This window comes from Micromonospora lupini str. Lupac 08 (assembly GCF_000297395.2).
Lineage (GTDB): Bacteria > Actinomycetota > Actinomycetes > Mycobacteriales > Micromonosporaceae > Micromonospora > Micromonospora lupini.
Map to the genome: position 1 here is coordinate 1,086,276 of NZ_HF570108.1, position 115,343 is coordinate 1,201,618.

Below are 115,343 nucleotides of genomic sequence, written 5' to 3' on the forward strand. Positions count from 1 at the left end.
CGGCCGCGGCCCCGGCGCCCGCCGTCGCGGCGGCCCCGGCCGGGTCGACGTCGCCGGACGCCACGCCCACCACCACAGTCACCGAGCGCGGGGCCGACACCGGCACCGAGGCCGAGGCCGAGGCGGCATCCGCGCCGCAGCGTGCCTGACCCCACGAGGAGAGACAGCTCAGATGCGTACCACCCGATTCTTCGCGCTGGCCGCTGCCGGCGTGCTGGCGACGGCCGGCGTCACCGCGTGCTCGGACTCCAAGAAGGATGAGGCGGGCGCGGCCGGCGGCCCGATCGTGGTCAAGGCCACCGACACCGCCTGCGACGTCGGCACGACCGACCTCGGCGCCGGAACCGCCACCTTCAAGATCACCAACTCGGGTGCGAAGGTCACCGAGTTCTACGTGTACGCCTCCGGCGACCGGGTGATGGGCGAGGTGGAGAACATCGCCCCCGGGCTGAGCCGTGAGCTGCACGTGGAGCTGCCGGCGGGCACGTACGAGACGGCCTGCAAGCCGGGGATGAGCGGCAAGGGCATCCGGGGCGCGCTCAAGGTCAGCGGGTCGGCGCAGCCGCTGACGGCCGACGCCGCCCTGGCCGGAGCCACCGACAACTACCAGCGCTACGTCAAGAGCCAGACCGGCGCGCTGCTGGAGAAGACCGAGGAGTTCGTCGCCGCCGTGAAGGCCGGCGACGTGGCGAAGGCCAAGACGCTCTACCCGGTCGCGCGCACCTACTGGGAGCGGATCGAGCCGGTGGCCGAGATCTTCGGCGACCTCGACCCCAAGATCGACGGCCGCGAGGAGGTCATCGAGGAGGGGATGGAGTTCACCGGCTTCCACCGGATCGAGAAGGACCTCTGGCAGTCCGGCGACATCAGCAAGGACGGCCCGATCGCGGACCGGCTGCTTGTCGACGTCAAGGAGATCGTGGCGAAGGCCAACGCCGAGAAGCTCTCTCCGCTCCAGCTCGCCAACGGCGCGAAGGAGCTGCTCGACGAGGTCGCCAGCGGCAAGATCACCGGCGAGGAGGACCGCTACTCGCACACCGACCTGTGGGACTTCGCCGCCAACCTGGAAGGTTCCAAGGCGGCGCTGTCCGCCCTCCGGCCCGCGCTTGAGCAGCGCTCGCCGGAGCTGGTCAAGCAGCTCGACACCGAGTTCGCGAACGTCGAGTCGCAGCTCGGCAAGCACCGCGACGGCGACGGGTGGAAGCTGCACACCACGTTGAGCAAGGCCGAGCTCAAGGAGCTCTCCGACGGCATCAACGCCCTCGCCGAGCCGATCAGCAAGGTCGCCGCAGTCGTCGCCAAGTGACCGGGACCCAGAGGGAGTCGAGTCGATGAGCGCAAGCAGGTTGACGCGCCGGCGGGCCATCACGCTCGCCGGCGCGGGGGTGGCCGGAGTCGCCGGCGTGGCCGCGGGCGCGGGCGCGCTGGTCGGCGATTCCCGTGGCCCGGCGGCTGCCAGTGACCATCCGGCGGGCGCGGTGCCGTTCTTCGGTGAGCACCAGGCCGGCATCGTCACCCCGGCGCAGGACCGGCTGCACTTCGTCGCCTTCGACGTGATCACCAAGGACCGGGCCCGACTGGTCGAGATGCTCGAGGAGTGGTCGGCCGCCGCCGCCCGCATGACGGCCGGCCGCGACGCCGGGGTGCTCGGCGCGGTCGGTGGTATGCCGGAGGCCCCGCCGGACGACACCGGTGAGGCGCTCGGCCTCCCACCCTCGCAGCTCACCCTGACCGTCGGCTTCGGCCCGACGCTGTTCCGCGACGCCGACGGACGCGACCGGTTCGGCATCGCCGACCGCCGCCCGGCCGCCCTGGCCGAGCTGCCCAAGTTTCCCGGTGACGCGTTGCAGGCCCCGATCTCCGGTGGTGACCTGTGCGTGCAGGCGTGCGCCAACGACCCGCAGGTGGCGGTGCACGCGATCCGTAACCTGGCGCGGATCGGCATGGGGGTGGTCAGCGTCCGCTGGTCGCAGCTCGGCTTCGGCCGTACGTCGTCGACGTCCCGGGACCAGGCGACCGCCCGCAACCTGTTCGGCTTCAAGGACGGCACGGCCAACCTCAAGGCTGAGGAGACGGACCTGCTCCGCGACCAGTTGTGGGTGCAGCCGGGCGACGGGCCGGACTGGATGACCGGCGGGTCGTACCTGGTCACCCGCAAGATCCGGATGCTCGTCGAGACCTGGGACCGGACCTCGCTCGCCGAGCAGGAGGAGATCGTCGGCCGGACCAAGGGCAGCGGCGCCCCGCTCGGCCGCAGCAAGGAGTTCGACGAGCCGGACTTCGCGGCACGCGGTGACGACGGCAAGCCGCTGATCCCCGAGCACGCCCACGTCGCACTGGCCCACCCGAGCAGGAACAACGGCGCGCACCTGCTGCGGCGGGGCTACAACTTCGTCGACGGCTCGGACGGTCTCGGTCGGCTCGACGCCGGCCTCTTCTTCATCGCCTACCAGCGGGATCCACGCCGGCAGTTCGTGCCGATCCAGACCCAGTTGGCCCGCCACGACGTGATGAACGAATATCTGCGGCACGTCTCCAGCGGCCTGTTCGCCTGCCCGCCCGGCGTACGCGACGGTGGGGACCACTGGGGCCGCGGGCTCTTCGGCTGACCGCCCGCCGGACCGCGGCGGGCGGCCCGTCGCCCCGGGTTCGTGGCCGCGGGCCGTCGTCCGGATCGCGACAGCGGGGCCGGTCGGGGCTGCGGTGGCGCCGGACGGCGCCGAGGGGGGATCATGGTGACAGCCGACCGATCCCTGTGCCGGCCCCCGCACCCTGTGGCGCCGCCGCCGTGGGTCGCGGTGACTGGTTTTGCCGGCGGCGCTATCCGTGCCGGGTGACGCCGGTCCCACCGAACTGAACGGGGATGCAATATTAATCCCATGAGAGCCCGGGTACTGGTGGTCGACGACGACCCCGCACTCGCCGAGATGCTCGGCATCGTGCTGCGTAGTGAGGGTTTCCTGCCCTCGTTCGTGGCCGATGGCGAGCGGGCGTTGGCCGCTTTTCGTGACAGTCGACCGGACATCGTCCTGCTCGACCTCATGTTGCCCGGAATGAGTGGTATCGACGTGGCACGGTCGATCCGTGCCGAGTCCGGCGTGCCGATCGTCATGCTGACCGCCAAGAGCGACACCGTGGACGTCGTCCTCGGCCTGGAGTCCGGCGCCGACGACTACGTGGTCAAGCCGTTCAAGCCCAAGGAGCTGGTGGCCCGGATGCGGGCCCGGTTGCGCCGTGGCGAGGACGTGGCGCCGGAGATGCTGACCATCGGCCCGCCCGGCAACCAGATCACCATCGACGTGCCGGCCCACACCGTGAGCCGCAACGACGAGGAGGTGAAGCTGACGCCGTTGGAGTTCGACCTGCTGGTCGCGCTCGCCCGCAAGCCGCGCCAGGTCTTCACCCGCGAGGTGCTGCTGGAGCAGGTCTGGGGTTACCGGCACGCGGCCGACACCCGCCTGGTCAACGTGCACGTGCAGCGGCTGCGCGCCAAGATCGAGCCGGATCCGGAGCGGCCGGAAATCATCCTCACCGTGCGGGGCGTGGGCTACAAGGCGGGCACCGGATAGCCTGGTCACACTGTGTCGACCTCGCCGCCCCCGCACCCCCGGACCACCGCAGCCCGCCGGCTCAACGCCGGTCGGGACCTGTGGCGTGCGTTGAGTGGCCGGGCGGCGCGGCTGGTGGCCCGGGCACACCAGACCTGGCGCCGCTCGCTCCAGGTCCGGGTGGTGACCATCACGCTCGTCGCCTCCAGCCTGCTGGTGGGCGGTTTCGCGTACCTGATCGCTGACAAGATCACGACGATCCTGCTCGACAACGCCCGCACCGACGTCCAGTTGCGGGTCAAGGGCGGCGCCGGCTACGCGGCAAAGCAGGTCTCCCTCTACGGCCAGCCACAGGAGGCGCAGCTCCAGGAGACCATCGAGGGCACGGTCAACTACCTGGCCGGCGGCGACCCCCAGCAGACAAGTGGCGTGGTGGTGGCGATCACCGCCGACGACTACCCGACCATGATCCAGACCCGCACCGCACCGGCGGCCAACGTCCAGCCCCTGATCAGCAAGGAGCTGCGGGCCGCGGTCGCCAGCGGCAAGGTGGCCAGCCAGATCCAGACCGGTCGGCTCACCGGCGAGCCGACGAAGTACCTGGTCTACGGCTCGCCGGTGCCGACCCGCTTCGGGCAGATCGAGCTCTACTACCTGGTGCCGCTGACCCGGCAGGACGCCACCGCCGCGGACGCCCGTGCCACAGTCGTCGCCACCGGCATCGCGCTGGTGGTCCTGCTGGGTCTGCTCGCCGCCCTGGTCACCCGGCTGGTGGTCAACCCGGTCCGGGTCGCCGCGCGCACCGCCCAGCGGCTCTCCGCAGGCCTTCTCGACCAGCGGATGGTGGTCAACGGTGAGGACGACCTCGCCCTGTTGGCCGCCTCGTTCAACCAGATGGCGACAAACCTGCAACGGCAGATCCTGCGCCTGGAGGAGATGTCCCGGTTGCAGCGCCGGTTCACCTCGGACGTGTCGCACGAGCTGCGGACCCCGTTGACCACGGTCCGGATGGCCGCCGACCTGATCTTCGCCGAGCGCGACGAGTTCGACCCGGCGGTGGCCCGCAGCGCCGAGCTGCTCCAGGCCGAGCTGGACCGTTTCGAGGAGCTGCTCACCGACCTGTTGGAGATCAGCCGGTTCGACGCGGGCTTCGCGATGCTGGACGCCGAGCCGACCGACCTGGTGCCGGTGGTGCACCGGGTCGTCGACCGGTTGGCCGGCCTCGCCGAGCGGGTGGGCGTCCCTATCGAACTGGACCTGCCGAGCACGCCGGTGATCGCCGAGGTCGACCCCCGCCGCGTCGAGCGGGTGCTGCGCAACCTGGTCGGCAACGCGGTCGAGCACGGCGAGGCCCGACCGGTGCTGATCACCCTCGGCATCGACGACACCGCCGTTGCGATCACCGTCCGGGACCACGGGGTGGGGCTGAAGGTGGGTGAGGAGAAGTTGGTGTTCAACCGGTTCTGGCGGGCGGACCCGTCCCGGGCCCGGCAGACCGGCGGCACCGGGCTCGGTCTGTCGATCAGCCTGGAGGACGCCCGCCTGCACGGTGGCTGGCTGGAAGCCTGGGGAGCGCCCGGCCAGGGCGCCCAGTTCCGGCTCACGCTGCCGGCCCGCGCCGGTGACCGGCTCACCACGTCGCCCCTGCGGCTGGTGCCCGCCGACGCGGCGCTGCCGTTCGGCGGCCCCCGCGACGGCGGCCCGTTGGCCATCGGGCCGGGCACCGGCGGAGCGCTGGCGATCGGCCCCGCGGCGGCCGGGGACGGCGAGCGGGCGGAGGTGCGCTCGTGAGGGCTCGACCACTGCTGTGCGCCGTCGGCACGGCACTGCTCCTCAGCGCCGGCTGCGGCATCCCGGCGTCGTCCGACGTGCGGGTGGACGGCAAGGCCGGCACGGCGACCGAGGCCGGGTCGGACAACGGCCGCCGCAGCGAACCACCCTCGCGAACGGCCAGCGGCAGCGACAACGAAGCGTTCGTGCGTAACTTCCTGTCCGCCGCCGCCGGTGAGCCGGACCGGGCGTACGAGCGGGTGAAGGCGTTCATCGCCCCGGAGCACAAGCCCCGCCTGCAGGACAAGAAGGGCAGCGAGGTCGCGCTGACAGTGGTCCGGCTGCGGGAGACGGTCTTCACCTTCAACAGCGACTCGACCACCACCGTCAAGATCTCGGTGCAGCAGATCGGTGTGCTGCGGACGAACGGCACGCTGGCGCCGCCGGTGGCGACCGAGACGGAGTACGAGTTCCGGCTGCGCAGCGCCTCGCTCGGCGGCACCACAAACGACGAGCGCGCCGGTCAGTACGTCCTCGACCCGCCGAACGTGCTGCTGCTCAGTGACGTCGCCCTCCAGCAGTACTACCAGGACGAGTCGATCTACTTCTGGAGCTCCGACCGCACCCGGCTGGTGCCCGACCAGCGGTATCTGCCGTTCGCCGTGCCGGACGAGCGTCGGGTCAACGAGGTCGTGCGCTGGCTGGTCGGTGGCCCGTCGGACTGGCTGCGGCCGGGCGTCGTCGGCCTGCCCGACGGCACCGAGCTGATCAACAACGCCACCGGCGCGAACAACCGGTGGGAGGTCAACCTGGACATGTCCGGCGACGACCAGAACCGGGTCGACCAGGTGATCACGCAGCTCGCCTGGTCGTTGGGCGACCTGCCGGGCGAGCTGGAGTTGAAGATCCGCAACAACTCGCAGCCCGTGCAGGATCTCAACGAGCGCCGGCTGGCCCAGCCGCTCTACCCGGTCCGGGAGAGCCCGCAGCGGTTCGGCGTTTACGAGGGCGCGATCCGTCCGCTCGACTTCGTCGGCGAGCCCAGCGGCGTGGTGCCCCTGACGGCCGAGGTCAACCGCAACATCGTGTCCGCCGGCTTCGCGCGGGGCACCAAGCGGGTTCTCGCCGCGATGGTGGTCACCAGCGGCAGGGACCGGCAACGACTCGCGGTGGGCGCGGGCGCGGACACGGTGGCGGTGCTCCACCGCAGCGGCACGGAGTACGCCTCGATCAGCCGCCCGGTGTGGCTGCGTACCGTCGACTCGCGCCCGGCGCAGGGGCTGGTGGTGGCGGACGGCCGTCTCTACCGCTTCGACGAGGCCGCCGGGATGTCGGAGGTGCCGCTGAACCTGCCCTCGCCGCAGGTCACCGCGGTCGCCGCCGCGCTGGATGGTCAGCGGGTCGCGTTGATCGCCGGTGGGCGGCTCTACGTCGCGGCGATCAACCTGGACGGCGCCGGGAGCGGCATGTCCGTCGGCCCGCCCCGGGCCCTGGTCACCTCGTTGACCGGTCTGACCGCGGTGGACTGGATCGGCGAGGATCGGCTGGTGGTGGCCGGGTCGGCAGGCCAGCCGGCGATCTACGAGATCAGCGTGGACGGCGCTCTGGAGACCCCGCTGCGCACCGACGTGGGCGCCAAGGTCAACCACCTGACGGCGTACCCCACCAACCGCAGCGTGCGCGTGCCCACCGGGTCGTACATGTACGAGGCGAACAAGGTGGCGTACCGCAGCAGCCCGTCCGAACGGATCGAGCTGGAAAGTGTGCGCGACGTCCCCGCGCCGCCGGCCGGGGTCCGGCCGAGCAACCCGTCGGCCCCGTTCTTCCTCTACTGACGCCGTGCGCGGGCTCTGGGCGGACCTCGCCGACCTGGTCCTCCCCGCGGACTGCGCCGGCTGCCGGGAGCGTCACGCCGTCCTGCGGCACGGGTTCTGCCCCACCTGCGTGACGGCGCTGGGCGTGCTGCGTCCCCGGACGGTCCGTCCCACTCCCGCCCCGCCGGGGCTCCCGCCCTGCGTCGCCCTCGGCCCGTACGCCGGTCCGCTGCGCGAGGCCCTGCTGGCGTACAAGGAGCACGGCCGGCACGGTCTGGCCCGTCCGCTGGGCGCGCTGCTGGCCGAGGTGGTCGTGGCGGCGGTCGGCGAGGTGCGGCCGCTGGAGTTGGTGCCCGTGCCCGACACCGCTGCGGCGGCCCGAGCCCGCTACGGCGACCACCTGGACCGGTTGGCCCGGCACTGCGCGGCCCGGCTGCGCCGGGGCGGCTGGCCGGCGCGGGTGCGCCGCCCGCTGCGCGCGTTGCCCCGACCGGACTCGGTGACGCTTGACAGCGCGGGCCGCGCCGCGGCGGCCGAGGCGGCGTTCCGACTCCGGTCGGGCGCGTCGGAGGGGCGTCGCCGAACGGGCGCCGCACCAGTCGTGGTGCTGCTCGACGACATCGTCACCACAGGCGTAACCCTGGCTGCGGCAACCCGGGTGCTGACCGCGAGCGGGCGACCACCCGGTGTCGCCGCGGTGCTCGCCGCGACCGAGAAAAGACACCAGTTGTAACCGACCGTGTTTCCGTTTCACCCGTTGGTGTATGAGGTGCGAAAAATCCTGGGCGGTCTTGGCAACATGGGGTGACTGCCGGGCGAACAGGAGTTAGCGTTTCGCTGTCAGGGGTAGGAGGTCGTTCCATCCCGCCCCCGGCGGTGAGAGGAGGCGTAGCCGTACTGACCGGTCGACGCCAGCGGGTCTCCCCACGGCGCGCGACCGGGAAAACCGGATCGAAGACGTCCGAAAAAAGGAGGTCACGTGGACATCGTGGTCAAGGGCCGCAACGTCGAAGTGCCGGACCATTACCGGGTACACGTAGCCGAGAAACTCGCAAAGGTCGAACGCTACGACCACAAGATTATCCGCATCGATGTCGAGCTGTTTCACGAGCGCAATCCGCGCCAGGCCGACCACTGCCAGCGGGTGGAGATCACCTGCGTTTCCCGAGGTCCCGTGATTCGGGCCGAGGCCTGCACGAACGATTTCTACAGCGCGCTCGACGCCGCCATCGCGAAGCTCGACACCCGGCTGCGCCGCGCGGCGGACCGCCGCCGCGTACACCGTGGTCGGCACGCGCCGATCTCCGTCGCCGCCGCCACCGCCGACCTGCCGGTCACGGACCTGGTGGCCGCCCCGCTGTCCGCGCCGAGCGCCGGCGCACGCGCCGGCACCGCCGTCGCGGAGCGGGTCGAGGAGGAGCACGACCAGCCGTGGCACATCGCCCGGGAGAAGGTCCACCCCGCGGAGCCCATGACGATCGACGACGCCCTGTTCCAGATGGAGCTGGTCGGCCACGACTTCTACCTGTTCCAGGACAAGGAGACCGGCCGCCCGAGCGTCGTCTACCGACGCCACGCCTACGACTACGGCATCATCTCCCTCGACACGTGAGGTGTCCCTGACCGCGTCTGGCACGGGGTTGCGGCGGGCGACCGCCGCAACCCCGTGCGTCGTCAGCGCCGCTCGGCCGGCAGCAGGGCGAACGTGAGGTCGTCGAGCCGAGCGCCCGCCAGGCCGGGCAGGCGACCGCGTTGCAGGGCCTCACGCCGGAAGCCGACCCGCTCCAGCACGCGGTGCGAGGCGGTGTTCTCCGGCACGGTGCCGGCGGTCAGTCGGGCGAAACCGGCCGGACCGAACGCCCAGTCGGCGAGCAGCCGCACCGCGCGGGTGGCGTACCCGCGCCCACGCCAGTCGGGCAGCAGCGCGTAGCCGATCGAGCCCTCCCCGCTGCTCACCTCCGTGTACGACAGACCGCAGCTGCCCGCCGGCTCGCCGGTGGCCACGTCGACGATCAGCAGCCGGGCGATGTCGCCGGTCAGCCACGCGCTCTCCGCCAGCCGGCAGCGCCGCTCGATCGACTCCCGCGTCGGTGGCACCGGCGGGGCCTGGTTGGCGACCACCTCCGGCCGGCTGTGCAGCCCGTACATCAACTCCGCGTCGTCCGGCGCGAGGCGACGCAGCGCCACCACCTGATCGGTGAGCACCCCGTCGGGCAGGTCGGGCAGCAGCCGGGGCGTCGGGCCGGGCGGATCGTCGGCGAGGCGTACCCAGGTCAGCAGATCGTGCCGGCCGCCGTCCCGGCGCTGCCCGGCCGACCGACGCAGGCCCTCGTGCCGGAAGCCGGCGGCCAGCGCGACCCGCTGACTGGCCGTGTTCTCCAGCTCGGTGAGCAGCTCCAGCCGGAGCGTCCCGGTGTCGAAGGCGTGCTCGCTCAACGCGCGGGTCGCGGCCGCGGCCACCCCGCGTCCCCGCGCCGCCGGCCGCAGCCAGTAGCCGATCTCCGCCTGACTCCGGCCGGGCACCGGGTTGCCCAATCCGGCTCCGCCGAGCAGTCGGTCGGTGGCCGGGTCCGCGATGGCGTACGCGGCGCCGCCGCCGGCCCAGACCGCCGGTGCGCCGGCCTCGACCCACCAGTGGGCGTCGACCTCGGTGTACGGGGCCGGCATGCTGGACACGAACCGCTGGCTGAGCGGGTCCGCGCAGCCCTCGACCAGGTCCGCGATGTCGCCCGCCGCGAACGGCCGCAGCCGCACCCCGTGCGCCTCGACGACCTGCTGCGGCTTCATGCCAGATCCCCGGCGAGCAGCGCGCCCACCCACGCGTCGACCCGCTCACCCCGGTGCTGCACCCCGCCCCGGGCGGTCCCCTCGAACGTGAAGCCCGCCTTCTCGGCGGCCCGCCGGGAGGCGGTGTTGCCCACGTTCGCCTTCCACTCGATCCGGGCCAGGCCCAGCGTGGTGAAACCCCAGGCGGCCAACGCGATCAGGGCGGCCGGCATGTACCCCCGGCCGCGCGCCGCCGGCGCGGTCATGAAGCCCACGTCCGCGAGCAGCGGGTCGGCGGGGGAGAGCCGCAGGTCCAGAGAGGCGGCGTACCTGTCGTCCGGGTCGGCGACCACGAAGCAGGCGGCGTCCCCCCGGGCCCAGGCGTCCTGGCCGAAGGCCCGGTACCCCTGCGCGTCGGAGCGGTCGTACGGATCCGGGATGGTGGTCCACCGGATCGATTCCGGGTCCCGGCAGGTCTGCACCACCGCGTCCAGGTCCCGCTCCTCCATCGGTCGCAGTCGCAGCTCACCGGCCGCCGAGGTGGCGAACAGGGTCGGCTGGGGGCGGCCGAAGACGGCGGCCCGACGGGCGGCGAGGGTGCCGGGGCCGGCCGGCCCGGTCGAGCCGGGTTCGGGCACCTCGCCGGGCAGCAGCGAGCCGATCCAGGTGTCCGCGCCGTTGTGCGGCTCCGTCTCGGCCGACCGGACCCGGCCGTCGATCCGGAACCCGGCCCGGAGCGCGACCAGCCGGGAGGCGTGATTGCCCACCTCGGCCTGCCAGATCAGCCGGCGCAGCCCCAGCTTCTCGAAGGACCAGCGGGCGACCGCCCGGGTGGCCCGGACGGTCACGCCCCGCCCCCGCGCCCACGGGGCCGTCCAGTAGCCGATCTCCCCGGTGCCGGACCGCTCGATGGAGATCAGCCCGCACGAGCCGAGCAGGTCGCCGGTGGCCGCGTCGCAGACCGCGAACGGGGCCCCGGTGCCGTCCGCCCAGGCCCGCGCGCTCAGCTCGGTGACAAAACTCTTGGCGTGTTCGCGAAGGTATGGGCGCGGTACGGTGGTCCAACGCTGAATGTCCCGATCCTGGCAGGCACGGTGTACGCCGTCGGCGTCGGCCTCCCGCCAGGGTCGCAGCAGCACGCCGTCCTCGACGATCTCCACAGGCTCCACCCGTGCATCGTGCCGGAACGTTCGCCGAAGGCGTAACCGGATAACGTCCCGGGCGCATGCCGTGCGCGAGTTATGTCGGGTTCGGCGGGACGGACCGCCGCCACCAGTGACCATCGCGCCGATGTTGCGCCTACGATGGTTCGAGACTGTCTAGGGGAGCGTTGATCCGTGTCGATTCTGGAAAAGGTCCTTAATGCGGGCGAGGGCCGCATGGTGCGCCGGCTCAAGGCCATCGCCGCCGCCGTCAGCTCGATCGAGGACGACTACGTCAACCTCACCGACGAGGAGCTGCGCGGCATGACCGAGCAGTTCCGGGAGCGGCTCGCCGACGGCGAGACCCTCGACGACCTGCTGCCGGAGGCGTTCGCGGTGGCCCGCGAGGCGGCCGCCCGGGTGCTCGGCCAGCGGCCGTACGACGTCCAGGTAATGGGCGGCGCCGCGCTGCACTTCGGCAACATCGCCGAGATGAAGACCGGTGAGGGCAAGACGCTGACCTCGGTCATGGCCGTCTACCTCAACGCGCTCTCCGGCGACGGCGTGCACGTGGTCACCGTCAACGACTACCTCGCCCAGCGCGACGCGGCCTGGATGGGTCGCGTGCACGAGTTCCTCGGGCTGACCGTCGGCGTGGTGCTGCCCAACCGGCCGGCCACCGAGCACAAGGCCGCCTACGAGTGCGACATCACGTACGGCACCAACAACGAGTTCGGCTTCGACTACCTGCGCGACAACATGGCGTGGTCGAAGGACGAGCTGGTGCAGCGCGGGCACAACTTCGCGGTGGTCGACGAGGTCGACTCCATCCTGATCGACGAGGCACGCACCCCGCTGATCATCTCCGGCCCGGCCGAGCACTCGGCCCGCTGGTACGGCGAGTTCGCCGGCGTCGTGGCCCGGCTCCAGCCCGGCACGGACGGCGAGGGCGACTACGAGGTCGACCACTCCAAGCGCACCATCGCGGTGACCGAGCGCGGCGTCGCCAAGGTCGAGGACCGGCTCGGCATCGACAACCTGTACGAGTCGGTGAACACCCCGCTGGTCGGCTACCTCAACAACGCCATCAAGGCCAAGGAGCTCTACAAGCGCGACAAGGACTACATCGTCAGTGACGGTGAGGTCCTGATCGTCGACGAGTTCACCGGTCGCATCCTGCACGGCCGTCGCTACAACGAGGGCATGCACCAGGCGATCGAGGCCAAGGAGGGGGTGGAGATCAAGCAGGAGAACCAGACCCTGGCCACCATCACCCTCCAGAACTACTTCCGCCTCTACAACAAGCTGTCCGGGATGACCGGTACGGCGCAGACCGAGGCGAGCGAGTTCAACAAGGTCTACAAGGTCGGCGTCGTGAGCATCCCGACGCACCGTCCGATGGTCCGCGAGGACCGGCCGGACGTCATCTACAAGACCGAGAAGGCCAAGTTCAACGCCGTCATCGAGGACATCGCCGAGCGGCACCAGATGGGCCAGCCGGTGCTGGTCGGCACCGTCTCGGTGGAAAACTCGGAGATCCTCTCCCAGCTGCTGCGCCGCCGGGGCATCCCGCACAACGTGCTGAACGCCAAGTTCCACGCCCGGGAGGCCGAGATCGTCGCCCAGGCCGGGCGTAAGGGCGCGGTCACCGTGGCCACCAACATGGCCGGCCGCGGCACCGACATCCTGCTCGGCGGCAACCCCGAGTTCCTCGCGGCCAACGAGTTGCGCCAGCGCGGTCTCGACCCGCTGGAGAACGAGGAGGAGTACGCCAAGGCGATGGAGGAGGTCCTGCCCACCTGGAAGCAGGCCTGCGACGCCGAGGCGGACGAGGTCTCCACCGCCGGTGGCCTGTACGTGCTGGGCACCGAGCGGCACGAGTCCCGGCGGATCGACAACCAGCTGCGCGGTCGCGCCGGCCGGCAGGGCGACCCGGGCGAGTCCCGCTTCTACCTGTCCCTCCAGGACGAGCTGATGCGGCGCTTCCGGGCCGGCGCGGTCGAGGCGGTGATGGAGCGCTTCAACATCCCGGAGGACGTGCCCATCGAGTCGAAGATGGTCACCCGCCAGATCAAGAGCGCCCAGGCCCAGATCGAGGGCCAGAACGCCGAGATCCGCAAGAACGTTCTGAAGTACGACGAGGTGCTCAACAAGCAGCGCCAGGTCGTCTACGCCGAGCGGCTGCGGGTGCTCAACGGTGAGGACCTGTCCGACCAGGTTCGCAACATGATCGACGACACCGTCGAGGCGTACGTGCGGGGTGCCACCTCCGACGGCTACGGCGAGGACTGGGACCTGGAGCAGCTCTGGTCCAGCCTCAAGCAGCTCTACCCGGTCGGCGTGACGATCGAGGAGTTGGAGGAGGAGGCCGGCGGTTCCCGGGCCGGCATGGACGCGGACTTCCTGGTCGCCCGCCTCAAGGAGGACGCCAACGCCGCGTACGACAAGCGCGAGGAGCAGCTCGGCGAGGAGGGCGTACGCCAGCTCGAGCGGATGGTGCTGCTCCAGGTCATCGACCGCAAGTGGCGCGAGCACCTCTACGAGATGGACTACCTCCAGGAGGGCATCAACCTCCGGGCGTACGCCCAGCGCGACCCGGTGGTGGAGTACCAGCGCGAGGGCTTCGACATGTTCGCCACGATGATGGAAGGCATCAAGGAGGAGACCGTCGGTTTCCTCTACAACGTGGACGTCCAGGTCACCGAGCCGGAGCCGGCCGCCGACTCGGAAGAGGTCACGCTTCTCGACAAGCCGGTGGAGATCCGCGCCAAGGGTCTCAACCGCTCGCCGCAGCGGCAGGGCCTGCAGTATTCGGCGCCGACCATCGACGGTGAGGCCAGCCCCGGCGCCGTCAGCATCGAACAGGAGCAGCAGCAGGCTCCGGCGCTCGGTGTGGGCCGGCCGCCCCAGGGCACGCCGGCGGCACCCGGGCAGAGCGCGCCGTCTTCCCCGCAGCGGCCGGCCTCCGGGCTGCGTGGTCCGACGCTTCCGACCGCCGGGTCCCGACGTCCGGTCCCCAACCAGGCCGACGCCGGCCCGTCCCGCAACGCGCCGTGCCCGTGTGGCTCGGGCCGCAAGTACAAGCGCTGCCACGGCGCCCCCAACGGCGGCAACTGACCGATCGCACGTCCCGATGGGCCCTGGCCGACGAGGCCGGGGCCCATCGGCGTCCGGCGAAGATCATCTCGATTTCCTGGAAGGCGGGGTGTTGGCGCCGGTTTGATACCGCGCCTTCCTGCAAGTCGAGTCGATCAACGTCGAGCAAGCTCCGAGAGAGCGATTCGGCGAGCGCCCCGTGGATCGCGAGCGTCCGACGGAACGCGAGCGCGTGTCCGGCCTGGAGCGTCGCCGCGTGGGCATGCGTCAGCCGCATGGCCGTGCCCGGCGACCGATGATGGCGGCGCGGGCAGGCCTGCGGCGGGTGGTCAGAGGACGTGCAGGGCCGTGCACAGCCAGCGGCCTCGTCGGTGTTCCAGGCGCAGCGCCATGGCCCAGCTCCGGCCACCGACGCCGCTGACCACGGCGGCCGCTTCCACCGCGGCTTCCCGAGGCTCGCACACCCGCAGCCGGAGCAGCCGCAGAGCCGGCCGTGCTGCTCGACGGCGAGCCGGCCCGGCCCGTCCGGTCGCCCGGGCGAGTTCGGTGAGCAGCTCGACGGCCCGGCCCGGGTCGAGCAGTGGGCGCACCTGGGCGGGCGAGCGGTAGCCGTTGACCACCTCCAGACAGGTGCCGACGAAGCGGTGCGCGGCCCGGGTCGCCTCGGGGGCGGTAGCCGGTGGCAGCGGCGCACCCGGGTGGCTGGCGGGCCGCGAGGGCGTCCGGCGTGGGGCCGTGCGGCGCTCCGCCGGCCGGACCGGATCCGGTCGTGTCGAGGCGAACAGGTCGAGGGCGAGCTGGCCGTGGGTCGGCCCCGGCCAGTACGTCTCGTCCGGGTACGGCGGATCGATGGGCGGGACGGGGCGCAGCCGCACAGGTGGCCGGAAGGGACCGGGTCGCCGCTCGCTCATCGTTGCTCCCTTTGATCTTGCGTTTGCCTTCGTTTGCCTCCGACTGGTTCGATTTTGCGCGAAAGAACGGCCTCGGTCAATTCCTTCGGTGACGAGCGAACCACTCTCCGGCATGATCCACTCCGGTTCGCCGACATCGCGGTATCCAGGTGGGCCGGACCGCCCCACTTCGGCGATCCGGAGTGGATCACGCACTGCGCCCGTTGGGCCGGGCCGGGCCTACTCCGGGTCGCGGTCGACGAGGGGGTTGTCACGTACCCAGTCGGAGGTCTCGGCGTACTTCTGCGCGATGTACTCCTCCAGGCGGGCGCGCTCGACCCGCCACTGACCGCGCCCGCCGATCTTGATCGCCGGCAGTTCCCCGCTGCGGACCATGTGGTAGACCTGCGAGTCCGACACGTTCAGCTCGGTGGCCACGTCGGAGAGCAGCAGGAACCTCGGCTCCACAGAAAACTCCAGGGGTTGACGTCGTTTGCCTCAGTTTGCCATCGACAGGGCCTACCGCCCAGCATCCACCTGGCTCGACGGCGGGCCAATCGGTGGCCGGACACACCGGCGGGAAACTTCCACCGGCCGGAGGCGGGGTGTATGACGGTCACGGCGTGCGGCATGATCTGCGCCCGTGCCGGCTGCCGCCGGCACAGGACCGAGCGGGGAGACGACCGGTGACCGACGAGCTTGTCCGGGTGTACGTGCCGGCGACCGTACCCATGCTGGCCCGCCTGCGCGAGCAGGGGCTGACCGCCGACCGGGCGCACGCGGTGACGCCCGCGCTGCGCGAGTGGTACGCCGAGGGCGACGAGGAGGAGTTGGAGTACGTCGCGTTCACCCGGGCCGCCCAGGACGCGCTGCACCTGCTCAGGGCCGACCCGGCCGCCCCCCGTCGCCGCGTGGTCGTCTCGGTCGACCTGCCGCCCGCCGCACTGGGCCGTGGCGACGGTGAGCTGGGTTCCAGCACTGTGACGTTGGCCGACACCGTGCCGGTGGGCGCCGTCGCGGCGATCCACGTGGACGGCGCGGACGCCGTCGAGGAGGTCGCCGCCGCGGCCGACGTGGTGGCCGAGGCCGCCGCCGGCGACCCGGACGCGCAGTTCACCGTCGACGGCGCCGAGGATCACGAGCTGGAGTGGTACGACGTGACGGAGCTGGACCTGCTGCTGCGCGCCACCGACTGAGCCGCTGCCGGCCCGCAGGCCGGCACCGGTCAGGCGAGGCGGTAGCGGTCAGCGAGCCGGTAGCGGTTGGGCAGCCGTTGGTGGTCACGCAGGCCGGTGGCGGCCCGCAGGCCGGCACCGGTCAGGCGAGCCGGTAGCGGTCAGCGAGCCGGGTCGGCCCGAGCCGGGTCGACGTCGACGGCGTCGCCAGTGGTCGCCTCCACCTCGTCCTCGCCGGTCCAGGCCCCGGTTCCGTCCTCGGCTGCCGCCGGTGCGGTGCCGGAGTCGTCGGCCACGGCGGGGTCGTCGTCGGTGTGCGCCGGGCCGAGCGTGCGGCCGAACGCGATCAGCGCGGTAAGCGCCCCCACGAAGAGCATCCAGATGCCGTTGTCCACCCGCGAGGTGCCCAGCGAGGTCTGCGCCACGGCGTCCGCCTCGCTGAGCGCACTGGCCAGGTCCAGCAGGGACCGGCCGCCGATCCGGATGATCACCTCGGCGAGCAGCAGGAGAAGGCCCGGCCCGGCGCCGGCGAGCAGGTAGGCGGGCCAGCGCAGCGCGGGCGTCCGGGGATCGCGCCGCAGCGTTCGCCGACGCGCCCAGGTGAGGTAGCCGAAGGCGAGCAGCCCGGCCAGCAGCCCGCCGATGAGCGACTCGGTGCGCGACACCCACTTGGCCGCGTCGACGAGCGACTGCTGGCTGTCGCCCGCGCCGAAGAGGTCGAACAGCGGGTCCCGGGCGCGGCTGAACGCCACCACGAAGACCAGCGCGCCAAGCGCGGCGGTCACCACCGCGCCGACCGCCGGGGCCGTTCGCGCGCCGGCGATCGCCCCGCCGATGATCGCGGCGGCCGCCGTGGTCCCGGCGATCACGTTCGTGGTGGAGGTGTCGAAGTAGGTGAGGTTGATCGCCAGCGCGGCGGCCAGCCCGACCACCATTCCCGCGCCGATCGCGCCGACGAACCGCAGGGTCGCCCCGTCGCCGTACCGCCGGGTCAGCAGGTTGCCGCCGGCCAGGGCGGTGGCGGCCCCGGCCACCAGCGCGGCCGAGATCACACCGGGCAGGGCGAACGCGGAGAGGCTGATAGCGGTGATGCCTGCCGCCGCCGAGGTGATGGCCTCCCGGGTCGACCAGAGCATGGCGGCCAGCCAGCCGAGCGCCAGCAGCGCGAGCACTGCCGCGCCGGGCGCGGGCGCCGGCCGGCCGCTGGGGGTGGCCGCGTCGACCGCCGGCTGGTCCGACTCCGCGGCTGGGACGCGGCCGGGCTGCTTGGTCATCGTCTCCCCTTCGAGGCGCCAGGTCACCGACCATTCAGGGTACGCGGACCACCGCCACCCCCACCGAACGAGCCACACCTCATGAGTCGGGAGGGGCTACCAGCCGATCAGCAGTAACCCGCCGTACCCCGGCGAAGCGCAACGGACCCGCGGACCGTGACCGACGTCGGGGCTGGGGCGACCGTCCCCGGCGGAGGGATCAAGCCTGACCGCCCGGAGCCGGGGACGGTCGCCCCAGCCCCACCACCGCGAGCACGTCCCGGAGCCGGGGACGGTCGCCCCAGCCCCACCACCGCGAGCACGTCCCGGAGCCGGGGACGGTCGCCCCAGCCCCACCACCGCGAGCACGTCCCGGAGCCGGGGACGGTCGCCCCAGCCCACCACGACGCGCTGGTAAGGAGAGGAAGGGCAACCGGTCCTGAGCACCGGAGGTGGCGGAGGCGAGCCCAGCACCCCCGCGTGAAAGAATCGTGGGAGGTCCCGCCGCTGCTCGGCCCTCCCGCGCGGCGTCCGGTGTCCGGCCGTCCGGTCGGTGCCCGCGGGTCCGGTTTCGCCACTGCTGTCGAGATCGCCAGGAGCCTTGATGGATGCCGTGTTCTCCGTACCCGAGCCGCGCAACGAGCCGGTTCGCAACTACGAGCCGGGCAGCGGAGACCGGGAGCGGCTCCAGCGGCGGCTGACCGAGCTGGCCGCCGAGCGCATCGACCTGCCGATGACCATCGGCGGCGAGCAGCGGATGGCGGCCGGCGATCCGATCAAGGTGGTGCAGCCGCACAAGCACGCCCACGTGCTTGGCGTGACCGCGCACGCCACCCACGACGACGCCCGCGCCGCGATCAAGGCGGCCAAGGACGCCGCTCCGATGTGGCGGGCGCTGCCGTTCGAGGAGCGCGCCGCGATCTTCCTGCGCGCCGCCGAACTGCTCGCCGGCCCCTGGCGGGACACCCTCAACGCCGCCACGATGCTCGGCCAGTCGAAGACCGCGATCCAGGCGGAGATCGACGCGGCCTGCGAGTTCATCGACTTCCTCCGGTTCAACGTGCACTTCGCCCGGCGTCTGCTGGAGGAGCAGCCGGCGTCCTCCCCGGGCGTCTGGAACCGCTTCGACCACCGCCCGCTGGAGGGCTTCGTCTACGCGGTCACCCCGTTCAACTTCACTGCCATCGCCGGCAACCTGCCGTCGGCGCCGGCCCTGCTGGGCAACACGGTGATCTGGAAGCCGGGCCCGACCCAGCAGTTCGCCGCGCACTTCACCATGCGGCTGTTCGAGGCCGCGGGCCTGCCGCCCGGCGTGATCAACATGGTCACCGGTCGGGGCGAGGAGGTCTCCGACGTGGTGCTCGCCGACCCGGACCTGGCCGGCATCCACTTCACCGGCTCGACGAAGGTCTTTCAGCAGTTGTGGCGGACCGTCGGCGACAACATCGCCCGCTACCGGGGCTACCCGCGTCTGGTCGGCGAGACCGGCGGCAAGGACTTCGTGGTCGCGCACACGAGCGCCGACGTGGACGCCCTGCACACCGCGTTGATCCGGGGCGCGTACGAGTACCAGGGCCAGAAGTGCTCGGCGGCCTCCCGGGCGTACGTGCCGCGCTCGCTCTGGGAGGGTGGCCTGCGGGACCGCCTGGCCGCCACCGCCGACTCGCTCACCTACGGCGACGTTGCCGACTTCGGCAACTTCGGCGGCGCGGTGATCGACGACAAGGCGTTCGCCCGGCACACCGCGGCGCTGGAGTTGATCGCCGGTGACGACAGCTGCCGGGTCCTGGCCGGCGGCACGGCCGACGACTCGGTCGGATACTTCGTCCGACCGACGCTCTTCGAGTGCGGCGACGCCGCCCACGAGACCTTCACCACCGAGTACTTCGGGCCGATCCTGGGCGTGCACGTGTTCGACGACGCGCGCTTCGACGAGGTGGTCGCGCAGGCCGAGTCGATCGCCCCGTACGCGCTGACGGGGTCGGTGTTCGCCACCGACCGTCGGGTGATCGACGCGGTCGGCGAGCGCATGCGGTACGCGGCCGGCAACTTCTACATCAACGACAAGCCGACCGGCGCGGTGGTCGGGCAGCAGCCGTTCGGCGGTGCCCGGGCGAGCGGCACCAACGACAAGGCGGGCTCCTGGCTCAACCTGGTCCGCTGGGTGTCGCCGCGGACGATCAAGGAGACCTTCGTGCCGCCGACCGACCACACGTACCCCCACATGGGCTGACCTGCGGCGACCCGCCGGCGGCGTGCGTAGCGCCGCCGGCGGTCGGCCGAGGACCCTGATCCATCGATAGTCCTCAACGGACAGTCTGCCGCCGACAGTGCACATAGGAAGTCCTGTCGGGTGGCAAACTGCCAAATCCTGGACGCCGGCAGCGCAAAGTGGCAGCGTAACGGGCATGGCGGAATCCGGAGTCAACCCTACGGCGGCGGCCCTTCTCGGGCTCCTCCACGAGGGCCCGATGACAGGCGGTCAGTTGATGGCCGCCGCTGAGCGCCGTCTGGCGCCGTACTGGTCGATGACCCGCAGTCAGGTCTACCGTGAGTTGCCGGTGCTGGCCGAGCGGGGTTACGTGCGGCTCGGCAAGCCGGGCCCCCGCATGAGCCAGCCGTACGCGCTCACGGCGAGCGGGAAACGGACATTTTCCCGCTGGCTGGCGGAGAACCCGGGGCGGGACACCATCCGCAACCCGATAGCGCTGCGGATGGCCTTCGGCAACCTGCACTCGTCCAGCCAGCTCAAGAGCCTGTACGCCTCGGCCAACGAATACCACACCGAGGCCCTCGCTCAGGTACGCGAACAGGTCAAGAACGCCAAACGGGACGGCGAGACGTACGACGCCAGCGCGCTGGAGTTCGCCGTCGCCTACCACCGGGCGGCCCTGTCGTGGCTGAAGTCCGCCCCCGTCGGGTGATCTCCGGCGGGTTCGCCGACACGGAACGAGCTGTGCTGCTCCCGGCACAGTACGCTTGTCTGTCGTGACCGCTGCCGATTACGCCGAACAGCTCAAGGAACTCGACGCGACCCTGCGCAACATCGAGGCCGTCCTCAATCTGGACCGGCTGCACGAGGACAAGGCCCGCCTGGAGCAGGAGGCGTCCGCCCCCGACCTGTGGGACGACCAGGCCAAGGCGCAGCAGGTGACCTCGCAGCTGTCGTACGTCAACGGCGAGATCAGCAAGCTGGGCAGTCTGCGCTCCCAGCTCGACGACGCGCGGGTGCTGCTGGAGTTGGCCGAGGCCGAGGCCGACCCGGGCGTGCTGACCGAGGTCGAGGCCGAGATCACCAGCCTGACCAAGTCCATCCAGGAGATGGAGGTCCGCACCCTGCTCTCCGGCGAGTACGACTCCCGGGAGGCGCTTGTCGCCATCCGGGCCGGCGCCGGTGGCGTGGACGCGGCGGACTTCGCCGAGATGCTGCTGCGGATGTACCTGCGCTGGGCCGAGCGGCACGGCTACCCGACCGAGGTCTACGAGACCTCGTACGCCGAGGAGGCGGGCCTGAAGTCGGCCACCTTCGCGGTGAAGGTGCCCTACGCGTACGGCACCCTCAGTGTCGAGTCGGGCACCCACCGGCTGGTCCGGATCAGCCCGTTCGACAACCAGGGCCGCCGGCAGACCAGCTTCGCGGGCGTGGAGGTGCTGCCGGTGACCGAGCAGACCGACCACATCGACATCCCGGAGAACGAGGTACGCGTCGACGTGTACCGCTCCTCCGGGCCGGGTGGGCAGAGCGTCAACACCACCGACTCCGCGGTCCGGCTGACCCACATCCCGACCGGCATCGTGGTGACCTGCCAGAACGAGAAGTCCCAACTGCAGAACAAGGCCTCCGCGCTGCGGGTGCTCCAGGCCCGGCTGCTGGAGCGCAAGCGCCAGGAGGAGGAAGAGAAGATGGCCGGCCTCAAGAGCGGCGGCACCAGCTCGTGGGGCGACCAGATGCGCTCCTACGTCCTGCACCCGTATCAGATGGTGAAGGATCTCCGAACCGAGCAGGAGACCGGCAATCCGAGCGGGGTCTTCGACGGCGAGTTGGACGATTTCATCGAGGCCGGCATCCGTTGGCGCAAGCAGCGTCAGCTCGCCAACGACGGTGCGTGACGGCTCGCGGGCGGAGCGCGTCGTCGATCTCCAGGTGAGGGCCTGATTCGACGACGCGCGCCGCTTCTGCGGGGCGTGGGGCTTGGCTCAGTTGTTACACCGCGTAGACTCACCACCCGTGATTCAGCTTGAGCAAGTGACGAAGACGTACCCGAAGGCGTCCCGGCCTTCGCTCGACAACGTGTCCGTCTCGATCGAGAAGGGCGAGTTCGTCTTCTTCATCGGTCCATCCGGCTCCGGCAAGTCCACAATCATCAAGATGCTGCTGCACGAGGTCACCCCCAACAAGGGGCGGGTCATCGTCAACAGCAAGGACGTCACGTCGATGCGCTCCTGGAAGCGACCCCACTTCCGGCGTTCGATCGGCTGCGTCTTCCAGGACTTCCGGCTGCTGCCGAACCGCACCGCGTACGAGAACGTGGCGTTCGCCCTCGAGGTGATCGGCAAGACCAAGGCGGTTGCCCGCCGGGTCGTGCCGGAGGTGCTGGAGCTGGTCGGGCTCGGTGGCAAGGAGCACCGCTACCCGCACGAGCTGTCCGGTGGTGAGCAGCAGCGGGTCGCCGTCGCCCGGGCGTTCGTGAACCGTCCGCTGATCCTGCTGGCGGACGAGCCCACCGGAAACCTGGACCCGGACACCTCGATCGAGATCATGCGCCTGCTGGACCGGATCAACCGCACCGGCACGACCGTCGTGATGGTCACCCACGACTCCAACATCGTGAACCAGATGCGCCGCCGCGTCATCGAGATCGAGAGCGGTCGCATCGTGCGTGACCAGGCCCGCGGCGTCTACGGGTGAGCCGGCGCTCCACCCCTGCGCAGCCTGACGACGAACACTTCATGCCGGAGACCCGGAGGAAATCCCGATGCGCGTGAAATACGTCCTGTCCGAGGTACTGGTCGGACTGTGGCGCAACGTGACCATGACCATCGCGATGATCATCACGATGGCGGTCTCGCTGACCATGCTCGGCGCCAGCGGTCTCATGTACCGCCAGGTTGACGACATGAAGGACCTCTACTACAAGAACATCGAGGTCTCGATCTTCCTGAGCCAGGAGGTGAGCGAGCAGCAGCGCACCGACCTGGACGCCCAGCTGAAGAGCAACCCCCTGGTCAAGGAAGTCATCTACGTCAACAAGGACGAGGCGTACAAGAAGTTCCAGGAGATGTACCAGGACGCGCCGGACCTGGTCAACGCCGTCAAGCCGGACCAGCTGCCCGAGTCGTTCCGGCTCAAGCTGAACAACCCGGAGCAGTACAAGGACATCTACGACCAGTACAAGGACAAAGAGGGTGTCGACGAGATCGTCGACCAGAGCCGTCTGCTGGACAAGATCTTCGACGTCCTCACCGCGATCCAGAACATCGCCCTGGCCGCCGCGATCGTGATGGCCATCGCCGCACTGCTCCTGGTGGCCAACACCATCCAGGTCGCCGCGTACAGCAAGCGGCGTGAGGTGGCGGTCATGAAGCTGGTCGGCGCGTCCAACTGGTTCATCCAGGCGCCGTTCGTGCTGGAGGCCGTGGTGGCCGGCCTGATCGGTTCACTGCTCGGCCTGGTGGCCCTGGTCGCGGCGAAGTATCTGCTCTTCGACGGGTCGCTCAAGGCGTTGCAGGGTCTGCTGTCGCCGATCAGCTGGGGTGACATCCTGTTCATCTTCCCGCTGATGGCCGGCGTCGGTGGCCTGGTCAGCGCCGGCACCGCCTGGATCACCCTGCGCTTCTACCTGCGGGTCTAGGCAGCGTACGGGTCGTCCCGTCGACACTTCGGGACCCTCCCGCGGCCGGAAATAAACGGCGCGGGAGGGTCCTTGTCGTTCGGGTAGCATGATCGGTTGTCCGGCCGGGGTGAGCCCGGCGACGGACGTTCTGGGAGAGGGGGTGGCGCCGATGCCACGGGAGAAGGGGCGCAAGGTGGTCGCCTCCAACAAGAAGGCCCGCCACGACTACGCGATCCTCGACACGTACGAGGCGGGCATGGCGCTGACCGGCACCGAGGTCAAGTCGCTGCGGGCCGGGCGGGCGTCGCTTGTCGACGCGTTCGCCCAGGAGCGCGACAACGAGTTGTTCCTGCACTCCATGCACATCCCGGAGTACACGCAGGGCACCTGGACCAACCACGAGCCCCGGCGTACGCGCAAGCTGCTGCTCAACCGCGGCGAGTTGGACAAGCTTCTCGGCAAGACCCGCGAGGGCGGTCTGACCATCGTCCCGTTGCAGGTCTATTTCTCCGACGGCTGGGCCAAGGTCGAGATCGCCCTGGCCAAGGGCAAGAAGTCGTACGACAAGCGCCAGGATCTCGCCAAGCGCGACGCGGACCGGGAGATCGCCCGGGTGTCCGGTCGACGCGGCAAGGGAATGGACGACTAAGTAATCCCTTTTGTCCGGGTCGGCGCGTCGCCCCGGGGCTCGGGATGAAAGCCGTTGCGGCAGGCGTTAGTCTTGTCAGTGCCACCACATCGGTGGCCTGTCGAGGGGGTGACTGGTTTCGACTTCGTACGCAGCGACAGGGGAAGCGAGCCGAGGAAGCCGACGTCGTCTCGAGAATCGGTCGTCGGAAACTTATAAGCGCCAAGAACAATCGCGCTGACTTCGCTCTCGCCGCCTGAGGCGAGTAGCTAAGTCTGTCGGCCTGGGAACGCCTTCGTCCCAGTAGCCGGCATCAGCTAGAAGGCTGGCCAATCGGACCCGGTCGCGGGGTCCGTGCGGCGAGATCAATCAGCGACTGGGCCCGTCACACCAACTTGCTCGCGTGAGCGGTGGGGCCGAGTAGAGGCACAGCGAGCTGCGCTCGGAGAAGCCCTGACAAACCGGCGAAGGACCCGGGTTCGATTCCCGGCACCTCCACCACCTCGAAGCGATGCGCCCCGGCCGACGGCCGGGGCGCATCGTCGTATCCGACGGGCGACCGGGAGAAGCCGAGGCGGTTGATCCACCCCACATCGCCGACCTGGTGGTGTCCGGACGTTCGGGCACGCCCACATCGGCGACCTGGGGTGGATCAGCGGGAGTCAGGACCGCCACCGACGCCCGGGGGTTGCGAGCGCCTCGCCGACGCCTACGCTGCCGCTGTGACGAACCAGCAGCTGCGCCTGTCGGTCGGCGCGTCGGCCGGCCAGCGCACGGTCGCGGTGGTGACGGGGGTCCTCGTCGCCGCGGTCGGTGCGGCGTTCGTGCTGCTGCCCCTGCTCGCCGGCGGGCTGGTGCGCCGCCTCACCGGCCCGGGAGACGGTTTCGCCTCCTACGAGGAGGCCCGCGACCTGCCGCCGGGAATGCTGCCGCCCGCGCTGCGGGACTCCGGAGGGGGCTCGGAAGGGCCCGGACCGTTCCTCGGGCTGTGCGGGCTGCCGTTCGTCCTGCTCGGCGTCTACCTCGTGCTGCGGGTGCTCCGTACGGCCGCGTGGCTGGACGGCAGCCGGGTGCGGGTGCGGGGCGCCATCCGCAGTCGTACCGTCGATCTCGCCATCGCATCGATCGACTCCCGGTCCCACGGGGAGATGGCTGTCGACCCGTCGGCTCGTGCGGGTCGGTCGCCGGCCGTCGTCGTCAGCGATCGGGCCAGCGGGCAGCGGGTCACCATCCCGCTGCGGGGGATGGGTCTGCCCGTCCTGCCGCCGTCCGAGCTGCGCGCGCTCGCCGACGCGTTCGCGGCGGGTCGACCCGGTGCGGAGCCCAGTGCCGAGGCTCGCGCCCTCGCCGCCGATCTGCGGCGCCTGGCGGACGCCTGAGCGACCCGCCGACGGCGGTACCAGCCGGGGCCGGTGAGGCCGGAGTAACTGCTGTTACCACTGGGACTGATGAGCAGGAAACGCCTCTGGACAGGGGGAACGGGCGGGCTCACCATCACGGTATGGGATAGCGGTCCGCGCGGGAGGTGCCATGGTCACCGGTGGAGTCCAGCAGCCGTCAGTCGCCGCCCGTCCGCCCGCCGCCCGCACGTATCCGGCCGGGCTCCCCGGTGAGCCGAGGCCCGCCGGACTCGCCGGTGACCTGCACGCCCTGGCCCGTGCCGTCGCGGTCGCGACGACCGAGCCGCGCTGGCGCGAGATCGTGCTGCTGCGCCTGCGTCCGGTCGGGCAGGGCTTCGCCGAGCACGTCCGGGACACCGAGGGGCCGGCCGGTCTCTATCGGGAGCTGCTCACCCACTCGCCCCGCCTCGACCACGGGATCCGGCTGCTGACCCGGGAACACGCCGCGATCGTCGCCGCGATCCTGGCCGTGCAGCGGGTCGCCGAGCGGTCCGAGGCCAGCCCCGACGAGCTACGCCGCAGGGCGGGGCACCTGCTGCGGGCGCTGGCCCGGCATCGGCGGCGTGGCGCCAACCTGCTCTGGCAGGCGTACCAGACGGATCTGGGCGGCGAGACCTGAGCCGAGACGGGAACCCGTCCGTCGGCGGCCTCGTCGAACCTGACATGCGTCGAGGAGTTCTGTTGCTCGTACTGCCGCTGCTGTCCATGGTGGGCTGCGCCGCGACCGGCGCGGAGCCCGCCGCCCCGCCCACCACGACGGCGCATCGCGAGTTCGACGAGCGGGCCGCCGCGGTCGCCGCGGCGTGGCGGCCCGGTCCCGGCTGGCGTGACGGGTACGTCCCGTTGCAGGGGCCGACGGTGCTCACCGGCGACCCGCACTTCACGCCGGACACCGAGACGGCCTTCCGGTCCGGCTGGTACCGCGCCCAGGTCGCCATCCCGCCCACCCGCGTCGGCGGCGAGATCCGGTTCCCGGACGGCCGGTTGACCCTGCCACTGGTCAGCGCGGCCGAGGCGTACCGACAGCTCGACCGGGGTGACCCGCTGCCCTGCCCGGGGCGGCCGAAGCGGCCCGGGCGGCCGACTCCCGGCGGTCCCACGGTCGAGCCCGGGCCGGACGGCTGGGCCACCAGCACGACGGAGGCGGCCTGCCTCCCGCTCACCGTCACCGGGGTGACCCTCGGCGCCGTGCCGGTCCGTACGAGTCGAGGTGAGGCGCAGGTCCCGGCCTGGCTGTTCACGGTGGAGGAGCTGGCCACCCCGGTGGCCCAGCTCGCCGTCGCGCCGACGGCCGTCACGCCGGTCCCCTCGGCACCCACGCCGACCCAGCCACTGCCGGAGGGGCTGGTGGCCGCCCAGGACATCGTGGCGGTGGACGGCGCACGGCTGACCCTCCGGCTCGGCGTCGGCGCGTGTGACACCGGCATCACCCCGGTGGTGTCGGAACGGCCGGACGTGGTCGTGGTCGGCGGCGCGGTCAGCCGGTCCCCGGGCGTCTGTCCCGCCCTGCTCAAGCTGGAGCCGGTCACCGTCACCCTGGGCGCCCCGTTGGGGGCGCGGCCGGTGCTGGACGTCTTCACCGGCGCCCCGCTGACGATCGCCGCGCGCTGACCCGACCAGGCCCGCGAGGTCAGAGGATCGTGGGCACGTCGGTGCTGATCGGCACCGGCAGCACGGTGGGCCCCTCGGTGCGCAGGCCGGTGGCGAGGGCGGCGCCGAGCTGCTCGGGGGTCTGCACCACCTCGGTGGCGCAGCCGTAGCCGGCCGCGATCGCCGTGATGTCCAGCCCCGGCAGATCCAGCCCCGGTACCCCGGGAGTGTCCTTCAGCTCGGCGAACGCCTTGAGGATCGCGTACTGCTGGTTGACCGGGACGACTACCACCACGGGCAGCGCCAGGCGCGCGGCCGTCCACAGCGCCTGCACGGAGTAGTGGAACGAGCCGTCGCCGATCACCGCCACCACCGGCCGGCCGCGTCCGGTGTCCCGCTCGGCCAGCGCCACCCCGACCGCGGCCGGCAGGCCGTAGCCGAGGCCGCCGCTGGCCATCGTGAAGTACGACGCCGGCCGGTTGATGCGCAGGTGGCGGCGCAGTGCGGACAGGTTGGACGGTGACTCCTGGACCAGTACGCCGTCGGCCGGCCAGTGCGCGGCCAGGGCGGCGAACATCGCGTCGGCGCTCAACGGCACGGTGACCTCCGGCGGCGCCGGAACGGCCCGGGGCGTCGGCGGCTGTCGGTCGGCGGCCGGAACCAGGTCGAGCAGCGCGGCGAGCGTCAGCCCGGGGTCGCCGAGCAGGCTGTCCCCGACCGGGGCTCGGGCGGCCTCGTCCGGGTCGTCCGTGACGTGCAGCAGGCGGGCGCCCTCGGGCAGGTGGTCGCCCGGCACGTGCGGGTAGTAGCGGAACACCGGGGCGCCGACGACCAGGACGGTGTCGTGCCCCCGCAGTGCTTCGGCGAGCGGCCCGATGGCGAACGGCAGGACCCCGCGGAACTGCGGGTGGTCCTCCGGGAACACGGCCCGTTCCGGCGCCGGGGCCGACCAGACCGGTGCGCCCAGCCGCTCGGCAAGCGCGACGGCCGCCGGCCAACTGCCCGAGCGGTCCACGCCGGGCCCGAACACCAGCACCGGATTGCGGCTGTCGGCCAGCACCCGGGCGAACATCTCCAACCGCTGCGGATCCGGCCCGAAGCGGGTCGCCACCGTGCGCGGCGCGGGCGGCGCCTCGGCGGGCTGGGCCCAGTCGTCCATCGGCAGGGAGAGGAAGACCGGCCCGACGGGCGGCTGCACGGCTGTCGCGTACGCCCGCAGCAGCGCCGCCGGGATGTCCTGCGCGCGGACCGGCTCGTAGCTCCACTTGACGTACGGCTCGGGCAGCTCGACCGCCCGACGGCTGGTCAGCCGGGGCTCCAACAGCAGCATCTCCCGGGTCTGCTGGCCTGCGGTGACGATCAGCGGGGTCTTGTTGTGCCAGGCGGTGACCAGGTTGCCCATGCCGTTGCCCATGCCGGGGGCGGTGTGCAGGTTGACGTGCGCGGGCCTGCCGGCCGCCTGGGCGTAGCCGTCGGCCATCGCCACCGCCGTGGCCTCGTGCAGGGCGTGGACGTAGTGGAAGTCGGTGGGGAAGTCCCGCAGGAACGGCTCCTCGGTGGAACCGGGGTTGCCGAAGACGGTGGTCATGCCGAGGGTGCGGAGCACGTCGTACGTCGCGTCCCGGACCGTTGCCATCGCCACCTGCCTCCGTGCCGCGCGCAGGGGCGACCGCGGCCGCCCTCCCGATCAGCCGAATCTATCGGGATGTGACAGACCTTTCGGGCGTTTCCCGGCCGTCGGGGCTCCGGCCTGCCCGGTGGGTCGCGCGTGGCCCAGGTCAGGGCAGCGCGAAGGGCAGCGTGATTCCGTCCAACGCCCGGCCGCACGCGCAGTCCTGCTCGGCGGGCAGCGCGGCCACCGCGTCCAGCAGCACGTCCCGCAGGCGCTCGGTGTTGGCCGCGAAGACCCGGAACACCTCGTCCTGGGTCACCGACTCGCCGGCCTGCACCCCGGCGTCCAGGTCCGTGATCAATGCGATCGACGAGTAGCAGAGCGCCATCTCCCGGGCGAGCACCGCCTCCGGGTGGCCGGTCATGTTCACGACAGTTCCGCCGATCGACGCGAACCAGCGGGACTCCGCCCGGGTGGAGAACCGCGGGCCCTCGACCACCACGACAGTCCCGCCGTCCACGGCCGTGACGTCCCGGGAGGCCGCCGCGGCGAGCAGGGCCCGCCGGCCCTGCGGGCAGTACGGGTCGGCGAACGGCACGTGCACCGCACCCTCGTCGTAGTAGGTCTGCGCCCGTCCACTGGTGCGGTCGATGAGCTGATCCGGCACCACGAACGTGCCCGGCCCCAGCTCCGGGCGCAGCCCACCGACCGCACACGGCGCCAGCACCTGGCGTACGCCGAGGGACCGCAGTGCCCACATGTTGGCCCGGTACGGGATCCGGTGCGGCGGGTACCGGTGGTCGGAACCGTGCCGGGGCAGGAACGCCACCCGCCGCCCGGCCACCTCCGCGATGGTCACCGCGTCCGAGGGCGGACCGTAAGGGGTGCCCAGCTCATGAGGGGTGCCGTCGAGGAGGGCGTACAGGCCCGACCCGCCGATCACCGCGAGGTCCGCAGTCGGTGCCATGGAGCCCTCCGTCGCAACTGTCCGATCACCCGCCGGTCAGACCTTAGCCAGCGCCGTGGACGCAGGCTATGGTGCCAGGCATGGCGTTGACAGCGCGGCTGATCCCGATGCACCGTGCGGATCCGGCGAATGACGGATCCCCGGCGCGGGCTCACGATTGACGGGTAGGTGGGATGCAGGGAGAGGGCCAGGCGATCGGCGGACGAGCGATGGAGTCGATGACCGGGCGGCTGCTGGTCGCGACTCCGGCGCTCAAGGACCCGAACTTCGACCGTACGGTGGTGCTGCTGGTCGCCCACGAGCCGGGTGGCGCACTCGGCGTGGTCCTGAACCGGGCGACCGAGGTGCCGGTCGCCGAGGTGCTGGGTGACTGGAGCGACCTGGCCCGCCACCCGGCGGTGCTCTTCGAGGGCGGCCCGGTGCAGCCCGACTCGGCGATCTGCCTGGCGCGGATGCGGCAACCGATGCGCCGGTTCAAGGGCTTCCACCAGGTCTCCGGCGCGGTCGGCACGATCGACCTCTCCGTCGACCCGGAGAAGCTGCGGGAGAGCGTCGGCGGGATCCGGGTCTTCGCCGGCTACTCCGGCTGGGGCAGCGGCCAGTTGGAGCAGGAGATCGCCGACGGGTCCTGGTTCCTGCTGGACGCACTGCCCGGCGACGCCTTCGTCGACCGCCCGGACGACCTGTGGCCGATGGTGCTGCGCCGGCAGGGCGGCATGATGGCCGCCGTCGCCCACTTCCCGCCGGACGTGGCCCTCAACTGACCCGGCTGGGCGGGGACCCCCGCGAGATGACCATGCCGGCCGGTCTGTGTATAGTTTCCCAGTGCCCGGGCGACCGGGACGACAGCAAGGGGCCGTGGCGCAGCTGGTAGCGCACCACACTGGCAGTGTGGGGGTCAGGGGTTCGAGTCCCCTCGGCTCCACCTTGCGACGAACGCCCTGGCCGGGATCATCCGGCCAGGGCGTTCGCCTTTTCGTCGCGTCTACTGGCCGAAGCGCACCCGGATGTCGGACGGGTAGGAGGTCTTCTGCCAGATCACCGAGAAGTGGCCCGTCGGGCTGGACGCGGGCTGCGCGTAGCGCCCGTCCGGGGAGAGGATCTCGGCCGTACCGAACGCGCCGTCCGACCCGATCGTCCTGGCCTGTACCCGGGTGGTCGAGAAGTCCGGGCTGGGATTGTTCCACGTGACCAGGCCATCCCCGTCGTCGTCCAGGGTGACCTTCGGCCAGTCGCCGACACCGAGCCTGGTGACCGTGCCGAGGGCACCGGCGCTGGAGAGCGTACGACCGAACACCTGGGTGCCCTCCGGGGTCCAACGGCCCCAGGTCAGCACCGCGTCGCCGTCGAGGTCACCGGCGAGTTCGTCGAACAGGGTCAGCTCGTGGGCGGCCGGCGACACGGCGATGACGCTGCCCAGCGTGTCGGTGTGGCTGTACTGCCGCACCCGCAGGCGAGACGGCGTCCCCGCCTTCGACCACCGGTAGCTGATCACCGCGTCCCCGTCCCGGTCGAGGGCGACCGACGCGCCGCCGTACCTGACGTCGGTGGCGGCCCCGGCGATGGTGCGCGGAGCGGAGAGCTGGCCCTGGCGGACCCGCCGAGCGACGACCCGCTGGTAGTCCTCCGACCAGACGACGAGGGCGGTTCCGTCGCGGTCGATCGCAAGGACGGGATCCTCGCCCACGCCGAGGGTCAGCTCCGGGCCGAGCGAGCTGTCCGCGCCGAAGTAGCGGGCCTTGGTGGTGAACCCGCCGTCGCGGATCTCCGTCCAGATGACCAGGGCCTGACCCGTGGGGTCCACCGCAACGGCCGGACTGATCGCGGTCCAGGTGGCAATCGTCTGGAGCGGGCCCGGTTCGCCAGTGGCGGACATCCGGCGGCCCACCACGAGGCCGTCCTGCTTCCAGACGACGGCGGAGTCGCCGTCGTCGTCGGAGGCGACCTTGGGCCAGGACGCCGAGTCGCCGAGCGGCGAGAGGGTCTGGATCGGGCCCCACACGCCGTCGGCGGAGACGGTCTGCGCCTTGACCTGGTCGTAGCAGCTGCTCGCGCTGCTGTCGCAGCCCGCCCAGGCGAGCAGCGAGTCACCGTCCCTGTCGACCGCCACGAAGGGCTGGTCCTGCCCGCTCCAGCCGGCCTCGGACACCACCTGCTCCGGCGTCCACGTGGCGGCCCGGGCGGGCGTCGGAACGGTGGCCAGCACCGCCAACGCGCCGACCGCACCGGCCACGAGCCTCCGCGTACGCCGTCCCGCCGTAGACCTGTCTTCTCCGCGCACCGTCGCCCCCCTCGATCGATGAACATGCTCAGTCCAGGGCATGATGCCATCGAGCAAGCCGTACCGCTCGCCGGTCAGACCGAGGCGCTGGGCCGGCGCGGCCCATCGCGACCACCGGGCTCCGTCGACGGGCTCGCGCCGAGATTCGGCAGTTTTTCCACCGGCGCGGTAAATGAATCAGGGCCCTGATGCGTGTGCCAGGTGTGGAGCAAGAGCGGAAGGAATTCGCGGACTTCTATCAGCGCTGCCGGGACAACTGCCTGCGTGCCGTACTGGCCGCGACGGGTGATCGTGCGCTGGCGGAGGACCTGGTCGCTGAGGCGTTCGCGCGGGCCTGGGCGTCCTGGCGGAAGGTGAGCCGGCATCCGGCACCGGCGGCGTGGGTGGTGCGCACCGCCCTCAACGTCCGGGTGTCCTGGTGGCGGCGGCGCCGGCGCGAGATCGCCCTCGACGGACACGACCTGCCTCGGCTCGACGACGACGTTCGCGATGTCGACCAGGCGATGCTCGCCGCCATTCGCCGGCTGCCGAAACGGCAACGTGAGGTGATCGTGCTGCGGGTCTGGCTCGACCTGGACACCAACACCGTCGCCGATGAACTGGGCATCTCACCGCGGACCGTAGCCGTCCATCTGTCTCGTGCCACAGCGGCCCTGCGGGCGCAATTCGTGCCCGTCACCAGTTAGGAATCGAAATGGATGAGGATGAGGTGTTGAACGCGATGAGAAGGACCCTTTCCGACGTGCGGATGGACCGGCCGGTCGAGGCGATCGAGGAGCGCGGCCGCGCGCGCCGGCGTCACCGCGGCGTGCTCGGTGTGGTCGCCGGTGGCGGACTCGCCGCCGTGGCCGCCCTCGCCCTGGCTCTGCCCATCGGCGCCGGCCCCTCCGGCTCGACCCCGACCGGCGGCGCGGCGGCGCCCGCCGCGGAACAGGCGGCACCCGCCATGGAACCCGCGGCGTTCTCGGTGGCCAAGCTGGCCGACGGGTCGGTGCAGCTACGCCTGAAGTCCAAGCAGGTGATCAACCCCGAGGCACTGGAGAAGGCGCTTGCCGACGCGGGCGTTCCGACAGTCGTCAAGGCCGGTGTCCTGTGCACGCCGGAGGGCAAGGAGCTGCCCCAGATCAAGGACGTCCTGACGTTCGACCCGATCGACGGGGCCAACGAGGACGGCGTGTACGGCGATTCGGAGTGGGTGATCGCGCCGGCGAAGATGCCGAAGGGCAGCATTCTGCACTTCAGCGTCTTCCCGGTGCACAAGGGCCAGGGCTACGCGAAGGTGGCCTGGGCCCTGGTGCCGAAGGGCGCCCCGATGAACTGCCGGTCCGTCGTGAGCTGACCCGGGGAGCCGGTCCGTTACGCGCGAGAACGCCCCGACCGGAAACCTCCCGGTCGGGGCGTTCTCGACTGTATGTCCGGTGCGGGCCGGAATCAGCCCTGGCGGCTCTTCCACTGCGGGTTCGCGCGGTTCACCACGACCACCCGGCCGCGACGACGGACCACCACCGAACCCGGCTTCTGCTTCAGCGCACGCAACGAGCTACGTACCTTCATGTCTGCCTCCTCGGCCTGGGGGTCTGGCCTGAAATCCGTACCGCCTATCGAAACGCCGAGGCCCCCCGGGCGATTCCCGGGTCCCGGCGGTCGAACCTTTGGCGCCCCGCGTCCGTACCACTGCGCGGGAGGTCAAGCCATGAGCGTGCGTCGAGTGCTCGCCGCCGTGCTGGTCGCCGTGGCGGCCGCACCGCTGGGCGCGGTGCCCGCCTGGGCGCACGGCGCCCCCACCGACCCGATCAGCCGGGCGGCGGCCTGCGGGCCCGAGGGCCGGCACGCGGCCGGTGCGGCCTGCCGGGCGGCGGTGGCGGCGGGCGCGGCGGTCCGGGAATGGGACAACGTACGCGTCGCGGCCATCAACGGTCGGGACCGGGAACGCATCCCGGACGGCGAGTTGTGCAGCGGTGGGCTGTCCGCGTACCGGGGGCTCGACCTGCCCCGCACCGACTGGCCGAGCACCGAGTTGACCCCGGGCGCGACGTTCACCTTCCGCTACCGGACGACAATCGAGCACCGGGGCACCTTCCGGCTCTACGTCACCAGGCCCGACTACGACCCCCGAAAGAAGCTGACCTGGGCTGATCTGGAGTCGCGTCCGTTTCTGACCCGGACCGACCCGCCGGTGCGCGGTGGGGCGTACCAGTTGGCGGGGCGGCTGCCGGCGGACCGCAGACGGCACCTGATCTACACGATCTGGCAGAACTCGAACACCCCGGACACCTACTACTCCTGCTCGGATGTGGTGTTCCGGAAGGCGCGAGACGGCGCGACGAAGAGCGCCACGAAGGCAGCGCCGGCTGCTCCGCGTACCGCCGCGGGCAAGCCCGCCGCCACCGAGCCGGCGGCGGTGAAGGCGGCGGCCGACCCGGGCGTGCCGGTGGCGTCGGTGACCGACCTCGGCGCGCGGTGGCCGGTGCTGGCCGGAGCCGCGGTCGTGCTTGTCCTGGCGCTTGTCGGCGTGGGCCGGCGACGACGTGGCGCGGCAGCGCCGGTGGGACGGCAGTGCGAGGTCCGCAACCACCGGGCCGGGCGGCGCCGGATCTGGTGACCCGGGCGCCGCGCGACCCGGCGGCGCTCAGCCCAGCAGCCGGTCGATCTCGGCCAGTTCCTCGGCGGTGAAGTCGAGGTTGCCCACGGCGGCGATGTTGGTCTCCAACTGCTCGACGCTGCTCGCCCCGATGATGAGGCTTGTCATCCGCGGGTCGCGCAGCGCCCAGGCCAGCGCGAGCTGGGCCAGGGACTGGCCGCGCCGCTCGGCGACCGCGCCGAGCCCTCGGATGGTGGCCATCTTCTCGTCGCTGAGGTCGCTCTCGTTGAGGAAGACGCTCGTGCGCACCCGCGAGTCGGCCGGGATGCCGCCCAGGTAGCGGTCGGTCAGCAGACCCTGGGCCAGCGGGCTGTACGCGATGCAGCCGGCCCCGACCTGCTCCAACGTGTCGAGCAGGCCGTCGGACTCGGTCCAGCGGTTGAGCATCGAGTACGACGGCTGGTTGATCAGCAGTGGCGTGCCCAGCTCGCGCAGGATCGCGGCGGCCCGCGTGGTCTGCTCCGAGTTGTAGTTCGAGATGCCCACGTAGAGCGCCTTGCCGGAGCGGACGATCGCGTCCAGCGCCCCCATCGTCTCCTCGAGCGGAGTGTCCGGGTCGAAGCGGTGCGAGTAGAAGATGTCGACGTAGTCCAGGCCCATCCGGCCCAGCGACTGGTCCAGCGACGAGATCAGGTTCTTGCGCGAGCCCCACTCGCCGTACGGGCCGGGCCACATCAGGTAGCCGGCCTTGCTGGAGATGACCAGCTCGTCCCGGTACGGCTTGAGGTCCGTGGCGAGCAGCCGGCCGAAGTTCTCCTCCGCCGCGCCCGGCGGGGGGCCGTAGTTGTTCGCCAGGTCGAAGTGGGTGACGCCCAGGTCGAAGGCGCGCCGGACGATGTCGCGCTGCCTGTCGAACGGGCGGTCCGGGCCGAAGTTGTGCCAGAGCCCGAGGGAGACGACGGGCAGTCGCAGGCCACTGCGTCCGCTGCGCCGGTAGGTCATGGTGTCGTAGCGGTCATCCGGGGCGAGGTAAGTCACGATCATGAGCCTAGCCGCGGCCCGTGGTGCACGGGATCGGGCGTGGAAACCAGGACAACGGGGTAGTTTCGAGGCCATGCGGTTCATCGCCCTCGACACCCCCAAACCGCTCTCCAAGATCGGCCTCGGCACCTGGCAGTTCGGCTCCCGCGAGTGGGGCTACGGCCCCGACTTCGACGAGCGGGCCGCGCAGATCGTCCGGCGGGCCGTCGAGCTGGGCGTGACGGTCTTCGACACCGCGGAGATCTACGGGTTCGGGCGCAGCGAGCGGATCCTCGGCGCGGCGCTCGGCGACGATCGGCCCAAGGTCGTGGTCGCCAGCAAGATCTTCCCCGTGCTGCCGGTGGCGGCGGTGGTGCAGCAGCGGGCGGTCGCGTCGGCGGCCCGCCTCGGCGTCACGAGCATCGACCTCTACCAGGTGCACCAGCCCAACCCGCTCGTCGCCGACCACACCACGATGCGCGGCATGCGGGCCCTGCAGGACGTCGGGCTGGTCGGCGAGGTCGGCGTGAGCAACTACGGGCTGCGTCGCTGGCAGGTCGCCGAGGCCGCCCTCGGCCGGCGGGTCCTCAGCAACCAGGTCCGCTACAGCATGCTTGACCGCGCGCCCGAGCAGGACCTGCTGCCGTACGCGCGGCAGAACGGCCGGGTCGTCATCGCGTACAGCCCGTTGGCGCAGGGCTTCCTGTCCGGCCGGTACGACGCGGGAAACCCGCCGACCGGCGCGGTCCGGCGCGCCAACCCGTACTTCCTGCCGGAGAACCTGGAACGGGGCACCGTCCTCATCGACACGCTGCGCGAGGTCGCCGAGGCGCACGACGCCACCCCGAGCCAGATCGCGCTGGCGTACCTGCTGCACCACCCCAACGTGCTTGCCATTCCCGGCGCGTCAAGCGTGGAGCAGATGGAACGCAACGCCGCGGCGGCCGAGATCGACCTCGCCGACGACGAGTACGCGGCGCTGGCCGAGGCGGCCAAGCGGTTCCGCCCGGTCACCGGGCTCGCCGCGCTGCCCCGGATGCTGCGCGCCCGGATCGCCGGCCCGACGGAGAAATGAGCACAGTGGACGACATCACCGCACTGATCCTGGACGACCACGCCGCCTTCCGGCGCGGCTTCGCCCGCCTCGACGACGCCCGCGACGAGCAGGAGCTGCTGGCCATCTGGGAGGCGCTCGCCCTGCACCTGGACATCCACGCCGAGGCGGAGGAGGCGATCCTCTACCCGCACCTGGTCAAGCACGGTGACGACGGCGAGGACGAGACCGCCGACGCGATCGGCGACCACAACAAGATCCGGGACGCCATCGCCGAGTCCAAGCTGCACCCGGTCGGCTCGAAGCCCTGGTGGGAGGCTGTCGGCACGGCCCGTAAGGAGAACAGCGAGCACCTGGCCGAGGAGGAGGACGAGGCGCTGCCCGACTTCCGCCGGCACGCCAGCTTCGACCTGCGCGCCGAGCTGGGCCAGCGCTGGCTGACCTTCTACGGCGAGCACAAGAACGGCCGCGACCTGCCGTTCCGCGACAAGGATCCGCAGGGGTACGTCGCCGACCACCGCTGAGATCTCCCCGGTGCGGGGGAGTCGCACCGCCGGGTGACGGCAGCAGAATGTCCGCATGACCCTGCGCGCGGCACTGGCTCCGCTGGTCGCCGGAAGCACCTGGCGACGCGGCGTGTTCCTGCTGCTCGGCGGCGTGCTGGCGCTGCCGTACGGGGTCCTCGCGGTGACGTTCGCGCAGATGCTCACCGACTCGGAGATCCCCCGCCCACTGGTGTACGCCCTCCTGGTGGTCGCGGCGCTGATCGCCGTGGTGCCGCTGCTGCTGGACGGCAGTCGGGCCCTGGAGATCGCCGCCGTCCGGGCGCTGCTCGGCGTCGACCTGCCCGACCCCGCGCCGGGGCACCGTGGTGACCGGGAGAGCCGCCTGCGCAGCGCGCTCTGGATCGCCACGCACCTCATCATCGGCGCTCTGGTGATGGCCGCGCTGTTCAGCGCCCTGCCGATGGCGCTGGCGTTCATCGCCCAGCAGTTCGGTGTGGGCAACGAGCTGACCAGCGGGGAGCAGTTCGGGCCGCTGGACGGGCGGGACAGCGGCTGGCTGACGCTGACCGGGGTAGCCCTGCTGGTCGGCCTCGGCTACGCCGTCGCCGGCCTCGGCGCGCTCGCCGTCTCGATGGCGCCGGTGCTGCTCGGCCCCGCGCAGGCCGAGCGGATCGCCGCGCTGGAGGCGCGGGCCACCCGACTGGCCGAACGCAACCGACTGGCCCGGGAGCTGCACGACTCGGTAGGTCACGCGCTGACCGTGGCCACCCTCCAGGCCGGCGCCGCCCGCGAGGTGCTCGACACCGATCCGGAGTTCGTCCGGCGGGCGCTGGGCGCCATCGAGGAGGCCGGACGGACCGCGATGGACGAGCTGGACCACGTGCTCGGGCTGCTTCGCGAGACCGGCGGCGACAGGCCCTCGGCGGCGCCGCAACGTACCCTCGCCGACCTGGACCGGCTGGTGGCCGACACCCGCGCAGCCGGGTTGACGGTGCACGCGCAGCGCGTCGGCGACCCGACGCGACTGCCCGCGATCGTCTCCCGGGAGGGCTACCGGATCGTCCAGGAGGGACTGACCAACGCCGCCCGCTACGGCCACGGCCCGGTGACACTGCGCCTGGACCTGCGGCCGGACGCGCTGGAGCTGGAGCTGGTCAACACGATGAGCCGCCCCGACCGGGCCGACACGGGGCGGTCCGGTCGGGGCCTGGACGGCATGCGGGAACGGGTACTGTTGCTCGGCGGTCGACTCACCGTGGGGCCGGACGGCGACCGTTGGCTGATCCGCGCCCGCCTGCCCTACGAGGACGCGCGATGACCACCGGTGTGCTGATCGTCGACGACGACGAGTTGATCCGGGTCGGGCTGCGGGCCATCATCGACGCCCAACCCGACCTGCGGGTGCTCGCCGAGGCAGCCGACGGCGCCGAGGTGCCGCCCCTGGTCGCCCGGCACCGCCCGGACGTGGTGCTGATGGACGTGCGGATGCCCGGCATCGACGGCATCCAGGCCACCCGGCACCTGCTTGCCACCTCCGCCGACCCGCCCCGGGTGCTGGTGGTCACCACGTTCGCCAACGACGAGTACGTCTACGAGGCGCTGCGCGCAGGCGCCTCCGGCTTCCTGCTCAAACGGGCCCGGCCGGCGGAGGTGGTCGAGGCGGTCCGGGTCGTCGCGGCGGGCGAGTCGCTGCTCTTCCCGGCCGCGATCCGCCAGCTCGTCGGGGCGTACGGGCCGACGGGTGGCGACCGGCTGCGTGCCGCCCGGCTCACCGAGCGGGAGGCCGAGGTGCTGCGCCTGATGACCACCGGCCGGTCCAACCCGGAGATCGCCGCGCACCTGGTGGTCGGTGTGGAGACGGTCAAGACGCACGTCGGCAACGTGCTGGCCAAGCTGGGCGTCCGCGACCGTACGCAGGCGGTCATCGCCGCGTACGAGTCCGGCTTCGTCACTCCGTCGAGCTGATCCGTCCCCCACCCGGGGGAGCGGGTTCACCGCCGGCCGGGAGGGATCCGACCGGCCGTCGGTCGAGGCTGAGAGCATGACGACGATCACTTCCTCCCCACCCCGCTCCGACTCCCGCTGGCCCGACCGCCTCGCCCCGCTGGCCGCCGGTTGGCTCGGCCTGTGGGGCGTCCTCGCCCTGGTGGGCACGCTCACCGGCACCGGCTACCCGTTCGGCGCGAACGACACCCACGGCGGCGAGGTCAACCTGCTGCGCCTGGTGCCGGTGGACCTGGCCACCCCACTCTTCGCCGGCGTACTGCTCACCGCCGCCGTGGCCGCGCTCGCCATGAGCCGCCCGGCGGTCCGCCCACCCGGTCCGCTGCGGGCGCTGCTCGCCGGCTACGGCTGGGCGGTGGCGTTCGGACTCGCCGTGGTCGTCCCGGACGCCCGGGTGCTCGTCGTCCTCGGCTACCTGCCGATCCTGATCGTCGGAGCGCCGTTCGGCTGGCCGCCGATCGACTACTCCGAGGTCTTGAACTGGGCGCTGTTCGGCCGGTTCGCCGCGCTGGCCGGCGGGCTGCTGCTGGCCGGGGCGGTGCTCGTCTGGCAGCGCCGCACCGCAGGGGCCTGCGTGGGTTGCGGCCGCGGCGACACCGACCGGGGTTGGACCACCCCGGCCGCCGCCGCGCGCTGGGGTCGCTGGGCCGCCGGCATCGCCGCGGTCATTCCCCTGGCGTACGCGTCGACCCGGTTCGCCTGGGCGGCCGGCATCCCGCTCGGCATCTCCCGTGAGTTCCTCACCGAGATGCAGGACACCGGGCTGGTCTGGGCCGGTTTCGGGCTGGGCGCGTTCGCCACCGTCGGCGCGATCCTCACCCTCGGCCTGGTGCAGCGTTGGGGCGAGCGGTTCCCCCGCTGGATGGTCGGCCTCGCCGGTCGCCGGGTGCCGGTGCGGCTGGCCGTGGTGCCGGCCGCCCTGGTCGCCATCGCGGTGACCGCGGCGTCGTTGGGACTGCTCAGCAACCCGAAGTTCTGGGAGCTCACCGGCGGGATCAGCCTCACCGGGGCCCCGATGCTGCTCTGGCCGGTGTGGGGCGTGGCGCTCGGCGCCGCGACGTACGCGTATCACCTGCGCCGCCGGGGAGCCTGCCGGCGCTGCGGCCGGGGCTGAGGGTGGCAGTGGGGGTGCCCCCCGATGACCGGGGCACCCCGGCGAAGGTGAGCTAGCGTGGGTCGGGTGACTGCGCCTAACCCGGTAATCCCGGTTCCACCGGCCGACCTGCCCGGCACGCTCGGCGCGCTGCGGGCGGCCGGTCACCAGTACCGCACCGTCAAGCAGGAACTCCGTGACAACCTCCTCGCCCGGATGCGCTCCGGCGAGACCCGTTTCCCCGGCATCGTCGGCTACGACGACAGCGTGCTGCCCGAGGTCGAGCGGGCGCTGCTCGCCGGGCACGACATGGTGCTGCTCGGCGAGCGCGGCCAGGGCAAGACCCGACTGATCCGCGCGCTGGGTGGGCTGCTCGACGAGTGGACGCCAGTCATCGCCGGTTCGGTGCTCAACGAGCACCCGATGCATCCGCTCACCCCCGCCTCGGTCGCCCAGGTCGCCGAGGCCGGCGACGAGCTGCCGATCGGCTGGCTGCACCGCTCGATGCGCTACGGCGAGAAGCTCGCCACCCCCGACACCAGCGTCGGCGACCTGATCGGTGACGTCGACCCGATCCGGATCGCCCAGGGCCGCACCCTCGGTGACCCGGAGACCATCCACTTCGGGTTGGTGCCGCGCACCAACCGGGGCATCTTCGCCGTCAACGAGCTGCCCGACCTGGCCGAGCGGATCCAGGTGGCCCTGCTCAACGTGCTGGAGGAGCGGGACATCCAGGTCCGTGGCTACCAGCTACGGCTGCCGCTGGACCTGCTGCTGGTGGCCAGCGCCAACCCGGAGGACTACACCAACCGGGGCCGGATCATCACCCCGCTCAAGGACCGGTTCGGTGCGGAGATCCGTACCCACTACCCGGTCGACCTGGAGTTGGAGCTGGCGCTGATCCGGCAGGAGGCCGACCTGGTCGCCGCCGTGCCGGAGCACGTGCTGGAGGTGCTTGCCCGGTTCGCCCGCGCGGTGCGGGAGTCCCCGTCGGTGGACCCACGCTCCGGAGTCTCCGCCCGGTTCGCGATCGCCGCCGCCGAGACCGTCGCCGGCGCCGCGCTGCGCCGCGCCGGGCTGCTCGCCGCCTCCGCCAGCCCGGACGGTCGGCCCGAGGCCGCGGTGGCCCGGGTCGGCGACGCGGTGTCGGTGACCAGCACCCTGCGCGGCAAGGTCGAGTTCGAGAGCGGCGAGGAGGGGCGGGAGATCGAGGTTCTCGCCCACCTGCTGCGGACGGCCACCGCCGAGACGTTCCGCGCCCACCTGGCCGGGCTGGACCTCTCCGGGTTCACCGCCCTGGTGGAGGACGGGACGGCGATCGAGACCGGCGAGCTGGTCGGTTCCGCCGAGCTGCTGCGTCAGGTGGGCACGGTGCCCGGCCTGGCCAAGGTGCTGGATCGGCTCGGTCTGGGCGACGCGCCCACACCGGAGGAGGCCGCGGCCGCCGTCGAGTTCGTGCTCGAAGGGCTGCACCTGACCCGCCGGCTCGGCAAGGACGTGACCGACACCGGTCGCACCGTCTACGGCGGCCGGGGCTGACCGTGGCCGGCAACCGGTTCCGGTACGGGCAGTGGAACGGCGGGCCCGACCCGCTCGCACCCCCGTACGATGTACGCGAGGCGGTGGACGCCGTCGGCGCCGAGGTGCTGGCCGGCGGCAGCCTGCGGGAGGCGCTGCGTGACCTGCTGCGCCGTGGTCCGCAGGGGCGCGGCGGTCTGGACGACCTGGCCGCCCGGGCGCGACGGCTGCGTCGGGAGGCGCTGCGCCGTGGTGACCTGGACGGCGCGGTGACCCGGGCCCAGGCGCTGCTCGACCAGGCCCTCGCCGCCGAGCGCGACGAGCTGCGGGGCCGCGACGACGACGGCGCGCGGTTCGCCGAGGCGGTGCTCGACAATCTGCCCCGTTCCACCGCGCGGGCGGTCGAGGAGTTGTCCGGCTACCAGTGGGCAAGCGACGACGCCCGCCGCTCGTACCAGCAGATCCTCGACCAGCTCCGCGACGACGTGCTCGGTCAGCGCTTCGCCGGGCTGCGTGACGCGGTGCGCGCGTCCGCCGACCCGGCGGCGCAGCAACGGCTCGCCGAGATGATGCGCGACCTGAACGACCTGCTGGCCCGGCACGGCCGCGCCGAGGACACCACCGACGCGTTCGCCGAGTTCATGCGCCGGCACGGGGACTTCTTCCCGGAGCGGCCGGAGACGGTCGACGAGCTGATCGACGTGCTGGCCCGCCGCTCGGCGGCCGGTGAGCGGTTGATGAACTCGCTCTCCGAGCGGCAGCGCGCCGAGTTGGCCGGCCTGATGCAGCAGTCTCTCGGCGACCGTCTCGCCGGGGAGCTCTCGGCGCTCGACGCGAACCTGCGGGCCCTGCGACCGGATCTGCGGTGGGGGCGCGGCGAGCGGGTCCGCGGCGACCAGCCGCTGGACTACGCCGACGCGGCCGGCGCGCTGGGTGAGATCGGCGAGCTGGACGACCTGCTGGACCAGCTCGACCAGGAACACCCCGGGGCCACGCTTGACGACGTGGACGTCGACGCGGTGGCCCGGACGCTGGGCCGGGACGCGGCCGACGACGTCCGCCGGCTGCGCGAGCTGGAACGGGAGCTGCGCCGCCAGGGCTGGGTGAGCCGGGACGCGGACGGCCTCACACTGAGCCCGAAGGCGCTGCGCCGACTCGGCGGGACCGCGTTGCGGCGGGTCTTCGCCGACCTGACCGCCGGGCCGCGCGGCCAGCACGACCTGCGCTCGGCGGGCGCCGCCGGCGAGGTCAGCGGCGCCTCCCGCCCCTGGGAGTACGGCGACGAGCAGCCGTTGGACGTGGTCCGCACGCTGACCCAGGCGGTCCGTCGGGCCGGTCCGACAGTTCCACTGCAACTCTCCGTGGACGACTTCGAGGTGGTGGAGACCGAGAAGCGGGCCTCCGCGGCGGTGGTGCTCTGCGTCGACCTGTCGTACTCGATGATCTCGCAGGGTCGTTGGGGGCCGATGAAGCAGACGGCGCTGGCGTTGGCGCACCTGATGGAGACCCGTTTCCCGCAGGACGCGTTGCAGATCGTGGGCTTCGGTCGGGAGGCGATGACCCTCACCCAGCAGGAGCTGGCGGCTGTGGAGCCGGACATGGAGCAGGGCACGAACCTGCAGCACGCGCTGCGGCTGGCCGCTCGGCACCTGCGCCGGCATCCGGACGCCGAGCCGGTGGTCCTGGTGGTCACCGACGGGGAGCCGACCGCCCACCTGGACCCGGACGACGGCGAGGCGCTGTTCCACTGGCCGCCGCTGCCGGAGACGATCGAGGCGACCGTCCGCGAGGTGGACAAGCTCAGCCGCTACGGCGCGACGCTGAACCTGTTCATGCTCGGCGACGACCCGGGCCTGCGCCGCTTCGTCGACGCGGTGGCCCGCCGCAGCCGGGGCCGCATGTTCACTCCGGACACCGACGACCTGGGCGAGTACGTGGTAAGCGACTACCTTCGCTCCCGCCAATCCCGCCGCTAACGCCCGCTGCGGCGGGTTGACTGGGGGCATGGAGAGCGGGGGATTGCGGCGGGCCTACGACGGCCTGTTCGCGGAGGTCGACGCCGGCGGGTTCGGTACGGCTCCGGAGGGCCAGCTCAGTGCCGAGCAGATCGTCGCGCATCTGGTCGCCAACGACGAGCTGATGATCCAGGCCACCGAGGCGTTGCTGGCCGGGTCGCCGTTCGCCTACTACGAGTTGGAAGAGGACATCCACCGTCCGCAGCTCGACGCGCTCGCCGCCGAGCAGGGTGGCCTGCGCGGCCTGACCGCGATGCTGCACGACACCAGCGACCGGCTGTGCGGGCTGGTCGACCAGCTCGGCCTGGCCGCGGAGACCCCGGTCGAGACGCACCTGCGCGAGGGCTTCGACCTCATCGTCGACGAGTCGCTGCCCTGGTCCCGCACCCTGGACCTGCACACCCGGGTGCACCTGCCGAAGCACCAGGCCCAACTGCACATGCTCCGCACCTGAGCCGCGCGGTCCGCTGAGCTGCGCCGTCCGGCGGGCGGGCGCGACCGCGGATGGTGGGTCAGCTCTCGACCAGCTCGGGGCGGGGGTGGAAGGTGCGGCGGTAGGTGGACGGAGCCACACCGATGCGTTGGTGCAGTTGCTGGCGCAGGGCGGCCGTCGTGCCGAAACCGCAGCGGTGGGCGACCTGGTCGACGGTGAGGTCGGTCGTCTCCAGCAGCAGTCGCGCGTGGTCGGTGCGCTGCTGCAGCAGCCACTGGGCCGGGCTCAGGCCGGTCTCCGAGCGGAAGCGTCGGGTGAAGGTGCGCACGCTCATCCGGGCCTGTTCGGCGAGGTCGCGCAGGGCGATCGGCTCGTGCAGCCGCTGCCGCGCCCACTCCCGGGCGCCCGCCGTGCTGGTGTCGGTCGCCTTCGGCACCGGCTGCTCGATGTACTGCGCCTGACCGCCGTCGCGCCACGGCGGCATCACGCAGCGGCGCGCCGCCCGGTTGGCGACCTCGCTGCCGTGGTCGAGGCGGATGACGTGCAGGCAGAGGTCGATGCCGGCGGCCACTCCGGCCGAGGTGAACACCCGGTCGTCGACGACGAAGAGCACGCCCGGGTCGAGGTCCACCCGGTCGTACAGGCGACGGAACTGCTCAGTGAACGCCCAGTGGGTGGTCGCTCGACGCCCGTCGAGCAGGCCGGCGGCGGCCAGCACGAAGGCGCCGGTGCAGATCGACATGATCCGGGCGCCCCGCTCGTACGCCGCACGCAGCGCCTCGGCCGCCTCCGGCTCGATGGTGCCCGAGGTCAACGCGCCCCCGGCGTGGATGCCGGGGACGATCACCGTGTCGGCGGTGTCGAGCAACTCCAGACCATGGTCGGGGAGCACCTGGAAACCGGCCGTGCTGCGGACCGGCCGACCGCCCGGGGTGCACACCTGTACGTCGTAGAAGCGGGTGTCGTCGGTGCCCCGGGCGGTGCTGAAGACCTGGGACGGGGTGCCCAGATCGAGGCCGACGACCTGGTCGAGGGCGAGGACGGCGATCCGGTGCGGGCCAGTGCTCATGGCCCGATTATTGCGCATGATGGCTTTCCGGCCACTCGTCGCCGTCGAGGACGCCGCCCAGACTTGTCGACGTGACCACGAACCGTCGCCTGCATCCCGCCTGGCTCGTCGCCGCCGTCGCCTTCGTGGCGCTTGTCGGCGCGGCCGGCTTCCGCGCCACCCCGTCGGTGCTGCTGCACCCGTTGCACGCGGAGTTCGGCTGGCCGCTCGCCACCATCTCCGCTGCCGTCTCGGTAAACCTGCTCCTCTACGGGCTCACCGCGCCGTTCGCCGCCGCGCTGATGGACCGCTTCGGCATCCGCCGGGTGGTGTCGGTGGCGCTGCTGCTGGTCGCCGCGGGCAGCGGCCTGACGGTCTTCATGACCGCGAGCTGGCAGTTGCTGCTGTGCTGGGGCGTCCTCGTCGGCCTGGGCACCGGCTCGATGGCGCTGGCGTTCGTGGCGACGGTCACCGGGCGCTGGTTCGTCCGTCGGCGGGGCCTCGTCACCGGGGTGCTGACCGCGGGCGGGGCGGCCGGCCAGCTGATCTTCCTGCCACTGATCGCCGTGCTGGTGCGCGACCACGGGTGGCGCACGGCGGCGCTCGTCGTGGCCGGAGCCGCCCTGGCGGTCGTACCCCTTGTGGTGTGGCTGCTGCGCGAACACCCGGCGGATCTCGACCTGCCCGCCTACGGCGCGACAGAGGTCGTCGCGGCGCCGCCGCCGACCGGCGGCGCGGCGACCCGGGCGCTGGGCGCGCTTGCCGCCGCGGCCCGGACCCGGCCGTTCTGGCTGCTGGCCGCCGGGTTCGCGATCTGCGGCGCCACCACCAACGGCCTCGTCGGTACGCACTTCGTGCCGGCCGCGCACGACCACGGCATGGCCGAGACCACGGCGGCCGGACTGCTCGCCCTGGTGGGCCTCTTCGACATCGTCGGCACAATCGCCTCCGGCTGGCTCACCGACCGGGTGGACAGCCGGTTGCTGCTCGGCGCCTACTACGCCCTGCGCGGGCTGTCGCTGCTGGTGCTGCCGAGCCTGTTCGCGGGCTCGGCCGAGCCGAGCATGCTGGTGTTCATCGTCTTCTACGGCCTGGACTGGGTGGCCACCGTGCCGCCGACGGTGGCGCTGTGCCGGGAGTACTTCGGCGGCGCCGGGGCTGTCGTGTTCGGCTGGGTGTTCGCCGCCCACCAGTTCGGGGCGGCGCTCGCGGCGACGGGCGCGGGACTGGTCCGCGACCGGCTCGGCGACTACGCGGTCGCCTGGTACGTGGCCGGCGCGTTGTCGATCGGCGCGGCCGGGCTGTCGTTGCTGCTGCGCCGACGGCCGGGCCGGCCGGTGCCGGAGGCCGTCCTGGTCGCCGCGACCGCGCCCCGGGCGTGGAGCTTCCGGGGCTGAGGCGGCCGGCCGGTCAGCCCAGCGTCCACTGCTGGGCGGACCGGCCGTCGCAGGGCCGCTGGCGGATCTCGTCCCCGGCCTCGGCGCCGTCGTCGTCGGCCTGCGCGCACTTGCCGCTGTGCACCGCCACGACAAGCACCGGGCCGGCGCCGGTCGGAGTCAGCCGCCACTGCTGGTTGGCCCCACCGTGACAGGGGAACTGCAGCAACGCCGCCCCGTCGTCACCGCTGCCGCCCTCGACGTCGAGGCACTGCCCGTGGGCGGCGTTGGTCAACGTCACCGCGTCCGCGCCGGTCGGGTTGACGACCCACTGCTGCTCCGGGCCGCCGGTGCAGGCGGCCAACTCGGCCTGCGCCTTCTCGCCGTCACCGCCGAGCCCGAGGCAGAGCCCCGCGGGCGACCGCAGCACGCGGGGCCCGGCGGCCGGGACGGCCGGGGTGGCCGACGGGGTCGGCGACGGCTCGACCGAGGGGGTCGGGCTCGGCTCGGCCGGCGGGGTGGTCGGCTCGGCGGCGCTGGACGGCGCGGCGACAGTCGCGGGCACCACCGGCTCGTCGTCACCGTCGAGGAGGCCGGTGGCGAAGACCACCCCGAGGAGTACGCCCACCAGCCCGACCGCCAACGCCAACCGCAGCAGCGGGTCGGCCAGCGGCCCCGAACGGGCTCTCCGCCGACCGCCGTAGACGGTGCCGGCGGGGTCGGGGCGTTCCTCGGGCGGGGACATACGGGCCATCCTCACCCACCACTGCGGGCGGGGGCCAGCCGGTGGTGGCCGCCGGTCCGGTGGGATCAGCGGGTGGGCTGCGGGTCGGTGACGTCGGCCACAGTCGCGCCGAGGGCGGTGATCGCGGCGTCGGCGTCGAGCGCGACGGCGAGACCGCGCTCACCCGCGCCGAGGGTGATCTCCCGGCCGCGCAGTCGCTCGTCGGCGATCACCGGCCAGGCGGTGCTCGCGCCGAACGGGGTGATCGTGCCGCGCTCGTACCCGGTGGCGGCCAGGGCGCCCGCCGCGTCCGGCATGGAGATGCGCTGCACACCGAGCAGGGCGCGCAGCTTGGGCCAGGAGACGACCCGGTCGCCGGGGGTGAGCACGAAGAGGTGATCGTCGGCACTCCGGCGGACGACTATCGTCTTGACCACGTCCGGGACGGCCACGCCACGGGCTGCGGCGGCCTCCGCGAGGCTGGCTACCGCACCGTGGCTGACCAGCCGATACGGCAGTCCGGCGGCGTCCAGGGCGGTGATCGCGGGCGATGGCATGCCCGCCACGCTAACCGTCGGACCTGGCGCCGGACGGGAAACGGCAGGCGTTGACATCCCACCGTTCCCGGGGTCCGGGCGTAAGGTGATCACATGCGCGCTGAGCGTGTGGATCACCCCATTGACCATGATGAAGCGGTGGACACGTTGCGGCGGTCGTACGCCGCGGTGCCCACGGGCGAGCCTGTCCGGCTGGCCAAACGCACCTCCAACCTGTTCCGCCCCCGGTCCGCTCCCCGGACCCCGGGCCTCGACGTGAGTGGCCTCAACCGGGTTCTCGCGGTGGACGCGAACGCGCGCACCGCAGACGTGCAGGGCATGTGCACGTACGAGGACCTGGTCGACGCGACGCTGCCGCACGGGCTGATGCCCCTGGTGGTGCCGCAGCTGCGCACCATCACCCTGGGCGGGGCGGTGACCGGCCTGGGGATCGAGTCGACCTCGTTCCGCAACGGCCTGCCCCACGAGTCGGTACGCGAGATGGACATCCTCACCGGCTCCGGCGAGATCGTCACCGCCCGGCCCGAGGGTGAGCACGCCGACCTGTTCACCGCGTTCCCCAACTCGCTGGGCAGCCTCGGGTACGCCACCCGGCTGCGCATCGAGCTGCAACCGATCGGCCGGTACGTGGCGTTGCGCAACATCCGGTTCACCCAACTGGAGGCGCTCACCGACGCGATCGCCGAGGTGACCGCCACCCGGTCCTGGGCCGGTGAGCAGGTCGACGTGATGGACGGCGTGATGTTCAGCCCCGGTGAGGCGTACCTGATCCTGGGCACGTTCACCGACGCGGCCGACCCGCCCAGCGACTACACCGGCCAGGAGATCTACTACCGATCGCTGCGTCGGCGCACCCGCGACGTGCTGACCGCGTACGACTATCTGTGGCGCTGGGACACCGACTGGTTCTGGTGTTCGTCGGCGTTCGGCGCGCAGCACCCGGTCGTGCGCAGGCTCTGGCCGGCGCGTTACCGGCGCAGCGACGTCTACCACCGACTGGTCCGCCTGGAGCACCGACACCAGGTGGCGGCCCGGATCGACCGGCTGCGCGGCCAGCCGGCCCGCGAGCGGGTCGTGCAGGACGTGGAGATCCCGCTGGACCGCACGGCCGACTTCCTGCGCTGGTTCGCGGGCAGCGTGGGGATGACCCCGGTGTGGCTCTGCCCGTTGCGGTTGCGCGAGCCGGAGGGTCCCGGTTCGGCGCGGTCGTGGCCGCTGTATCCGCTCCACGCGGGGCAGGACTACGTCAACATTGGTTTCTGGGGGAGCGTGCCGATCGCGCCCGGCGCCGCCGACGGCGACGTCAACCGCACGATCGAACGCAGGGTGTCGGAGTCGGGCGGGCACAAGTCGCTCTACTCGGACGCGTACTACGACCGGGACGCCTTCGATCGCCTCTACGGCGGCGAGACCTGGCGCGCGGTGAAGGACCGCTACGACCCGGACCACCGGCTGACGGGACTGTACGAAAAGGCGGTAGCACGAGCATGAGCCTTACCGATCGAGACCAGGGGGCGGCGAGCGTCCCCGCCACCCCGCCGGCGGGGGGCCGGCCCACCGGTCCGACCGTGGCGGACGTCGTCCGCGCGGTCACCGCCGCGCCGCTGCCGGTGCGGATCATCGGGTACGACGGCAGCGCCGTCGGCCCGGCCGACGCCGGCATCACCCTGTCGATCCGTTCCGAGCGGGGACTGTCGTACCTGCTCACCGCCCCCGGTGACCTGGGCATGGCCCGGGCGTACGTCAGCGGTGACCTGGCGTTGCAGGGGGTGCACCCGGGTGACCCGTACGAGGCGCTGCGGGTGCTCAAGGACGAGTTGCGGCTGCGCCCACCGTCGGTGACCGACGGGCTGGCGCTGGTGCGCGGGCTGGGCTGGGAGCGCCTGATGCCGCCCCCGGCCCCTCCGCAGGAGGCCCAGCCGCGCTGGAAGCGGGTGATGAACGGGCTGCGGCACTCGCGGGTGCGCGACAGCACGGCGATCTCGCACCACTACGACGTCTCGAACGCCTTCTACGAGAAGGTGCTCGGCCCGTCGATGACGTACACCTGCGCGGTCTACCGGTCCCCGGACGACACGCTGGAGCAGGCGCAGGCGTCGAAGTACGACCTGGTCGCCAGCAAGTTGGCGCTGAAGAAGGGGATGCGGCTGCTCGACGTGGGCTGCGGCTGGGGTGGCATGGTCCGCCACGCGGCCCGCGAGTACGGCGTCAAGGCGCTCGGGGTGACCCTGTCGAAGGCGCAGGCGCAGTGGGCGCAGGCGGCCATCGAGCGGGAGGGGCTGACCGAGCTGGCCGAGGTGCGGCACCTGGACTACCGGGACGCGCCGGCGGAGCAGTTCGACGCCATCTCCTCGATCGGGCTGACCGAGCACATCGGGGTGCGCAACTACCCGGCCTACTTCGGGGCTCTGCGGTCCCGGCTGCGCACGGGTGGACGGCTGCTCAACCACACCATCACGCGCGCGGACAATCGGGCGCCGCACCGCTCGGGCGCGTTCATCGACAGGTACGTCTTCCCGGACGGCGAGCTGGCCGGCCCGGGTCGGCTGATCAGCGAGGTGCACGACGCCGGGCTGGAGGTGCACCACGAGGAGAACCTGCGCCAGCACTACGCGCTGACGCTTGCCGCGTGGTGCCGCAACCTGGTGGAGCACTGGGACTTCTGCGTCTCGGAGGTCGGCGCGGGCACGGCCCGGGTGTGGGGGCTCTACATGGCCGGGTCGCGGATGGCGTTCGAGCGCAACGGCATCCAGCTGCACCAGGTGTTGGCCACCCACAACGGCCCGGACGGCGTGAACGGGTACCCGCTGCGACCCGACTGGTTGCCCTGACCATCTGCTGAGTGTCGCCTGAAGCCGCGTCGAGAAAGTCGGCGCGGCTTCTCGCGAAGCGATTGACAAACAAGTTTTGTACGTACAAACTGATTTTGCCATGAGAGACGTCCTGTACCTGGAGCAGATCGAGCAGGCCGAAGTCCTGCTCAAGCCGCAGCGTGTCGAGGTGCTGCGGCAACTCGCCGAACCGCGCACCTGCACCGAGGTCGCGGCCCGACTCGACCAGACGCCGCAGCGCGTCTACTACCACGTCAAGCAGCTCGTCGCGGCCGGCCTCGTCGAGCTGGTCAACGAGCGCAAGGTCCGCGGCATCACCGAAGGCATCTACCAGGCCGCCGCCCGGTCCTACTGGCTGTCACCCCGCCTGGTCGGCCGGATCGGGCTGCGCCGGGCCCGCGACGAGCTGAGCCTGGGCTACCTGCTCGACCTGATGGAAGAGGTCCAGGCCGACGTCGCGGCCCTGGACCGGGCCGCCCCCGAGCTGCCCTCGATCGGGGTCTCCGGCGAGATCCGGGTGCCCGCCGAGCAGCGCCCGCAGTTCCTGCACGACCTGCAAACCGCACTTCAGGACCTGTTCGCCCGTTACGGCGGCAGTGAAGGAGACGCCTTCAAGCTCGCCGTCGCCTGCTATCCGAAAGGGAACGACAAATGAGTGACCCGTTGAAGGTCCAGGCCCGCCTCTCCGCGCCCGTCGGGCGCGTCCGCGAGGCACTTACCGACCCGGCCGAGCTGCGGCTCTGGCTGGCCGAGCACGCCGAGGTCGAGCTGCCCCAGCGGTACGAGTTCTGGGGTCGCTACACGCCCGAGGGTGACGCCCCGCACCAGCGCCTGCTGCACGCCGACGACGACACGGTGCGCTTCGGCTGGCTGCTCGACGGGGTGGAGACCACCACCGAGCTCCAGTTGACCGCGGAGAGCGCCGACAGCACCGTGCTCACGCTGACGCAGAGCCACTTCGACTTCAACGAGGCGATGACCGGCTCCAGCATCCGTGGCGTGCTGCAGACGTACTGGGCGCTGTCCATCGCCAACCTGGCCGCCCACCTGGAGGGTCGGCCGCTGCTGCCCCGCACCGACTTCACCTCCGCCGACCTGCGCGGCGAGCTGGTCATCGCCGCCCCCATGGACAAGGTGTGGGAGTCGCTTGCCGACTCCGAGCAGGCCAGCGCCTGGTTCGGCTACCCCATCGGGATCGAGCCGTGGGTCGGCGGCCGGTACGCGATGGGCGGCTTCGAGCACGGCTACGCGGCCAAGATCGTCGACCTGGAGCCGGGCCGGAGGATGTCCGTGGACTGGGGCCCGACCGGCGTCACGAACTGGGAGCTGGCCGAGTCCGAGGGCCGGACCACGCTGACCTTCGTGCAGAGCGGTTTCGACGAGACCAACCCTCCGTACGCGGCCTGGAGCGGGTCGGTGTCCGGCCTGGCCGAGCTGCGCCGCTTCCACGAGGTGCCGGACTGGCAGCCGATCTGGATCGCGACCGAGGTGCCCGGTCTGGAGCCCGAGCCCGCCGCGAACTGACGCGGTGACGGACTGAGACGCCCGGCAGCAGCTCCACCTTGGACGGTTCGGCCTTCGGGTCGACGGTCCACGGTGGAGTCGCTTCCGTGCCCGGCAAGCCGTTGGAAAGGCGTGTGGAATGGACAGCCCCGACTGGAAGGGCGTCACCAACCAGATCCTGTACGGATTGATGTTCACCCCTCAGTTGGACGACTCCAGCGCCAGTCAGATGGCCACAGCGATGGCGGAGCGGCGGTATTTCGGCGACGGTCCTGCCGTGTACGCCGACGCGATCGCCCGGGCGCAGCGATACGCCGGTCCGCTGACTGACGAGATCGAGACGCCGCACAGCGAGCAGGACTTCCGCGATTTCCTGCGCCGGCTCGCTGGTGAGCTGGACGAGCGGCGGCCCTGGCAGGGGTTGGCGACCTGAGGTGCCGGGCTGGCAGCCGATCTGGATCTCGACCGAGGTGCCCGGTCTGGAGCCCGCGCCCTGGGAAGCAGCAAGCTGACGGTTTCGTCATGATCGTGCTCGGCGTTCTGGCGTGATCGTGCTCGATCACGGATGTAGTGGCCTCGTTCGCGCGGCGAGGCCACTACATCCTGGATCGAGCACGATCTTGGCGGGGAAGCTCAGGGCTCAGGCGATGGCCGCGATCTCTCCATCATCGAAATAGATCGCCTGGTGCAGCCGGCCGCCGAGGGCGGCGGCGTACCGGGCCACCACATCCTGGCCGGAGATCTGGCCCTGCTCGATCTGGGACACCCGGCCTTTGGTTACGCCCATCCGCTCGGCGATCTGTTGCTGAGTGAAACCGCGGGCGCGTCTGACCTCCGCGAGACGGTGCCCGACGACCTGCGCGAGCAGCTCCTCCTTGCCCGCCTCGACGGCAGCCTCGCCGCCGGCGCGCTGCACGTACTCCGCCCGGACATCCGACCACCGCACATGACCACTCACCGCCGTCCCCCTTCCTGCTGCGCACGTTCCTTCAAGTAAATCTCGTAGCGCTGTTCAGCCAGCGGGATCGCCTGTCGATACCAACTCGTCCACTGACCTGCTTTGTCGCCAGCCACGAGCAGAATGCTCGCGCGCCAAGGGTCGAAGACGAAGAGGATGCGGACCGTGCCCGGCCGCAATTCCTTCAGGTTGGCTAGCGACGAACCGGTGATGGTGTCGACGAGCGGCCGTCCCAGTCCCGGCCCGACTTCGGCGAGCGCATCGATCGCCTGCACGACTCGTGCGAACGTCGCTTGGTCGAGGCCGTCGATCCAGTCGCGAACCTCGTCGACGACGAAGACGTCCCAATCCTCCTGGTGCACCGGTCGAGTATAGCAAATGCTATACCAGCGGCAGAGTGTTCGGACGGGGTTTCACCGATCCGCTGGCTGGATCCGGTGACTTCTCGGGGTCGAGTGGGTACTGGCGGGCGATGTTCTTCATCTTCGGTCTGCGTACCAAGGTCGACCGCTCCGGCGTCGTGCAGCAGGTGTGCCGCCACTGCGGCAACCACGCCGCGCAGGTCATCACCCGCCGGTCGACCAAGTTCACGCTGTTCTTCATACCGCTCATCCCGATCCGCACCCGGTACGCACAACAGTGCACGTTCTGCGGGGCGCAGTACGAGATCGCCAAGTCCGACGCCCAGCGCCTCCCGGTCGGCTGAGCCGCAGATGGCCCGCTTCCTGTGCTGGCTGATCGGCCGCCAACTCCCGCCCGCCGGCCCCGCGGTGCACACCGTCCGTCGCCCGCCCTGCACGCCCGGCCGGCGGAAACGCCGACGCGCGCGTCGGCCGATGGCCGGCACCACCCTGCCCCGCTCACCCTGGAACCGGTCCGCCGGCCGCTGACACGGGCGTCGCACCCCCGTCGCTCGTGCCGGTGGCTGTCGGCACACCGGTCAGGCGTCGGCCATCGGTGCGGGGGCGGACAACTGCGGCACCGGATCGGCTGTCTGGATCGTGGCGACGAGCTGTGTCAGCTGCGGGTAGCGGCCGCCCGCCGCCCTGATGTGCGTGTCCGCATCGGCGTGGTTGCCGAGGTGACACTCGGCGATGGCCCGCAGGAGAAACGCGACGCTGCACAGGTCCGGCGGGTCGACGCCGGCCCGAACGTCGAGAAGGAGGGACCGCGCCTGCTCCGGTCGCTGGTTGAGCAGGTACGCCAGGCTCATCGCGACACGGGCGGGCAATCTGTGTGGCTGGACCTGAGAGCCGAGCCGCGCCAGTTCCCAGATCTCCACCACCTCCCGGTGTTCGACAGGCGATCTGGTCACCACCGCTGCGTACAGGTACCACATCCCGAACTGCACGCTGAGCGCCTGCCCGATTGCGGCGGCCGTCAGGGGATCGGTGCTGTCCGCCCGAGCCAGCGCCGCGAGCCGCTCGGCCTCGGCGACGAAGTCCGTCACCGAGCGGGCGTGTCCGGTGCTCCAGCGTCGGTGGAGGGCCGCGAGCGCGAGCCGTGGGTCGTCTGCGTCGCGAACCGGATCTCCGAGGCGACCCCCGTCCGCTTCCCCACGGCTGATCGCCCGCAGCGTCCGGTATATCTCCTCCTGGTAGTGGGCCGCGCGCAGCGCCGCGCTGGTGGCGGTCGGCGTCATTAGCCAGGAGAGCAGGTTGCGGCCGTCGCTGTGGACAGCGGGAACGAGGTTGACCACCCCGAGAAGCGCCGCGAGAAGCGCTGCGCCGAACAGCGCGACGTCTGTCACCGTGATGCTCGTCAACGCCGTCGCGGCACCGAGCATCGTCGCGGTGCAGAGGTTGACCACCGGGCCACTGAGGTAGAACAGCACCATCCGCAGCGGTAACGCGGTCGCCGACGGCGCGGGCCGGATCGACACGTGGTTGCGCCAGCCGGTGAACGGCGCGATACGGACCGCGACGACCTCCAGGCGCAGCAGCTTCGCCGCGACGAGGTGCCCGCACTCGTGCAGGACGAGGTGCACCCAGAACGACAGGCAGGTGATGCCAACGGCGACGACGGCGCCCGCCGGGGACTCGGTGACGAGCAGTGCGAACAGCGCCGCTTCCACCACCAGGAGGATGGACGCGGCCGCCAGCCGCCGGCGGGGAGATGTCACCGCCCAGATGGTACGGCCGAAGAGGTGGCGGCGCGGGTACGTCCGTTCGCCGAGCCCTCGCACGGAGGCGGTTCGTTGCGGGAAGACCGTCCTGTGTGGCCGTACCGGCTCGACTCGCGCGGCCGTCCGGACCCTGGCGGGCGCCCGGGGCGCTGGCTAGGCTTTCGGGGTTTGCCGTGGACAGGTCCGCCGAGGGTGCACGTACGACGAAGAGCCGGAGCGACCGTGTCGCGACAGGACGTGAAGGGTGCGGGGGCGCCCAGCCCCGCCGAGCCGACCGGCGGGCCGCCGACGCCCGTCGAACCAGCCCCCCTGACGCCGGACCCTGGGATGCCGGCCGCCGAGCAGCCAGAGGGCGGGCCAGCAAGCGTCGGCCGGCCAGACGGCGAGAAGGCGGACCGCGTGCTGCCCCGCGGCGTCGCGCCGGCCCGGCTGAGCCGGGTCGGGCTGTTCGTCGTCGGCGCGGTCCTGGTCGTGGAGGCGTTCTGGCTGTTCGCCGCGCTGCCCGGTGCCGCGCTGGTCAGTGACGTGGGCGCGCTGCTGGTGGCCGGCTGGGCGACAGTGGCCTGCGCCGGCGTGGCCCGCCGACATCCGGCCCCGCTGCGCCGGTTCTGGAAGCTGCTCGCCGTGACCATGGCGCTCGCCGCGCTGGGTCGGGCGATCTGGACGGCGCAGCGGCTGGTCGGCGGCGGCCTGCCGCACACCCCGCTGGTCGGCGTGGTCTTCACCGCCGGCATCCTCACCGGCACCGCCGCGCTGCTCAGCTCGCCGTCCGGGCCACGGTCCGGGGTGGGGCGCGCACGGACGCTGCTCGACGGCGTGATCGTCGGGCTGGCCCTGGTGCCGATCGGGTGGGTGCTGGTGTTCCGTGGGGTCACCGCCGCCGAGCTGGCCGACCCGGCGCGCACGCTGGGGCTGCTCTATCCGATGTTCGACCTGATGCAGCTCACCATCCTGGTGGCGGTTGCCGGGCCGGCGCGACCACTGTGGCGGCCGATGAGCATGCTCGCGGTGAGCCTCACCATCCGGGTGGCCGCCGACGTCGTCTACGTCTCGCTTGTCGCCCGTGCCGACTACGCCGCCGGTCACCCCATCGACCTGTGCTGGCCGCTGAGCTACCTGCTGATCGGCCTGGCCTCCGGGAACCCGCCGCCGCCGGACTGCGACGGCACCGACGAGACCGCGGAGTCGCCGCTGCCGCCGTGGTGGCGGGTGGCGCTGCCGTACCTGCCGGTCGGCGGGGCGATCATCGCGGTGCTGCTGGCCCGCCGGCCCACCGGCCAGACCCCGCCGCTGGTCTTCGTGACCATGATGGCGTTGCTCGCTGCCCTCGCCGTGCGTCAGGGGCTGGCCGCCAACGAGAACCTGCACCTGGTGGCGCGACTGCGCCGGCTCGCGTACGGCGACCAGCTCACCGGTCTGCCGAATCGGCTGCTGTTCAACCGACTGCTGCGCCTGGCTCTGCGCGACGGTCGTCCGGTGGCCGTCCTGCTGCTCGACCTCGACGGGTTCAAGCAGGTGAACGACCGGTTCGGGCACGCCACCGGCGACACCCTGCTGACCGGGTTGGCGGCCCGGATGCGGACGGCGGTGGCCGGCGACGGCACCATCGCCCGGCTCGGCGGGGACGAGTTCGCGGTGCTCGTCGAGCGGGACGGGCCGGTGTCCCCGGAACGGCTGGCCGAACGGCTGCTGGACGCCCTGCGGCCCTCCGACGGCGAGGAGGACGTGGGCGTGCACCCGTCGGCGAGCATCGGTATCGCCGAGTACGGGCCGCAGCACGCCTCGCACACCGACCTCCTGCGCGACGCGGACATCGCCATGTACGCGGCGAAGGCGGCCGGCAAGTCCGCGTACCGGACGTGCACCCCGGGGCTGCGCGAGTCGGCCGTGTCCCGGGCGGAGCTGATCGCCGACCTGCGCCGGGCCGTCGACGAGGAGGAGCTGCACCTGGAGTTCCAGCCCATCGTCGACCTGGCCAGCGGTGCGGTCCGCAGCGCCGAGGCGCTGGTGCGCTGGCGGCACCCGCGGCTCGGGACGCTGCCGCCGGCGAAGTTCCTGCCGCTGGCCGAGGAGACCGGGTTGATCATCCCGATCGACCGCTGGGTGATCCACGAGGCGTGCCGGGCGGCGGCGACCTGGCGGTCGCGCGCGCCGGAGGCGACGGTCGCGGTGAACATCGCCGCGGCGCACCTGCGCCGGCCCGACCTGATCGCCACGGTCACGGCGGCCACCGCCAGCGCCGGGCTGGCGCCGCGGGCGTTGACGTTGGAGCTGACCGAGTCGGCGTTGATCGAGGGGACCGACGCGGTGCTGGAACGCCTGCACCAGCTTCGGGAGCTGGGCATCCAGATCGCCATCGACGACTTCGGCACGGGCTACTCGTCGTTGAGCTACCTGCACCGCATCCCGGCCACCGAGTTGAAGATCGACCGGTCGTTCGTGGCGCGCCTGGGCACGGACGACCGGGCGTACGCGACGGTGGAGATGGTCACCCGGCTGGCCGGCGCGTTCGACCTGGCGGTGATCGCCGAGGGCGTGGAGACCGAACGCCAGCACGAGGCGGTCACCGCGATCGGCTGCCCACGCGGCCAGGGCTATCTGTACGGGCGTCCGGACAGCCCCGCCACGGTGGGTCAGAATCGGGCTTGACCCTGACGTAACGGCAGGCGGGAGCCTGGTTCCCGGAAGGGAGGGGAACCATGGCGTACACGGTGGGTCAGGTGGCGAAGCTGGCTGGCGTGACGATCCGGACGTTGCACCACTACGACGAGATCGGTCTGCTCTCGCCGAGCGGACGGACCCCGGCCGGTTACCGCCGCTACGACGACGCGGACCTGCAACGGCTGCAGCTCGTCCTGTACTACCGGGAGCTGGGTTTCCCGCTTGAGGAGATCGCCGCCATCATCGACGACCCGGCGGCCGACCCGGCGGCGCACCTGCGCCGCCAGCACGAACTGCTGACGGGACGGCTCAAGCGGTTGCAGGAGATGGTCGCGGCGATCGAGTTCGCGATGGAGGCGAGCAAGTTGAACATCCAACTCACCCCGGAAGAGCGGTTCGAGGTCTTCGGTGACTTCAAGCCGGAGCAGTACGAGGCCGAGGCGGAGCAGCGCTGGGGCGACACCGACGCGTACCGGGAGTCGAACCGGCGGGCGTCCCGCTACACCAAGGACGACTGGCTGCGGATCAAGGCGGAGAACGAGGACTGGGGCCGGCGGATCGTCGCGTCAATGGCCTCGGGCGCACCGGCGGACAGCCCGGAGGCGATGGAGCTGGCCGAGGAGCACCGGCAGCTCATCAGCCGCTGGTTCTACGAGTGCTCGTACGAGGTGCAGACCGGGTTGGCCGACATGTACATGGCTGACGAGCGGTTCACCGCGTACTACGAGAACATCGCACCCGGCCTGGCCGCGTACCTGAACGAGGCGATCCACGCCAACGCGATCAGCCGCGCGTGACCCGGTGCGGTCCGGCTAGTCTGGCCGGACCGCACCGCTCAGGGGGAGATGACCGTGCAGAAGCCCAAGCTGGTCGCCGCCGGCGCTGTCCTCGTCGTGGCGGTCGCGGCCGGCGTGTGGGCCCTGGTAGCCGCCGGTGACGAGCCGGACGCGGACCGCCCGGCGGCCGCCACGTCGACAGCCCCCACCGGCGCCGCGCCGACCGATCCGGCCGCCATGCTTGTCGCCGCCGCCGCGAAGGTCGACGAGCAGCCGTACCGGCTGACAGTGGGCAGCGGCGGGACCGCCGAGGGGGACACCACGGTCCTGGTGTGGGACCCGAAGGCGCGGCGCGGCACGGAGACCACCTCGCTCAAGGTCCCCAACGGCGAGGTGAAGATCGAGCGGCTGACCACCGGTCCGGACGTCTACGTGCGGGTCAGCGCCCCGGACCGCCGGATCCCGGTCTGGGACGGCAAGACCTGGTGGCACGTCGGCGCGCCGGGCAGCCCCGTCAACAACAAGGGCCTGGACAACACCCGGCTGGCCAGCACGCTTACCGCGCCGGCCGCCGTGCGCCAGACCGGCGCCCGGGAGTACGCGGGCACGCTTGACCTGCGCGACAGCGCCAAGGTGCTGGGCGGCGGGATCGGTGGGGTGCTCGGCGACCGGGCCGCGACGGTGCCGTTCACCGCCAGCGTGGACGAGCAGGGTCGACTGGTCCGGTACCGGATCGAGCTGGCCACCGAGCAGGCGAAGACCGCCCAGCTCGACCTCACGTACTCGGATTTCGGGCTGTCGGTGGCGGCCGACCCGCCGGCGGCCGACCTGGTCGGGGAGGACCCGCCGGCGAACATCCCCGGCGCCTGACGCCGGTTCACTCCTCGACCGCACCGCCGGTCGGGGTGACCAGGAAGTCGTAGACGGTCCGGGCCATCCGGCGCACGGTCTCGTCGCCGGTCGCCATCGGTCCGGCGGTGAGGAACGCGACGGCGGTCTCGGTGCCGGGGATCAGGTAGTAGCCGACGTCGTGGGAGGCGTCCGGCAGGTCGCCGGTCTTGTGGGCCACCGGAACGCCGGGTGGCAGCGCCGCCGGGATCTTGGTGTTCAGGGTCTGCTCCCGCATGAAGCCGATCATCAGGTCGCGGGAGTCCGGGGTGAGGATCTCGCCGTCCCAGACCGTGCCGAGCAGCGACACCACGTCGTCCGGGCTGGTGTAGTTCTCCTCGCCGCGCTGCGCCGCCGCGCTGTCGAGCATCCGACGGGCCAGGATGGTGGACCGCTGGTTCATCGAGTCGATGAGCGCGTTGACCGGAGCGAACCCGCCCAGGTAGGTGATCAGCACGTTGGCCGCGACGTTGTCGCTGTATTTGATCAGGTACCGGGCGAGTCGGTACAGCGTGACCACCTGCGGGAACGTCTCGAACTGGAGTTGACCCGTGCCGCCGACCACGTCGGCCGGAGTGACGAGCACACCGTCGTCGAGCGAGACCTGTCCACAGTCGACCCGCCGGAGCAACTCCACCAGGATCCACAGTTTGATGACGCTGGCGGCCTTGGGGCGCAGGGCGCCGTTGACCGAGATCTGCTGGTCGCCGTACCGGCCGGACAGGTCGCGGACGGTGGCCCCCGACGGGTTGACTGTGGCGTCGGCGACCACCCGGGCGAGCTGCCCGCTGAGCGGGAACAGCCGGGCGCCCTCGACCGGATCGGTGGGCGGCTGCGGGCTGGTGACCACCACGCCGGTAAGCGTCGTCGGCGGGCGGTGCCGCTGGATCACCTCCAGCGTGCCCTCGCTGCGCCCGACCAGCGGCACCCGATAGCGGTAGGCGGTCCCGCCGACGACGACCGCCCCACTGGCCACCCCGGCGGCGACCCGCATGCCCGGATCGGCTACCCGGCCGGTGTCGCCGTCGCAGGCCCGGTACCGCACGGTGTGCCCGAGCGAGTCCACCGCGAACACTCCGCCGGGAAACGACAGCCAGGACACCTCGCTTGTCGGCGCCCGCTCCGGCGCGGGCTCCACGCCCGGCTCGTCGCTGCGCCCATCCCCGTCCACCGGCCCGTCGTCGGCCGGCCCGTCGTTACCTGCCGGCCCGTCGTCGGCTGGCCCGTCGTCGGCCGGCTCGGCTCCGTACCCCGGCGTGGTCTGGTGGTCCGGTCCGGCTGCCGGGCCGGGGCCGTCGGCGGTGGCCGGCCCCGTCGTGGCGACGACGACAAGCGCGACCGCCGCCGCCAGCCACCTGAGGGGTACGTGGGGGCGCGGCGCGAAAAGGGAAGATGAGCACTTCTTGTCGCTTTTTCTCACGTTCGCACGATAAGAAGCGGGGGAGGTGGATGGGGCTGGCGGGACCGGCGTCACCCGTCCGGGACCCGATGTCCCCGCGATCGGCATACCTCACAGGTATAAATATGACCCTGTGGTATCTCGCGCATCAGCGATACCCCGCCCCGGGGGAGGCACTCATGTTGATCATTGCCGGCAGTCTGCGCGTCGAGCCGGGTGCCCGAGACGACTACCTCTCCGGCTGCCGCGAGACCATCGAACAGGCCCGCGCCGCGGCCGGCTGTCTCGACTTCCTGCTCGCGGCGGACCCGCTCGACCCGGACCGCATCCACATCTTCGAACGGTGGGAGTCCCCGGAGCAGTTGGCGGCGTTCCGCGGGGCCGGGCCGAGCGACGCCCAGACGGCGGCCATCCTCGACGCCGACGTGCACCGCTATCTGATCTCCAGCGTCGAGGCGGCCTGACCCGGCCCGCTACACCACCAGGTCGAGCAGGAGCACGCCGGCGAAGCCGATCACGGAGATGAGCGTCTCCATCACCGACCAGCTCTTGATGGTCTGTCCGACCGTCAGGCCGAAGTACTCCTTGACCAGCCAGAACCCGGCGTCGTTGACGTGCGAGAAGAACAGCGACCCGCAGCCGATGGCAAGCGCCAGCAGGGCCACCCCCGGCCGGTCCAGGGTCGCGGCGAGCGGTGCCACGATGCCCGCCGCCGTGATGGTGGCGACCGTCGCCGAGCCGGTGGCCACCCGGATGCCGACCGCGACCAGCCAGCCCAGCAGCAGCGGGGAGAGGTTCGCGTCCTTCGCGGCGTCGGCGACCAGGTTGCCGACCCCGGCGTCCACAAGCACCTGCTTGAACCCGCCGCCGGCCGCCACGATCAGCAGGATGCCGGCGATCGGGGGCAGCGAACCGCCGAGCACCGAGGAGACCTGGGACCGGCTGAATCCGGCCTGGTAGCCGAGGGTGAACATCGCCAGGATCACCCCGGCGAGCAGCGCCACGATGGGCGTGCCGACGATGTCCAGCGTCTTGCGGCCCGCCGTGCCCTCGTCCAGCGCCAGCTCGCCGATCGCGCGCAGCAGCATCAGCACCACCGGCAGCAGCACGGTGATCACCGCGGGCCAGAACGCCGGGGTACGCCGGGAGGTCTCCGTGCCGCTGTCGTCCACCGGCTCGCCCGGTCGACCGCCGCCCGGGTTGACCAGGTCGTCGTCGGCGAGCAGGTCACCGTCCACATCGCGGCGGTCGGTAGTCCCGGCCGAGCCCGCCGCTTGGGCGCTGCCTGCCGGTGCGGTGCTGCCCGCCGGTGCGGTGCTGCCCGCCGGTGCGGTGCTGCCCGCCGGGGCGGTGCTGCCTGCCGGTGCGGTGGGCTGGCGGCGGGTGGGCAGCAGCGCGGCCGGTGCGGTCGCCGGGACGTACCGGGCGATGAAATTGCCGAAGACCGGCCCCGAGATGATCACCGTGGGGATCGCCACCAACAGGCCCAGTCCGAGCGTCAGGCCCAGATCGGCGTTGAGTGACGAGATCGCCACCAGCGGCCCCGGGTGGGGTGGCACGAGGCCGTGCAGCACCGACAGGCCGGCCAGCGCGGGGATGCCGATCTTCATCAGCGGTACGTCGGTGCGCATCGAGACGAGCAGCACGATCGGCACCAGCAGCACCACGCCGACCTCGAAGAAGAGCGGCAGGCCGATCAGCCCCGCCACCCCGGCCATCGCCCAGGGCAGCGCTCTGCCGGACACCCGGCCGACGACCCGGGTGACGATGCCGTCCGCGCCACCGGACTCGGCGAGCAGGCCGCCGATCATGGCCCCCAGCGCGATCAGCAGCCCGACGCCGCCGACAGTGGTGCCGACGCCACCGGTGAACGAAGTGATCATCTTGTCGGGCGCGACGCTTGCGACCACGCCGAGCACCGCCGCGCCGAGGATCAGCGACAGGAACGGGTGCACCTTGGCCCAGGCGATCAGCAGCACCACGGCGACGATGCCGAGCAGCGCGGCGACGACGAGTTGACCGTCGCCAGCGGTGGTGACCGGCTCGGCCGGCGCCGCGAGCGATGCCGGCGCGGCGAACGAAGCCGGCGCGGCGAACGAAGCCGGCGCGGTGAGCCAGGCCGGCGCCGCGAGCGAGGCCGGCGTGGCGAGGGAGGTCAGCGGGTCGGCGAGGGCGAGGGGTGGGAGCACGGCGATCACGACCTTCGGGACGGGGGTCGGCCCTGGGCGGGGCCGGCCGAAGGGCCTACATCGGTGGTCCTGCGGGGGTGGTCGGCTCGGCCGGTAGGCCGGGCGCCAGCCGACGCATCGAGGTGAAGGTGGGCACCAGCGCGTCGTACAGCTCGGCGAAGAGGGGCAGCAGTGACGCGTACGTGGCGGCGGCGGCCGGGTCGGGGCGGATGACCTCCTCGATGCGGACCAGGTCGGCGGCCACGTCGATGCTGGGGATCAGGCCCAGCGCCTGCATCCCGAGCAGTGCGGCGCCGAAGCTCGACCCTTCGCGGCCGGCCGGGAAGCTCACCGGCATGCCGAGCACGTCGGCGAGCATCTGTCGCCACAGGCCGCTGCGGGCGAAACCGCCACCGGCGCGGATCTCGCGGACCTCGTTGCCGGCGGCGCGCACCGAGGTGAGCACCAGCGCGAGCTGTTGGCACACCCCCTCCATCGCGGCCCGGACGAGGTGTTCGCGGCGGTGCCCGTGGGTCAGCCCGACGTACGCGCCGCGGGGCAGGGCGCTCCAGTGTGGAGCGCGTTCGCTGTGCAGGTACGGCAGCATGATGAGCCCGCCCGAGCCGACCGGCGCGCGGGCGGCGAGGGCGACCAGCTCCTCCTCGGGGTGCTCGCCCAACTCCGGCGCGAGCGCCGCACCCGCCCACTTGAGGACGATGCCGCCGTTGTTGATCGCGCCGCCGACCGCCCAGCGGTCCTCGGTCAGCGCGTAGCAGAACACCCCGCCCAGCGGGTCGACGCCGGGGCGTTCGACCATGACCCGCATGGCGCCGCTGGTGCCGATCGAGCAGGCCACCATGCCGGGGTGTACCGCGCCCAGGCCCAGGTTGGCAAGCGGCCCGTCACCGGCGCCGACCACCACGGGGGTGCGCTGCGGCAGGCCGAGGGCGGTGGCGGCCTGCGGGGTGAGGCCGGGCAGGACGGCAGTCGTGGCGACCAGGTGGGGCAACTGCTCCTCGGTGATGCCGGCGATGGTCAGCGCCTCGGTGTCCCACCGGAGGGTGTGGATGTCAAGCAGGCCGGTGGCCGAGGCGATCGAGTGGTCGGTGACCAGCGCCTCGCAGAGTCGCAGCAGCACCCATTCCTTGATGCCGACCCAGTGCGCGACGCGCTCGAAGAGCTTCGGCTCCTGCTCGGCGAACCAGAGCAGCTTGGGCAGCGGCGACATCGGGTGCATGGGCGTCCCGGTGCGCCGGTGCAGGGCCAGCCCGGACGGCACCGCCCGCAGCCGCTCGGCCTGGCGGGTGGCCCGGGAGTCGGCCCAGGTCACCGAGGGCGTGAGCGGGTCGCCGGCCGCGTCGAGGCCGATGAGGCTGTGCATGGCGGAGCAGAAGGCCAGGCCGGACACCGGAACGGTCAGGTCGGTCACCACGGCCCGGATCGACTCGACGACGGCGGCGAGGATCAGCTCCGGGTCCTGCTCGGCGTACCCGGGAAGCGGGTCGTCGAGGGGGTAGCCGGCGGAGTGGCTGGCGAGCAGCCGCCCGTCGGTGTCGTACGCCATGGCCTTGGTGCTTGTGGTGCCGATGTCGACCCCGACGACCACACCGGGCAGGGTGTCTGGCGGCATGACCCTCACCCCCTCCGTACGGGCGGTGCGGCGGCGTCGCCACCCGGCTGCGGCTGACGTTACCGAGACAGCGACCGCCCCGCACGACACGACGGAAGGTGAATCGACGCAGCAGTATCGACCTATCGTCCCGGTTGCTCCGCCGTTCGGGTAGTTCGCCCGTCCTGGCGTGTCCCGGCCTGCCGTCACGGCTGTTAATCCGAGTGCACCCCGGATTGGTGGCCTGCGCGGCGAAGGAGTCGGCGTGGCAAGGACTGAATCGACGGGTTCCACATGGCGATACCGCTGGGCGCAGCGGCAGAACGTGCGGCGGGTCAGCACGTACCGCGGCGCCGAGACGGCCTGGCGGCGACGCGACGACGAGTTACGGCGGCTGCGCGCCCTGGCCGCCGACTTTGAGGGTTCCGCGGCGGCCGGCGCGGGCCTCCCACTCGAGCTGGTCGACGACGAGGTCGTGCTGTGGGCCCTGCCCGCCGCGCAACTGGTCGAGGTGCGACACACGACGGTGCTGCCCGCGCCGGACCTGACGGTCGCCGCGTCGGCCGCGCCGCTGCGCCCACGCCGGCCCGACGGCGTACGCGTCACCGACGCCGGCATGGCCGTCATCACCAGCCGTCGCCTGGTCCTGCTCGGCGGACGCGGCCGGCGCGACTGGGCGTACGGCCGGATGACCGGCCTGGCCCACGACCCGGCGGCGCCGGTGACCCTGATCCAGGTGCTGGACCGGCGGCGTGCCTCCGGGTTGTTGCTGCCCACCGACGCGGCGGCGGACTTCCGGTTCAAGCTGACGCTTGCCTTCGCCGACGCGATCGAGCAGCGCGCCGCGGTGCTCGCCCAGCTCGACGAGCTGATCGCGGAGCACGACCAGCTCAAGCCGTTCCGGCCGGCGGTGGCCACGCCGGCGCAGGCCCGGCTGTCCTCGTTCGTTCCCGGTGGTCGCCGGACCATAGCGGTGGCGGCGGGCATCGCCCTGCTGGTGCCGGCGGCGCTGTTCGACTCGAACCCGTCGGATCCGACCGGCGGCGCGGAGGTCGCGGCGGCGGCCACGCCGGGGTCGCCGCCCGGTGCGCCTCCCGCGCTGCTGCGCCCGGCGGTCCCGGCGCCCGCGCGCACCACCGCGCCGAAGCGGACGTCCGCGCCGCGCCCGTCGTCCACCGCGACCACCGGGCCGCGCTGCGGCGCGCCGGAAAATCCCCTGGGGTACGACTTCTGCGGCGGAACCCGGATCCGCAAGCCGGCGGCCGAGGTCTGCGACTGGTTCGACTGCGTGCCGCAGTTCTGGGCGGGCCGGGGCTATCTGGTGCAGTGCCGGGACGGCTCGGTCAGCCTGACCGGTGGCCGGGCGGGTGCGTGCGCCGACCATCGGGGCGTCCGGCGGACCATCTCTCAGTAACCTGGTTTGGGAGTTATTGTCCGCTTCGGTCGGCGAGAATGATCGGGTGGAGATCCGGTCCGACGATGGTGCCCGGGTGCGGATCCGCCCGGTCGGTTACCAGCCCGGCATCGACCCGCCCGACGATCCCGAGCGGGCCGCGCCGGGCTGGCAGGACTGGCTGTTCATCGAGGTGGACGCCCGCACCGCCGACGGCCAGACCTGGTCGCACCACTATCCGAGCCTGCTGGTCGAGGAGGCCCGCGCGCTGGGCAGTTGGCTGCACGGCCAGGCGACGGCGGCCAGCGGGCCGACCCCGCCGCCGGCGATGGTCCGCTTCACCGAACCCAACCTGGTCCTGCGCACCCGGGCGATCCGCCGTCGCCGGCTGGAGCTGACAGTCGAGTTCTCCGCCGAGTCGCTGCCCCCGTGGATGCGCCGACCGGCGACCGCCGTCTACCCGCTGATTCTCACCGTCTCCGCGGACGCCCTCGCCGCAGCCGCCGACCAGTGGGCCGGGCACTGCGAGGCGTACCCGCCGCGTACCCGGTCGCGCTTCCCGGCCGACGGTCCACTGCGGCGCCACAGGCGCGCCGGGTGACACCGCCGCGCCACCGCCGGGCGGGCTGCCGCCCGGTGGTGCGGTGTTCCTTGTCCCCACCGGGCGGGCCTGCTGTGATGGGCGGTCATGGGGAACGAGCAGGTGCACCGCACCGTCGAGGCGGTGTGGCGGATCGAGGCCGGGCGGGTGATCGCGGCCCTGGCCGGCGTGGTTCGTGACGTGGGCTGGGCCGAGGAGTTGGCCCAGGACGCGTTGGTCGCCGCACTGGAACAGTGGCCGCGCGACGGGGTACCGGCCAACCCGGGCGCCTGGCTCACCACCGTCGGCAAGCGACGGGCGATCGACGCGCTGCGCCGCCGGACCCTGCTGGAACGACGGGTCGCCGACCTCGGGCGAGATCTCGGCGACGAGCAGTTCCTCCCCGACTTCGACGCCGCCTTCGAGGAGCGGATCGACGACGACCTCCTGCGGCTGGTGTTCACCGCCTGCCATCCGGTGTTGTCGCCGCAGGCGCGGGCGGCACTGACCCTGCGGATGCTCGGCGGGCTGAAGACCGACGAGATCGCCCGCGCGTTCCTGGTGCCGGAGACCACTGTCGCGCAGCGGATCACCCGAGCCAAGAAGACCCTCGCCGATGCGGGGGTGCCGTTCGAGGTGCCGAGCGTCGAGGAGCGCGGCGAACGGCTCGCGTCCGTGCTGGAGGTGATCTACCTGATCTTCAACGAGGGTTACTCGGCGACCGCCGGCGACGACTGGATGCGCCCGGCCCTCTGCGCGGAGGCGCTGCGCCTGGCCCGCGTCCTCCAGGGGCTGATGCCCGCGGAACCGGAGGTGCACGGGCTCGCCGCGCTGCTGGAGATCCAGGCGTCCCGCACCGCGGCGAGGATCGACCCCGAGGGAGAGCCGATCCTGCTCCTGGAGCAGGACCGCGGACGGTGGGACCAACTGTTGATCCGCCGAGGTCTGGCCGCCCTCGACCAGGCCCGAGCGGCCGACATCCCCGCCGGTCCGTACACGCTCCAGGCGGAGATCGCCGCCTGCCACGCGCGGGCGCGTACACCGCAGGAGACGGACTGGGCGCGGATCGCAGCCGGGTACGCGGAGCTGGCCCGGGTCGTACCGTCGCCGGTCGTGGAGCTGAACCGGGCCGTCGCGGTGTCCTTCGCCGACGGCCCCGCCGCCGGCCTGGACCTGGCGCGGGCGCTTGCCGACGAACCGGCGCTGGCCGGCTACCACCTGCTGTCCAGTGTGCTCGGGGACCTGCTGGCGAAGCTGGGCCGCTACGACGAGGCGCGCGTCGAGTTCGACCGGGCGGCCCACCTCACCGGCAACGAACGTGAGCGGGCGCTGCTGTTCGCCCGTGCCGCCGACTGTGCCCGCGGCGTCGCGCCGACCCGCTGAGAAATTCTTCGACAGTCATGTCGTATCCCGTGCCCGCCGCTCGACGCGTCTGTGAAAGCCGGCTCGCGCCGGCGCGCGGGACCGGCGACCGGCCGGGCAGAGACGAGGAGAAGGACATGACGACGACGGCGAACGAGACGAGCGCACGGTCCGCGGTGGCCGGCGCCGACCCCCGGCGTACGACGACCAGGGCGCTGCTGGCCGGGGGAGTCCTGGCCGGGCCGCTGTTCGGGGTGGTGGCGGCCGCCCAGGTGCTCACCCGCGACGGGTTCGACCTGAGCCGGCAGCCGCTCAGCCTGCTCGCTCTCGGCGACCTGGGCTGGATCCAGACCGCCAACTTCCTGCTGACCGGGCTGCTCGCCCTGGCCGGCGCGGTCGGGCTGCGCCGGGCGCTGAGCGGCGAGCCGGGCGGGACGTGGGGGCCCGCGCTGATCGCCGTGCACGGCCTCGGCCTGATCATCGCCGGGGTGCTGGTCTCCGACCCGAGCATGGGCTGGCCGGCCGGCGCACCCGAGGGCACGCCCGACACGGTGAGCTGGCACGCCATCGGCCACGGCGTCGGCGCGGGGCTGGCCTTCGGCTCACTGCCCATCGCCTGCCTCGTCTTCGCCCGCACGTGGTGGCGGGACGGGCAACGCCTGTGGGCGGCACTCTCGCTCGGCTGCGCGCTGGCCGTCGTCGTCGTCCTGGCCTGGCCCGACCAGGACACCCTCAGCGTGCGGATGGCGCTCGCCTGCATCCCCACCTTCGGCTGGCTCACCGCGCTCTGCGCTCGACTGATCACCCGCTGACCGACACTCATCGATCTGGAGAGGACCGAACCATGCGCTACATGATGATGCACAAGCTCGACGAGAACCTGCCCGGAGCGTTCAACCCGAGTCCGGAGTTCATGGCCCGGATGGAAGGTTTCATGAAGGAGGTCGCGCAGGCCGGGATCCTGGTCGCCGCCGAAGGGCTCTGCCCGACCGTCACGGACGCCACCCGGATCACCGTGAGCGGCGGCAAGACCACGGTCACCGACGGGCCGTTCACCGAGACCAAGGAACTGATCGCCGGGTTCGCGCTCGTGGACGTGCGCTCCCACGAGGAGGCAGTGGAGTGGGGGCGACGGTTCGTGGACGTCTTCGCCGAGACGATCGGTGAGGTGGAGGTGGACATCCGCCGGGTCTACGAGGCCCCCGAGCCCGGTCACTCGGTCTGACCCCCGCCGCGCCGCCGTCCGGGTCGCCCCGGGCGGCGGCGCGAACCGGGGTGGGCCGTCCTGACGTTCACGCCCCACCCGGCGATGGGTAGGGTGATCGTCGTCAGCCACGAGAGGAGGTGAGCCCGGTGACCACTCGTCGTCATTCCTGGGCGCTCCTCTCCGCCGTCCCCCACAGCTGACCATCCGCGTCGGGGAGCGCCCTCCTTATCGGAGGACCCATGTCTGTCTCCCCGTTCCGCATCGACGTACCCGATGCGGTCCTCGACGATCTGCGGGCCCGGCTGGCCCGTACCCGCTTCACCCACCGCAGCGGCGACCGACCGTGGCAGGGCGGCACCGATCCCGACTACCTGCGGGACCTGGTGTCGTACTGGCACGACGGGTTCGACTGGCGTGCCCGCGAGGCCGCACTCAACGCGTACCCCCAGTATCTGGCGCTCGTCGGCGGCCGGAAGCTGCACTTCCTGCACGTCCGCGCGGCCCGTCCGGCCGGCGTGCCCGCGCCGCCGCCGTTGCTCCTCACCCACGGCTGGCCAAGCAGCTTCGTCGAGATGCTGCCCCTGGTCGACAGGCTCACCAGCCCCACCGGCGGCGCGTTCGACGTGGTGGTGCCCTCGCTGCCCGGCTTCGGCTGGTCGGAGCTGCCCGACGAGCCGTTGACCCGGGCGGTGCTGGCCCGGACGTTGCACGAGCTGATGACCGACGTGCTCGGCTACCAGCGGTACGGCGCGTTCGGTGGCGACGTCGGCGGGGTGGTCACGGGCTGGCTCGGTGCTCTGCACCCGGAGCAGGTGGCCGGCATCCACATGATCCATCCGCCGTTCCCGGCCAGCTTCGACGCCCGTCCGCTGTCGCCCGCCGAGCAGGCGTACCTGGACGCCGAGGCCGCGTACGACGAGACCGACGGCGGCTACAGCGCCATCATGGGAACCCGGCCTGACACCCTCGCGACGGCGCTCGCCGACTCGCCGGCGGGGCTGGCCGCCTGGCTCGTCGACAAGTACCGGGACTGGAGCGACAACCGCGGCGACCTGTCGAACAGTTTCGACACCGACACCCTGCTCACGATCATCACGGTCTACTGGGTGACCGGCACGATCGGCTCGTCGTTCCGGCAGTACGCCGACTTCGACCACAACACGCCACGTCCTCAGATCACCGTGCCCGCCGCGTTCACGGTGAGCCACGAACCCTCGCAGGCCAACTTTCCGCGCGAGATCGCCGAGCGGGCCTGCACCGACATCCGGCACTGGAGCGAACCGGGTCGCGGCGGACACTTCATGCCCCTTGAGGAGCCGGACCTGCTCGCCGCCGAGCTGAGGGACTTCTTCACCTCGCTGCGGCCGTAGTGCTCGTCCCGGCGGCTGCTCCGGTTTCCACCGGAGCAGCCGCCGACGTCCGTCAATTCTCTCCTTTCGGGACCAAAGGGGAGCATCGATCCCCAATGCGTTCCCTGTCACGTACATGAGCGGTTGTACCGCGTGTGACCGTGACCGCACTGGCACCTTCCTCCTGGCAGCTCGCCTGGGCCGAGCGCGAGAACGACAGGCGTCGGCGCGCGTACCGCGACGCCACCGCCGCCTGGCAGCGTCGCCAGGACCACCTGGTCCGGCTCCGCATCGAAGCCGCCGGGTTCCTCGGGTGTACGCAGCCCCGCGCCGGCCTCCCCGTCGACCTCGACGAGGACGAACTCGTCTTCCGGGTCGTACCCGTCGCAGAGCTGGTCGAGGCGGAGGCCCGGCACGTCGCCGGCCTGCCCACGCCCGGCGGTTGCGCCCTCGCCGAGACGGTCGACGCGGCCCTGCCGGCGGGCCTGCGGGTCGTCGACAGTGGCATGGCGGTCGTGACCAGCCGCCGCGTGGCCTTCGCCGGCCGCGAACAGCGGCGCGAATGGCGGTACGCGGACCTGCGCGGCATCGCACACCACCCCGACGTGCCGGTCACCCTGCTGCACGACAACTGTCGACTCGCCGGGCTGCGGGTCCCGGCCAGCGCGGCAGTGAACTTCCGGTTCTACCTCACCCTCGCGGCCACCGAGAAGCGCGCCGCCGTGACCGCGCAGGTCGACGCCCTGCTTGCCGCGCACCGGGCGACCCCGCCGGTGCCGCTGCCGCCTGTCGCGCCGGCCGACGCGCCCCTGACGGCCGTACGCCCCGACCGCCGGGCCCTCGCCGTCGCCACCGTGGCGACCGTGGTGTTCGCGACGCTGGGCCCGGTCGGCGTGGGACCACAGCAGGCCGGCCCCCTGCGCCGGGCGGAAGCGGCGACCAGCGCGCCCGTGCGGACCACCGCTGTGCTCGCCCCACTGCGGGCGTCAGCCGTCCTGGTGGCACCGCAGAGCCCGGCCACGCCCGCCCGTCCGGCCGAGCCGGCGCGGCCCGCGACGGCCGAACCGCCGCGGCCCGCCGCGCCGGTCCCGTCCACCGTCGTGGCTGCTGCGCCGGTCCCGGCCACTGTTCCGGCCACCGCTCCAGCCGCCGAGCCGATGCCTTCCGCCGCTCCGGTGCCGTCCGCCGAGCCGACGCGGTCCAGCGCGCCGGCGCCCTCCGGCGCTCCCGCCCCGTCGGCAAGCGCGACGCCGACGCCCACCGGGACGCCGACGGCCGCCCGGCCGACCGCACCGTCGCCCACCGCGACGCCCGATCCCGCGCTGCTGACGGCATGCCTGGATCCTCTGCTGCCGCTCGTGGAACGGCTGCTCTGCCCGCCGGCCGGGCCATGATCCCGCTGTCGCTGTCGCTGTCGCTGCTGCCGCGCCCGGGTCAGGTTGTTGTCGGGTCGGGTCGGGTCAGCTCGTGGTCGGGTCGCTTGCGGCTGCGGCTGCGGTTGGTCAGGTCGCGGCGCCGAAGTCGGGGAGGGTGAGGGAGCCGTCCGGGCCGAGCGTGAGGCCGGGGTTCCAGGCGATCTCCCAGACGTGACCGTCCGGGTCGGCGAAGTAGCCGGCGTAGCCGCCGTAGAACGTCTCCCGCGCCGGCTGGGTCACCTCGGCGCCGGCCTTGCCCGCGGTGGCCATCACCTCGTCGACCTCCACGCGTGAGCGGACGTTCTGGGCGAGGGTGATTCCGCCGAAGCCGCCGGTGTCCGGGTTGGGGACGCCCGCGTCGGCGGCGAGCTTGTCGCGGCTCCACAGGACGAGGGCCAGGCCGCCGCCGGCCTGGAGGAAGACCGTCTCCTCGACCTCCTGGCCGCGCCAGCCGAGCTGCTCGTAGAAGGCTCTGGCCCGCGTCAGGTCGGAGACGCCGAGGGTGATCAGGCTGATCCGCTGCTCCATCCTCGTAACCTAACGCGATCACCCGACGGGAGTGCAGGCGTCGGCGGGCGGTCCGGTCGGCCCTTTCGGTCCAGGTGGCGGCGCGTCCGCCCGTCTGGCTGATTACCGTGCGGTTGCGGTCTCGTCACACTGGGCAAGTCCAGCTGTCGAACGGACGCCGGGGTGGGCCTGTGACACGTGCATCCGATCAGTACGACGAGCTTCTCGCCAGCTACCTTGACGACGACGACCGGATCACCCTCTACGAGTACCTGGCCGCCCTGGACTTCTCGCTCCGCTTCACGATGCTGTGCACGGCCGCCGCCATGTACGACAGGGATCCGCAGCAGGTGAACATCGGACGGGCCCCCGGGTTCGGCGGCTACCTGGCCTATCTGCGGACGGCCCGATCGATGCTCGGCAGCACGTCCGGCACCCAGCACGCGCACGTGATCGGGTTGGTCCAGCAGACGTTGGATGTCGTACGGGCGTACCGCAGCGGCAGCCCTGAGTTCGCCACCCTGGAGAAGTTGCGCAACCACGCGAACCACGGGGGACCGATGCCCGCCGGGCCGGCCAGGGACGAGCTGGCCAAGCAGGTCCAGGAAGCACTGTCCGGGATCACCGCCGCCGTCCACGATTTCCTCGACGGCGCATCGGTCGACCTGGCGGCGGGGGCGACCGACCAGTCGTTTCGTCGGCCCACGCTCCGGTGGTCCAACCGGTCGCTGGCGCTCTGGCCGTTCATCTGTGCCGACGACCTCGACCGTTGGTGTCTGTACGCGCAGTACACGTCCCAGCAACCCGTCTACATCCGACCCGGGCGCAGTGACGTGCGGGTGCCGGGGAGGGACGAGGATCTGGTCGCGGCGATGAATGACGCGCGGACGGCCAAGCGGGAGGACGCCGAGTTCGCGGTGTTCGTGGAGGGCTTGCGGACCGACCTCGCCGGTTTCCGGGACCCCGACTACGAGCTGCATCACTACGAGGCGGGGGGCGTCGTCACCTTCTTCTGGATGCAGCGGCGGGAGGCCGGCGCCGAGGAGCGCGTCGACAGTTTCCGGATCGGTCCTGGCGAGGAGCGGCAGTGGCTGGCCGAGGGCAACAAGTGGCTCCGCTACGCCTCGTTCCTGCGGCACATCACCAACTGGCCGATAGTGGCCAGGCGCGTCCGTCAGTACCTGCAGGGGCTCGAGCTGCAGATGCTCAACGAGGAGCAGACGCTGCTCGGTTGGTCTCGGCCGACCACCCTGCAGATCGAGCCGACGGTCCAGATGACCGACCTCGGCGGGTCGCAGCGCGTCGGCAACGCCATGCCGTTCACGGACCTCATGCGCGACATCGACCGTCGACTGGAGATCCGGGGGCCCCAGACCCAGGTGTACTTCGTCGCCGGCGAGGCCGGGATCGGCAAGACGCGGGCACTGCTCAAGACCACCCTGAACCGTGCACGGACGGTCGAGGAAGAGCCGGACGATCTGCACACGAGCGATCAGGCGCCACTGTTCCTGTACGTCCGCTCGACCGGGCTCGACGACCTGCAGAAGGCGATCGGATCCGCAGTGGTCGACGTGCCGAACGTCAACGACGACGCGGTGCGGACGCTGTGCCGTAACGGCCTGATGGCGGTGTTCATCGACGGTTTCGACGAGTTGCGGGGTGGCGTCGGCTACGGGGACGCGCTCAGCTCGCTGCGTACCTGGATCGCTGATCTCGGCGGTCGCGGCGTCATCGTGGTGTCCGCCCGCTCGTCCTACTACCTCAGCCAGTACCGCTCCGACCTGCAGAACAACGCCCAGAACATGGATCTCTCGGTGGCCCACCGGGTGGCGTTGGTGCAGCGGTGGACCGACGACCAACTGCACGATTTCCTCGGGCAGTGCGGCGTCGATCCACAGGCGCTTGACGAGATACCGCCCGAGGACCGCGACCTGCTGCGACTGCCGTTCTTCGCCAAGGTCTACGTGGAGGCGTACCGGCCGCTGCCCGCACCGGACGCCCACCCGGGCAAGGGCATCAGCGACGAGCTGCCCGATCTCGTTCTCGACCAGTACATCAGTCGTGAGGCCATGAAGCTGACGGTCGGCGCGGACCAGCCGCCGTTGATATCCGTCGACGAGCTGCGGAACCTGTTCCAGGTCGTCGCCGAGCTGATGGCGGTCGAGCACGAGCGGTTGGTGACCGTCGCCGAGTTGGAGCTGGCGGCGACCGTGGCCATCGACAACGAGGACCTCGACCAGCGGCGAGGGCTGCGGCGCCGGTTGACCGCCCTGTGCGGCATGGCTGTCACCACCGCCGGCAACGAGCGACGCTTCGCCTTCTCCCACGAGCTGTTCTACGACTACTTCCTCGCCGACGCCATGCTGGCCTCGATGACCGACGGCAAGATCCGGCAGGTGGTGGGCGCTCTCGGCCTGTCCGAGTGGCGGACCGCGACAGTCAAGCGGATCGTCCGCCGCGCGCCGGACGCGACGTTGGAAGCCCTCCGAGCCGCAAACGGCCAGGCCGGGATGCTCAGCGAGCGACGAGGCGTCGCGTTCCGGGCCAACGTCGGCGCCCTCTGGAGCGCCCTCGTCGAGCAGTCGGGCCGGCTGGGCAACGAGACGATCCAGGACGCCACGTTCGAATCACTCGATCTTGTCGGCACGAACTGTCAGTTCGTTCGTTTCCAGGGTTGTCGGTTCCAGAAGTTGTCGATGCCACCGGCCTCCGCCTGGGAGATCAGCCTGAAGGACTGCGAGGTGGACACCCTTGAGGTTCGCACCCGCAGCGCGGATCTCAGCGGCATGAGAGACGCCGTCGCGTCGACCTTCTCCCAGATCGTGACGGCCGGCGTGCTCAGCGACACGCCCCGCGAGGTGTCCGCGGCGCTCCGGCTGCTCGGCGTCGACCTACCGAGCCAACCGGAGAAGGGCGAGCCCAGCCTGTTGGCCGAGGCGGCGCTCTACTACCTCGGCAAGATCGTGGATCGCGGTGACACGCTCGTCGTGGAGCGGGATCACACAGTCGCGGACGGCCACGCGCCATGGACGAGGAGGTACGGGTTGTGGCCGGAGTTCGTCAAGCTCCTTGAGCGGTCGGGCGCCGCCACCCTCGCGCAGATCCAGGCCGGCGGCCAGCGCAAGTTCCGGGTTCGGTTCCAGGCGCTTCCGATCGCGCTCCTGCAGCGCGACACCGAGTTGGAGCCGGTGGCGAGGTTCTGGGGGATGGCCGAGGCCTAGTACTGCAACGGCAGTTGGTCAGGGGTAGCCGTGTCGTCGGTAGTGGCAGGTTCGGGCTTGGTGTTGGCGTCGTCGGCGCCATCGCGACCAGGCCCAGACGTGCTCGGGTGGGTGGGTTGATCGCACTATGAGTGCGGTGAGCAGTCTTCGGATCTCCGGTACCGTGTAGCCGATCATCATGTCGTCGCCGGGACTGGATCCCCTTTTGCGGTAAGGGATCGGGCCACGGACAGCCAGGCGTGAGCGGCCATGGACAGGGTGATGTGGGCGTACCAGGCTCGCCAGTCGCGGACCTGGTATTCGTCGAGGCCGGCTTCGTTCTTGGCCTGCTGGAAACACTCCTCGATCGCCCAACGGGCTCCCGCGATGCGGGCCAGGTCGAGCAGTCGGGTGCGGCGGGGTCCGTAGCAGACGTAGTAGGCGATCTCCCCGGTGGTCATGCTGCGCCGGGCCAGGAGCCAGTGGCCCCGGCCGGGTTGCCAGCAGATCCGCACCGGCACCCGCGCCCACCAGTACTCGCGCGGGCCGTGGGCGCCCGCGCCGGCGGACAGCCGGCACCACGCCCGGGCCGGCAGAGCGGCGATCAGCTTGTCTGCTCGGCAGGTGCCCATCGTGGTGGTGATCATGTCGTCGTTGCGGCGGGTCGCGACCACATAACCCACATCCCGGTGTTCCAACCAGACCCGCAACGATTTCGACTGCCCGTAGGCCTCGTCCATCGTCACCCACCCGACCGGCACCCCGGCATCCAACGCGCGGGCCAGCATCTCCCGGGCCATCTGCACCTTCGTGGCGAACTGCACCGCGTCCGGGATCCCCCGCGGCCCGGCACCGGTCCCGGTCATCGGTCCACGACGCCGGAAGGTAGAGCTGCCGATCGATCAGCGCGTGGCCCTTCGCTGAGCGGTAGGCCAGGAACGCACCGACCTGGCAGTTCTCCGTCCGCCCGGCGGTGCCGGAATACTGACGCTGCACTCCGGCCGACCGGGTGCCCTTCTTCAGGAACCCGGTGTCGTCGACGATCAGCACTCCGGCCGGGTCGCCGAGGTGCTCGACCACGTAGTCCCGCACATCGTCGCGGACCGCGTCGACGTCCCAGTCCGCCCACCGCAACAACCTTTGCATCCCGTCCGGCGACGCATCCCCGGCCTGCTCAGCCAAGGTCCAGCCGTTCTTACGACCCAGACCAGAGACCAGCCCACACAGGTACTGACGGACCCGCAGCCGCGGCTCCGACCGCCGAAACCTGGGCCCGATCCGGGCATGCAGCCGGTCCAACTCTCCATGCCAACGATCGACATCAACATCCGTCACAGTCGGACCAACGAACACGAGTCGAACTCGATTCGCCTACTGCCGTTGCAGTACTAGGGGTCGTGGCGACGGCGAAGAGGTAGACCAGATCAACCCAACGAATCTACACTCTTCTCTGTTAACGCTCACACTCGTCCCAGTGCTGAGGCAGTAACGCCATGCCGATGTGACTATCGGCGTACGCCGGGGAACCCCCCGGCAGCCGGCGGCTGCTCGGTCCGGCCGGCCCCGCTCCCCGACGGTCGCCGGCTGCCCGTGGTGGCCCCCGCCGGCCGGCCCATGCCCTCGGCCAGCTCGACCAACCAGGGAGAAAGCTATGCGAACGAGGGCACGATGGCTCGCGACGCTCGCCGCGCTCGGCGTCGTCATCGCCGGAGTGGTGACACCCACCGGGCCGGCCAACGCGGAATCCAACGGCGGCGTGCGGGTGATGCCGCTCGGCGACTCCATCACCGAGGGCACCCAGGTGCCCGGCGGGTACCGGATCGGGCTCTGGCAGCGCCTCGCCACCAACAGGTACACGGTGGACTTCGTCGGATCGCAGTTCAACGGGCCGGCCAGCCTCGGTGACCACGACCACCAGGGGCACCCGGGCTGGCGCATCGACCAGATCGACGCGAACATCGTCGGCTGGCTGAACACCCAACGACCGCAGACCGTCCTGCTGCACATCGGCACCAACGACATCCTGCAGAACTACAACGTGAGCACCGCCCCGAACCGCCTCTCCACGCTGATCGACAAGATCACCACCACCGTGCCCAGCGCTGAGGTGTTCGTGGCGCAGATCATCCCGATCTCCAACAGCGGCCAGGACGCCGCCGCTCGCACCTTCAACGCGGCGATCCCCGGCATCGTGCAGAGCAAGGTCAACGCCGGTAAGCGGGTGCACGTGGTCGACATGCACAGCGCCCTCACCACCGCCGACCTGATCGACGGCGTCCACCCCACCGCCGGCGGCTACGACAAGATGGCCGCCCGCTGGTACAGCGCGTTGCAGTCGGTCCCCGGAAGCATCGGCAACCCGGGCAGCGGCGGCGGACAGACCGCCACGATCGTGGGCACCCGCTCCGGCAGGTGCGTCGACGTCCCCGGCTCCTCCACCACCAACGGCACCCAGGTAGCCCTGTGGGACTGCCACGGCGGCACCAACCAGCAGTGGACCTACACGTCCACCAAGACGCTCACCGTCTACGGCAACAAGTGCCTCGACGCCGCCGGCTACGGCACCACACCCGGCACCCAGGTCACCATCTACGACTGCCACGGCGGCACGAACCAGCAGTGGAACATCAACGCCAACGGCACCATCACCGGAGTCCAGTCCGGCCTCTGCCTCGACCCGTACAACCAGGGCACCGCCAACGGCACGAAGATCGTCCTCTGGACCTGCACCGGCCAGGCCAACCAGCAGTGGAGCCGGCGATGAAGCAGCCCACACGATGGCTGACTGCCGCGCTCGCGGTGGCCCTCGGCCTGGCGATGGCCACGGCGACTCGGGACGCGGCTGCCGCGGACAGCCCGTACCAACGGGGTCCGGATCCGACCCCGGCCAGCGTCGCCGCCACCCGCGGTCCGTTCGCCACGACGCAGGCGACAGTGCCCGCGGGCAACGGCTTCAACGGCGGGTACGTCTACTACCCGACCGACACCAGCCAGGGCACCTGGGGCGCGGTGGCGATCGTTCCCGGCTACTCCGCCCTGTTCGCCAACGAGGAAGCCTGGATGGGCCCCTGGCTGGCGTCCTTCGGGTTCGTGGTGATCGGCATCGAGACCAACAGCCGCAGCGACGGCGCCGACGCCCGCGCCACCCAGCTCCTCGCCGCACTGGACTACCTCACCCGCACCAGCCCGATCCGCGACCGGGTCGACGCCAACCGGCTCGGCGTCATGGGCCACTCGGCGGGCGGCGCCGGAACCCTCCTCGCCTCCCTCCGGAGGCCGACCCTGAAGACGGCGGTCGGCCTCGCACCAGGCACGCCCGGCAACAACCTGAACATGTCCACCACCCAGGTCCCCACCATGCTCCTGTCGGGGCAGAACGACGGCACTGTCACGCCCTCCTACGTGCAGGGCATCTACAACACCCTGCCCGCCGGCGTGGAGCATGCCTGGGCGGAGCTGGCCGGCAACGACCACCTGTCGTTCACCAGGTCGAACCCCACCGAGATGCGACTCCTGATCCCCTGGCTCAAGACGTTCCTGGACAACGACACCCGCTACACCCAGTTCCTCTGCCCCCTGGGCAACAGCACCGGCGTCTCGCGGTACAACGCCACCTGCCCCCTGGTGCCACCGGACGGGCCGACGACACCGCCCACGTCCAGCCCGCCCACGTCCGCGCCGCCAACCACGAGTGCGCCGACCACGCCACCACCCTCCGGCGCCCCCTGCACCGCGACCTACCGCACCGTCAACGCGTGGTCCGGCGGCTTCCAGGGTGAGGTCACCGTGACCGCCGGCACCGCCGCCATCAACGGCTGGACCGTCACGTGGGGGCTGAACAATGGCCAGAGCATCAGCCAAGTCTGGAGCGGAACCCTGAGCACCAGCGGCTCGACGGCGACGATCCGCAACGTCTCCTACAACGGGTCGCTGGCCCCGGGCGGCACGACGAGCTTCGGCTTCCTCGGCTCCGGTACGCCAGCCGCCACGTCACCGACCTGCGCCAGCCCGTGAGCAGTCGTCGGCGGTGAACGCCCGCCGTCTGGCTTGGAGCGCAGCCACCGGTTGATCGCCGCGTCCTCGGCCAGCGTCAGGTGACGCCAGCGCCGAGGGCGCGGTGAGCCGGCTACGCGGCGATGGTGCGGGTGGTGGCCCAGACGTCGGCAGGTAGGGCGGGGCGGAGCCGCCAAAGAATCCGCATAGGCCGGTCGCCGGTGTGCGACTCGTACGTCATGGTGCCGGCGTAGAGGTACGGCGGTGCGCTCAGGTCGCGGTCGGCAATCCGGGTCTGCGTGAGGCTGGTTCGCGCACGGCGCATATCTCCAAGGGCCGCCCGATGTGGGAGGATGGCGATCCTCAGGACGGACGAACGATCCGCAGCGCCTCGATGACCACGCTCCAACGATCCGGAGCCCGGTTGAGCAGCTTCCCGTCGGCGACGGCAACACCGGCCCCGCGCAGCGTCGCCACGTGATCCGCATACGCCGGATGGGCGGAAAGTTCGGCCTTGACGTGTGGAAAGGCAAGAATGGGCAGGCCCGCACCCAGCGACTCGTTGAGGACGCCGAGCGCCAATGTGTCGTTGATGCCCAGCGCCCACTTCGTCACCGTGTTGAATGTGACCGGCGCGGCCAGCACCACGTCGGCCGGCGGGTGTGGCTCCGGGTCGCCGGGCATCCGCCACTCGACGCGTACGAGATAGCCGGTCTTGTCTTGCAACGCCGCTCGGTCGAGCCACGGCGCGGCGGTGGGGCTGACGATCATGCACACCTGCCACCCGTCGGCGATCAGCAGGTCGACCAGCTCGTCGATGTGCTCCGCGGGGCCAGCGGCGCAGACGACCAGATACAGCACCGGGCGTTCCGTCATGACCGCAGTCTGCCCGAGTCGGACGACGTTCGATCGAGTGGATACGAGCCGCGTCCTCGCGGCGCCTCTCAAAATTTTACGCGCACGTCGTCGGTGCTGATAAGCTGCCCGGCTCCGATGAACCGGCGGGCAACCAACAGGCCCGCCTCGTGTGCGGGTTGTCCGCCGTGGCTGGCGGACGCGTCCGTCACGAACCACGGTGTCAGGTCACGTTCGAAGGCGTCGACCGCTGACTTCAACACGCAACTCTCCGTCGCTACACCACAGAACAGCAGGTCGGTCCATGCCTCCTGGTCCGTCAGGGCAGCGCCATCGGAGGAGAAGTACGAGTAGATCTTCTTGTCGATCACCGCTCTGGCACGGCTCACATGCTCCGCCAGCTCGGGCACGATCTCCGTCTCGGGAGGATGCCGCACCGAGGACCAATGGATCAGTCGTTCGAATGGGCTGCCGAGGTAGTTGTGGTAGCGAGTGAACACCACCGGCCGCCCGGTCGCCTCCCAATGCTCGACCAGCTCGACGACCTTCGGGATGACGCCCCGGCTTCGATCGTTGATGAAGCCGTTCTGCATGTCGATGACGATCAGCGCGGCACGTCTCTCACTCATCCGTCGACTCTGCCACTCAACGCCGCAGTCTCGCGAAGGGCGACCTGCGCCTGCATCAGACGTGCCGGTAGGCCGCTCGTTGAGAGCGTCGCCTCGCGCATCATGCAGTGCTGCGCTGTCCCGCGGGCCCTGGCTGTCGTCAATCGGGAGTGGGCAGCGCGCAGAAAACGCCAGCCGAATTCGGGCGGCACCACCGGGTCTCGCCCGTCTTCGACCTGTCGCTCGATGTGGCGGCAGTAGGCCCAAAGCATCTGCACGTCCACCTCACAGGACACCAGGTCGTCAACCATGAGCGCCCGCTCGGGTGACAGGGCATGGTAGGCGACTCCTGCCCAACTGGCGTAGCCGACCGAGACTCCCTGCACCCCGAAGGGCTGAAGGGAGGGCTGATCGAAGCCTAGGGCTAGCAACCGGCGCTCGACGTGGTCACCCACTGGTTCGGGACAGGACTTCGCGTAACGGTTGACCAGCACGGACGGCAGGCTCATCAAGCGCAGGGCGTTCTCAAGCTCGTCCCCCGTCCAGGCAGACTCCTCTAGGACGTACATCGACAGCACGTACTCGGGCCCGACGTGGGCGGAGGACGGAAGAGGCGATAGAAGTTCTGCAACCTGATCGGCCGCCCAGGGCAGTCATTCTCGTAGCTGGCGTATCGCCATGCCGCCAGGGCGGCCAGAGCGGAAAAGTGCAGATCCTGCGCGATGTGCAGTACCACGACACCGCAGGCGAAGACGTGAGCGGTACACGTTCCCGCGGCGTGTGGTAACCCCGCGGCTGCAACCTCCAGCCACTCGTGGTGACGTGGCTGGAAGCCTCCTTGCGCCATCAACTCGCCGGCTGCGGCTGCACCCACGTAGGCCGGTATGAACTTGTGGGACTGCACCCGATAGCCCGTGCTAACGGTGCTGGGGTGGGGGACGGCTCTGCTGGTGGTGCTGACGAAGCGATCTGCCACCTGACTGCCGGCTCTACCCAGCATGGTGTCCAGAGCGGCCTGCATCTCCGGCCGAGGATGAACTGCTTCTCGGCCTGCCTCCCACTTGGAGACCGTGCGCTCACTGACACCGAGGTTCTCCGCGAAGTCGCGAATGCTCATCCGCAGCGCTTGGCGCAGCGCACGGGTTTCGCGACCTGTCCACGCCTCGACAGTCGGCAAAGCATTCGCCTCCCATCGCATCATGGCCGCTTCCGGCAGCCTATCGGCTCCCGGTGCAGCGTAGGTACAGCGCAGATACAGCGAGTAGTCATACCGGGAAGCCGAGCGCCTGGCCAGGGTAGACGCATGGCCCGGGGCGGGTGCTGGCTCCGGAGCTGCGCCGACCCTCAACAGTGCAGCCCCGCACCCGCCCGCCCCGGCGCCACTCCATCCGTCGACGTCTCGGAGCCGCCATGACCACCCCTGAACAACCCACGACACCGGCCGACCTGGTCGCCCGCTGGCTGCGCCTGGTGGCGGCGGACGCGGAGCTGTCGCCGTACCTCATCGGGGTTGATCTGGGCCGGCTCGCCGCGCACCTGGTGACCATGCTCGACGAGAACGCAACCCAATGGTGCGGTCTGGGGCTGTCGGAGGCGCAGCATCGGCGGGTCGTCGACTACCTGGAGGCCGTCCTGAGGGCGGCCGAGCTGCCGGACGGCCGGATTGCCCAGGTCAAGCGGGCGTTCGAGATGGCCGCATGAGCCTCGCCGCCGCCTGGGCGTCGGTCGACGACCGGGCGGCCGCCGACTTCTGGTGCACCCTGGAGGACCGCCGTCCCAGGCTGCTGCCGCAGCGCGAGGCGTCGCTGTTCTTCGCCGCGCTTGGCGGTCTCGTGGCCGGCGATGACGACCGGGCGGGCCACGCGGCGCTGCTGATGGTGCTCGGCCGCGCGTACCGCCGCTACGACCTGCTCCCACACGCCACCACCATCGGCGACGCGCTGCTCGCCACCCTGGCCCGGCACGCACCGCATCCCCTGTGGACGACCGTCGGGGAGCGAGCCGTGGACTACGCCACGCACGCCGTCCGTCGCGCCGCCGCCGGCGTCGGCGGCGGCCCGGCCTGGTGGCCCGCCCAGGTGATCGGCCACGAACGGCCGTCGCCGGGCATCGCCATCCTGACGGTACGTCCCTGGCGGCGGCTGCCCCACCACCCCGGCCAGGCCATCCCCGTCTGCACACCACGACTGCCCGGCCGCTGGCGCTGGCTCTCCCCGGCCAACCTCCCACGCGCCGACGGCACCGTCGAGCTGCACGTCCGCGCCGTACCCGCCGGCGCCGTCTCCCACCGCCTGGTCCATGAGGTACGCCCCGGAGAGCTGCTCTGGCTCGGCCCACCCGGCAACACCGGTCTACGCCTCGACCCGACGCGTACCGGCGATCTGCTGCTCGTCGCCGGTGGCACCGGCCTGGCGCCGCTGCGCGCCCTGGTCGAACAGGTCGCCGCCGCACCGGGCGGCCGGCAGGTCACCCTGGTCGTCGGCGTCCGCGCCTTTGTCGACCTGTACGACGCGATAGCGCTCGACAAGCTGCAATGCGCCCACGACTGGCTGACGATCGTGCCGGCGTTCTCCGACGACCCCTGCGCCGAGCCCGCAGAGCAAGGCGACGCCCTCACCATCGCCCTCGACCACCACCGCCCCGACCAGCACATCTACCTGTGTGGCCCGCCCGCGATGCTGGCCGCCGCGCGACGACGGCTGTTCGCCCTCGACGTCCCCGCCGTCCGCATCCACCTGCCCGAGAGCTTCACCCGCTGACGGCCGTCTACCGCAGTCGACACACCCTCACCGGCCCGCTCAGCCCCGACCGGATCACCACCCTCGACCTGCCCCGCACCCGACTCGGACGCCGTGGCTACGAACCCGAGCACGTCAACGCGCTGCTCCACCGCCTCGCCCACGAGTTGCACGAACAGGGCCGCCAACTCGGCCTCGCCCCGGCCGAGAACCACCGCATCAAGAACGCCCTGCGCACCTGGCAGACCCACCAGACGAGACTTCGGTACGACAGGACACACCCGCCGGATTTACCAGGACATCCGGATGCGTGACCTGCTGGATGGGGTCAGGCGACAGTGGCTGAGCCTTGCTTAGTACGACGTCGACTTCTACACGACCGTCGAATCGACCGGCGGCCCCATCCTGAAGAGCGAGCGGATCCAGACCTAGGCCGTGTTTCGTAAGTGGGCGTGGGCCGGGTGAGGTCACGGCGTGGCGGTGATCGATAACTGAAGAGGTCTCCGGTAAGTGGGTTAGCGACCAAGCAAACCTGAATACCGGAGACCTCGTGGCCAGCCTAGCGGCGGCGGCGCGGCATGACCTGAGCGACATCCAGTGGCAGCACCTGCACCCGTTGCTGCCTGCGGAATCGTCGCGGGGAAGACCGTGCAAGTGGACCAGACGACAGATCATCGACGGCATACGGTGGCGGGTACGCACCGGTGCACCCTGGCGCGACGTGCCCGCGAACTACGCCCCATGGCAAACGCTGTATCGATGGTTCCGCCGCTGGCAACGTGACGGCACCTGGGCCCGCATCCTGGCCGGGCTCCAAGCCGCCGCCGACGCGGCCGGGCGCATCGACTGGAGCGTCAGCGTCGACTCCACGATCAGCCGCGCCCATCAACACGCCGCCGGTGCCCGTCGTGACGGCGATCGGCAGAAAGAACCACCCGGCGGGATCCATGCCGAGCCTGCCGATCACGCGCTGGGCCGGTCGCGGGGCGGGTGGACCACCAAGACTCATCTTGCCTGTGAACAGGGCCGCAAGGTCCTGGCCACCGTCGTCACGGCCGGACATCGCGGTGACAGCCCGCAATTCACCACGGTCCTCGACCGTATCCGCGTCACCCGGTCCGGGCCCGGTAGGCCCCGGACCCGCCCGCAGCAGATCTTGGCGGACCGGGCCTACACGTCCAAGGCCAACCGCGCATACCTGCGCCGACGCGGAATCAAGGCCTGCATCCCGAGCAAGAGCGACCAAGACGCCCACCGCCTCGCGAAAGGCTCCCGCGGCGGCCGGCCACCCGCCTTCAGTCCTGAAACCTACCGCCGACGCCACGCAGTCGAGTGCGGCATCAACCAGCTCAAGCAACACCGCGCCATGGCCACCCGCTACGACAAGCTGGCCGTCCGCTACGAAGCCACCCTGACCATCGCCGCCATCAACCAGTACCTCCGAGCTTTATGAAACACGGGCTAGCGGCTGGGCAGATTCGTTGTGGGCAAAGCGTGGTGGGTGATTGCCGGGTGGGTGCTCGCGGCAGCCGCCATCATCCTCACCACACCATCGCTGAGCGCCATCACCTCCGCCGATCAGGAAAGCTTCCTGCCCCGCTCGTACGAGTCCGTGCAGGCCACCGAGCTCGGGCAGAAGGCGTTTCCGCAGCAGGCCACAGCGACGGCGATCATCGTGGTCAAGCGCGCCGACGGACAGAAGCTCACGCCGGCGGACGAGGCGAGAGTGGGCCAGCTCGCCCAGTCGCTCAAGGCCAAGAACATCCCCCACACGACCGGCTACCTGACCAGTCCGCCAGCTGTGGCGCCGGACAAAGTCGGTGCAGGCGGTCAACGTCGGGCTCGACGCCCCGGCCCCAGACGACCCGGCGTTGCTCGACGTCGTACGCGATCTGCGCGCGGACATCGGCCCGGAGCTGGCGAACAGTGGGCTGACCGCGGGCGTGGCCGGCGACGTGGCGAGCTTCGTCGACAACGAGGACACCTTCAACGATGCCTTCGCCGTGGTCGGCGTCGCGACGATCATCCTGATCATCGGACTAATCCTGATCATCTTCCGCAGCCCCATCGCCGCGCTGCTGCCCGTGGTGGTCGTCGGCGTCGTTCTGAGCATCACGACGGGTCTCGTCGCCGCCGCGGGCAAGGCATTCGATCTCAGTGTCAGTCAGGATCTGCAGACGATCCTGCTGATCGTGTTGTTCGGCATCGGCACCGACTACATCTTTTTCCTGCTCTTCCGCCCGCCGCTTCGAGTAACCGCATGAAGCGCTGGCCTAGATGCCTTGGACGGCACGGCGAGGCTTACACCGACGGGCTGGTGCCAGTACTGTTCCCGCATCGCTGAGTAGGGGAGTGCGTGCATGAAGGCGGATACTGTCCAGCTTGTTCATATCTTCGGCACTGACCGGCGCCACGTGGTTCCCGTCTTCCAGCGCCCCTACGTCTGGGACGAGGAGCGCAACTGGGCACCGCTCTGGTCGGACGTCCGGGCGGCGGCCGAGGAGGTTGAGACGGAGATGAGCGGGGTCCCCGACGCGTACACCGCGACACCGCGCACCCACTTCCTCGGGGCGATCGTGCTGGAGCGGATGCCTCCGGCGCCCGGCCGGATCCTCGCGATGAACGTGATCGACGGGCAGCAGCGCCTAACGACCCTCCAGGTCCTGCTCGCCGCCTGCTGGGTCGCCGCGCGGGAGCACGGTGCCGAGAACGCCGAGGGGCTGCTGAAGCTGCTGCTCAACAACACCGAGCAGCTGATCCACAAGCAGCACCCGTACGAGCGTTACAAGGTCTGGCCGTCGCTGCCGGACCGCGACGCGTTCAAGGCGCTCTTCGCCGCGAAGCTTCCTGCGGAGCGGCCCGGGGAACACCGGCTGATCGCAGCGCGCCGGTACTTCGACGACGAGCTGCGTGCCTGGCTTGCCGAAACAACCGAACCCGTCGAGCGGGCCGATGCGCTGGTCATCGCCCTTCGGGAGCGCCTGGGTCTGGTGGAGATCCAGTTGGAGGGGCACGACGACGCCCAGGTCATCTTCGAGACGCTGAACGACCGGGGCACCCGCCTGCGCGCCTCCGACCTGGTGAAGAACACCCTGTTCCGGCTGGCCGAGCAGCAGGGCGAGGACGTGACTGACCTGCACCAGAAGTATTGGGTGCCGCTCGAAGCCGCGCGGTGGGGTGAGGAGGTCACCACGGGCCGGTTCAGGCGAGCCCGCATCGACCTGCTGCTCTCCTACTGGCTGTCAATCCGGACTGGGCTGGAAGTTCCCGTGGAGCAGCTGTTCGCCGACTTCCGCCGGTGGCTGGGGGAGAAGAAGGCGTCCGCTGCAGAGGTCCTGGCCGACCTGGCCCACCACGGCCATGCCATGCAGCGCATGGAGAGCCTGCCCGGCTCAGACCCGACCGGCCGTCTCCTGCAGGTGCTCGACCTGCTCAGCACCACCACGCCGGTGCCGATCCTGCTGCACCTGCAGGCGAAGGACGGCATCAGCGCCAAGCAACGTGCCATCGCCGCCGGCGCCATCGAATCCTTCATCGTCCGGCGGTTCGTCTGCGGCCTGACGACCAAGGACTACAACCGGCTGTTTCTTTCGGTGCTGCAGAACCTCCGCAAGGTCGACGACACCGTCGCCGGTGAGCAGCTGCGGGACCAGCTCGCCGGGCAGACCGCCGACTCGCGCTACTGGCCGGAGGACGGCGAGTTCGCGACGGGTCTGCTTCAGCGGAACCTGTACAGGCTGCTGCGCGGTCCCCGGCTGCGTGTCCTTCTCGGCGGCTTGGAAGCCCAGCTGCGAGGTGAAAAGTCGGAGATGGGCTTTAGCCCGGCTCAGGCGGCCAAGCTCAGTGTCGAGCACCTGCTCCCGCAGCAGTGGGAGCAGCACTACCCGCTTCCCACCGAGGTGCCCGCCGAGAAGGCCAGGGAGCGACGGGACGAAGTCATTCACATGCTCGGCAACCTGACCCTAACTACCACCAAGCTCAACTCGTCGATCAGCAATGGGCCTTGGTCCGCCAAGCGGGTGGCACTGACCAATCACGCGGTGTTGCTGCTGACCGCCGCCAGTGTCCTGCAAGCATCTCCGGGCGTGCCAGACGGAAAGATCCCCAACTGGTCCGGAGGGTGGACCGAGGACCACGTCTGGATGCGGAGCCTGGTGCTCGCCAACCTCGCCAACACGGCTTGGCCACGGCCAAGCTGACGCGCAGGTAGCTCAGTCGAGTTCGGGCGGTCGTCGCTCAGGCGGCGATCGCCCGAGCGGCCGAGTACATGTCGGCCGGGAGCGGGTGGCTCAGTTGCCACTCGATCTGCGTCGGTCGCCGGTGTGCGACCGGTAGGTCATGGGCCCGGCGTATAGATATGCCGGCACGCCCAGCGCGCCGCCGGCGATCTTGGTCTCCCGGACGAACAGATGCACCGTCGACCTGCGCTCAACGTGGTGGATGTAGCGCTGGCCGGTCATCGACGTTGACGAAGTGGTGCTCTGCGACTCCCAGTGGAACAGGCTGTCGGTGATGGCCCGGTCGGTGTACATCGTCGTGGGGGAGTAGTGTTTCGCGGACTTGACCAGGGTGACGAAGAAGAGGTCCGCCTTCTCGTCGGCTAGCCACTTCACCCCCTCGCGTAGCGATCCCGGCTTCGTCATCCCGAAGGCCGCGCACGCCTCGTTGCGGCTGTAGCGCGCGTGCACCCGCAGCGGCACCCGCCCCGACTCCGGCGCCACCGACACCCGGTGGATCCGATCCCGCAGCACCTCGGCGACCTGGCGCAGCTCCGCGCAGCGCGCCGGCTCCGCCCAGAGCCGCTTCAGCCGGGCGTCGCGCTCGGTCAGCGGCACCGGCGGCCCACAGACACTGAAGTGCAGCATGTCCAGCAGCGGGCCGCCGCCGGGGTGTTCGCTGCCCGCGACCCGAGCGAGGAGGTCCAGGCGGTCGACGTCATCGATGTGCAGCATCCACACGATGGCCCGGGCGAGCTCGCGGTCGTCCGGGCCGGCGGCCGAGCTGTCGATGCCCACGAGACGGCGCAGCCCGCGCCACCCGCCGATGCTCGCCGACCGGTAGACGTCCTCAATCTTTAGGCCGGTCTCGCGCAGGAACTCGGCCAGGCTCACATCGCCGAGCTGCCGCAGCTCCGCCACCAGGCCGTTCTTCGACGTCGGCAGGGTCGACTTCAGGTTGGCGAGCACGACCTCCTTCGCCACCCGGTCCAGCTCGATGTGGCAGCCACTCGGCAGCGACGGGAAGTCATCCCGGACGGCCGCCTCGACGGCCCGACGGCTGTCGCCTGTCAGCGCCTGCCAGCGCAGGTCGAACCGGAAGTTGGCGTTTTGGCCGCCGATGAAGTCGAGCACGGTCAGGCAGGACTTGTCGTCGTCCAGGCGCAGACCACGACCGAGCTGCTGCAGGAAGATCGTGGCGCTCTCTGTGGGGCGCAGCCTGAGGATCGTGTCGACCATCGGCAGGTCGACGCCCTCGTTGAACAGGTCGACGGTGAAGAGCACCCGCAGCTCACGCTTGCGGAAGGCGGTCAGCAACGCCTGCCGCCCGGCGGCGTCGACCCGCGAGGTCACCGCCGCCGACGGTACGCCGTGCTTGGTGAACCAGTCCGCCATGAACTCGGCGTGCCCGATGCTCACGCAGAACCCGAGCGCCCGCAACGGTGAACAGCGACACCCCCGTCAACTGGTTCTCGATCGACATCGCCGGCAACGTGGAGAGCAACTACAAGCCGGACGGTCAGGGCACGAACTACAACAAGCAGCGGGTGGGCGTCCAATAACCCAATTCACCGCTTGAACACTGGTGGCCGCCGACCATGGGTCGGCGGCCATCAGCCTGTGAGAGGCTGGCCCCCTGCCGACTGGGGCCGACGTCGGGGTCCGGCGTCGGTCGTTGCGGTGCGGCCCGCGCCCGTTGGTACGTCCGCCCCCAGGCGTCCTCTCGGGCCTTCCGACCCCGCCGGTATCCGCTCGACTGCCGGGCCGAGGACGTCCCCCTGGCGCCGCTGGCGCTCCACCTGCCTCGAGTGGCATGTCGACGGGTGTTCTGGTCGTTGGTCGCGCTGCGGATGAGCGCCGGCCGTGGCCGAGCGCCTTGTCCCCGACGAGGCGACGGCGCAACGCGGCGTATGTCCGCTCTGCTCGCGCCAGGTGCACCCGCTCGATGACAATTGTTGCTGCGGGCAATATTGCCTGTGCAGGTTCTTGACAGGGTTTGAGCGGGCCGACGGGGCCGCCCGATCGGGTGAATGCTTGGGGTCCCGCTGGCTGGCGTGCCGCAGGTAGTGTTTCGGACACCGCCGGTGGGGAGGTGGGAGTGCCGCATCACGTGTGCTGACGCCGGACCAGACTCGTCACCGGGGCCAGTCCCACCCGCAGAACCAAAGGTGCCGCATGCTTTCCCGCTCCCCGTCCGCCACGGAATCGCCGGCGCTGATCCTCGACCGCGCCACCTCCCTGGTCGACTATCTGATGGCCGTGCGGGCCCAGATGGAGAAGCCGGCCCGGACGGTGCCGCAGGCGGACGCGTTCTGGCAGCACGACCTGCCGGCTCACCCCGACTGCCAGGTGGGCGTCTCCTCTGACGGCAGCAGCTGGTTGCGGGTCGGTCTGCCGCCCGCGCCGAAGCAGCTGCGGGCACCCGCCGAGTTCGGCCCGTATCTCGCCGGGCCGCTGTCGTACGAGAGCGAACCGCGGCTGGCCGGCGACGAGGAGACGGTTGAGCGCCTCCGTACCCGGTTCGAGCAGTGGCGGGAGCGGGAGTGGCGGCCCTGGGCCGAGCAGGCCCGACGTACCGAGGCGGTCCGCAGGCTGCACCGGAGCCTGTTCGACCTGAAGCACCGCATCGACATGAACGCCGCCACCCACGAGCTGGTGTGGGGGCACGGTGTCCTGCGCACGGACGTGGTCGGGAACCGGGTGCAGTACCCGCTCGTCGTGACCCCGGTCGCCATCGAGTTCGACGCCGACCGGTCGACGATCCGGGTGGTGCCGCAGGGCGCCGGCCGGCTCCAGACCGACCCGCTGACCGGCCTCGACGAGCGGTACCTCAGCCAGCTGCTCGCGCTCGCCGGCTCCGGCGGGCAGCTCGACCTCGACGTCTGGGACGACTTCGCCCGCCAGGAGTTCCTCGAGCGGGCCCTGCGCCGCCTCGGGCTCGATCCGACCGTCCGGGCCGACGACGCACCCGCTCCGGTCGGCCCGTACGTCCACGACACCGGCGTGCTCTTCGTCCGGCCCCGGCAGCGGATGTTGCGCCGCTTCCTCGAGGAACTCCGCGCCCGCCTGCTCAGCGGCGATACCGCGAGCATCGGTGCGCTGGCCGCCATCCTCGCCCATGAGCCGAGCCGCCTGGAAATGCCGCACGACCAGCCGGCACGGTGGGCGCCGCTGGGGGAGCGGCTGCTCATGCCGCTGCCCACCAACGAGGCGCAGGAGTCCATCGCCCGGCGGCTCGCCCAGCACCGCAACGTGGCCGTTCAGGGTCCGCCCGGCACCGGCAAGACCCACACCATCCGCAACCTGATCTGCCACCTGATGGCGCACGGAAAGCGGGTGCTCGTGGTCGCGCAGAAGGAGGATCCGCTGCGGGTCCTGCGGGACGGCCTGCCCGAGGAGATCCAGTCGCTCTGCCTGGCGGTGCTCGGCCGCTCCACCGACCAGCTCGTCCAGCTCCAGCTCGCCGCCCGGGAACTCTCCGACCGGGGCGCCACCCTCGACAAGCGCAGCGAGCAGCAGCGGGTGGATCGGCTGCGCCGCCAGCTCGAGGAGGCCGAACGGGACCTCAGCCAGGCGCTCGGGGCGCTGCGCACCCTGGCGGAGAACGAGTCCGCGCAGTACGAGATCGACGGCATCCGGCTGTCGCCGAGCGACGTCGGCAGCTGGCTGCGGGACCGGGCCGACCGGTACGGCGACATCCCCGACGAGATCCCACCGGACCTCGACGCGCCGCTCACCGTCGAGGAGTTCACCGACCTGCTCGACATCGCCCGTCGTACCGCCCGTCAGGACCGCACGCAGGCGCTGCGGCACCTGCCGACGGTGGCCGCGCTGCCGACCGCCTCGGCCGTTCTCGCGGCACGGCGGGAACTCGCCGCCACCCGTGCTGAGCTGGACCGCCTCGCCGCCGCGGGTGTGGTGCTGCCGGAGGTACGGGCGTTCGGCCGGCCCGCCCTCGACGAGCTCGCCGGGCACCTGCGGGAGGCGCTCACCCTGCTGACCGCCCGGGAGGGTGCCTGGACGGACACCCTCGCCAAACTCCTGCAGGCTGACCCGAACTGGCGGGCCATGTGGGAGGACCACGTCGCCGCCTGCCAGCGGGCGCTCGCTGAACTCGCCACGGCAACCCGGGTCGTCGCTGGCCGCCGGGTGACCGTCGCCGACCCGCATCTCGCCGAACCGCGCCGGCTGCTGGCACAGCTCGGCGACCTACGCCAGCGCTTCGCCGCCGGCAAGGGCGTCAACAAGTTCTTCCAGGGCACCCTCGCCAAGCTCGCCGCGGACTGCCGCATCGACGGTGAGGTCCTGCGCACCGCCGACGACGTCGAAATCGTCGTCGCGTACGTCAACCGTCTCCGGTTGCGGCAGGAACTTGCCACCCGGTGGACCGAGTGGCGGAACCTGCTCAACCTGCCGCAGGAACCCGGCGACCAGCCCGAACTCTGGGCCGGTCGACTGCTCAGCGACGCGGCGACCGCCCTGGACTGGGACCGCCGCCGCTGGCCCGCCCTGCACGCGACCGTCAGCCGACTGGTGCCCCGGGTCGAGCCGGCGGTCGACGTACGCCGGCTGACCGCGCTCACCGACCTGGTCGCCCGGTGCGCGACCGTCTTCACCCACGACCGGCTCGTCGCCGAGGAGCGCGAGCTGGGCGCCCTGCTCCAGGCCGGCATGTCCACCAGCGACGCCAGCGAACTGTGGCGGCTGCTCGACCAGAGCCGACAGCAGGACGACCTGCCTGGCTGGGACGGCATCCTCGACGAGGTACGCCGCCTGGCCGGCCTGCGCCCCGACGCGCAACGGTTCACCCAGCTCGCCGACCGGCTCCGCCCGGCCGCCCCCGCCTGGACCGCCGAGATCGACGCCGGCACCGCGTCCGCCCTCGCCGGCAGCGGCGGCGACTGCCTGCACCGCTGGCAGTGGCGCCGCGCCCAGACCTGGTTCGACACCGTCGTGGGCAGCCTCGACCCGGTCTCGCTCGGGCGCCGGGTCGAGCAGACCCGGGACCGCATCCGGCGACTCACCCAGGAACTCGTCGTCGCCTCCTCCTGGCTGGAGGTCTCCAAGGCCCTCGACGACCGCAGGCGGGCCGCGCTCGCCGACTGGACCACCGCCCTGAGGAAGATCGGAAAGGGTACGGGCAAGAACGCCGCCCAATGGCAGGCGCACGCCCAGCGGGCCATGAGCGCCGCCGTCGACGCCGTACCGGTCTGGGTCATGTCCGTCGACCGGGCCATCGAGCAGTTCGCCGGCGGGGCGCACTTCGACGTGGTCATCGTCGACGAGGCCTCTCAGGCGGACATGTTCTCGCTGCCCGTGCTGAGCCTCGCCGAGCGCGCCGTCGTGGTTGGCGACGACCAGCAGATCGGACCGCAGCTGTCATTCGTCGGCACGGTGACCGGCCTGATCAACTCGCACCTGGTCGACGTGCCGTCCGCCGAGCACTTCGACCCGGAGAGCAGCCTGTACGACCACGCCGTCCGTCGCTCCCCGGAGCGCATCCTGCTGACCGAGCACTTCCGGTCCGTGCCGGCGATCATCGGCTTCTCCAGTGAGACGTACTACGGCGGGGAGATCGAGCCGCTGCGCACCGACCGGCCCGCCGGCATCGGCGACCCGGTCAACGCCGTGCATGTGCCCGACGGCATCCGCCAAGGCCTCATCGGCTACGGCGATGTCAACGTCCCCGAGGCTGAAGCCCTCGTCGCACGGGTCGCGGCGATCGTCGCCGACCCGGCCTACGGGGGACGCAGCATCGGGGTGGTCAGCCTGCTCAGCACCAGCGGACAGGCCCTCTACCTGCTCACCCGCCTCCGCGAGGAGGTCGGCGAGGAGGAGATGGAACGGCGTCGGCTGCGCGTCGGCGACTCGTACACCTTCCAGGGCGACGAGCGGGACGTCGTCCTCGTGTCGATGGTCGTCGAGCCGCATCACGGCCCGGTCTCCGCCTTCACCAAGCGCGACCACCACCGGCGGGTCAACGTCGCCGCCTCCCGCGCCCGGGACCAGCTGTGGGTGTTCCACTCAGTGCAGCCGGCCGACCTGCGCGAGGACGACGCCCGCGGGCTGCTGCTCACCTACTGCCAGAACGTCAGCCCCGTCGACGAGGCGTACGACGACCTGGAGAAGCGCTGTGACAGCGACTTCGAACGCGAAGTGCTGCGCCGTATCCTGCGTCGCGGGTACCGGCCGCTGCCGCAGTTCCGCATCGGCGGGTACCGGATCGACTTCGTCCTGCCGGCGCCCGACGGCCGGCGGCTGGCCATCGAGTGCGACGGCGACGCCTACCACGGGCCGGAGCAGTGGGAGAGCGACATGCGCCGGCAGGCGGTGCTGGAGCGGGTCGGCAACTGCGTCTTCGTGCGGATCCGGGGGAGTGTGTTCAGCCGGGACCCGGAGGCGGCAATGGAGCCGCTCTGGCAGCGGATCGACGAGCTGGGTATCGTCGTTCCGCCTAACCCGCCGGCGCCGCCGACTCCACCCCATCGGCCTGGCCCGGGGGGCGGCACGCTCGTCCGAGCGCGGTCCGCACTGCCCGGTCCGCGCATCGGCCCGGCAGCACCCTCGTGGTCGTCCGCACCGGTGCCGCCCGAAGCGGCCTTGAGGGCCGCTCAGGGCAGCACTGCCGTAGCCGTGGCAGGCAGGATCTCGCCGGTGCGGGACGTTCCGCTCGTGGCAGAACCGGCCGAATTCTCTGCACGCCCGGCAGCGGTGGGGATTCTCCGCGACCAGCTACCGTCCACACCGTCGCCCACGTTGGTCCATGCGCCGTCCGAGACGGAGACGGTGGGCGGAGGACCTACCCCGCAAGCAGTGGCTGCACCTGACTCGTCATCCGACTCGGAGACGCTCCCGACCGCCGAAGCATCCGCCAATCCTCCGGTCGAGGCCGCCGTCCTCGAACTGCCCTGCTCTCGCGTGGTGAAGGCGGAGATGCCGGCCAACGACGTGGTGGCGGAGCCTCCACCGCTGAGCGGGGGACCGATGGTGGTCACGCCCTCGCCGCAGCGGGTCACCGCAACGAAGGCAGCGCCACTCGTCACGGACCCGTTGGTGGACGAGCTGCGCACGATGCTCGACCGGCGTGGTGCACGAGCGGCGCAGTCGGTCGTAGCCGACTTCGTTGCCCGGCACCGGTTGACCAACCGGCAGGTCGATGCGCTGGTGGTCGCGCTGCTCCGAAAGCCCTCGCACGCGGCACCGCAGGAGGATCCGCCTGCTACGACGGGCCCGTCCATCGACGGTTCAACGGCGGATGGTGCAGAGGGCAGTTCCGAGCCGGCGGAACTCTCGGAGGCCCAGGCCGACGCATCGGACGTCGAGGCGGCACAGGCCGAGAGCGATGGCCCGGCGGACGACGACCTCGCATGGATGTTCGGAGGTGACTCGCAGGGCTTAGCAGCGAGAGCGGTCGATGACGTCGTAAGTCAGACGTTCGACGACCTCCTAGGTGACTGGGTACGTAGCGGTCAGCTGAGCCGTGCCGACGTCGCCTTGCTGGCCACGAAGCGGAAGTTGTCGTCGGCGCAGCACGGCGAATTGCTGAGCCTGCTGGAGGACGCGGGCGTCGAGCTTCCACGGTCGACGGACGTTCGACCGAAGCAGGCTGCGCCCAAGGGGTACGAACATGACGGTGACTCCGTCGGCCAGTACCTGCGGGCAATTAGCCGTCTCCCCCTCATCGGCGCGTCGCGCGAGGTCGAACTGTGGTCGCTGATATCTCAAGGCGTCGCTGCTCGGAAGGAGTTGGAGGCTGGAGGTAAAGAGCTGGCGCCGAGCGCCCGCTTGAGTCTCGAACGCCGCGTAGCGGACGGAAGGCGCGCACATGCAGAGCTGGTTTGCGCCAACTTGCGATTGGTGGTCTCGATCGCCAAGCAGCGCCACTACGACCGCAGCGGCGTCGAGTTCGCTGACCGGATCCAGGACGGCAACATCGGCCTGATGCGGGCCGCCGACAAGTTCGACGGATCGATGGGCAACAAGTTTTCGACGTACGCGACCTGGTGGATCAGGCAGAGCATCGATCGGGGCGTCGCAGACCGAGGAAGAACGATCCGCATCCCGGTTCACCTGCACGAAAAGGCGCGGAAGGTTCGCAGGGCGGTCTCGAGACTGACGTGGAAGCTCGACCGTGAGCCCACCTTGGCGGAGATCTCCGAAGAGACGGGCGTTGAGCCCGGATCTGTTCAGGCGATCCTCGATCTCGATCGCCCGCTGGTCAGCATCGACATGCTGCTCGGAGAGGAGGGCGACCTACGCCTGTCGGACATCCTGCTCGACGACGACAACCGCGATGGGCGGACAGATCCTGCCGAGGTCGTCATCCACGCCATGTTCAGTACCGATGTCGCCCGCGCTTTGGCCGCGCTTCTGCCGGACCGGGCTGTCCGCATCCTCGAACGCAGGTTTGGTTTCGGAACTGGCGAGGAGGAGACGTTGGACGCCATCGGTGCCCACTTCAACGTCACCCGTGAACGCATCAGGCAGATCCAAGGAAAGTCGTTGGCGACGCTGCGGGAGAGCGAGGAGGCCGTGGCGTTGCGGTCGTACCTGGTCGACGATTCGAAGGCCGGCGAGTTCGGCGTTCCCGTGAGGAGGAAGGCGTCATGAGCGGCGTGGGGGACCAGTCTCTGGAGCAGGCCTGCGAGGCGTTCGTCGACTGGCTCGACCGGCGGGTGGTGGCGGCGGGCCGTGGCGACGGTTTGAGCCGTCTCGAGGTGGCACCCTCCGGCACGTTCTGGCTGGGCCGTCTCGCCTGCGAGGACGAGGTGCGCAAGGACGCCCCCGACGATCGGTCGGAGCGTCTGGACCCATGCGCGATCGCCATCCGGCTCCGCCCTGCGGCGGCGCCACCCTGGTCGATGACGGTGATCGTCCGGGCGCGAGCGTGGGTGAAGGATCCGAAGGACGGGCCGGACCCCGACCGGCGCTGGTGGCGGACGGACCTCGTCGAGGAGGTCGTGTCGGTCCTGGTCTCCGGCGAGGGCGAAACGTTCGGCGGCAAGCAACTCCGGGATGCATTCGCCGCGGTGGGTGCCCCCGGTCTCTCCGCCGAGGTGCGGGTGGACGTGGAGGACTGGCATCGGCAGACCGAAGTCGTGGTGCAGCTGGTCAACACGAGCCCGGAGAAGGCGCCCGGCCTGACCGACTCCCACCTGTACGAGACGCAGCTCGAAGTCTCTGGCCTTCCTACCGTGCCGTTCGAGCTGGAGGCGCTACCGGACAGCTTCCGATACGACCGGAAGGTGCCGGCCTACGGAGTGAACGTCGGCGTCGAGGTAGTGGCACCAGGCGTGTTCCGCACGTCGGACACCGTGGGCGTGCAGACCTACCGTCCCGACTACTGGAGTGGCGCAGCTCCGCAGCCGGATCTATCGTTCACGAGGCTCGCATCCGACCCGCTCCCTCAGCTCCAAGCCTTGGTCGATGCGCTCGACGCGTACGACCACATCCATTGGTCTTCGACAGCTCTCGATGCTCGGCAAGTCGCCGAGGGCTGGACGTTGACCATGCGAGCCAAGGCCGACGAGTCTGCCGAGCAGGTGTTCGAGGAACTGAATAGGCTCCGGGCCGGTCTCACGCTGCTAGGGGACCGACCTGAGATCCTCCGCTCCTTCCGGCTGATGAACAAGGCGATCGCCCGTAGCGCCGAGGGGCGCGGGTATACCACCTGGCGGCCGTTCCAGGTCGGCTTCCTGCTCTCGGCCATCCGCTTCCTCGCCGAGCCGGAGGACGAGGCGAGGTACGTCGACACGGTCTGGTTCGCGACCGGTGGCGGCAAGACGGAGACCTACCTGGGGTTGCTCCTGACGGCGGCGTTCTTCGACCGCCTCACCGGCAAAGCCCTGGGAGTGACGGCCTGGTCGCGCTTCCCGCTGCGGTTACTGAGCCTCCAGCAGACCCAGCGGTTCGCCGACGCTCTGGCCGGCGCGGAGATGGTGCGCCAGGAGGAGGGCGTCAAGGGCGCACCCTTCAGTCTCGGGTTCCTCGTCGGTCGCGCGGGAACGCCCAACAAGATCGTGCCGAAGACCGAGACCGACGAGATCACCCCGGACAGCCCAGGCATGCCGGACAAGTACCGCGTGCTGTTGCACTGTCCCTTCTGTCGGGACGAGAACCTCCAGATGCGCTTCGACCGCCAGCGGTGGAAGCTCGACCACCGCTGCACGAACCGGAGCTGCCCCTGGAAGGGGCAGGCCCTGCCGATGTACGTCGTTGACCAGGAAGTGTTCAGGTTCCTGCCGACGGTGGTGGTCGGCACCCTCGACAAGGCCGCATCGATCGGTCTGCAGCAGGCGATGCGCGGCCTCGTGGGGGCGCCACAGAAGCTCTGCCCAGTGGAATGGCACGGCTTCACGTACGCGGAGCGGTCCAAGAGCCCCAACGGCTGTCTGGTGCCGGACTGCCAGGGCGGCAAGGCCCTCAGGCCGCTGCCCATGGACGCCAAGCGGTTCGGCCCGTCACTGCGGCTGCAGGACGAGTTGCACCTGCTCCGGGACAGTCTCGGCGCGGTCGATTCCCACTACGAGAGCCTGCTCGATCATCTCCAGTTCGAGCTGTGTGGCACTCGGGCGAAGATCGTGGCGAGCAGCGCGACGTTGACCGGATACGAACACCAGACCAAGGTCCTCTACCAGCGGGAGGGGCGGGTCTTTCCGCAGCCGGGCCCGCGAGCGGGTGAATCGTTCTGGACGACCCCGACGGAGAAGCCGTTGCGGCGGTTCGTCGCCGTCGCGCCCCGTGGCGTCACGTTGGAGCACGTCAGCGACCGGACGCTCGACGCCTTGCAGCGCTGCGTCCGCCAGCTCAAGGACGACCCTGCGACCGTGTGTGCCGAAGCCGGCATCGACCGGAAGTACGTGGACACGCTGGTCAGCCTCTACGGCACCGACGTGGTCTACGGCTCGACGCTCTACGACGTGGAAGCTGCCGGGCGAAGTCTTGGCAGCAACAACACGGTCGAGGGCATCAACGTCGAGCAGCTCACCGGGCAGACCGAGTTCGACGACGTCCGGGCCATCCTGGACCGGTTGGAGAAGCCGGAGGAGGACTTCGCCGAGCGGATCCACGTGGTGGCCGCCAGTTCGATGCTCTCGCACGGTGTCGACGTAGACCGGCTGAACACCATGGTGATGCTGGGCCTGCCGCTGACGACTGCCGAGTTCATCCAGACCACGGCGCGGGTCGGTCGTAGGCATCCTGGCCTGGTCTACGTCCTGCACAAGATCGGCCGGGAACGCGATGCGCAGACGTTCCGGCAGTTCACGCAGTACGTGCGGCAGGGCGACCGCTTCGTCGACGCCATTCCGATCACGCGTCGCAGTCGCCGGGTCCTGGACCTCACCGTGGCTGGCGTCGTGGGCGCACGGACGTTGATGATCCGCGAGCCGGCCAGCAAGCAGCGGCTCAGCACGCCGGCGAAGCTGCGCCAGTACGCGCGTGATTCCGGGATGACGCCCGCGGCCGAGGCAGCCGCAGTGGCCAAGGTCCTGGGCCTCGACGGGGCGGAGGACTCCCTGCATCGCGAACAGATCGCCGATTGGCTGCAGGCTTGGTTCGCCGATCTCGAAGACCCTGCCACCAAGGCCACGTTCGTCAGCGAACTGGGCCCCCGATCACCGATGACGAGCCTCCGAGACGTCGAGGCCAGCGCTCCCATCCACGACTGACAGGCGGACGACATGACGGTCCTCGGATCCCGCAGCGGCAGCCAGATCCTGCGTACCTTCCTCCCCGACCAGACGGTCGACCTCCGCGGCGACATCTACCGGGTCGCGGAGTGGTCCGCGCCCAGTCCCATCCTGGTCGACACCGATCTCGTACGACGCCACCTGCTTCATGAGGTCAGCGCGTGGTCGAAGGAATTCGACAGCGGCGTTGTCGACGACCTGATGCGGAAAGCTCCTGTCGAAGTGGTCGAGCTCGACGAGCGACGCGGCGTCACCGTCGAGCGGTATCCGCAGGTGTGGCTCTGCCGGACGTGCAAGCGCATCGGAAAGTCCATCGACCGGCCGTGCAAGTGCGGCCAGCGCAACAAGTGGGGCCAGCTGCACTTCGTCGGCGTCCACGAGTGTGGCGCAATCGCCGAGCCATACATCAAGAGGTGTCCGACGCACGACGACGTCAAGGTCGTGATTCCCAAGAGTGCCAAGGCTGCCGACATCACGTTCGTCTGCCCAGTTTGTAGTGCACAGACCATGCAAGGGCTCGGCTTCAACAAGCCCTGCGCATGCGGGAATGGCAAACTCCGCTGGAACGTGCACAAGGCCCGCATGGTCTACACGCCGCGGGGCATGGTGTTGATCAATCCACCGCGACCCGAGCACCGGGAGGGGCTCAAGCTCGCCGGTGGTGCTCGCAAGGCGTTGGTCTGGGTGGTCGATGGGTTGGCGGTGGCCCGGCCTGCCGACGTGGTTTCACCGCCGACCCTCGAAGAACTGATCGAGCAACTCATGCGTACCGGTCTTCCTCGGGAGATCGCGGAGGTTGCCGCGAAGAGCGCTGCCGATCAGGGGGGACTTGCGAAGGCCGGCGACCACCCGATCGACGGGCTCTCGGGCGAACGGCGCGAGGAAGCAGAGCGGGAAGCGGTCGACATCGCCATGGCGCTTGCGGAGAGTCGCACGCCGACGACGGCACCGCGCAGTGCGACGCCCGGTGACGCCCTGGACGTGCGTTACCGAGACCGCTACCCGGCGGCGCTCGACCGGGCCGGGATCGACGGCCTGGACCTCGTCGACCGGTTCCCGGTGCTGAACGCGATGTACGGCTACACGCGGGGCGAGGACGACCCGTCGAAGTGTCGGCTGGTGCCCTTCCGCCGGAAGAAGGGCGGCTATCGGCTCTACGGCAACCTCGCCGAGACGGAGGCCTTCCTGGTCCGCCTGGACCCGGTACGGGTCGCCACCTGGCTGGTGGGGAGAGGGCACCGGTTGCCGGGATGGACCTCCGGAGACGGGGCGGTTGCGGCGCGAGTCGCGATCCTGCAGGAGGTGCAGGTGCCGTCCAAGCGTGACGACCCGTCGGTCGAGTCCGCCGGCACCGACCTGCTCAAGCTGGTGCACACCTACGCCCACAGGTTCATTCGGCAGGCCGCCGTCTTCTCGGGGATCGAGCGGGACGCGTTGAGCGAGTATTTGGTACCCGGTCACCTGGGCTTCTTCGTCTACGCCGCCGCTCGTGGTGACTTCGTGCTTGGCGGCATGCAGGCGGTGTTCGAGTCGAACCTGGACGAGTTGCTCGACGCGTTCGTCGACGCAGAGCACCGCTGTCCACTGGATCCTGGGTGTGCCCGTGGCAGTGGCGCGTGCAGCGCTTGCGTCCATCTGGGGGAGCCGTCATGCCGGTTCTTCAACCGTTTCCTGGATCGAAAGGTGCTCTTTGGGACCAACGGATACCTGCGTACGCCGGTCAGGGCGTAGCAGGAGGCACCCGGCGCCGCCATTCGGCCTCCACTCGGTCGGCGGCGGCGTCGGTGGCCTCGTGCTCCCAGACGTGCAGCGCCAGCCAGCCCAGCTCGGCTAGGGCAAGGTCCTTGGCGCGGTCGCGGGCCACGTTGCGGTCGAGCTTTTGCTGCCACCAGTCCCGGTTGTTGCGAGGCAGGGTGCCGTGCTCGGGGCAGCGGTGCCAGAAGCAGCCGTCGACGAAGACCGCCACCTTCGCCCGGGTGAAGGCCAGGTCGGGGCGTCCGGGCAGGCCGGGATGGTTCACCCGGAAGCGAAGGCCGCGGCGGTGAAGCTCACGACGCAGCGACAGCTCGGGCTTCGTGGAGGCACGAGGCATTCGCCGGAACCGGGCGGAGGTCGCGGCGTCCAGAGGCCTTGGCAAGGTGGACTTTCGGTCCATCTCTCCAACCTATCCGGGGACATCATGAAAGATCATTCATAGTTAGGCTCCGAGGGAAATAACATCTTCCCTCGCATTAGGTGCCCTTTTCGTGACGAATGCAAAGATCGCCCCGTCAGTGGCCGTGAAGGCCGACCTCAAGGGTGCATACGCTCCAGGCTCGGTCGTGGTGATCCGCGACGAGGAGTGGCTCGTGCGGGCGACCGAGAAGACCACCGACGGCACCTTGCTCCACGTCCAGGGCCTCGGCGAGTTGGTTCGCGACGCCACCGCCTCGTTCTACGACAGCCTCGACGTGGTGACTCCTTTGGAGCCGTCGGCAGCCCGGGTCGTCGCTGATGGCAGTCCGCGGTATCGCACCGCCCGGCTCTGGCTGGAGTCGACGATCCGCAAGACCGCCGTACCACTCGGGGAGGGTTCGCTCTCCGTGGCGACCCGCGGACTCGCCGACGTGCTCAGCTACCAGCAGGCTGCGGTCCGTAAGGCGCTGGACCGCCAGAACCTGCGCCCAAGGATGCTGCTCGCCGACGCGGTTGGCCTCGGTAAGACCCTCGAGATCGGCATGATCCTCGCGGAGCTGGTCCGCCGTGGTCGCGGTGATCGGATCCTGATCGTGACGCCGCGTCACGTACTCGAGCAGATGCAGCACGAGCTGTGGACGCGATTCGCGCTTCCGTTCGTCCGCCTCGACTCGGCCGGCATCCAGCGGGTGCGGCAGAAGCTCCCGGCCACCCGCAATCCGTTCACCTACTACAAGCGGGTCATCATCTCGATCGACACCCTGAAGTCCGACAGGTACGTCGCGAGCCTGCGGAAGCATCGCTGGGACGCCGTCGTCATCGACGAGTCGCACAACCTGGCGAACGCCACGACACTGAACAACCGGCTTGCGCGGCTGCTGGCGCGGAACAGCGAGGCGCTCGTCCTCGCCTCGGCGACCCCGCACAACGGCCGAGCGGAGTCGTTCGCTGAGCTGATCCGACTGCTGGACCCGTCAGCCGTCAGGCCGGACGGAGAACTCGTCCCGGACGAGGTGCGGCGACTGGTGGTGCGGAGGCATCGGCATAGCCCAGAGGTCGCGCAGGTCGTCGGCGCCGACTGGGCGGAGCGGCAGGAGCCGAACAACGTCCTGGTGCCGGCGACGCCAGCGGAGAACGCTGTGGCTGAGGAACTGGAGCAGACGTGGCTATGGCCCGGCAAGGGCGGTAGCCCCTACTCGGGGAAGACCGCTTCACTCTTCCCGTGGACCCTTGCCAAGGCATTCCTCTCCTCGCCGGCGGCGCTGAAGGAGACGATCGAGGCACGGCTGGGCCGGCTTAGTAACGACGACAAGGGAGACCCGGAGCGGCAGGCGCGCGAGTGCGAGGCGCTGGAAAGGCTGGCCGCGCTCAACGAGAAGACGCTCAGGCAGCGCTCTGCGAAGTACACCCGGCTCGTGGCGCACCTGAAGGACTGCGGGGTCGGCCGCGGCTCTCCCGCCCGCGTGGTCGTGTTCGCCGAGCGCCTGGCGACCCTGAGCTGGCTGCACCGGAACCTGCCGAAGGATCTCGGCCTGCCCGCCGAGGCGGTGCAGATGGTACGCGGTGGGGAAGACGACGAGCAGCAGCGCATCGTGGAGGAGTTCAAGCAGGAGCAGGCGGCGGTACGCGTTCTCGTCGCCGGTGACGTGGCGTCCGAGGGCGTCAACCTGCACGCGCAGTGCCACGAGCTGGTCCACTACGACATTCCCTGGAGCCTTATCCGGATCGAGCAGCGCAACGGCCGTATCGACCGATACGGGCAGAAGCATCCGCCGCGGGTGACGGCTCTGCTGCTGGACCCTGCGAGTCGGCGCTTCGCCGGTGACGTGCGGATCCTCGCGAAGCTGGTGGAGAAGGAGGACGAAGCCCACACCGCGCTAGGTGACGCTGCCTCGCTGATGGGCTGCTACGACGTCAAGGGCGAGGAGGACCAGATCCGTGACGTCCTCGCCGGCAACAAGCAACTCGACGATGTGGTACGCCCGCTGGCAGCGGTGGCGGCTGGCAACGACCTGGCAGCCATGTTCGCCCAGATGTTCGAGGGGCCGAGCGAGCAGCCCGCCCAGCCGGCCGAGGACCAGCCGGAAGCCGGCCTAGACCTCGACTCGGGCCTCTACGACGACGACGTCTCCTACCTGGAGGACGCGTTGCAGGAGGCATTCATCGATCCGACGGCGCAGCCGAGCCGCGGTGGTGTGGGCTGGCGTCGAGACGAGGCCTTCGGCACCGTAGAGCTGAGTCCTCCGCCGGACCTTGTGCAACGCCTGGAGGTGCTGCCGCAGGCGTATCTCGCCGAGCGCAAGGTGACCGAGCGGCTGGTGCTCGCCACGACCCAGGTACGCGGCAAGGACCGACTGGCTGCCGCACGCCGGGAAGACAAGATCTCCTGGCCGGACGCCCACTACCTCAGCCCGTTGCACCCCGTGCTGGACTGGGCAGCCGACCGGGCACTGGCAGCGCTGGGCCGGAACGAGGTCTTCGCCGTACGCGGCACCGTCGAGGCTCCGACGGTGCTGCTGCTGGGCACGCTGACCAACCGGCGCGGCCAGGTCGTCTCTACCGCCTGGCTGACAGCGGAGTTTCCGACACCGGCGAACCCATCCTTCACGCTGATCTCTCCCCATGAGTCGGCTCGGGCGGCGCTGCGGGCCTTCGGCTGGGACACCGCACGCAACAATCCCGCGCCTGTCACGGATGTCGAGGCGCTGAGCGAGCTGGTGGCTCCTGCCGTCCACCAAGCGGAGAGCCACCTGCTCAACGTCTTCAAGGCAGCCGAGCGGGACGCAGGACAGCTGGTCGAGGAGTGGACGCGGCGGTTGGACCACTGGGACGCAGAGGCCGATGTGCTCATTCAGCGCAGCGACCTCAAGCAGCGTAGGACGAGCGTGGAACAGGAGAAGGCGCTGGTGCAGGCGATGGCTCCCGACCGCCAGCTCGTACGGCCGCTGCTAGTGGTCGTGCCGGACGTGGAAGGTGGTAAGTGGTGAGCGGGTCTGACGCGATCATCGTCGGTGAGGGTTGGATCTCGGAGCACTACTTCACCACCGAGGCGAAAGGTGAGTCGTTCCGCGCGGAGGTCAAGAAGCGCCGGGACGAGTGGGACGCCGAGGCGAAGGCGGGCCGGGAGACGCCGCGGTCGCGGTTCGTTGACGCGCGCCAGAAGCTCGAGGCCGAGCTCGCGAAGCTAGCCGAACTGCTCGACCCGAGCGAGCGCAGAGAGGTACGCGAGGGCCGCGACACCGACGGCCGCAGCCCTGACGCGGTGGCGGCAGGGGTGCACCGTCACATGCTCGACGTACTGGAGTTGCGGGGACACGGCCTCGTCCTCGACCAGGAGGGGCCGCTGTGGCGGGTGTCGTCGCCCGGCATCACCGATCGCGCGCCGCTGGTCGTGGTCTCCGCACGACCGGTCACCACGGTCGAGGAACTGTTGGTTCGCGACGCAGTGACGCTGCCCGAGTCGGTGAGGCTCACCGACGACGGGGACGAGCTGAAGTCCGCGGCCCGCTTGGTGTCGGCGCTCTTCGTCGCCGACGACGCTCCGGACCTGATCCTCGTGCTCGCCGGCCGATGGGCGCTGCTCGCCGAGCGGGAGCGCTGGGCCGAGGGACGCTACCTCGCCGTCGACGTGCAGCTCGTCTGCGAGCGCAACGACGGCAAGAAGGGTGGTGAGATCGACCGGGCCCTGACCTGCCTCTGTGCGCAGTCGATCGCGCCGGACGCCGACGGCAAGCTGTGGTGGCACAACATCCTCGAAGCCTCGGTCAAGCACACCGTCGGCGTCTCGAAGGACCTGCGCGACGGTGTCCGCCTCTCCATCGAGATCATCGCCAACGAGGTCGTCAACCGCCGGCGTGACCAGGGGCTCGACCCGCTGCCGGCAGGTGAGGCCCAGCCGCTGGCGAAGCAGTCGCTGCGTTTCCTCTATCGCATCCTGTTCCTCCTGTACGCCGAGGCGTCGCCCGAGCTGGGCGTGCTGCCGGTAGGTGCGCCGGAGTACGACCAGGGCTACAGCCTGGACCGGTTGCGGGAGCTGGTCCAGGTGGAGCTGGCCACGCCGCGCGCCCAGAACGGCACTCACCTCTACGACTCCCTCGGCGTGCTGTTCCGGCTGGTCGACCTCGGCCACTCCACGGCCACGGCCGTCGTGGAGGACGATGACAGTGATGGACCTGCGAGCGCGCAGGGCTTGACGTTCAACGCGCTCAAGGCGGATCTGTTCCGGCCGGAGGCGACCGCGCACATCGACGCGGTCGGGCTGGGCAACCAGGCGATGCAGAAGGTCCTCTCCCACCTGTTGCTCAGCAAGGAGGCGCGGGGCAAGGACCGGGGCTTCATCTCGTACGCGGAGCTGGGCATCAACCAGCTTGGCGCGGTCTACGAGGGTCTGATGTCGTACACCGGGTTCTTCGCCGAGACCGATCTTTACGAGGTCGCCAAGAACGGCGACGCGTCGAAGGGCTCGTGGGTGGTGCCCGCCGAGCGGGCCGAGGGGATCACGCCGGCCGACTTTGTGAAGACGGTGCATCCCGTGACCGGTGAGCTGCAGCCGGTGGTGCACGAGCAGGGCTCTTTCGTGTTCCGCCTTGCCGGACGAGAGCGCCAGCAATCGGCGTCGTACTACACCCCGGAGGTGCTGACCCGGTTCACCGTCGGGCAGGCGCTGGAGGAGCTGCTCGACCAGGACGGGCAGCAGAACACCGCCGCCGAGATCCTGGAGATGACCGTCTGCGAGCCTGCCCTTGGGTCGGGCGCGTTCGCCATCGAGGCGGTGCGGCAACTCGCCGAGCAGTACCTCAAGCGTCGCCAGGTCGAGCTGGGCGAGCGGATCGACCCTGACGCCTACCCGCGCGAACTGCAGAAGGTCAAGGCATACATCGCGCTGCACAACGTGTACGGGGTCGACCTCAACGCCACGGCCGTTGAGCTGGCAGAGATCTCGCTCTGGCTCGACACCATGGTCGACGATCTATCTGCACCGTGGTTCGGGCTGCACCTGCGACGCGGCAACTCGCTGGTCGGCGCGCGGCGGGCCGTGTACCGGCGCAGCCAGGTGAGTGACAAGTCGTGGCTGAGTGAGATAGCGCGCGAGTTGCCGCTCACCGCACTGGCCGAGGACGTCGAGGCGGGTCGGGTCGCCGGCGACGGCGTCCACCACTTCCTGCTTCCCGCCGAAGGTTGGGGCGCCGCTGCCGACGCCAAGGAGGCCGCCGCAATCGCGCCGGATGCGGCCAAGCGTCTGAAGAACTGGCGACGTGGTGTGAAGGTGAAACCAGCCAGGCAGCAGGTCGAGGCACTGGTCGAGCTGGCGCACCGGGTCGAGGTGCTGTGGCAGATCACCTACCGCCGCCTACAGATCGCCCAGCAGGAGATCCGCCGTGCCATACCTGTATGGGGGAAGGACGACCTTTCCTCTGGCGGTGCCGTGCAACGTGAGCAGATCGAAACCGAACTGGCCGACGTCAACGGGTCCTACCAGCGACTACGTCGGGTCATGGACGCCTGGACGGCCCTCTGGTTCTGGCCACTCACCGACGAGCCGACCACGGTCGACGGGGTACGGGTCGAGCCGCCCACTTGGACGGAGTGGATCGCCGGCTTGCGGGCATTGCTCGGCCGCGCCCACGACCTACGACCGGAGAGGACCAAGGTCAAGGCGTCGACTGGCCAGCTCAGTGCCGCGACGGACTGGGAGGAGCTGAGCCAGGCCGAGCAGATCGACCTAGGGTTTGCACACGCCAAACCGGTCGCCGAGGTGCTGCGCGAGCACCCGTGGCTCGTGGTGTGCGAGCGGGTCGCGGAACAACACGGCTTCTTCCACTGGCACCTGGACTTCGTCACGGTGTTCGCCAAGGGCGGCTTCGACCTCCAGGTCGGTAACCCGCCGTGGGTTCGACCTCGGTCGGATGTCGATGCCTTATTAGCCGAAGGCGACCCGTGGTGGCAGCTTGAGACCAAGCCGACGCAGGTGCAGATCCGGGCACGACGCGAAGCGACGCTGGCATTGCCCGGTATTCGGAACCTCGTGATCGATGGCACCACCGATGTCGCCTGCCTCGCCGATTTCGCCGGATCAGCGCAGTACCCGCACCTCCAGGGCCTCCAGCCGGACCTCTACCGGTGCTTTATGGAGCAGGCCTGGCGCAACACCTCAAAGCGTGGCATGGTCGGGCTCATCCACCTTGAGTCCCATCTCACAGACGAGAAGGCCGGGCTATTGCGTGCAGCGACCTACCAGCGCCTTCGGCGACACTGGGAGTTCATCAACGAACTAAAGCTGTTCGAGATTCAGGACCAGAAGCACTACGGGGTAAATATCTACGGTCCGGCTAGGGTTCGCCCGCACTTTATCAACGGTGTTTCGATGTACCACCCAGACACCGTCGTGCGCTCACTTAACCATGACGGCTCTGGACCGGAGCCTGGGCTGAAGGATCCGGACGGAAACTGGGACCTGCGTCCGCACCGAAGCCGAATCACCGTCGTCAACGAAAAAACTCTGGCGAGCTGGCATGCGATCCTGGAGTCATCCCAGGTGCCGGTGAGGCAGGCACGGATGGTCTATGCCGTCAATCGCTCCACCGCGTCGGTGCTCGACAAACTGTCGCATGCCCGCCGTGTCGGCGAGTTGGGACTCCACTTCTCGCGCGGATGGGACGAGAGCATCGACCGCAAGAAAGGTTACTTCGAGTCGGAGTGGGGTAAGCCCGATTCGTGGAATGAGGTAATCCTGCAAGGGCCACACCTGTTCGTGGCGACCCCGTTCTACAAGTCGCCGAACAAGACGATGTTGCACCAACAGGACTGGTCGGTTACCGACTTCGAAACGCTGCCACCGGATGCCATCCCGGTCACGGCCTACAAGCCGGTGGGTGACCAGCATCGCTACGACCGCGACTACACCCACTGGGGCGAGGACGAGCGACTTCCCGCCCGTGGCTTCTACCGCGTTGCCTGGCGGAAAATGGCCGCCAATACCGGTGAGCGGACGCTCATCGCCAGCATGATCCCTCCCGGGACATGCCACATCGATGGCGTTTTTTCGCTGGGTATCCCGGCTGGCGCTACAACCGACCTTGTAGTAGTCGCCGGCTTCACGTCGTCGCTGATACTTGACTTTGTCGTTAGAGTAGCGCCGAAAGCGAACATTCGCTCCGGAACACTTGCTCGACTTCCGCTTTCCATGAACCATTCTCTTCAGCCTGAGCTGGTGTTGCGTTCACTTCGGCTTAACTGCGTGACGAATGCGCTTGGTGCTCTCTGGGGTGAATGCTACTCGCCGTCCTTCAGAAACAGCGCTTGGGTGGGCGGCTTCGAGCACGCACGGCGCAGACCCCTCGGCGAGGTCGGGCCGGAGTGGAGCATCGAAACTCCACTACGCATCGCCGCCGACCGGCGGCGGGCGCTGGTGGAGATCGATGCGCTCGTCGCACTCATGCTCGGGTTGACGGCCGACGAGCTGTGCACAATCTACCGGACCCAGTTCGCCGTGCTTCATGGCTACGACCGCAACGTTTACTACTACGACACCAATGGGCGGCTTGTACCCAACTCGGTGTTGAGCATGTGGCGGAAGAAGGGAAGCCGGATCACCGAGGAGGAGCGGACCGCGACCAACCAGGCGGGCAACACATACACCTACGAATTGCCGTTCGCGACGTTGGACCGGGAAAAGGACATGCGGCAGGCGTACGCCCACTTCGAGCGGCTGCTGACGGAGCGTTCGTGAGTGCCCTCCTCCCCACGCTCCAGGCGGGCAGTATCCGGCAGAGCCTCGTCGACTACCTGACGACCACGTTCGGCCTGACCGACGGAGACGCCCGCGACAGCCTGGACCGGTTCCTATCGGATCCCGAGTCTGGCATGTTCAAGGGCCCGTACGTCCGGTTGCGCCTGCCGTTCCGTCCCGCCGATGAGGGCTGGCGGAACATGCTGGAGTGGTACGAGGGCTTCCCGCCATACGGCCACCAGGCGGCGGCGTTCGCCCGGCTCGCTTCGTCGGCGGGTGGTCAGCCGCGCCGGCCGCTGCCGACGCTGGTCACCACCGGCACCGGCTCGGGTAAGACCGAGGCCTTCCTGTACCCAATCCTCGACCACGTGCTGCGCGCCCGCCGCAAGGGCGTGTCGGGAACGAAGGCGCTGATCCTCTATCCGATGAACGCGCTCGCCAACGACCAGGCGGCGCGACTGACGAAGCTGCTCACCACGCACGCGGAGCTGGCCGAGGTCACCGCTGCCCTCTACACCGGGCAGTCCGGTCCGACCCGCATCGCCGTGACGCCCGACGGACTCATCACCGATCGGGGGATGATTCGGGACACCGCGCCGGACATCCTGCTCACCAACTACAAGATGCTCGACCAGCTGCTGCTGCGTGCTGAGGACCAGGAGCTGTGGCGGCAGTCGGCGACGAGCCTGCGCTACCTCGTACTTGACGAGTTCCACACCTACGACGGCGCGCAAGGCACCGACGTGGCGATGCTGCTGCGTCGCCTCGGACTGGCGCTCAAGAGTCACTGGAACGACGACGATCCGCAGGTCGACGAGGCCGCCCGCAACCGCCCGCTCGGTTTGATCACGCCGGTGGCGACGTCGGCGACGCTCGGCGACAAGGGCGACCCGGCGGTGATGCTCGACTTCGCTCGCACCGTGTTCGGCGAGCGGTTCGACGCCGACGCGGTCGTCACCGAGACGCGGCTCAGCCTCGACGAATGGACGCGCGACGCCAGCGAGGCAGTGGCCGCCGCCGGGTTCACCCCTGCAGACATCGGCGCACTCGACGTTCCCGCCGCAGTCGAGGCCGTCACGGCGCTGGGCCATAGCCCAGCCGGCGAAGAGGTCACCGCCACCGTCCTCGGTTTCCTCTACGGCGTAGAGCCCGAGCGGTTCGCCGACGCAACCCCGGAGCTGCTCTTGGCGCTCTGTCGCGCGCATCCCCTCGTCTGGGACCTCGCCCGTGAGGCGGAGCATGCCGTCGCGCTCGACACTCTGATGGCACGCGGGCTCGGCCATGTCAACGGCAACACCGCTCGGGCCGAAACTCTACTGTCGTACCTGCTCGCCATGCTCGGTCACGTCCGGGCCGTCGTCGGCCGTGACGCCCTCTCCGTGGACGTCCACCTCTGGGTGCGCGAACTCACCCGTATCGACCGCGCCGCCGCCGCGACCACCCGCTTCCGGTGGAGCGACGACGGGCCGCCGGTCGCCGGCACCGACGCCGAGGAATCGCGGCCGTCGTTCCCTGCGATCTACTGCCGGCACTGCGGTCGCTCTGGCTGGGGGATCGGTCTCGCCCCTGTGGGCCACAGCCTCGCGGCTGAGGACGACGGGATCCGTCGCAACCATGCGTCTAGGGAAGGGCGCTTCCGGCCACTGCTGTATGCCCCCGCCGAAGCCGCCGTCCACATCGACGAGGGCAAGAAGGTCGAGGGACTGGTCTGGTTCTCCGTACGTAACCGGGAACTCCTCGGCGACGTAGCTGAGGACGACCGGGACCTCCGGGACGGTTGGGTGCTGCCGGTGCTCACCAACCTCGGGGAAGACGCGGACGAGCAGAGCCGCAAGGACACCTGTCCGTCCTGTGGGCAGGAGGACGGCATCCGGTTCCTGGGCAGCGCCGTCGCCACCCTGCTGTCGGTGTCGCTCTCGACCTTGTTCGGCTCGCCGGCCATCGACGCCAGCGAGAAGAAGGCCCTGGTCTTCACCGACTCCGTGCAGGACGCCGCCCACCGGGCCGGCTTCGTGCAAGCCCGCTCCCACACCTTCACCCTGCGCTCGGTGCTTCGCGAAGCAGTGGCCGAGGGTGCGCTCACGCTCGACGCGCTCGTGAACGAGGTGATCCAGCAGGCGGGCGACGACACCTTCACCCGGTACCGCATCATCGCCCCCGACTGTGCCGACCGCGAGTCGTTCACGCCCTTCTGGCAGGCGAAGACCCTGCGGTCCGTGCCCCCGGAGGTGCGGGCGCGAGTCCGTAAGCGCGTCGCCCTCGATGCCGCACTGGAGTTCGGGCTCAACTCGCATCTCGGCCGCACCCTCGAACTCACCGGTTCCGTCGCGGTCGAGGTCGAGGCAGGTAAGGCGGCGCGGATGGCCCGGATCGCCCGCGCCGCACTACAGGCCGCTTCCTGGCAGGACAAGCTCGGCGCCGAAGGCCCCGACGACGCTGCGTTGGTGCAGTGGGTCCGTGGCGTGTTGGAACGGATGCGGGCCCAAGGCGCCATCGATCACCCGTGGTTCACCCGGTACCGGATGGAAGACGGGCGCCGCTGGTCGATCTGGATCGGACGCCCCCGTAGCGACGGCATGCCGGCGTTTCCCCACGGCCGCCCCGCCCCGGCGTACCCGAAGGTGGGTGGTTCCAGCGAACCGGTCCGCGGCGGAGGGCTGGACCCGGTCACCTCGCCGAAGTCCTGGTACGCCCGCTGGACCTCCCGGGTGCTCGACGTCTCGCCGCCAGACGGCGGACGCCTCGCCCGCGGCTTGCTCGACCGGCTCGCCCGGGAAGGCCTGCTCACCACCACGACGAGTGACTCCGGTGCGACCGTCTACGCGATTCCGCCATCAGGGGTCGTCGTCACTCCTACCAGCAAGGACGACCTCGACGAAGGGCGTCATCTCCTCGTCTGCGGCACCTGCCGTGCCGCTACGCCGGGTACGACCGCCACTGTCGAACAGCTCGTCCGCGCACCCTGTCTCAACGTGCGCTGCGGTGGTCACCTTGAGACCAGCAAGCTGCCCGACAACTTCTACCGGCGTCTCTACGCCTCCCCGGACATGCGCCGGATCGTCGCTCGTGAGCACACCAGTCTCCTGGACGACGAGACCCGGCTGCAGTACGAGGACGGCTTCCGGGACGCCGCCACCAGTCCGCAGGCACCCAACGTGCTCGTCGCCACGCCCACCCTGGAGATGGGCATCGACATCGGCGACCTGTCTGCGGTCTTCCTCGCCTCGCTGCCCCGCACCGTTGCCTCCTATCTCCAGCGCGTCGGCCGTGCCGGGCGTCTCTCCGGCAACGCGCTCAACCTCGCCTTCGTCGCCGGCCGCGGCGAGCACCTTCCCAAGCTCGGCGACCCCCTCTCCGTCGTCGACGGCGAGGTACGGCCACCCGCCACGTACCTGGCGGCAGAGGAGATCCTGCGCCGGCAGTACACGGCCTACCTGGTGGACGGCTTCGCTCGGGACCCCAAGCGGCGAACCCCACAGTCGGCGGTCGGCGCCATCAAATCGAGTGCGCCGGGCACCTTCCTCGGCGACCTGGTGCTGCACGCCGAGCAGACCGTGGACCAGAACCTACCCCGGTTCCTCGCCACCTTCGGCGAGCTGCCAGAGGAGGTCGCGGCCGGGCTGCGCGACTGGGTACGTCCTTCCAACGGACCGAGGACCAGCGGTTTCGCCGACCACGTTCGGGTGGCCAGTCGGCGCTGGCAGGACACCGTCGAGACGCTGACGCGTCGGCAGAAGGACATCGACGCACTTCTGCCCGAGCTCGAGGCGCGCTTCCAGTCGCCTGCCAAGACCGACGACGACGAGCAGGCACTGCGGTCTGCCAAGGCCACCCGGAAGCTCACCGCAGGTCAGCTCGCCCACCTGCGGAGCGTCTACTGGATCAGCGTCCTCGAAGAGTACGGGCTGTTGCCCAACTACACTCTCCTCGACGACACCGTCACCCTCGACGTCGGGCTGTCCTGGACCGATCCCGACAGCGGCACCCACGAGTACGGCAGCGCGCGATTCGAGCGGGGCTCTGCGCAGGCCCTCGTCGAGTTCGCCCCTGGCGCTACCTTCTACGCCCGTGGCTGGGAGATCGAGATCGACGCGGTCGACCTTGGCCTCGACGGTGCCTCCATTCGCACGTGGGCCTTCTGCCCCGACTGCGGATACGCGGTCGACGTCGCGGAGTCCGGCCGAGAGTTGCCGGTCTCGTCGTGCCCGCGCTGCGGTAGCACCGGAATCGGTGACACTGGTCAACGCCTGGACGTGGTGGAGCTGACCCGCGTGTCGGCGGAAGTGCGGCGCGACGAGGTGGCGATCTCCGACCGCAAGGACGAGCGGGGAAGGGTGGCCTTCCAGATCGTCCCGACCGCCGACGTCGACCCCGCCAACGTCACCCGTCGCTGGTTCGCCGAGAGCACCGGCCTCGGCTGCACCTACCTGCGCACCGTCGACCTGCGATGGCTCAACATGGGCCCGTCCGGCCATGGAACGACTCGCACCATCGCTGGCGCCGAACGTCAGGGCACGCTCTTCCGGGTGTGCGCCGGCTGCGGCAAGAAGGACACCGAGTCCGGGCGGAACCGGGCCCACGAGCATCGGCCCTGGTGTCCGTACCGGAAGTCGCCGAAGGAGACGACCAAGACCGTTGCGCTGGCCCGGACGCTGCGCACCCAAGGTCTGCTGATCCGGCTGCCGCAGGTGGTGAGCCTCGGCGACGACTTCGCCTTGCCCAGCCTTTCCGCTGCACTCCTGCTTGGCCTACGTGAGCAGATGGGGGGCCATCCGGACCACATCCGCGTCGAGCACGTCGTCGATCCGACGCTCTCGGACGGCACCGACAACCACGAGGCGCTCCTGCTGCACGACGTGGTTCCCGGCGGCACCGGTTACCTCGCCGAGACCGCCGACCCGGCGCGCCTGCGCAACCTGCTGATCTTGGCGTGGAACCGGGTTCGTGACTGCGAATGCCGGCACGAGGAGCGGCTCGCCTGCCATCGATGCCTGCTACCCTTCACTGCTCCGGGCGCCATCCGGCGGGTCTCGCGGGCGTCGGCAGAGCGGCACCTGCGTACCCTCCTCGGCTTGGCTCCCGACGCGGAGACCGCCGAAGGAACGACCTGGACGGTGACCGAGGTGCCACCCCACGAGGAGCCCGAATCGCACCTGGAGCGCGCGTTCCACCGGCTGATCGTCGGTCGGCTGCGGAGGAACGGTGCGGCGGTCACGGAGGTGCCCGGACCGAGCGGAAACATCGTGCGCTTCACCCTGCCCGGCGCACACCGCCAGTGGACGCTCACCCCGCAGGTCAACGTCGCAGGCTCCCGGCCCGACTTCCTGCTCGAGACGAACGACATGAACGTGCCCGAGGTCGCAATCTTCACCGACGGCCGGGCCTACCACGCGAGTGCGGCGGTCAACCGGCTCGCAGACGACGCCCGGAAACGCGCGGACCTGCGGGACGAAGGGCTGATCGTCCTCGGCGTCGCCATGCAAGACGTCGCCGTCGAGGACGGCAACGGGTCCGCCCCGGACTGGTACAACCCTGGGCTGGCCGGCAACCTGATGAACATCCCGCAGCTCCAGGCACCGCCCGAGGCCTACAAGGCGCTCGGGAGGGGTCCCGTCGACTGGCTCATCGATTGGGTCGTCGATCCGAACCCGTCGGCGGTCCGGGCCGTGGCCCGAGCCGTACCCATGTTCGTCTCCAGCAAGGCACAGCCCG

Annotated in this window: 88 protein-coding genes, 1 tRNA gene, 1 other RNA gene and 3 pseudogenes (1 of these 93 only partly in view); 65 read left to right on the forward strand and 28 right to left on the reverse strand. The window is 70.8% G+C overall.

The genetic code is table 11. From position 1 onward, the window contains the following. The first annotated feature begins 172 nt into the window (after positions 1-172). The 7 genes from efeO (at position 173) to hpf (ending at position 8,744) form a co-directional block, all read left to right on the forward strand. Positions 173-1,306: an iron uptake system protein EfeO gene (gene efeO / locus MILUP08_RS06315; protein WP_007455835.1), complete on the forward strand. Its 1,134-nt coding sequence runs from the start codon at positions 173-175 to the stop codon at positions 1,304-1,306. Between the two features lie 25 nt (positions 1,307-1,331). Continuing rightward, on the forward strand, positions 1,332-2,609 hold the full coding sequence (gene efeB, locus MILUP08_RS06320; protein WP_007455836.1) for an iron uptake transporter deferrochelatase/peroxidase subunit: 1,278 nt from the start codon (positions 1,332-1,334) through the stop codon (positions 2,607-2,609). A 270-nt stretch (positions 2,610-2,879) separates the two neighbouring features. Next, a complete protein-coding gene (gene mtrA / locus MILUP08_RS06325) occupies positions 2,880-3,569 on the forward strand; it encodes an MtrAB system response regulator MtrA (RefSeq protein WP_007455837.1) in 690 nt (229 codons plus the stop codon). 12 nt (positions 3,570-3,581) lie between these two features. After that, on the forward strand, positions 3,582-5,339 hold the full coding sequence (mtrB, locus tag MILUP08_RS06330; RefSeq protein WP_007455839.1) for an MtrAB system histidine kinase MtrB: 1,758 nt from the start codon (positions 3,582-3,584) through the stop codon (positions 5,337-5,339). Beyond that, on the forward strand, positions 5,336-7,153 hold the full coding sequence (locus tag MILUP08_RS06335; RefSeq protein WP_007455840.1) for an LpqB family beta-propeller domain-containing protein: 1,818 nt from the start codon (positions 5,336-5,338) through the stop codon (positions 7,151-7,153). Before mtrB ends, MILUP08_RS06335 begins: the two co-directional genes overlap by 4 nt. Before the next feature lie 4 nt (positions 7,154-7,157). Next, positions 7,158-7,865, forward strand: coding sequence for a ComF family protein (locus MILUP08_RS06340; protein WP_007455841.1), 708 nt, complete (start codon positions 7,158-7,160; stop codon positions 7,863-7,865). 246 nt (positions 7,866-8,111) lie between these two features. Continuing rightward, positions 8,112-8,744: a ribosome hibernation-promoting factor, HPF/YfiA family gene (hpf, locus tag MILUP08_RS06345; protein WP_007455842.1), complete on the forward strand. Its 633-nt coding sequence runs from the start codon at positions 8,112-8,114 to the stop codon at positions 8,742-8,744. A 62-nt stretch (positions 8,745-8,806) separates the two neighbouring features. Here the strand turns inward: hpf and MILUP08_RS06350 are convergent, their stop codons facing one another. Both MILUP08_RS06350 and MILUP08_RS06355 read right to left on the reverse strand, forming a co-directional pair. Beyond that, positions 8,807-9,919, reverse strand: coding sequence for a GNAT family N-acetyltransferase (locus MILUP08_RS06350; protein ID WP_007455843.1), 1,113 nt, complete (start codon positions 9,917-9,919; stop codon positions 8,807-8,809). Then, positions 9,916-11,067 carry a GNAT family N-acetyltransferase gene (locus MILUP08_RS06355; protein ID WP_039905485.1) on the reverse strand — a complete coding sequence of 384 codons (1,152 nt, stop codon included), beginning with the start codon at positions 11,065-11,067 and terminating at the stop codon, positions 9,916-9,918. The genes MILUP08_RS06350 and MILUP08_RS06355 overlap by 4 nt, the downstream gene beginning before the upstream one ends. Before the next feature lie 168 nt (positions 11,068-11,235). On the opposite strand from MILUP08_RS06355, the gene secA reads away from it, so the two are divergent. Beyond that, positions 11,236-14,157, forward strand: coding sequence for a preprotein translocase subunit SecA (gene secA, locus MILUP08_RS06360; RefSeq protein ID WP_039905488.1), 2,922 nt, complete (start codon positions 11,236-11,238; stop codon positions 14,155-14,157). A 308-nt stretch (positions 14,158-14,465) separates the two neighbouring features. On the opposite strand, the gene MILUP08_RS06365 is transcribed toward secA, so the two are convergent. Together MILUP08_RS06365 and MILUP08_RS06370 are read right to left on the reverse strand one after the other, a co-directional pair. Continuing rightward, the gene (locus MILUP08_RS06365; protein WP_007455846.1) at positions 14,466-15,047 is read right to left on the reverse strand and encodes an Rv3235 family protein; all 582 of its coding nucleotides are present in this window, start codon (positions 15,045-15,047) and stop codon (positions 14,466-14,468) included. A gap of 219 nt (positions 15,048-15,266) precedes the next feature. Further along, complete coding sequence (locus MILUP08_RS06370; RefSeq protein WP_007455847.1) at positions 15,267-15,494, reverse strand: helix-turn-helix transcriptional regulator; 228 nt, start codon at positions 15,492-15,494, stop codon at positions 15,267-15,269. Positions 15,495-15,712: 218 nt separating this feature from the next. On the opposite strand from MILUP08_RS06370, the gene MILUP08_RS06375 reads away from it, so the two are divergent. After that, a complete protein-coding gene (locus tag MILUP08_RS06375; protein WP_039905490.1) occupies positions 15,713-16,222 on the forward strand; it encodes a DUF6912 family protein in 510 nt (169 codons plus the stop codon). 140 nt (positions 16,223-16,362) lie between these two features. Here the strand turns inward: MILUP08_RS06375 and MILUP08_RS06380 are convergent, their stop codons facing one another. Next, positions 16,363-17,475, reverse strand: coding sequence for a hypothetical protein (locus MILUP08_RS06380; protein WP_007455850.1), 1,113 nt, complete (start codon positions 17,473-17,475; stop codon positions 16,363-16,365). Between the two features lie 583 nt (positions 17,476-18,058). On the opposite strand from MILUP08_RS06380, the gene pruA reads away from it, so the two are divergent. From pruA to MILUP08_RS06425, 10 genes are all read left to right on the forward strand, one after another. After that, complete coding sequence (gene pruA, locus MILUP08_RS06385; RefSeq protein WP_007455852.1) at positions 18,059-19,687, forward strand: L-glutamate gamma-semialdehyde dehydrogenase; 1,629 nt, start codon at positions 18,059-18,061, stop codon at positions 19,685-19,687. 175 nt (positions 19,688-19,862) lie between these two features. Continuing rightward, entirely contained in the window at positions 19,863-20,378 is a 516-nt protein-coding gene (locus tag MILUP08_RS06390; protein WP_007455856.1) for a PadR family transcriptional regulator, read from the forward strand. Between the two features lie 64 nt (positions 20,379-20,442). Then, positions 20,443-21,564, forward strand: coding sequence for a peptide chain release factor 2 (prfB, locus tag MILUP08_RS06395; RefSeq protein ID WP_007455858.1), 1,122 nt, complete (start codon positions 20,443-20,445; stop codon positions 21,562-21,564). 118 nt (positions 21,565-21,682) lie between these two features. After that, positions 21,683-22,363 (forward strand): cell division ATP-binding protein FtsE, encoded by a 681-nt coding sequence (ftsE, locus tag MILUP08_RS06400; RefSeq protein ID WP_007455859.1) that lies wholly within the window; start codon positions 21,683-21,685, stop codon positions 22,361-22,363. Positions 22,364-22,430: 67 nt separating this feature from the next. Then, positions 22,431-23,306, forward strand: a complete 876-nt coding sequence (gene ftsX, locus MILUP08_RS06405; RefSeq protein ID WP_007455861.1) for a permease-like cell division protein FtsX — start codon at positions 22,431-22,433, stop codon at positions 23,304-23,306. Between the two features lie 151 nt (positions 23,307-23,457). Further along, complete coding sequence (smpB, locus tag MILUP08_RS06410; protein ID WP_007455863.1) at positions 23,458-23,937, forward strand: SsrA-binding protein SmpB; 480 nt, start codon at positions 23,458-23,460, stop codon at positions 23,935-23,937. Between the two features lie 104 nt (positions 23,938-24,041). Next, positions 24,042-24,417, forward strand: a transfer-messenger RNA (tmRNA) gene (gene ssrA / locus MILUP08_RS34135). 221 nt (positions 24,418-24,638) lie between these two features. Beyond that, positions 24,639-25,295: a hypothetical protein gene (locus tag MILUP08_RS06415; protein WP_007455868.1), complete on the forward strand. Its 657-nt coding sequence runs from the start codon at positions 24,639-24,641 to the stop codon at positions 25,293-25,295. 151 nt (positions 25,296-25,446) lie between these two features. Further along, a complete protein-coding gene (locus tag MILUP08_RS06420; protein WP_007455870.1) occupies positions 25,447-25,935 on the forward strand; it encodes a hypothetical protein in 489 nt (162 codons plus the stop codon). A gap of 44 nt (positions 25,936-25,979) precedes the next feature. Beyond that, a complete protein-coding gene (locus MILUP08_RS06425; RefSeq protein WP_039905494.1) occupies positions 25,980-26,927 on the forward strand; it encodes a hypothetical protein in 948 nt (315 codons plus the stop codon). Between the two features lie 19 nt (positions 26,928-26,946). On the opposite strand, the gene mdlC is transcribed toward MILUP08_RS06425, so the two are convergent. Then, positions 26,947-28,542 (reverse strand): benzoylformate decarboxylase, encoded by a 1,596-nt coding sequence (mdlC, locus tag MILUP08_RS06430; protein WP_007455875.1) that lies wholly within the window; start codon positions 28,540-28,542, stop codon positions 26,947-26,949. 142 nt (positions 28,543-28,684) lie between these two features. Then, positions 28,685-29,485, reverse strand: a complete 801-nt coding sequence (locus MILUP08_RS06435) for an S-methyl-5'-thioadenosine phosphorylase (protein WP_007455876.1) — start codon at positions 29,483-29,485, stop codon at positions 28,685-28,687. Between the two features lie 173 nt (positions 29,486-29,658). On the opposite strand from MILUP08_RS06435, the gene MILUP08_RS06440 reads away from it, so the two are divergent. Together MILUP08_RS06440 and MILUP08_RS06445 are read left to right on the forward strand one after the other, a co-directional pair. Then, a complete protein-coding gene (locus MILUP08_RS06440; RefSeq protein WP_007455878.1) occupies positions 29,659-30,249 on the forward strand; it encodes a YqgE/AlgH family protein in 591 nt (196 codons plus the stop codon). A gap of 88 nt (positions 30,250-30,337) precedes the next feature. Continuing rightward, positions 30,338-30,410: transfer RNA gene (locus MILUP08_RS06445), tRNA-Ala, on the forward strand. 60 nt (positions 30,411-30,470) lie between these two features. Here the strand turns inward: MILUP08_RS06445 and MILUP08_RS06450 are convergent. Continuing rightward, positions 30,471-31,718 (reverse strand): hypothetical protein, encoded by a 1,248-nt coding sequence (locus MILUP08_RS06450; protein ID WP_007455880.1) that lies wholly within the window; start codon positions 31,716-31,718, stop codon positions 30,471-30,473. Between the two features lie 251 nt (positions 31,719-31,969). Here MILUP08_RS06450 and MILUP08_RS06455 point away from each other — a divergent pair, with 251 nt between their 5' ends. After that, positions 31,970-32,452: an RNA polymerase sigma factor gene (locus MILUP08_RS06455; protein ID WP_144056868.1), complete on the forward strand. Its 483-nt coding sequence runs from the start codon at positions 31,970-31,972 to the stop codon at positions 32,450-32,452. Positions 32,453-32,487: 35 nt separating this feature from the next. Then, the gene (locus MILUP08_RS06460; protein WP_144056869.1) at positions 32,488-33,105 is read left to right on the forward strand and encodes a hypothetical protein; all 618 of its coding nucleotides are present in this window, start codon (positions 32,488-32,490) and stop codon (positions 33,103-33,105) included. A gap of 92 nt (positions 33,106-33,197) precedes the next feature. On the opposite strand, the gene MILUP08_RS06465 is transcribed toward MILUP08_RS06460, so the two are convergent. After that, a complete protein-coding gene (locus tag MILUP08_RS06465) occupies positions 33,198-33,320 on the reverse strand; it encodes a 50S ribosomal protein L36 (RefSeq protein ID WP_030490864.1) in 123 nt (40 codons plus the stop codon). 139 nt (positions 33,321-33,459) lie between these two features. Here MILUP08_RS06465 and MILUP08_RS06470 point away from each other — a divergent pair, with 139 nt between their 5' ends. After that, positions 33,460-34,368, forward strand: a complete 909-nt coding sequence (locus MILUP08_RS06470; RefSeq protein WP_007455885.1) for a lytic polysaccharide monooxygenase auxiliary activity family 9 protein — start codon at positions 33,460-33,462, stop codon at positions 34,366-34,368. Between the two features lie 27 nt (positions 34,369-34,395). Here the strand turns inward: MILUP08_RS06470 and mgrA are convergent, their stop codons facing one another. Further along, the gene (gene mgrA / locus MILUP08_RS06475) at positions 34,396-35,391 is read right to left on the reverse strand and encodes an L-glyceraldehyde 3-phosphate reductase (RefSeq protein WP_007455887.1); all 996 of its coding nucleotides are present in this window, start codon (positions 35,389-35,391) and stop codon (positions 34,396-34,398) included. 70 nt (positions 35,392-35,461) lie between these two features. Between mgrA and MILUP08_RS06480 the strand changes: the two genes are divergently transcribed. The 8 genes from MILUP08_RS06480 (at position 35,462) to MILUP08_RS06515 (ending at position 44,011) form a co-directional block, all read left to right on the forward strand. Further along, positions 35,462-36,442, forward strand: coding sequence for an aldo/keto reductase (locus MILUP08_RS06480; RefSeq protein WP_007455889.1), 981 nt, complete (start codon positions 35,462-35,464; stop codon positions 36,440-36,442). Further along, positions 36,439-36,945, forward strand: a complete 507-nt coding sequence (locus tag MILUP08_RS06485) for a hemerythrin domain-containing protein (protein WP_007455890.1) — start codon at positions 36,439-36,441, stop codon at positions 36,943-36,945. Before MILUP08_RS06480 ends, MILUP08_RS06485 begins: the two co-directional genes overlap by 4 nt. 55 nt (positions 36,946-37,000) lie before the next feature. Further along, positions 37,001-38,245 (forward strand): sensor histidine kinase, encoded by a 1,245-nt coding sequence (locus MILUP08_RS06490; protein ID WP_007455892.1) that lies wholly within the window; start codon positions 37,001-37,003, stop codon positions 38,243-38,245. After that, positions 38,242-38,892 (forward strand): response regulator transcription factor, encoded by a 651-nt coding sequence (locus tag MILUP08_RS06495; protein WP_007455894.1) that lies wholly within the window; start codon positions 38,242-38,244, stop codon positions 38,890-38,892. The genes MILUP08_RS06490 and MILUP08_RS06495 overlap by 4 nt, the downstream gene beginning before the upstream one ends. 76 nt (positions 38,893-38,968) lie before the next feature. Beyond that, a complete protein-coding gene (locus tag MILUP08_RS06500; protein ID WP_007455895.1) occupies positions 38,969-40,045 on the forward strand; it encodes a hypothetical protein in 1,077 nt (358 codons plus the stop codon). A 57-nt stretch (positions 40,046-40,102) separates the two neighbouring features. Further along, positions 40,103-41,563, forward strand: coding sequence for a magnesium chelatase ATPase subunit I (locus MILUP08_RS06505; RefSeq protein ID WP_007455896.1), 1,461 nt, complete (start codon positions 40,103-40,105; stop codon positions 41,561-41,563). Positions 41,564-41,565: 2 nt separating this feature from the next. Further along, entirely contained in the window at positions 41,566-43,518 is a 1,953-nt protein-coding gene (locus tag MILUP08_RS06510) for a vWA domain-containing protein (protein WP_007455897.1), read from the forward strand. A gap of 28 nt (positions 43,519-43,546) precedes the next feature. Continuing rightward, positions 43,547-44,011: a hypothetical protein gene (locus tag MILUP08_RS06515; RefSeq protein ID WP_007455898.1), complete on the forward strand. Its 465-nt coding sequence runs from the start codon at positions 43,547-43,549 to the stop codon at positions 44,009-44,011. Between the two features lie 58 nt (positions 44,012-44,069). Here MILUP08_RS06515 and MILUP08_RS06520 read toward each other — a convergent pair whose 3' ends face one another. Beyond that, positions 44,070-45,077 carry a GlxA family transcriptional regulator gene (locus MILUP08_RS06520; RefSeq protein WP_007455899.1) on the reverse strand — a complete coding sequence of 336 codons (1,008 nt, stop codon included), beginning with the start codon at positions 45,075-45,077 and terminating at the stop codon, positions 44,070-44,072. A 53-nt stretch (positions 45,078-45,130) separates the two neighbouring features. Between MILUP08_RS06520 and MILUP08_RS06525 the strand changes: the two genes are divergently transcribed. After that, positions 45,131-46,435: an MFS transporter gene (locus MILUP08_RS06525; RefSeq protein WP_007455900.1), complete on the forward strand. Its 1,305-nt coding sequence runs from the start codon at positions 45,131-45,133 to the stop codon at positions 46,433-46,435. Positions 46,436-46,448: 13 nt separating this feature from the next. Here MILUP08_RS06525 and MILUP08_RS06530 read toward each other — a convergent pair whose 3' ends face one another. Further along, positions 46,449-47,159 (reverse strand): RICIN domain-containing protein, encoded by a 711-nt coding sequence (locus tag MILUP08_RS06530; RefSeq protein ID WP_007455901.1) that lies wholly within the window; start codon positions 47,157-47,159, stop codon positions 46,449-46,451. A gap of 65 nt (positions 47,160-47,224) precedes the next feature. Next, complete coding sequence (locus MILUP08_RS06535; protein WP_007455902.1) at positions 47,225-47,695, reverse strand: aminoacyl-tRNA deacylase; 471 nt, start codon at positions 47,693-47,695, stop codon at positions 47,225-47,227. Between the two features lie 93 nt (positions 47,696-47,788). Here MILUP08_RS06535 and MILUP08_RS06540 point away from each other — a divergent pair, with 93 nt between their 5' ends. The 5 genes from MILUP08_RS06540 (at position 47,789) to MILUP08_RS06560 (ending at position 52,462) form a co-directional block, all read left to right on the forward strand. Further along, on the forward strand, positions 47,789-49,186 hold the full coding sequence (locus tag MILUP08_RS06540; protein ID WP_007455903.1) for an FAD-binding oxidoreductase: 1,398 nt from the start codon (positions 47,789-47,791) through the stop codon (positions 49,184-49,186). Continuing rightward, on the forward strand, positions 49,183-50,526 hold the full coding sequence (locus tag MILUP08_RS06545) for a class I SAM-dependent methyltransferase (protein ID WP_007455904.1): 1,344 nt from the start codon (positions 49,183-49,185) through the stop codon (positions 50,524-50,526). Before MILUP08_RS06540 ends, MILUP08_RS06545 begins: the two co-directional genes overlap by 4 nt. Positions 50,527-50,626: 100 nt before the next feature. Then, on the forward strand, positions 50,627-51,181 hold the full coding sequence (locus MILUP08_RS06550) for a winged helix-turn-helix domain-containing protein (RefSeq protein WP_007455905.1): 555 nt from the start codon (positions 50,627-50,629) through the stop codon (positions 51,179-51,181). Then, positions 51,178-52,050, forward strand: coding sequence for an SRPBCC family protein (locus MILUP08_RS06555; RefSeq protein ID WP_007455907.1), 873 nt, complete (start codon positions 51,178-51,180; stop codon positions 52,048-52,050). The genes MILUP08_RS06550 and MILUP08_RS06555 overlap by 4 nt, the downstream gene beginning before the upstream one ends. A 118-nt stretch (positions 52,051-52,168) precedes the next feature. Further along, entirely contained in the window at positions 52,169-52,462 is a 294-nt protein-coding gene (locus tag MILUP08_RS06560) for a hypothetical protein (protein ID WP_007455908.1), read from the forward strand. 207 nt (positions 52,463-52,669) lie between these two features. Here the strand turns inward: MILUP08_RS06560 and MILUP08_RS06565 are convergent, their stop codons facing one another. Together MILUP08_RS06565 and MILUP08_RS06570 are read right to left on the reverse strand one after the other, a co-directional pair. Next, positions 52,670-52,987 carry a helix-turn-helix domain-containing protein gene (locus MILUP08_RS06565; RefSeq protein ID WP_007455909.1) on the reverse strand — a complete coding sequence of 106 codons (318 nt, stop codon included), beginning with the start codon at positions 52,985-52,987 and terminating at the stop codon, positions 52,670-52,672. Beyond that, on the reverse strand, positions 52,984-53,349 hold the full coding sequence (locus tag MILUP08_RS06570) for a type II toxin-antitoxin system RelE/ParE family toxin (protein ID WP_007455910.1): 366 nt from the start codon (positions 53,347-53,349) through the stop codon (positions 52,984-52,986). The genes MILUP08_RS06565 and MILUP08_RS06570 overlap by 4 nt, the downstream gene beginning before the upstream one ends. A 35-nt stretch (positions 53,350-53,384) precedes the next feature. On the opposite strand from MILUP08_RS06570, the gene MILUP08_RS06575 reads away from it, so the two are divergent. Next, positions 53,385-53,693 carry a zinc-ribbon domain-containing protein gene (locus MILUP08_RS06575; RefSeq protein WP_237747037.1) on the forward strand — a complete coding sequence of 103 codons (309 nt, stop codon included), beginning with the start codon at positions 53,385-53,387 and terminating at the stop codon, positions 53,691-53,693. A 234-nt stretch (positions 53,694-53,927) separates the two neighbouring features. Here the strand turns inward: MILUP08_RS06575 and MILUP08_RS06580 are convergent, their stop codons facing one another. Further along, positions 53,928-55,109 (reverse strand): zinc metalloprotease, encoded by a 1,182-nt coding sequence (locus MILUP08_RS06580; protein WP_039907370.1) that lies wholly within the window; start codon positions 55,107-55,109, stop codon positions 53,928-53,930. Positions 55,110-55,511: 402 nt separating this feature from the next. On the opposite strand from MILUP08_RS06580, the gene MILUP08_RS06585 reads away from it, so the two are divergent. From MILUP08_RS06585 to MILUP08_RS06595, 3 genes are read left to right on the forward strand one after another with little or no spacing between them, the layout of a single operon-like run. Further along, positions 55,512-57,761, forward strand: a complete 2,250-nt coding sequence (locus MILUP08_RS06585; protein ID WP_237747038.1) for a putative bifunctional diguanylate cyclase/phosphodiesterase — start codon at positions 55,512-55,514, stop codon at positions 57,759-57,761. Positions 57,762-57,811: 50 nt separating this feature from the next. Next, a complete protein-coding gene (locus MILUP08_RS06590; protein ID WP_007455917.1) occupies positions 57,812-58,570 on the forward strand; it encodes a MerR family transcriptional regulator in 759 nt (252 codons plus the stop codon). Between the two features lie 54 nt (positions 58,571-58,624). Next, entirely contained in the window at positions 58,625-59,419 is a 795-nt protein-coding gene (locus tag MILUP08_RS06595; protein WP_144056870.1) for a hypothetical protein, read from the forward strand. 7 nt (positions 59,420-59,426) lie between these two features. Here the strand turns inward: MILUP08_RS06595 and MILUP08_RS06600 are convergent, their stop codons facing one another. After that, positions 59,427-60,857, reverse strand: a complete 1,431-nt coding sequence (locus tag MILUP08_RS06600) for a serine hydrolase (protein ID WP_007455922.1) — start codon at positions 60,855-60,857, stop codon at positions 59,427-59,429. 158 nt (positions 60,858-61,015) lie between these two features. Here MILUP08_RS06600 and MILUP08_RS06605 point away from each other — a divergent pair, with 158 nt between their 5' ends. Next, the gene (locus MILUP08_RS06605) at positions 61,016-61,300 is read left to right on the forward strand and encodes a putative quinol monooxygenase (RefSeq protein ID WP_039905514.1); all 285 of its coding nucleotides are present in this window, start codon (positions 61,016-61,018) and stop codon (positions 61,298-61,300) included. 9 nt (positions 61,301-61,309) lie between these two features. Here MILUP08_RS06605 and MILUP08_RS06610 read toward each other — a convergent pair whose 3' ends face one another. Together MILUP08_RS06610 and MILUP08_RS06615 are read right to left on the reverse strand one after the other, a co-directional pair. Beyond that, complete coding sequence (locus MILUP08_RS06610; RefSeq protein ID WP_193376606.1) at positions 61,310-62,836, reverse strand: GntT/GntP/DsdX family permease; 1,527 nt, start codon at positions 62,834-62,836, stop codon at positions 61,310-61,312. Positions 62,837-63,080: 244 nt separating this feature from the next. After that, positions 63,081-64,634, reverse strand: a complete 1,554-nt coding sequence (locus tag MILUP08_RS06615; protein WP_007455927.1) for a gluconokinase — start codon at positions 64,632-64,634, stop codon at positions 63,081-63,083. A gap of 244 nt (positions 64,635-64,878) precedes the next feature. Between MILUP08_RS06615 and MILUP08_RS06620 the strand changes: the two genes are divergently transcribed. From MILUP08_RS06620 to MILUP08_RS33650, 7 genes are all read left to right on the forward strand, one after another. Then, complete coding sequence (locus MILUP08_RS06620) at positions 64,879-66,027, forward strand: hypothetical protein (protein ID WP_007455929.1); 1,149 nt, start codon at positions 64,879-64,881, stop codon at positions 66,025-66,027. Positions 66,028-66,073: 46 nt separating this feature from the next. Next, entirely contained in the window at positions 66,074-66,607 is a 534-nt protein-coding gene (locus MILUP08_RS06625) for a WapI family immunity protein (RefSeq protein WP_007455931.1), read from the forward strand. An 87-nt stretch (positions 66,608-66,694) separates the two neighbouring features. Next, positions 66,695-67,969 (forward strand): RNA polymerase sigma factor, encoded by a 1,275-nt coding sequence (locus tag MILUP08_RS06630; RefSeq protein ID WP_007455933.1) that lies wholly within the window; start codon positions 66,695-66,697, stop codon positions 67,967-67,969. A 116-nt stretch (positions 67,970-68,085) separates the two neighbouring features. Continuing rightward, complete coding sequence (locus MILUP08_RS06635) at positions 68,086-68,760, forward strand: DUF998 domain-containing protein (protein ID WP_007455934.1); 675 nt, start codon at positions 68,086-68,088, stop codon at positions 68,758-68,760. A gap of 32 nt (positions 68,761-68,792) precedes the next feature. Continuing rightward, positions 68,793-69,173 (forward strand): YciI family protein, encoded by a 381-nt coding sequence (locus MILUP08_RS06640; protein WP_007455936.1) that lies wholly within the window; start codon positions 68,793-68,795, stop codon positions 69,171-69,173. 221 nt (positions 69,174-69,394) lie between these two features. Further along, positions 69,395-70,525 (forward strand): epoxide hydrolase family protein, encoded by a 1,131-nt coding sequence (locus tag MILUP08_RS06645; protein ID WP_007455938.1) that lies wholly within the window; start codon positions 69,395-69,397, stop codon positions 70,523-70,525. Positions 70,526-70,665: 140 nt separating this feature from the next. Next, positions 70,666-71,898 carry a hypothetical protein gene (locus tag MILUP08_RS33650; RefSeq protein ID WP_144056873.1) on the forward strand — a complete coding sequence of 411 codons (1,233 nt, stop codon included), beginning with the start codon at positions 70,666-70,668 and terminating at the stop codon, positions 71,896-71,898. Positions 71,899-72,006: 108 nt separating this feature from the next. Here MILUP08_RS33650 and MILUP08_RS06655 read toward each other — a convergent pair whose 3' ends face one another. Beyond that, the gene (locus MILUP08_RS06655; protein ID WP_007455942.1) at positions 72,007-72,447 is read right to left on the reverse strand and encodes a VOC family protein; all 441 of its coding nucleotides are present in this window, start codon (positions 72,445-72,447) and stop codon (positions 72,007-72,009) included. Between the two features lie 170 nt (positions 72,448-72,617). Here MILUP08_RS06655 and MILUP08_RS06660 point away from each other — a divergent pair, with 170 nt between their 5' ends. Next, positions 72,618-75,647: an NACHT domain-containing protein gene (locus MILUP08_RS06660; RefSeq protein WP_007455944.1), complete on the forward strand. Its 3,030-nt coding sequence runs from the start codon at positions 72,618-72,620 to the stop codon at positions 75,645-75,647. A gap of 176 nt (positions 75,648-75,823) precedes the next feature. Here MILUP08_RS06660 and MILUP08_RS06665 read toward each other — a convergent pair. Beyond that, positions 75,824-76,961: pseudogene (locus tag MILUP08_RS06665) on the reverse strand (IS701 family transposase). Positions 76,962-77,277: 316 nt separating this feature from the next. On the opposite strand from MILUP08_RS06665, the gene MILUP08_RS06675 reads away from it, so the two are divergent. Then, the gene (locus tag MILUP08_RS06675) at positions 77,278-78,390 is read left to right on the forward strand and encodes a ricin-type beta-trefoil lectin domain protein (RefSeq protein WP_007455956.1); all 1,113 of its coding nucleotides are present in this window, start codon (positions 77,278-77,280) and stop codon (positions 78,388-78,390) included. Next, positions 78,387-79,640: a poly(ethylene terephthalate) hydrolase family protein gene (locus MILUP08_RS06680; protein WP_007455959.1), complete on the forward strand. Its 1,254-nt coding sequence runs from the start codon at positions 78,387-78,389 to the stop codon at positions 79,638-79,640. The genes MILUP08_RS06675 and MILUP08_RS06680 overlap by 4 nt, the downstream gene beginning before the upstream one ends. A 112-nt stretch (positions 79,641-79,752) precedes the next feature. On the opposite strand, the gene MILUP08_RS06685 is transcribed toward MILUP08_RS06680, so the two are convergent. The 5 genes from MILUP08_RS06685 to MILUP08_RS36245 all read right to left on the reverse strand — a co-directional run bounded on the left by MILUP08_RS06685 (position 79,753) and on the right by MILUP08_RS36245 (position 82,283). Then, complete coding sequence (locus MILUP08_RS06685; RefSeq protein WP_007455961.1) at positions 79,753-79,944, reverse strand: hypothetical protein; 192 nt, start codon at positions 79,942-79,944, stop codon at positions 79,753-79,755. 38 nt (positions 79,945-79,982) lie between these two features. Continuing rightward, complete coding sequence (locus MILUP08_RS06690) at positions 79,983-80,495, reverse strand: flavoprotein (protein WP_007455963.1); 513 nt, start codon at positions 80,493-80,495, stop codon at positions 79,983-79,985. Positions 80,496-80,563: 68 nt separating this feature from the next. Then, positions 80,564-81,103, reverse strand: a complete 540-nt coding sequence (locus tag MILUP08_RS06695; protein ID WP_007455965.1) for a cysteine hydrolase family protein — start codon at positions 81,101-81,103, stop codon at positions 80,564-80,566. Then, positions 81,100-81,651 (reverse strand): hypothetical protein, encoded by a 552-nt coding sequence (locus tag MILUP08_RS36240; protein ID WP_007455968.1) that lies wholly within the window; start codon positions 81,649-81,651, stop codon positions 81,100-81,102. Before MILUP08_RS36240 ends, MILUP08_RS06695 begins: the two co-directional genes overlap by 4 nt. Continuing rightward, on the reverse strand, positions 81,639-82,283 hold the full coding sequence (locus tag MILUP08_RS36245; RefSeq protein ID WP_337588093.1) for a helix-turn-helix domain-containing protein: 645 nt from the start codon (positions 82,281-82,283) through the stop codon (positions 81,639-81,641). Before MILUP08_RS36245 ends, MILUP08_RS36240 begins: the two co-directional genes overlap by 13 nt. Positions 82,284-82,492: 209 nt before the next feature. On the opposite strand from MILUP08_RS36245, the gene MILUP08_RS06705 reads away from it, so the two are divergent. The 6 genes and pseudogenes from MILUP08_RS06705 to MILUP08_RS06725 all read left to right on the forward strand — a co-directional run bounded on the left by MILUP08_RS06705 (position 82,493) and on the right by MILUP08_RS06725 (position 88,019). Then, positions 82,493-82,783 carry a hypothetical protein gene (locus MILUP08_RS06705; protein ID WP_007455970.1) on the forward strand — a complete coding sequence of 97 codons (291 nt, stop codon included), beginning with the start codon at positions 82,493-82,495 and terminating at the stop codon, positions 82,781-82,783. Continuing rightward, entirely contained in the window at positions 82,780-83,841 is a 1,062-nt protein-coding gene (locus tag MILUP08_RS06710) for an FAD-binding oxidoreductase (protein WP_007455971.1), read from the forward strand. Before MILUP08_RS06705 ends, MILUP08_RS06710 begins: the two co-directional genes overlap by 4 nt. A gap of 529 nt (positions 83,842-84,370) precedes the next feature. Then, the gene (locus MILUP08_RS06715; RefSeq protein ID WP_007455974.1) at positions 84,371-85,273 is read left to right on the forward strand and encodes an IS5 family transposase; all 903 of its coding nucleotides are present in this window, start codon (positions 84,371-84,373) and stop codon (positions 85,271-85,273) included. Between the two features lie 159 nt (positions 85,274-85,432). Next, positions 85,433-85,519: pseudogene (locus MILUP08_RS37255) on the forward strand (hypothetical protein); the annotation flags it as partial. 121 nt (positions 85,520-85,640) lie between these two features. After that, the gene (locus MILUP08_RS36560; RefSeq protein WP_007455976.1) at positions 85,641-86,084 is read left to right on the forward strand and encodes an MMPL family transporter; all 444 of its coding nucleotides are present in this window, start codon (positions 85,641-85,643) and stop codon (positions 86,082-86,084) included. A 96-nt stretch (positions 86,085-86,180) separates the two neighbouring features. Next, on the forward strand, positions 86,181-88,019 hold the full coding sequence (locus MILUP08_RS06725; protein ID WP_007455977.1) for a DUF262 domain-containing protein: 1,839 nt from the start codon (positions 86,181-86,183) through the stop codon (positions 88,017-88,019). Between the two features lie 37 nt (positions 88,020-88,056). Here MILUP08_RS06725 and MILUP08_RS06730 read toward each other — a convergent pair. Next, positions 88,057-89,477: pseudogene (locus MILUP08_RS06730) on the reverse strand (DUF3427 domain-containing protein); the annotation flags it as partial. A gap of 735 nt (positions 89,478-90,212) precedes the next feature. Here MILUP08_RS06730 and MILUP08_RS37260 point away from each other — a divergent pair. Genes MILUP08_RS37260 through MILUP08_RS06745 form a run of 3 tightly spaced genes read left to right on the forward strand, consistent with a single transcriptional unit; the run spans position 90,213 to position 101,458 of the window. Beyond that, the gene (locus MILUP08_RS37260; protein WP_007455981.1) at positions 90,213-96,647 is read left to right on the forward strand and encodes a sigma-70 family RNA polymerase sigma factor; all 6,435 of its coding nucleotides are present in this window, start codon (positions 90,213-90,215) and stop codon (positions 96,645-96,647) included. Further along, positions 96,644-99,706, forward strand: coding sequence for a helicase-related protein (locus MILUP08_RS06740; protein WP_007455983.1), 3,063 nt, complete (start codon positions 96,644-96,646; stop codon positions 99,704-99,706). The genes MILUP08_RS37260 and MILUP08_RS06740 overlap by 4 nt, the downstream gene beginning before the upstream one ends. 12 nt (positions 99,707-99,718) lie before the next feature. Continuing rightward, the gene (locus tag MILUP08_RS06745) at positions 99,719-101,458 is read left to right on the forward strand and encodes a hypothetical protein (protein ID WP_007455985.1); all 1,740 of its coding nucleotides are present in this window, start codon (positions 99,719-99,721) and stop codon (positions 101,456-101,458) included. Here the strand turns inward: MILUP08_RS06745 and MILUP08_RS06750 are convergent. After that, positions 101,448-101,882 (reverse strand): very short patch repair endonuclease, encoded by a 435-nt coding sequence (locus MILUP08_RS06750; protein ID WP_007455987.1) that lies wholly within the window; start codon positions 101,880-101,882, stop codon positions 101,448-101,450. The genes MILUP08_RS06745 and MILUP08_RS06750 overlap by 11 nt on opposite strands. A gap of 91 nt (positions 101,883-101,973) precedes the next feature. On the opposite strand from MILUP08_RS06750, the gene MILUP08_RS06755 reads away from it, so the two are divergent. The 3 genes in view from MILUP08_RS06755 to MILUP08_RS06765 are tightly spaced (each overlapping or abutting the next) and all read left to right on the forward strand, a layout consistent with a single transcriptional unit that may run on beyond the window. Then, on the forward strand, positions 101,974-104,889 hold the full coding sequence (locus tag MILUP08_RS06755; RefSeq protein ID WP_007455989.1) for an SNF2-related protein: 2,916 nt from the start codon (positions 101,974-101,976) through the stop codon (positions 104,887-104,889). After that, complete coding sequence (locus tag MILUP08_RS06760) at positions 104,886-109,631, forward strand: DNA methyltransferase (RefSeq protein WP_007455990.1); 4,746 nt, start codon at positions 104,886-104,888, stop codon at positions 109,629-109,631. Before MILUP08_RS06755 ends, MILUP08_RS06760 begins: the two co-directional genes overlap by 4 nt. Beyond that, positions 109,628-115,343 carry the 5' portion of a DEAD/DEAH box helicase gene (locus MILUP08_RS06765; protein WP_007455991.1) on the forward strand. It continues 635 nt past the right edge of the window, so only the first 5,716 of its 6,351 coding nucleotides appear in the window; it begins with the start codon at positions 109,628-109,630; its stop codon lies off the right edge, out of view. The genes MILUP08_RS06760 and MILUP08_RS06765 overlap by 4 nt, the downstream gene beginning before the upstream one ends.

Bases quoted from the DNA above. Each gene is read 5' to 3' on its own strand.
- MILUP08_RS06590 (WP_007455917.1), top strand. From the start codon at position 57,812: ATGGCGTACACGGTGGGTCAGGTGGCGAAGCTGGCTGGCGTGACGATC.
- MILUP08_RS06740 (WP_007455983.1), top strand. From the start codon at position 96,644: ATGAGCGGCGTGGGGGACCAGTCTCTGGAGCAGGCCTGCGAGGCGTTC.
- MILUP08_RS06420 (WP_007455870.1), top strand. From the start codon at position 25,447: ATGGTCACCGGTGGAGTCCAGCAGCCGTCAGTCGCCGCCCGTCCGCCC.
- MILUP08_RS06500 (WP_007455895.1), top strand. From the start codon at position 38,969: ATGACGACGATCACTTCCTCCCCACCCCGCTCCGACTCCCGCTGGCCC.
- MILUP08_RS06685 (WP_007455961.1), bottom strand. From the start codon at position 79,944: ATGCGCCGTGCGCGAACCAGCCTCACGCAGACCCGGATTGCCGACCGC.
- MILUP08_RS06350 (WP_007455843.1), bottom strand. From the start codon at position 9,919: ATGAAGCCGCAGCAGGTCGTCGAGGCGCACGGGGTGCGGCTGCGGCCG.
- MILUP08_RS06560 (WP_007455908.1), top strand. From the start codon at position 52,169: ATGGACAGCCCCGACTGGAAGGGCGTCACCAACCAGATCCTGTACGGA.
- pruA (WP_007455852.1), top strand. From the start codon at position 18,059: ATGGATGCCGTGTTCTCCGTACCCGAGCCGCGCAACGAGCCGGTTCGC.
- MILUP08_RS06630 (WP_007455933.1), top strand. From the start codon at position 66,695: ATGGGGAACGAGCAGGTGCACCGCACCGTCGAGGCGGTGTGGCGGATC.
- MILUP08_RS36245 (WP_337588093.1), bottom strand. From the start codon at position 82,283: ATGATGCGATGGGAGGCGAATGCTTTGCCGACTGTCGAGGCGTGGACA.
- ftsX (WP_007455861.1), top strand. From the start codon at position 22,431: ATGCGCGTGAAATACGTCCTGTCCGAGGTACTGGTCGGACTGTGGCGC.
- MILUP08_RS36240 (WP_007455968.1), bottom strand. From the start codon at position 81,651: ATGTACGTCCTAGAGGAGTCTGCCTGGACGGGGGACGAGCTTGAGAAC.
- MILUP08_RS06640 (WP_007455936.1), top strand. From the start codon at position 68,793: ATGCGCTACATGATGATGCACAAGCTCGACGAGAACCTGCCCGGAGCG.
- MILUP08_RS06710 (WP_007455971.1), top strand. From the start codon at position 82,780: ATGAGCCTCGCCGCCGCCTGGGCGTCGGTCGACGACCGGGCGGCCGCC.
- mtrA (WP_007455837.1), top strand. From the start codon at position 2,880: ATGAGAGCCCGGGTACTGGTGGTCGACGACGACCCCGCACTCGCCGAG.
- MILUP08_RS06465 (WP_030490864.1), bottom strand. From the start codon at position 33,320: ATGAAGGTACGTAGCTCGTTGCGTGCGCTGAAGCAGAAGCCGGGTTCG.
- MILUP08_RS06550 (WP_007455905.1), top strand. From the start codon at position 50,627: ATGAGAGACGTCCTGTACCTGGAGCAGATCGAGCAGGCCGAAGTCCTG.
- MILUP08_RS06655 (WP_007455942.1), bottom strand. From the start codon at position 72,447: ATGGAGCAGCGGATCAGCCTGATCACCCTCGGCGTCTCCGACCTGACG.
- MILUP08_RS06495 (WP_007455894.1), top strand. From the start codon at position 38,242: ATGACCACCGGTGTGCTGATCGTCGACGACGACGAGTTGATCCGGGTC.
- MILUP08_RS06615 (WP_007455927.1), bottom strand. From the start codon at position 64,634: ATGCCGCCAGACACCCTGCCCGGTGTGGTCGTCGGGGTCGACATCGGC.
- MILUP08_RS06545 (WP_007455904.1), top strand. From the start codon at position 49,183: ATGAGCCTTACCGATCGAGACCAGGGGGCGGCGAGCGTCCCCGCCACC.
- mdlC (WP_007455875.1), bottom strand. From the start codon at position 28,542: ATGGCAACGGTCCGGGACGCGACGTACGACGTGCTCCGCACCCTCGGC.
- efeB (WP_007455836.1), top strand. From the start codon at position 1,332: ATGAGCGCAAGCAGGTTGACGCGCCGGCGGGCCATCACGCTCGCCGGC.
- MILUP08_RS06520 (WP_007455899.1), bottom strand. From the start codon at position 45,077: ATGCGCAATAATCGGGCCATGAGCACTGGCCCGCACCGGATCGCCGTC.
- MILUP08_RS06705 (WP_007455970.1), top strand. From the start codon at position 82,493: ATGACCACCCCTGAACAACCCACGACACCGGCCGACCTGGTCGCCCGC.
- MILUP08_RS06555 (WP_007455907.1), top strand. From the start codon at position 51,178: ATGAGTGACCCGTTGAAGGTCCAGGCCCGCCTCTCCGCGCCCGTCGGG.
- MILUP08_RS06695 (WP_007455965.1), bottom strand. From the start codon at position 81,103: ATGAGTGAGAGACGTGCCGCGCTGATCGTCATCGACATGCAGAACGGC.
- MILUP08_RS06390 (WP_007455856.1), top strand. From the start codon at position 19,863: ATGGCGGAATCCGGAGTCAACCCTACGGCGGCGGCCCTTCTCGGGCTC.
- MILUP08_RS06480 (WP_007455889.1), top strand. From the start codon at position 35,462: ATGCGGTTCATCGCCCTCGACACCCCCAAACCGCTCTCCAAGATCGGC.
- MILUP08_RS06470 (WP_007455885.1), top strand. From the start codon at position 33,460: ATGAGCGTGCGTCGAGTGCTCGCCGCCGTGCTGGTCGCCGTGGCGGCC.
- MILUP08_RS06535 (WP_007455902.1), bottom strand. From the start codon at position 47,695: ATGCCATCGCCCGCGATCACCGCCCTGGACGCCGCCGGACTGCCGTAT.
- MILUP08_RS06635 (WP_007455934.1), top strand. From the start codon at position 68,086: ATGACGACGACGGCGAACGAGACGAGCGCACGGTCCGCGGTGGCCGGC.
- MILUP08_RS06540 (WP_007455903.1), top strand. From the start codon at position 47,789: ATGCGCGCTGAGCGTGTGGATCACCCCATTGACCATGATGAAGCGGTG.
- MILUP08_RS06435 (WP_007455876.1), bottom strand. From the start codon at position 29,485: ATGGCACCGACTGCGGACCTCGCGGTGATCGGCGGGTCGGGCCTGTAC.
- MILUP08_RS06365 (WP_007455846.1), bottom strand. From the start codon at position 15,047: ATGAGCGAGCGGCGACCCGGTCCCTTCCGGCCACCTGTGCGGCTGCGC.
- efeO (WP_007455835.1), top strand. From the start codon at position 173: ATGCGTACCACCCGATTCTTCGCGCTGGCCGCTGCCGGCGTGCTGGCG.
- MILUP08_RS06690 (WP_007455963.1), bottom strand. From the start codon at position 80,495: ATGACGGAACGCCCGGTGCTGTATCTGGTCGTCTGCGCCGCTGGCCCC.
- MILUP08_RS06425 (WP_039905494.1), top strand. From the start codon at position 25,980: ATGCGTCGAGGAGTTCTGTTGCTCGTACTGCCGCTGCTGTCCATGGTG.
- MILUP08_RS06530 (WP_007455901.1), bottom strand. From the start codon at position 47,159: ATGTCCCCGCCCGAGGAACGCCCCGACCCCGCCGGCACCGTCTACGGC.
- MILUP08_RS06680 (WP_007455959.1), top strand. From the start codon at position 78,387: ATGAAGCAGCCCACACGATGGCTGACTGCCGCGCTCGCGGTGGCCCTC.
- MILUP08_RS06605 (WP_039905514.1), top strand. From the start codon at position 61,016: ATGTTGATCATTGCCGGCAGTCTGCGCGTCGAGCCGGGTGCCCGAGAC.
- smpB (WP_007455863.1), top strand. From the start codon at position 23,458: ATGCCACGGGAGAAGGGGCGCAAGGTGGTCGCCTCCAACAAGAAGGCC.
- MILUP08_RS06490 (WP_007455892.1), top strand. From the start codon at position 37,001: ATGACCCTGCGCGCGGCACTGGCTCCGCTGGTCGCCGGAAGCACCTGG.
- MILUP08_RS06440 (WP_007455878.1), top strand. From the start codon at position 29,659: ATGCAGGGAGAGGGCCAGGCGATCGGCGGACGAGCGATGGAGTCGATG.
- MILUP08_RS06750 (WP_007455987.1), bottom strand. From the start codon at position 101,882: ATGGACCGAAAGTCCACCTTGCCAAGGCCTCTGGACGCCGCGACCTCC.
- MILUP08_RS06485 (WP_007455890.1), top strand. From the start codon at position 36,439: ATGAGCACAGTGGACGACATCACCGCACTGATCCTGGACGACCACGCC.
- MILUP08_RS06380 (WP_007455850.1), bottom strand. From the start codon at position 17,475: ATGACCAAGCAGCCCGGCCGCGTCCCAGCCGCGGAGTCGGACCAGCCG.
- mgrA (WP_007455887.1), bottom strand. From the start codon at position 35,391: ATGATCGTGACTTACCTCGCCCCGGATGACCGCTACGACACCATGACC.
- MILUP08_RS06725 (WP_007455977.1), top strand. From the start codon at position 86,181: ATGAAGGCGGATACTGTCCAGCTTGTTCATATCTTCGGCACTGACCGG.
- MILUP08_RS06645 (WP_007455938.1), top strand. From the start codon at position 69,395: ATGTCTGTCTCCCCGTTCCGCATCGACGTACCCGATGCGGTCCTCGAC.
- MILUP08_RS37260 (WP_007455981.1), top strand. From the start codon at position 90,213: ATGCTTTCCCGCTCCCCGTCCGCCACGGAATCGCCGGCGCTGATCCTC.
- MILUP08_RS06515 (WP_007455898.1), top strand. From the start codon at position 43,547: ATGGAGAGCGGGGGATTGCGGCGGGCCTACGACGGCCTGTTCGCGGAG.
- MILUP08_RS06675 (WP_007455956.1), top strand. From the start codon at position 77,278: ATGCGAACGAGGGCACGATGGCTCGCGACGCTCGCCGCGCTCGGCGTC.
- MILUP08_RS06460 (WP_144056869.1), top strand. From the start codon at position 32,488: ATGAGAAGGACCCTTTCCGACGTGCGGATGGACCGGCCGGTCGAGGCG.
- MILUP08_RS06745 (WP_007455985.1), top strand. From the start codon at position 99,719: ATGACGGTCCTCGGATCCCGCAGCGGCAGCCAGATCCTGCGTACCTTC.